General features: G+C 69.6%; 111 protein-coding genes and 2 tRNA genes (2 of these 113 only partly in view). 62 read left to right on the forward strand and 51 right to left on the reverse strand.

What is annotated here, in order from left to right; genetic code table 11:
* Window positions 1–116, reverse strand: partial view of a PucR family transcriptional regulator gene (locus tag ACSF8R_RS00580; protein ID WP_434809898.1) — the start only. 1,405 nt of this gene lie to the left of the window's left edge; the window shows 116 of its 1,521 coding nt (coding positions 1–116); its start codon is at window positions 114–116; the stop codon falls past the left edge of the window.
* An 89-nt stretch (window positions 117–205) separates the two neighbouring features.
* Here ACSF8R_RS00580 and gabT point away from each other — a divergent pair, with 89 nt between their 5' ends.
* From gabT to rplA, 12 genes are all read left to right on the forward strand, one after another.
* A complete protein-coding gene (gene gabT / locus ACSF8R_RS00585; protein ID WP_434809900.1) occupies window positions 206–1,561 on the forward strand; it encodes a 4-aminobutyrate--2-oxoglutarate transaminase in 1,356 nt (451 codons plus the stop codon).
* 54 nt (window positions 1,562–1,615) lie between these two features.
* Complete coding sequence (locus ACSF8R_RS00590; protein WP_434809901.1) at window positions 1,616–2,977, forward strand: flavin monoamine oxidase family protein; 1,362 nt, start codon at window positions 1,616–1,618, stop codon at window positions 2,975–2,977.
* Window positions 2,974–3,858: a universal stress protein gene (locus ACSF8R_RS00595; protein ID WP_434809903.1), complete on the forward strand. Its 885-nt coding sequence runs from the start codon at window positions 2,974–2,976 to the stop codon at window positions 3,856–3,858. Before ACSF8R_RS00590 ends, ACSF8R_RS00595 begins: the two co-directional genes overlap by 4 nt.
* Complete coding sequence (locus tag ACSF8R_RS00600; protein ID WP_434809905.1) at window positions 3,855–5,396, forward strand: APC family permease; 1,542 nt, start codon at window positions 3,855–3,857, stop codon at window positions 5,394–5,396. The genes ACSF8R_RS00595 and ACSF8R_RS00600 overlap by 4 nt, the downstream gene beginning before the upstream one ends.
* Window positions 5,393–6,874, forward strand: a complete 1,482-nt coding sequence (locus tag ACSF8R_RS00605) for an NAD-dependent succinate-semialdehyde dehydrogenase (RefSeq protein ID WP_434809906.1) — start codon at window positions 5,393–5,395, stop codon at window positions 6,872–6,874. The genes ACSF8R_RS00600 and ACSF8R_RS00605 overlap by 4 nt, the downstream gene beginning before the upstream one ends.
* 38 nt (window positions 6,875–6,912) lie before the next feature.
* Window positions 6,913–8,280, forward strand: coding sequence for an NAD-dependent succinate-semialdehyde dehydrogenase (locus ACSF8R_RS00610; protein WP_434809907.1), 1,368 nt, complete (start codon window positions 6,913–6,915; stop codon window positions 8,278–8,280).
* Window positions 8,281–8,357: 77 nt separating this feature from the next.
* Window positions 8,358–8,795, forward strand: coding sequence for a pyridoxamine 5'-phosphate oxidase family protein (locus ACSF8R_RS00615; RefSeq protein WP_434809908.1), 438 nt, complete (start codon window positions 8,358–8,360; stop codon window positions 8,793–8,795).
* A gap of 147 nt (window positions 8,796–8,942) precedes the next feature.
* Window positions 8,943–9,015, forward strand: a tRNA-Trp gene (locus ACSF8R_RS00620).
* A 46-nt stretch (window positions 9,016–9,061) separates the two neighbouring features.
* The gene (gene secE / locus ACSF8R_RS00625; protein WP_434809909.1) at window positions 9,062–9,325 is read left to right on the forward strand and encodes a preprotein translocase subunit SecE; all 264 of its coding nucleotides are present in this window, start codon (window positions 9,062–9,064) and stop codon (window positions 9,323–9,325) included.
* A gap of 65 nt (window positions 9,326–9,390) precedes the next feature.
* Window positions 9,391–10,395, forward strand: a complete 1,005-nt coding sequence (gene nusG, locus ACSF8R_RS00630) for a transcription termination/antitermination protein NusG (RefSeq protein ID WP_434809910.1) — start codon at window positions 9,391–9,393, stop codon at window positions 10,393–10,395.
* 97 nt (window positions 10,396–10,492) lie between these two features.
* A complete protein-coding gene (gene rplK / locus ACSF8R_RS00635) occupies window positions 10,493–10,924 on the forward strand; it encodes a 50S ribosomal protein L11 (RefSeq protein WP_434809911.1) in 432 nt (143 codons plus the stop codon).
* A 14-nt stretch (window positions 10,925–10,938) separates the two neighbouring features.
* Window positions 10,939–11,628, forward strand: a complete 690-nt coding sequence (gene rplA / locus ACSF8R_RS00640) for a 50S ribosomal protein L1 (RefSeq protein ID WP_434809912.1) — start codon at window positions 10,939–10,941, stop codon at window positions 11,626–11,628.
* 84 nt (window positions 11,629–11,712) lie between these two features.
* On the opposite strand, the gene ACSF8R_RS00645 is transcribed toward rplA, so the two are convergent.
* Together ACSF8R_RS00645 and ACSF8R_RS00650 are read right to left on the reverse strand one after the other, a co-directional pair.
* Window positions 11,713–11,988 carry an acylphosphatase gene (locus ACSF8R_RS00645; protein WP_434809913.1) on the reverse strand — a complete coding sequence of 92 codons (276 nt, stop codon included), beginning with the start codon at window positions 11,986–11,988 and terminating at the stop codon, window positions 11,713–11,715.
* A gap of 40 nt (window positions 11,989–12,028) precedes the next feature.
* Window positions 12,029–12,676 (reverse strand): LysE/ArgO family amino acid transporter, encoded by a 648-nt coding sequence (locus tag ACSF8R_RS00650; protein WP_434809914.1) that lies wholly within the window; start codon window positions 12,674–12,676, stop codon window positions 12,029–12,031.
* A gap of 71 nt (window positions 12,677–12,747) precedes the next feature.
* Between ACSF8R_RS00650 and ACSF8R_RS00655 the strand changes: the two genes are divergently transcribed.
* Window positions 12,748–13,632: a LysR family transcriptional regulator ArgP gene (locus ACSF8R_RS00655; RefSeq protein WP_434809915.1), complete on the forward strand. Its 885-nt coding sequence runs from the start codon at window positions 12,748–12,750 to the stop codon at window positions 13,630–13,632.
* Here the strand turns inward: ACSF8R_RS00655 and ACSF8R_RS00660 are convergent.
* The 4 genes from ACSF8R_RS00660 to ACSF8R_RS00675 form a co-directional block, all read right to left on the reverse strand.
* Window positions 13,613–14,641: an NADP-dependent oxidoreductase gene (locus ACSF8R_RS00660; RefSeq protein WP_434809916.1), complete on the reverse strand. Its 1,029-nt coding sequence runs from the start codon at window positions 14,639–14,641 to the stop codon at window positions 13,613–13,615. The genes ACSF8R_RS00655 and ACSF8R_RS00660 overlap by 20 nt on opposite strands.
* Window positions 14,642–14,755: 114 nt before the next feature.
* Entirely contained in the window at window positions 14,756–15,241 is a 486-nt protein-coding gene (locus ACSF8R_RS00665; RefSeq protein WP_434809917.1) for a MarR family winged helix-turn-helix transcriptional regulator, read from the reverse strand.
* The gene (locus ACSF8R_RS00670; RefSeq protein ID WP_434809918.1) at window positions 15,234–16,910 is read right to left on the reverse strand and encodes an MDR family MFS transporter; all 1,677 of its coding nucleotides are present in this window, start codon (window positions 16,908–16,910) and stop codon (window positions 15,234–15,236) included. The genes ACSF8R_RS00665 and ACSF8R_RS00670 overlap by 8 nt, the downstream gene beginning before the upstream one ends.
* Before the next feature lie 151 nt (window positions 16,911–17,061).
* Entirely contained in the window at window positions 17,062–17,712 is a 651-nt protein-coding gene (locus ACSF8R_RS00675) for a YqaJ viral recombinase family protein (RefSeq protein ID WP_434809919.1), read from the reverse strand.
* Between the two features lie 399 nt (window positions 17,713–18,111).
* On the opposite strand from ACSF8R_RS00675, the gene rplJ reads away from it, so the two are divergent.
* Window positions 18,112–18,627, forward strand: coding sequence for a 50S ribosomal protein L10 (gene rplJ, locus ACSF8R_RS00680; protein ID WP_434809920.1), 516 nt, complete (start codon window positions 18,112–18,114; stop codon window positions 18,625–18,627).
* Window positions 18,628–18,672: 45 nt separating this feature from the next.
* Complete coding sequence (rplL, locus tag ACSF8R_RS00685) at window positions 18,673–19,062, forward strand: 50S ribosomal protein L7/L12 (protein ID WP_434809921.1); 390 nt, start codon at window positions 18,673–18,675, stop codon at window positions 19,060–19,062.
* A gap of 60 nt (window positions 19,063–19,122) precedes the next feature.
* Here the strand turns inward: rplL and ACSF8R_RS00690 are convergent, their stop codons facing one another.
* Window positions 19,123–20,166: a LacI family DNA-binding transcriptional regulator gene (locus tag ACSF8R_RS00690; RefSeq protein WP_434809922.1), complete on the reverse strand. Its 1,044-nt coding sequence runs from the start codon at window positions 20,164–20,166 to the stop codon at window positions 19,123–19,125.
* Between the two features lie 230 nt (window positions 20,167–20,396).
* Here ACSF8R_RS00690 and ACSF8R_RS00695 point away from each other — a divergent pair, with 230 nt between their 5' ends.
* From ACSF8R_RS00695 to ACSF8R_RS00710, 4 genes are all read left to right on the forward strand, one after another.
* Complete coding sequence (locus ACSF8R_RS00695) at window positions 20,397–21,734, forward strand: ABC transporter substrate-binding protein (RefSeq protein ID WP_434809923.1); 1,338 nt, start codon at window positions 20,397–20,399, stop codon at window positions 21,732–21,734.
* Window positions 21,735–21,842: 108 nt separating this feature from the next.
* The gene (locus ACSF8R_RS00700; RefSeq protein WP_434809924.1) at window positions 21,843–22,982 is read left to right on the forward strand and encodes a carbohydrate ABC transporter permease; all 1,140 of its coding nucleotides are present in this window, start codon (window positions 21,843–21,845) and stop codon (window positions 22,980–22,982) included.
* Window positions 22,982–23,932, forward strand: a complete 951-nt coding sequence (locus ACSF8R_RS00705; protein WP_434809925.1) for a carbohydrate ABC transporter permease — start codon at window positions 22,982–22,984, stop codon at window positions 23,930–23,932. The genes ACSF8R_RS00700 and ACSF8R_RS00705 overlap by 1 nt, the downstream gene beginning before the upstream one ends.
* A 144-nt stretch (window positions 23,933–24,076) precedes the next feature.
* Window positions 24,077–24,313: a dodecin family protein gene (locus tag ACSF8R_RS00710; RefSeq protein WP_434809926.1), complete on the forward strand. Its 237-nt coding sequence runs from the start codon at window positions 24,077–24,079 to the stop codon at window positions 24,311–24,313.
* Window positions 24,314–24,332: 19 nt separating this feature from the next.
* On the opposite strand, the gene ACSF8R_RS00715 is transcribed toward ACSF8R_RS00710, so the two are convergent.
* Entirely contained in the window at window positions 24,333–25,016 is a 684-nt protein-coding gene (locus ACSF8R_RS00715; protein ID WP_434809927.1) for a DUF305 domain-containing protein, read from the reverse strand.
* Window positions 25,013–25,720, reverse strand: a complete 708-nt coding sequence (locus ACSF8R_RS00720; RefSeq protein ID WP_434809928.1) for a DUF3105 domain-containing protein — start codon at window positions 25,718–25,720, stop codon at window positions 25,013–25,015. The genes ACSF8R_RS00715 and ACSF8R_RS00720 overlap by 4 nt, the downstream gene beginning before the upstream one ends.
* Window positions 25,721–25,893: 173 nt before the next feature.
* On the opposite strand from ACSF8R_RS00720, the gene ACSF8R_RS00725 reads away from it, so the two are divergent.
* From ACSF8R_RS00725 to ACSF8R_RS00760, 8 genes are all read left to right on the forward strand, one after another.
* A complete protein-coding gene (locus ACSF8R_RS00725; protein ID WP_434809929.1) occupies window positions 25,894–27,228 on the forward strand; it encodes a multidrug effflux MFS transporter in 1,335 nt (444 codons plus the stop codon).
* Between the two features lie 26 nt (window positions 27,229–27,254).
* Window positions 27,255–27,926 (forward strand): phosphatase PAP2 family protein, encoded by a 672-nt coding sequence (locus ACSF8R_RS00730; protein WP_434809930.1) that lies wholly within the window; start codon window positions 27,255–27,257, stop codon window positions 27,924–27,926.
* Window positions 27,874–28,131 (forward strand): DUF4166 domain-containing protein, encoded by a 258-nt coding sequence (locus ACSF8R_RS00735; protein ID WP_434809931.1) that lies wholly within the window; start codon window positions 27,874–27,876, stop codon window positions 28,129–28,131. The genes ACSF8R_RS00730 and ACSF8R_RS00735 overlap by 53 nt, the downstream gene beginning before the upstream one ends.
* Before the next feature lie 107 nt (window positions 28,132–28,238).
* A complete protein-coding gene (locus tag ACSF8R_RS00740; RefSeq protein WP_434809932.1) occupies window positions 28,239–30,215 on the forward strand; it encodes a helicase HerA-like domain-containing protein in 1,977 nt (658 codons plus the stop codon).
* Window positions 30,216–30,246: 31 nt separating this feature from the next.
* A complete protein-coding gene (locus ACSF8R_RS00745) occupies window positions 30,247–32,616 on the forward strand; it encodes an FdhF/YdeP family oxidoreductase (protein WP_434809933.1) in 2,370 nt (789 codons plus the stop codon).
* Between the two features lie 5 nt (window positions 32,617–32,621).
* The gene (locus ACSF8R_RS00750; protein ID WP_434809934.1) at window positions 32,622–34,175 is read left to right on the forward strand and encodes an SDR family oxidoreductase; all 1,554 of its coding nucleotides are present in this window, start codon (window positions 32,622–32,624) and stop codon (window positions 34,173–34,175) included.
* Between the two features lie 38 nt (window positions 34,176–34,213).
* Window positions 34,214–34,687: a MogA/MoaB family molybdenum cofactor biosynthesis protein gene (locus ACSF8R_RS00755; RefSeq protein ID WP_434809935.1), complete on the forward strand. Its 474-nt coding sequence runs from the start codon at window positions 34,214–34,216 to the stop codon at window positions 34,685–34,687.
* Window positions 34,684–35,112, forward strand: a complete 429-nt coding sequence (locus ACSF8R_RS00760; protein ID WP_434810366.1) for a molybdenum cofactor biosynthesis protein MoaE — start codon at window positions 34,684–34,686, stop codon at window positions 35,110–35,112. The genes ACSF8R_RS00755 and ACSF8R_RS00760 overlap by 4 nt, the downstream gene beginning before the upstream one ends.
* A 1-nt stretch (window position 35,113) precedes the next feature.
* On the opposite strand, the gene ACSF8R_RS00765 is transcribed toward ACSF8R_RS00760, so the two are convergent.
* From ACSF8R_RS00765 to ACSF8R_RS00790, 6 genes are read right to left on the reverse strand one after another with little or no spacing between them, the layout of a single operon-like run.
* A complete protein-coding gene (locus tag ACSF8R_RS00765) occupies window positions 35,114–35,347 on the reverse strand; it encodes a MoaD/ThiS family protein (RefSeq protein ID WP_434809936.1) in 234 nt (77 codons plus the stop codon).
* Window positions 35,347–35,610 carry a DUF6457 domain-containing protein gene (locus ACSF8R_RS00770; RefSeq protein WP_434809937.1) on the reverse strand — a complete coding sequence of 88 codons (264 nt, stop codon included), beginning with the start codon at window positions 35,608–35,610 and terminating at the stop codon, window positions 35,347–35,349. The genes ACSF8R_RS00765 and ACSF8R_RS00770 overlap by 1 nt, the downstream gene beginning before the upstream one ends.
* The gene (mobA, locus tag ACSF8R_RS00775; RefSeq protein ID WP_434809938.1) at window positions 35,607–36,203 is read right to left on the reverse strand and encodes a molybdenum cofactor guanylyltransferase; all 597 of its coding nucleotides are present in this window, start codon (window positions 36,201–36,203) and stop codon (window positions 35,607–35,609) included. Before mobA ends, ACSF8R_RS00770 begins: the two co-directional genes overlap by 4 nt.
* Window positions 36,200–36,670 carry a cyclic pyranopterin monophosphate synthase MoaC gene (moaC, locus tag ACSF8R_RS00780; protein ID WP_434809939.1) on the reverse strand — a complete coding sequence of 157 codons (471 nt, stop codon included), beginning with the start codon at window positions 36,668–36,670 and terminating at the stop codon, window positions 36,200–36,202. The genes mobA and moaC overlap by 4 nt, the downstream gene beginning before the upstream one ends.
* A 5-nt stretch (window positions 36,671–36,675) precedes the next feature.
* On the reverse strand, window positions 36,676–37,920 hold the full coding sequence (locus ACSF8R_RS00785) for a molybdopterin molybdotransferase MoeA (protein ID WP_434810367.1): 1,245 nt from the start codon (window positions 37,918–37,920) through the stop codon (window positions 36,676–36,678).
* Complete coding sequence (locus tag ACSF8R_RS00790; protein ID WP_434809940.1) at window positions 37,917–39,065, reverse strand: ThiF family adenylyltransferase; 1,149 nt, start codon at window positions 39,063–39,065, stop codon at window positions 37,917–37,919. The genes ACSF8R_RS00785 and ACSF8R_RS00790 overlap by 4 nt, the downstream gene beginning before the upstream one ends.
* A gap of 68 nt (window positions 39,066–39,133) precedes the next feature.
* Between ACSF8R_RS00790 and ACSF8R_RS00795 the strand changes: the two genes are divergently transcribed.
* From ACSF8R_RS00795 to ACSF8R_RS00815, 5 genes are read left to right on the forward strand one after another with little or no spacing between them, the layout of a single operon-like run.
* On the forward strand, window positions 39,134–39,526 hold the full coding sequence (locus ACSF8R_RS00795) for a TOBE domain-containing protein (RefSeq protein ID WP_434809941.1): 393 nt from the start codon (window positions 39,134–39,136) through the stop codon (window positions 39,524–39,526).
* 1 nt (window position 39,527) lies between these two features.
* A complete protein-coding gene (modA, locus tag ACSF8R_RS00800) occupies window positions 39,528–40,337 on the forward strand; it encodes a molybdate ABC transporter substrate-binding protein (protein ID WP_434809942.1) in 810 nt (269 codons plus the stop codon).
* A gap of 16 nt (window positions 40,338–40,353) precedes the next feature.
* On the forward strand, window positions 40,354–41,172 hold the full coding sequence (locus ACSF8R_RS00805) for an ABC transporter permease (RefSeq protein ID WP_434809943.1): 819 nt from the start codon (window positions 40,354–40,356) through the stop codon (window positions 41,170–41,172).
* Window positions 41,169–42,254, forward strand: a complete 1,086-nt coding sequence (locus ACSF8R_RS00810; RefSeq protein WP_434809944.1) for an ABC transporter ATP-binding protein — start codon at window positions 41,169–41,171, stop codon at window positions 42,252–42,254. Before ACSF8R_RS00805 ends, ACSF8R_RS00810 begins: the two co-directional genes overlap by 4 nt.
* A 4-nt stretch (window positions 42,255–42,258) precedes the next feature.
* A complete protein-coding gene (locus ACSF8R_RS00815; RefSeq protein WP_434809945.1) occupies window positions 42,259–42,381 on the forward strand; it encodes a hypothetical protein in 123 nt (40 codons plus the stop codon).
* Window positions 42,382–42,479: 98 nt separating this feature from the next.
* Here ACSF8R_RS00815 and cydC read toward each other — a convergent pair whose 3' ends face one another.
* The 4 genes from cydC to ACSF8R_RS00835 are packed head-to-tail and all read right to left on the reverse strand — an operon-like array spanning window position 42,480 to window position 48,358.
* The gene (gene cydC, locus ACSF8R_RS00820) at window positions 42,480–44,153 is read right to left on the reverse strand and encodes a thiol reductant ABC exporter subunit CydC (RefSeq protein WP_434809946.1); all 1,674 of its coding nucleotides are present in this window, start codon (window positions 44,151–44,153) and stop codon (window positions 42,480–42,482) included.
* Window positions 44,150–45,844 carry a thiol reductant ABC exporter subunit CydD gene (gene cydD, locus ACSF8R_RS00825; RefSeq protein ID WP_434809947.1) on the reverse strand — a complete coding sequence of 565 codons (1,695 nt, stop codon included), beginning with the start codon at window positions 45,842–45,844 and terminating at the stop codon, window positions 44,150–44,152. Before cydD ends, cydC begins: the two co-directional genes overlap by 4 nt.
* Before the next feature lie 54 nt (window positions 45,845–45,898).
* On the reverse strand, window positions 45,899–46,930 hold the full coding sequence (gene cydB / locus ACSF8R_RS00830; protein ID WP_434809948.1) for a cytochrome d ubiquinol oxidase subunit II: 1,032 nt from the start codon (window positions 46,928–46,930) through the stop codon (window positions 45,899–45,901).
* A gap of 9 nt (window positions 46,931–46,939) precedes the next feature.
* A complete protein-coding gene (locus tag ACSF8R_RS00835) occupies window positions 46,940–48,358 on the reverse strand; it encodes a cytochrome ubiquinol oxidase subunit I (protein WP_434809949.1) in 1,419 nt (472 codons plus the stop codon).
* A 186-nt stretch (window positions 48,359–48,544) separates the two neighbouring features.
* On the opposite strand from ACSF8R_RS00835, the gene fdhD reads away from it, so the two are divergent.
* A complete protein-coding gene (fdhD, locus tag ACSF8R_RS00840) occupies window positions 48,545–49,432 on the forward strand; it encodes a formate dehydrogenase accessory sulfurtransferase FdhD (RefSeq protein ID WP_434809950.1) in 888 nt (295 codons plus the stop codon).
* Here the strand turns inward: fdhD and ACSF8R_RS00845 are convergent.
* Window positions 49,380–50,027, reverse strand: a complete 648-nt coding sequence (locus ACSF8R_RS00845; RefSeq protein WP_434809951.1) for a winged helix-turn-helix transcriptional regulator — start codon at window positions 50,025–50,027, stop codon at window positions 49,380–49,382. The two genes, fdhD and ACSF8R_RS00845, sit on opposite strands and share 53 nt — an antisense overlap.
* 98 nt (window positions 50,028–50,125) lie before the next feature.
* Between ACSF8R_RS00845 and ACSF8R_RS00850 the strand changes: the two genes are divergently transcribed.
* The 5 genes from ACSF8R_RS00850 to ACSF8R_RS00870 all read left to right on the forward strand — a co-directional run bounded on the left by ACSF8R_RS00850 (window position 50,126) and on the right by ACSF8R_RS00870 (window position 57,984).
* Window positions 50,126–52,783, forward strand: coding sequence for an FtsX-like permease family protein (locus tag ACSF8R_RS00850; RefSeq protein WP_434809952.1), 2,658 nt, complete (start codon window positions 50,126–50,128; stop codon window positions 52,781–52,783).
* Window positions 52,780–55,524 carry an FtsX-like permease family protein gene (locus ACSF8R_RS00855; protein WP_434809953.1) on the forward strand — a complete coding sequence of 915 codons (2,745 nt, stop codon included), beginning with the start codon at window positions 52,780–52,782 and terminating at the stop codon, window positions 55,522–55,524. Before ACSF8R_RS00850 ends, ACSF8R_RS00855 begins: the two co-directional genes overlap by 4 nt.
* Window positions 55,524–56,498 (forward strand): ABC transporter ATP-binding protein, encoded by a 975-nt coding sequence (locus ACSF8R_RS00860; RefSeq protein ID WP_434809954.1) that lies wholly within the window; start codon window positions 55,524–55,526, stop codon window positions 56,496–56,498. Before ACSF8R_RS00855 ends, ACSF8R_RS00860 begins: the two co-directional genes overlap by 1 nt.
* On the forward strand, window positions 56,491–57,189 hold the full coding sequence (locus ACSF8R_RS00865) for an ABC transporter ATP-binding protein (RefSeq protein ID WP_434809955.1): 699 nt from the start codon (window positions 56,491–56,493) through the stop codon (window positions 57,187–57,189). The genes ACSF8R_RS00860 and ACSF8R_RS00865 overlap by 8 nt, the downstream gene beginning before the upstream one ends.
* Window positions 57,190–57,276: 87 nt before the next feature.
* The gene (locus ACSF8R_RS00870; protein ID WP_434809956.1) at window positions 57,277–57,984 is read left to right on the forward strand and encodes a lysophospholipid acyltransferase family protein; all 708 of its coding nucleotides are present in this window, start codon (window positions 57,277–57,279) and stop codon (window positions 57,982–57,984) included.
* 9 nt (window positions 57,985–57,993) lie between these two features.
* Here ACSF8R_RS00870 and ACSF8R_RS00875 read toward each other — a convergent pair whose 3' ends face one another.
* The 3 genes from ACSF8R_RS00875 to ACSF8R_RS00885 all read right to left on the reverse strand — a co-directional run bounded on the left by ACSF8R_RS00875 (window position 57,994) and on the right by ACSF8R_RS00885 (window position 60,216).
* Entirely contained in the window at window positions 57,994–58,434 is a 441-nt protein-coding gene (locus tag ACSF8R_RS00875) for a GNAT family N-acetyltransferase (protein ID WP_434809957.1), read from the reverse strand.
* Window positions 58,435–58,469: 35 nt separating this feature from the next.
* Window positions 58,470–59,027: a dihydrofolate reductase family protein gene (locus tag ACSF8R_RS00880; protein ID WP_434809958.1), complete on the reverse strand. Its 558-nt coding sequence runs from the start codon at window positions 59,025–59,027 to the stop codon at window positions 58,470–58,472.
* 154 nt (window positions 59,028–59,181) lie between these two features.
* Window positions 59,182–60,216, reverse strand: coding sequence for an LLM class flavin-dependent oxidoreductase (locus ACSF8R_RS00885; RefSeq protein WP_434809959.1), 1,035 nt, complete (start codon window positions 60,214–60,216; stop codon window positions 59,182–59,184).
* Between the two features lie 203 nt (window positions 60,217–60,419).
* Between ACSF8R_RS00885 and ACSF8R_RS00890 the strand changes: the two genes are divergently transcribed.
* Together ACSF8R_RS00890 and ACSF8R_RS00895 are read left to right on the forward strand one after the other, a co-directional pair.
* Window positions 60,420–61,367 (forward strand): aldo/keto reductase, encoded by a 948-nt coding sequence (locus ACSF8R_RS00890; RefSeq protein ID WP_434809960.1) that lies wholly within the window; start codon window positions 60,420–60,422, stop codon window positions 61,365–61,367.
* A gap of 50 nt (window positions 61,368–61,417) precedes the next feature.
* On the forward strand, window positions 61,418–62,170 hold the full coding sequence (locus ACSF8R_RS00895; RefSeq protein WP_434809961.1) for a sulfurtransferase: 753 nt from the start codon (window positions 61,418–61,420) through the stop codon (window positions 62,168–62,170).
* Between the two features lie 30 nt (window positions 62,171–62,200).
* On the opposite strand, the gene ACSF8R_RS00900 is transcribed toward ACSF8R_RS00895, so the two are convergent.
* A complete protein-coding gene (locus ACSF8R_RS00900; RefSeq protein WP_434809962.1) occupies window positions 62,201–62,776 on the reverse strand; it encodes an RrF2 family transcriptional regulator in 576 nt (191 codons plus the stop codon).
* Window positions 62,777–62,795: 19 nt separating this feature from the next.
* Here ACSF8R_RS00900 and ACSF8R_RS00905 point away from each other — a divergent pair, with 19 nt between their 5' ends.
* Window positions 62,796–63,719: a sulfite exporter TauE/SafE family protein gene (locus ACSF8R_RS00905; RefSeq protein WP_434809963.1), complete on the forward strand. Its 924-nt coding sequence runs from the start codon at window positions 62,796–62,798 to the stop codon at window positions 63,717–63,719.
* Between the two features lie 49 nt (window positions 63,720–63,768).
* On the opposite strand, the gene ACSF8R_RS00910 is transcribed toward ACSF8R_RS00905, so the two are convergent.
* Window positions 63,769–64,347, reverse strand: coding sequence for a DUF805 domain-containing protein (locus ACSF8R_RS00910; protein ID WP_434809964.1), 579 nt, complete (start codon window positions 64,345–64,347; stop codon window positions 63,769–63,771).
* 243 nt (window positions 64,348–64,590) lie between these two features.
* Here ACSF8R_RS00910 and ACSF8R_RS00915 point away from each other — a divergent pair, with 243 nt between their 5' ends.
* Together ACSF8R_RS00915 and ACSF8R_RS00920 are read left to right on the forward strand one after the other, a co-directional pair.
* The gene (locus tag ACSF8R_RS00915) at window positions 64,591–65,916 is read left to right on the forward strand and encodes an O-acetylhomoserine aminocarboxypropyltransferase/cysteine synthase family protein (RefSeq protein ID WP_434809965.1); all 1,326 of its coding nucleotides are present in this window, start codon (window positions 64,591–64,593) and stop codon (window positions 65,914–65,916) included.
* Entirely contained in the window at window positions 65,913–67,229 is a 1,317-nt protein-coding gene (locus ACSF8R_RS00920) for an LLM class flavin-dependent oxidoreductase (protein WP_434809966.1), read from the forward strand. Before ACSF8R_RS00915 ends, ACSF8R_RS00920 begins: the two co-directional genes overlap by 4 nt.
* Before the next feature lie 89 nt (window positions 67,230–67,318).
* Here the strand turns inward: ACSF8R_RS00920 and ACSF8R_RS00925 are convergent, their stop codons facing one another.
* Genes ACSF8R_RS00925 through ACSF8R_RS00940 form a run of 4 tightly spaced genes read right to left on the reverse strand, consistent with a single transcriptional unit; the run spans window position 67,319 to window position 70,512 of the window.
* Window positions 67,319–68,242, reverse strand: coding sequence for an ABC transporter substrate-binding protein (locus tag ACSF8R_RS00925; protein ID WP_434809967.1), 924 nt, complete (start codon window positions 68,240–68,242; stop codon window positions 67,319–67,321).
* 37 nt (window positions 68,243–68,279) lie between these two features.
* Complete coding sequence (locus ACSF8R_RS00930; protein ID WP_434809968.1) at window positions 68,280–68,999, reverse strand: ABC transporter permease; 720 nt, start codon at window positions 68,997–68,999, stop codon at window positions 68,280–68,282.
* Window positions 68,996–69,685: an ABC transporter permease gene (locus ACSF8R_RS00935; RefSeq protein ID WP_434809969.1), complete on the reverse strand. Its 690-nt coding sequence runs from the start codon at window positions 69,683–69,685 to the stop codon at window positions 68,996–68,998. Before ACSF8R_RS00935 ends, ACSF8R_RS00930 begins: the two co-directional genes overlap by 4 nt.
* A complete protein-coding gene (locus ACSF8R_RS00940) occupies window positions 69,682–70,512 on the reverse strand; it encodes an ABC transporter ATP-binding protein (protein ID WP_434809970.1) in 831 nt (276 codons plus the stop codon). The genes ACSF8R_RS00935 and ACSF8R_RS00940 overlap by 4 nt, the downstream gene beginning before the upstream one ends.
* Window positions 70,513–70,607: 95 nt before the next feature.
* Here ACSF8R_RS00940 and ACSF8R_RS00945 point away from each other — a divergent pair, with 95 nt between their 5' ends.
* Window positions 70,608–72,035 (forward strand): dihydrolipoyl dehydrogenase family protein, encoded by a 1,428-nt coding sequence (locus tag ACSF8R_RS00945; RefSeq protein WP_434809971.1) that lies wholly within the window; start codon window positions 70,608–70,610, stop codon window positions 72,033–72,035.
* 31 nt (window positions 72,036–72,066) lie between these two features.
* Here ACSF8R_RS00945 and ACSF8R_RS00950 read toward each other — a convergent pair whose 3' ends face one another.
* A complete protein-coding gene (locus tag ACSF8R_RS00950; RefSeq protein WP_434809972.1) occupies window positions 72,067–72,534 on the reverse strand; it encodes a hypothetical protein in 468 nt (155 codons plus the stop codon).
* A 54-nt stretch (window positions 72,535–72,588) separates the two neighbouring features.
* On the opposite strand from ACSF8R_RS00950, the gene ACSF8R_RS00955 reads away from it, so the two are divergent.
* From ACSF8R_RS00955 to ACSF8R_RS00965, 3 genes are read left to right on the forward strand one after another with little or no spacing between them, the layout of a single operon-like run.
* Entirely contained in the window at window positions 72,589–73,320 is a 732-nt protein-coding gene (locus ACSF8R_RS00955; protein WP_434809973.1) for an NYN domain-containing protein, read from the forward strand.
* Window positions 73,317–73,718, forward strand: coding sequence for a DUF3054 domain-containing protein (locus ACSF8R_RS00960; protein ID WP_434809974.1), 402 nt, complete (start codon window positions 73,317–73,319; stop codon window positions 73,716–73,718). The genes ACSF8R_RS00955 and ACSF8R_RS00960 overlap by 4 nt, the downstream gene beginning before the upstream one ends.
* A gap of 9 nt (window positions 73,719–73,727) precedes the next feature.
* Window positions 73,728–74,372, forward strand: coding sequence for an NAD(P)H-binding protein (locus tag ACSF8R_RS00965; protein ID WP_434809975.1), 645 nt, complete (start codon window positions 73,728–73,730; stop codon window positions 74,370–74,372).
* A gap of 16 nt (window positions 74,373–74,388) precedes the next feature.
* On the opposite strand, the gene ACSF8R_RS00970 is transcribed toward ACSF8R_RS00965, so the two are convergent.
* Both ACSF8R_RS00970 and ACSF8R_RS00975 read right to left on the reverse strand, forming a co-directional pair.
* Window positions 74,389–75,108, reverse strand: a complete 720-nt coding sequence (locus tag ACSF8R_RS00970) for a cache domain-containing protein (protein ID WP_434809976.1) — start codon at window positions 75,106–75,108, stop codon at window positions 74,389–74,391.
* 53 nt (window positions 75,109–75,161) lie between these two features.
* On the reverse strand, window positions 75,162–75,923 hold the full coding sequence (locus ACSF8R_RS00975; protein ID WP_434809977.1) for a FadR/GntR family transcriptional regulator: 762 nt from the start codon (window positions 75,921–75,923) through the stop codon (window positions 75,162–75,164).
* Between the two features lie 127 nt (window positions 75,924–76,050).
* Here ACSF8R_RS00975 and ACSF8R_RS00980 point away from each other — a divergent pair, with 127 nt between their 5' ends.
* From ACSF8R_RS00980 to ACSF8R_RS01000, 5 genes are all read left to right on the forward strand, one after another.
* On the forward strand, window positions 76,051–77,133 hold the full coding sequence (locus ACSF8R_RS00980) for an ABC transporter ATP-binding protein (RefSeq protein WP_434809978.1): 1,083 nt from the start codon (window positions 76,051–76,053) through the stop codon (window positions 77,131–77,133).
* A gap of 50 nt (window positions 77,134–77,183) precedes the next feature.
* Window positions 77,184–78,374 (forward strand): extracellular solute-binding protein, encoded by a 1,191-nt coding sequence (locus ACSF8R_RS00985; protein WP_434809979.1) that lies wholly within the window; start codon window positions 77,184–77,186, stop codon window positions 78,372–78,374.
* A gap of 77 nt (window positions 78,375–78,451) precedes the next feature.
* Window positions 78,452–79,279: an ABC transporter permease gene (locus ACSF8R_RS00990; protein WP_434809980.1), complete on the forward strand. Its 828-nt coding sequence runs from the start codon at window positions 78,452–78,454 to the stop codon at window positions 79,277–79,279.
* A gap of 9 nt (window positions 79,280–79,288) precedes the next feature.
* Window positions 79,289–80,098 carry an ABC transporter permease gene (locus ACSF8R_RS00995; RefSeq protein WP_434809981.1) on the forward strand — a complete coding sequence of 270 codons (810 nt, stop codon included), beginning with the start codon at window positions 79,289–79,291 and terminating at the stop codon, window positions 80,096–80,098.
* A gap of 154 nt (window positions 80,099–80,252) precedes the next feature.
* Window positions 80,253–81,335: a DNA glycosylase AlkZ-like family protein gene (locus ACSF8R_RS01000; protein WP_434809982.1), complete on the forward strand. Its 1,083-nt coding sequence runs from the start codon at window positions 80,253–80,255 to the stop codon at window positions 81,333–81,335.
* Here ACSF8R_RS01000 and ACSF8R_RS01005 read toward each other — a convergent pair.
* On the reverse strand, window positions 81,313–81,864 hold the full coding sequence (locus tag ACSF8R_RS01005; RefSeq protein ID WP_434809983.1) for a CueP family metal-binding protein: 552 nt from the start codon (window positions 81,862–81,864) through the stop codon (window positions 81,313–81,315). The genes ACSF8R_RS01000 and ACSF8R_RS01005 overlap by 23 nt on opposite strands.
* Here ACSF8R_RS01005 and ACSF8R_RS01010 point away from each other — a divergent pair.
* Window positions 81,863–83,188, forward strand: coding sequence for a M18 family aminopeptidase (locus ACSF8R_RS01010; protein ID WP_434809984.1), 1,326 nt, complete (start codon window positions 81,863–81,865; stop codon window positions 83,186–83,188). The two genes, ACSF8R_RS01005 and ACSF8R_RS01010, sit on opposite strands and share 2 nt — an antisense overlap.
* 168 nt (window positions 83,189–83,356) lie before the next feature.
* Here ACSF8R_RS01010 and ACSF8R_RS01015 read toward each other — a convergent pair whose 3' ends face one another.
* Genes ACSF8R_RS01015 through ACSF8R_RS01035 form a run of 5 tightly spaced genes read right to left on the reverse strand, consistent with a single transcriptional unit; the run spans window position 83,357 to window position 90,879 of the window.
* Window positions 83,357–86,371 carry an alpha-mannosidase gene (locus tag ACSF8R_RS01015; protein WP_434809985.1) on the reverse strand — a complete coding sequence of 1,005 codons (3,015 nt, stop codon included), beginning with the start codon at window positions 86,369–86,371 and terminating at the stop codon, window positions 83,357–83,359.
* Window positions 86,372–86,414: 43 nt separating this feature from the next.
* Entirely contained in the window at window positions 86,415–87,260 is an 846-nt protein-coding gene (locus ACSF8R_RS01020) for a carbohydrate ABC transporter permease (protein WP_434809986.1), read from the reverse strand.
* Window positions 87,257–88,210 (reverse strand): carbohydrate ABC transporter permease, encoded by a 954-nt coding sequence (locus tag ACSF8R_RS01025; RefSeq protein ID WP_434809987.1) that lies wholly within the window; start codon window positions 88,208–88,210, stop codon window positions 87,257–87,259. The genes ACSF8R_RS01020 and ACSF8R_RS01025 overlap by 4 nt, the downstream gene beginning before the upstream one ends.
* A 4-nt stretch (window positions 88,211–88,214) precedes the next feature.
* Complete coding sequence (locus tag ACSF8R_RS01030; protein ID WP_434809988.1) at window positions 88,215–89,579, reverse strand: extracellular solute-binding protein; 1,365 nt, start codon at window positions 89,577–89,579, stop codon at window positions 88,215–88,217.
* Between the two features lie 55 nt (window positions 89,580–89,634).
* A complete protein-coding gene (locus ACSF8R_RS01035; protein ID WP_434809989.1) occupies window positions 89,635–90,879 on the reverse strand; it encodes an ROK family transcriptional regulator in 1,245 nt (414 codons plus the stop codon).
* 161 nt (window positions 90,880–91,040) lie between these two features.
* On the opposite strand from ACSF8R_RS01035, the gene ACSF8R_RS01040 reads away from it, so the two are divergent.
* Entirely contained in the window at window positions 91,041–91,565 is a 525-nt protein-coding gene (locus ACSF8R_RS01040) for a bifunctional nuclease family protein (protein WP_434809990.1), read from the forward strand.
* A 1-nt stretch (window position 91,566) separates the two neighbouring features.
* Here the strand turns inward: ACSF8R_RS01040 and ACSF8R_RS01045 are convergent, their stop codons facing one another.
* Genes ACSF8R_RS01045 through ACSF8R_RS01060 form a run of 4 tightly spaced genes read right to left on the reverse strand, consistent with a single transcriptional unit; the run spans window position 91,567 to window position 96,730 of the window.
* Window positions 91,567–92,391 carry an energy-coupling factor transporter transmembrane component T family protein gene (locus tag ACSF8R_RS01045; RefSeq protein WP_434809991.1) on the reverse strand — a complete coding sequence of 275 codons (825 nt, stop codon included), beginning with the start codon at window positions 92,389–92,391 and terminating at the stop codon, window positions 91,567–91,569.
* Window positions 92,391–94,115 (reverse strand): ABC transporter ATP-binding protein, encoded by a 1,725-nt coding sequence (locus tag ACSF8R_RS01050; RefSeq protein ID WP_434809992.1) that lies wholly within the window; start codon window positions 94,113–94,115, stop codon window positions 92,391–92,393. The genes ACSF8R_RS01045 and ACSF8R_RS01050 overlap by 1 nt, the downstream gene beginning before the upstream one ends.
* Entirely contained in the window at window positions 94,112–95,029 is a 918-nt protein-coding gene (locus ACSF8R_RS01055) for a cell division protein FtsQ (RefSeq protein WP_434809993.1), read from the reverse strand. The genes ACSF8R_RS01050 and ACSF8R_RS01055 overlap by 4 nt, the downstream gene beginning before the upstream one ends.
* A gap of 60 nt (window positions 95,030–95,089) precedes the next feature.
* Window positions 95,090–96,730 (reverse strand): HAD-IA family hydrolase, encoded by a 1,641-nt coding sequence (locus tag ACSF8R_RS01060; RefSeq protein WP_434809994.1) that lies wholly within the window; start codon window positions 96,728–96,730, stop codon window positions 95,090–95,092.
* A 149-nt stretch (window positions 96,731–96,879) separates the two neighbouring features.
* On the opposite strand from ACSF8R_RS01060, the gene ACSF8R_RS01065 reads away from it, so the two are divergent.
* Window positions 96,880–97,863 carry a LacI family DNA-binding transcriptional regulator gene (locus ACSF8R_RS01065; protein ID WP_434809995.1) on the forward strand — a complete coding sequence of 328 codons (984 nt, stop codon included), beginning with the start codon at window positions 96,880–96,882 and terminating at the stop codon, window positions 97,861–97,863.
* A gap of 104 nt (window positions 97,864–97,967) precedes the next feature.
* A complete protein-coding gene (chrA, locus tag ACSF8R_RS01070; RefSeq protein ID WP_434810368.1) occupies window positions 97,968–99,182 on the forward strand; it encodes a chromate efflux transporter in 1,215 nt (404 codons plus the stop codon).
* Between the two features lie 34 nt (window positions 99,183–99,216).
* Here chrA and ACSF8R_RS01075 read toward each other — a convergent pair whose 3' ends face one another.
* Window positions 99,217–100,752: an MATE family efflux transporter gene (locus tag ACSF8R_RS01075; protein ID WP_434809996.1), complete on the reverse strand. Its 1,536-nt coding sequence runs from the start codon at window positions 100,750–100,752 to the stop codon at window positions 99,217–99,219.
* Window positions 100,753–100,954: 202 nt separating this feature from the next.
* Between ACSF8R_RS01075 and ACSF8R_RS01080 the strand changes: the two genes are divergently transcribed.
* The 3 genes from ACSF8R_RS01080 (at window position 100,955) to ACSF8R_RS01090 (ending at window position 104,824) form a co-directional block, all read left to right on the forward strand.
* Entirely contained in the window at window positions 100,955–101,530 is a 576-nt protein-coding gene (locus ACSF8R_RS01080; protein WP_434809997.1) for a PadR family transcriptional regulator, read from the forward strand.
* Window positions 101,531–101,535: 5 nt separating this feature from the next.
* On the forward strand, window positions 101,536–103,242 hold the full coding sequence (locus ACSF8R_RS01085; protein ID WP_434809998.1) for an ABC1 kinase family protein: 1,707 nt from the start codon (window positions 101,536–101,538) through the stop codon (window positions 103,240–103,242).
* 79 nt (window positions 103,243–103,321) lie between these two features.
* Window positions 103,322–104,824: a SulP family inorganic anion transporter gene (locus tag ACSF8R_RS01090; RefSeq protein ID WP_434809999.1), complete on the forward strand. Its 1,503-nt coding sequence runs from the start codon at window positions 103,322–103,324 to the stop codon at window positions 104,822–104,824.
* Window positions 104,825–104,849: 25 nt separating this feature from the next.
* Here ACSF8R_RS01090 and ACSF8R_RS01095 read toward each other — a convergent pair whose 3' ends face one another.
* Entirely contained in the window at window positions 104,850–105,479 is a 630-nt protein-coding gene (locus tag ACSF8R_RS01095) for a response regulator transcription factor (RefSeq protein WP_434810000.1), read from the reverse strand.
* Complete coding sequence (locus tag ACSF8R_RS01100; protein ID WP_434810001.1) at window positions 105,476–106,699, reverse strand: sensor histidine kinase; 1,224 nt, start codon at window positions 106,697–106,699, stop codon at window positions 105,476–105,478. Before ACSF8R_RS01100 ends, ACSF8R_RS01095 begins: the two co-directional genes overlap by 4 nt.
* A gap of 165 nt (window positions 106,700–106,864) precedes the next feature.
* Here ACSF8R_RS01100 and ACSF8R_RS01105 point away from each other — a divergent pair, with 165 nt between their 5' ends.
* A complete protein-coding gene (locus ACSF8R_RS01105; protein WP_434810002.1) occupies window positions 106,865–107,383 on the forward strand; it encodes a hypothetical protein in 519 nt (172 codons plus the stop codon).
* On the opposite strand, the gene ACSF8R_RS01110 is transcribed toward ACSF8R_RS01105, so the two are convergent.
* Genes ACSF8R_RS01110 through ACSF8R_RS01125 form a run of 4 tightly spaced genes read right to left on the reverse strand, consistent with a single transcriptional unit; the run spans window position 107,368 to window position 109,122 of the window.
* A complete protein-coding gene (locus tag ACSF8R_RS01110) occupies window positions 107,368–107,907 on the reverse strand; it encodes a hypothetical protein (protein ID WP_434810003.1) in 540 nt (179 codons plus the stop codon). The two genes, ACSF8R_RS01105 and ACSF8R_RS01110, sit on opposite strands and share 16 nt — an antisense overlap.
* Window positions 107,908–107,930: 23 nt before the next feature.
* Window positions 107,931–108,308: a hypothetical protein gene (locus ACSF8R_RS01115; protein ID WP_434810004.1), complete on the reverse strand. Its 378-nt coding sequence runs from the start codon at window positions 108,306–108,308 to the stop codon at window positions 107,931–107,933.
* On the reverse strand, window positions 108,299–108,589 hold the full coding sequence (locus ACSF8R_RS01120) for a hypothetical protein (RefSeq protein ID WP_434810005.1): 291 nt from the start codon (window positions 108,587–108,589) through the stop codon (window positions 108,299–108,301). Before ACSF8R_RS01120 ends, ACSF8R_RS01115 begins: the two co-directional genes overlap by 10 nt.
* Complete coding sequence (locus tag ACSF8R_RS01125; RefSeq protein ID WP_434810006.1) at window positions 108,586–109,122, reverse strand: PadR family transcriptional regulator; 537 nt, start codon at window positions 109,120–109,122, stop codon at window positions 108,586–108,588. Before ACSF8R_RS01125 ends, ACSF8R_RS01120 begins: the two co-directional genes overlap by 4 nt.
* A gap of 112 nt (window positions 109,123–109,234) precedes the next feature.
* Here ACSF8R_RS01125 and ACSF8R_RS01130 point away from each other — a divergent pair.
* A tRNA-Ser gene (locus ACSF8R_RS01130) sits at window positions 109,235–109,326 on the forward strand.
* Window positions 109,327–109,527: 201 nt separating this feature from the next.
* Window positions 109,528–110,943, forward strand: coding sequence for a dicarboxylate/amino acid:cation symporter (locus tag ACSF8R_RS01135; RefSeq protein WP_434810007.1), 1,416 nt, complete (start codon window positions 109,528–109,530; stop codon window positions 110,941–110,943).
* Between the two features lie 62 nt (window positions 110,944–111,005).
* On the opposite strand, the gene ACSF8R_RS01140 is transcribed toward ACSF8R_RS01135, so the two are convergent.
* On the reverse strand, window positions 111,006–111,644 hold the final stretch of the coding sequence (locus ACSF8R_RS01140; protein ID WP_434810008.1) for a transglutaminaseTgpA domain-containing protein. Its footprint extends 1,632 nt past the window's final position; 639 of the gene's 2,271 nt are visible here — the last part of the coding sequence; the start codon falls outside the window, past its right edge; its stop codon occupies window positions 111,006–111,008.

The following is a 111,644-nucleotide window of genomic DNA, read 5'->3' on the forward strand; positions in this document are numbered from 1 at the left end:
CGCAGGGGAGCGTCGAGGGCGCCTTCGGCCAGACGGGACTCGTCGCCCGCCAGCGTGAGCTGCAGGTCGGGTCGAGCCAGCAATGCGCGCAGGGTGGGTGCGGGGGGAGTCGGCATCCGCTCACCTTCCAGTGTGTACAACGCTGTGTCTGAAATGTACACGACGGCCAGCGACTGCCGGGTCCGTCGTCCCTACGCTGGTCGCCATGACCGCAGACACCCTCGCCACCGCTCCCGTCGGCGGCCCCTCGCTGCCGCAGGAGCGTCGCCTCGTCACCGCCATCCCCGGCCCGCGCTCGCAGGAGCTGCTCGCGCGCAAGGCCGTGGCCGTCGCCGCCGGCGTCGGGCACACCGTTCCCGTCGCGACGGTCGCCGCGGGCGGCGGCGTCATCGTCGACGCCGACGGCAACTCGCTCATCGACCTCGGCTCCGGCATCGCCGTCACCACGGTCGGTGCCGCACACCCCAAGGTCGTCGAGGCGATCGCCGCGCAGGCCGCGCAGTTCACCCACACGTGCTTCATGATCTCGCCGTACGACTCCTACGTCGCCGTCGCCGAGGCCCTCAACCGGCTCACCCCGGGCGACCACGAGAAGAAGAGCGCGCTGTTCAACTCGGGCGCCGAGGCCGTCGAGAACGCGGTCAAGATCGCCCGCAAGCACACCGGCCGTCAGGCCGTCGTCGCGTTCGACCACGCGTACCACGGCCGCACGAACCTCACCATGGCGCTGACGGCCAAAGCCATGCCCTACAAGAGCGGCTTCGGCCCCTTCGCGTCGGAGATCTACCGGGTCCCCGCGTCGTACCCGCTGCGCGACGGCCTCACCGGGCCCGACGCAGCGGCTCGGGCCATCACCCTCATCGAGAAGCAGATCGGCGCCGACAACCTCGCCGCCGTCATCATCGAGCCCATCCAGGGTGAGGGCGGATTCATCGTGCCCGCCGACGGGTTCCTGCCCGCCGTCGCCGAGTGGTGCACCGCCAACGGCGTCGTCTTCATCGCCGACGAGGTGCAGTCCGGCTTCGCCCGCACCGGCGCGATGTTCGCGAGCGAGCTGTTCGGCGTCGTGCCCGACCTCGTCACCACCGCGAAGGGCATCGCGGGCGGCATGCCGCTCGCCGCTGTGACAGGACGCGCCGAGATCATGGATGCCTCCCACACCGGCGGCCTCGGCGGCACCTACGGCGGCAACCCGGTCGCGTGCGCGGCGGCGCTCGCCGCCATCGACGCGTACGAGACCGAGGGGCTCGTCGAGCGCGCGCAGCAGATCGGCGACCGCATCCGCGCCCGCTTCACCGACCTGCAGGCCACCGATGCCCGCATCGCCGAGGTGCGCGGCGCCGGCGCGATGATGGCGGTCGAGTTCGCCGATCCGGCCACCGGCGCCCCCGACGCGGCGCTCACCGGCGCCGTCGCGAAGGCGTGCATCGCCGAGGGCGTCGTCGTGCTCACCTGCGGCACGTTCGGCAACGTCATCCGCTTCCTGCCGCCGCTCACGATCGGCGACGCGCTGCTGGACGAAGGCCTCGACGTCGTCGCCGCCGCGCTCGCCGCGAACTGAGCGTTTCGTCTCGCTTCGCTTGCTCAACGACCGAGGGCCATCAAGGAGAATCCCATGAACACCATCGCGCGCGATGTCGTCGTCATCGGCGCCGGTGCTGCCGGCCTGACCGCAGCCAACGAACTGAAGAAGGCGGGGCTGTCGGTCGTCGTGCTCGAAGCGCGCGACCGTGTCGGTGGGCGCCTGTGGACCGACGTCGTCGACGGCGCCATGCTCGAGGTCGGCGGCCAGTGGGTCTCTCCCGACCAGGATGCGCTCAAGGAGACGCTCGCCGAACTGGGACTGGAGACCTACAGCCGCTACCGCGAGGGCGAGTCGGTCTACATCGGCCGCGACGGCGAACTGACCCGGTTCACCGGTGAGATCTTCCCGGTCGCTCCCGAGACCGAGCGCGAGATCGTGCGGCTCATCGAGGTGCTCGACGCGCTCGTGGCGCAGGTCGACCCCGACCAGCCGTGGGAGCACCCCGACGCCGAGGCCCTCGACCGCATCTCGTTCGAGGCGTGGCTGGAGGAGCAGACCGACGATCAGGAGGCGCGCGACAACATCGCGCTGTTCATCGCCGGCGCGATGCTCACCAAGCCCGCCTACGCATTCTCGACGCTGCAGGCGCTGCTCATGGCGGCCAGCGCCGGCAGCTTCAGCAACCTCGTCGACGCCGACTTCATCCTCGACGAGCGCGTCGTCGGTGGCCTGCAGCAGGTCCCGCTGCTGCTTGCCGAGCGCCTCGGTGAGGACGTGCGGCTCGGCCACCCCGTCCACACGATCGAGTGGGGCGAGCACGGCGTCATGGTGCTCACCGACGGCGGGCTGGTCGTGCGGGCGCGGCACGCGATCCTCGCCCACGCGCCGATCCTCTACCCGTGGATCGAGTTCACCCCGCCGCTGCCGCGCCTGAAGCAGCAGATGCACCAGCACATCTCGATGGGCTTCGTCATCAAGGTGCACGCGGTCTACGACCGTCCGTTCTGGCGCGAGCAGGGCCTGTCGGGCACCGCGTTCAGCCCGTATGAGATCTCGCACGAGGCGTACGACAACACGAACCACGGTGACGAACGCGGCACCCTCGTCGGCTTCGTCTCCGACCGCAACGCCGACGATCTGTTCCGCGTCTCGGCCGAGGAGCGCAAGGAACGCATCCTCGAATCGCTCTCGCACTATTACGGGCCCGAGGCGAAGACCCCGCTCGTCTACTTCGAGAGCGACTGGGGCGCCGAGGAGTGGACGCGCGGCGCGTACGCCGCGAGCTTCGACCTCGGCGGGCTGCACCGCTACGGCGCCGACCTGCGCACGCCGGTCGGACCGATCCACTTCGCGTGCAGCGACATGGCCGGCGCCGGGTACCAGCACGTCGATGGTGCCATCCGCATGGGGCGCCTGGTCGCGAGCCGCATCGTCGAGGAGCGTCAGGCATGACCGGACGCGTCGTCGTCGGCTACACGGCGACCAAGACCGGTCGCGACGCGGTCGCCGTCGGCGCCCGCCTGGCCGCGGCGACCGGCGCGATCCTCGATGTCGCGATCATCCTCCCCTCGCCGCGCAGCGTCATCACGCCGCCCGACGCGTCCTACGGGCGGATGCTGCAGACGCAGGCGAAGGAGTGGATCGCCGGCGCGATCGACCGCATCCCCGCCGAGGTGACCGCGCATGCGCACGTCCGTGCGAGCGAGTCCTTCGCCGAGGGCCTCAACGAGCTCGCCGACGAGCTCCACGCGACCCACATCGTCGTCGGTGCCGCCGACGGCGCGTCCCGCGGACGCCACCGGCTCGGTGCGACCACGAGCGAGCTCGTCCACTCTTCGGATGTGCCGGTCGTGCTGGTGCCGCGCGGCGCTCGCAAGGTCGCCGCCGAGGTCGGCATCCCGCGACTCACGGTCGCCGTGGGCACCCGCCCCGGCGCCGACGCCCTCATGAGCGACGCGTCGGCGCTGGCTGCCGCGACGGGCGCGTCGGTGCGCCTGCTGTCCCTACTCGCGGTCGACCTGCCGCCCAGCGCCGACACCGGTGCGATCCGCATCGCAGGCTCGACGGCCGCTCGCGATGTGCTCACTGCGGCCAAGACGACGCTGCCCGACGGGCTCGAGGTCGACGTCACCGTCGCCGAGGGCGACAGCATCGAAGATGCCGTCTCGCACCTCGACTGGCATCCGGGTGAGTTCCTGCTCGTCGGCTCGAGCCGCCTTGCACAGCCCAAGCGGCTGTTCCTCGGGTCGACCGCGGCCAAGATGCTGCACGAGGTGCCGGTCCCGGTCATCGTCGTGCCTCGCACTCGCACCGGCGAAGGAGCCCCCGCATGAGCGCGCCAACGCCGGCACCAGGCACCGAAACGACCTCCAACAAGGGACTCTCGCCCGGCACGGTCGGCATGATCGGCGCCGTCGTGATCGGCATCTCGACGATCGCGCCGGCCTACACCCTCACCGCATCCTTGGGGCCCACCGTCTCCGAGGTCGGGTTCCAGGTGCCGGCGATCATCCTCGTCGGCTTCATCCCGATGCTCCTGGTCGCGTTCGGCTACCGCGAGCTCAACCGCGCCATCCCGGATGCCGGTACGTCCTTCACGTGGGCGACCCGAGCGTTCGGGCCGTGGATCGGCTGGATGGCCGGCTGGGGGCTGGTCGCGGCGACCGTCCTGGTGCTCTCGAACCTTGCGGGCATCGCGGTCGAATTCCTCTTCCTGCTCATCGACCAGCTCGCGGGCAGCCCCGGGTGGATCGCCGACCTCGCGTTCAACCCGTTCATCAACGTCGGCGTGTGTCTGCTGTTCATGCTGGGCGCGACGATCGTCTCGTACCGCGACCTGCAGACGACGCAGCGTCTGCAGTACTTCCTGGTCGGGTTCCAGGTGCTCGTACTCGTCATCTTCTCGGTCGTCGCCCTCGTGCACGTCGCGAACGGCACCGCGTTCGACGCGAGCCCGATCGAGCTGAGCTGGTTCGACCCGTTCGCGGTCGGTTCGCTCACCGCGGTCGTCGCGGGCCTGTCGCTGTCGATCTTCATCTTCTGGGGCTGGGACGTCGTCCTCACGATGAACGAAGAGACGAAGGACCCCGAGCGCACGCCCGGGCGAGCCGCGACCGTCACGGTCCTCATCGTCGTCGCGCTCTACCTGCTGATCTCCCTCTCGCTGCTCTCGTTCGCCGGGGTCGGCACAGGGGAGTTGGGCCTCGGCAACGAAGACATCCAGGCGAACGTGTTCTTCTACCTGTCGGGGCCGGTGCTGGGGCCGCTCGCGTTCCTCGTGTCGCTCGCGGTGCTCACCTCGTCGGCGTCGTCGCTGCAGTCCACCGCGGTCGGCCCTGCCCGCACGCTGCTCGCGATGGGGTACTACGGCGCCCTGCCGCCGGTGTTCGCCAAGGTCAGCCCGCGCTTCTTCACTCCCGGGTTCGCGACCGTCGTCTCGGCCGTCGTCGCGTCGGTGTTCTACGCCGTCATGCGTCTCATCAGTGAGAACGTGCTGTGGGACACGATCACCGCCTTGGGCATGATGATCTGCTTCTACTACGGCCTGACCGCATTCGCGTGCGTCTGGTACTTCCGCAAGCAGTGGTTCGACTCGGCGCGCAGCTTCTTCTTCACGTTCCTGTTCCCGCTGGTCGGCGGCGCGATCCTCGCCGTCCTGTTCGTCATCACCCTCGTCGACAGCGCCGACCCCGCCTACGGCAGCGGCTCGAACGTGGGCGGACTGGGGCTCGTGTTCATCCTCGGCGTCGCCGTCATCCTCGTCGGCATCGTCATCATGATCTGGCAGTCCGTCGTGCGCCCGGGGTTCTTCCGCGGCGAGACCCTGTCGATCGAAGCCCCCGAAAGCCTCAGAAAGGGACGTCACGCATGAGCGTCGCCATCGACACCGCCCCCACGACGGAGCAGGCGCTGCTGGAGCGCATCCCCACCGGCCTCTACATCGACGGACGATGGCAGGATGCCGAGGCCGGCCGCACCTTCGCGGTCATCGACCCGGCCACAGGCGCGCCGATCGCGCAGGTCGCCGACGCGACGCCGGAAGACGGCATCCGCGCCCTCGATGCCGCCGTTGCCGCACAGGCGGCGTGGGCCGCCACCGCTCCGCGGACGCGTGGCGAGATCCTGCGTCGGGCGTTCGATCTCGTGCAGGAGCGGGCCGATGAGATCGCGATGCTGATCACGCTCGAGATGGGAAAGCCGCTGGCCGAAGCGCGTGGCGAGGCCGCCTACGGTGGCGAGTTCCTGCGCTGGTTCGGTGAAGAGGCGGTGCGCATCAGCGGGCGCTTCGGACTCAATCCCGAGGGCACCGGGCACATGGTCGTCTCGCAGCGGCCCGTCGGTCCCTGCTTCTTCATCACCCCGTGGAACTTTCCGCTCGCGATGGCGACCCGCAAGATCGCTCCGGCGCTCGCCGCCGGCTGCACGGTTGTCGTGAAGCCGGCCGAACTGACCCCGCTGACCACGCTCCTGTTCGTCTCGATCCTCGAAGAGGCGGGTGTGCCGGCCGGCGTCGTCAACGTCGTCACGACGACCCGTTCGGCCGATGTGTCGGCGCCGATCATCGCCGACCCGCGCCTGCGCAAGCTGTCGTTCACCGGGTCGACTCCGGTCGGCCGCAAGCTCATCGCGCAGGCCGCTGAGGGCGTGCTGCGGGTGTCGATGGAGCTCGGCGGCAACGCACCCTTCGTCGTCTTCGACGACGCCGACCTCGACAAGGCGGTCGACGGGGCGTTGCTGGCGAAGTTCCGCAACATCGGGCAGGCATGCACCGCGGCGAACCGCTTCATCGTGCACGAAGACGTCGCCGAGGAGTTCGCGGCCCGTCTCGCTGACCGCGTCCGCGCCATGCGCATCGGGCGGGGCACCGACGACGGTGTGCAGATCGGGCCGCTCATCGATGACCGGGCGGTCGAGAAGGCGGCATCCCTCGTCGCTGACGCCGTTGCGCGCGGCGCGACCCTGCACGTCGGGGGAGCGGCCGTGGACGGCCCCGGCACATTCTTCGAACCGACCGTGTTGTCGGGCATCGCCGCCGGGAGCGAGATCCTCAGTGAGGAGATCTTCGGCCCGGTGCTCGCGATCGCGACGTTCACCGACGAGGATGAGGCCGTGCGCATGGCGAACGACACCGAGTACGGGCTCGTCTCGTACGTGTTCACGTCGGATCTGGCGCGCGGTCACCGCATGATCGATCGCATCGACACCGGCATGATGGGGCTCAATACGGGCGTCGTCTCCAACGCGGCCGCCCCGTTCGGCGGCGTGAAGCAATCGGGTGTGGGTCGCGAGGGCGGCCTCGAAGGCATCCACGAATTCCTGTCCACGAAGTACACCCTGATCCCCGCGTGAGCGGGCCGGTCGCACACCACCACGAGAGGGAAGCAACCATGACCGACTACTCGATCGTCAACCCCGCAACGGGCGAGACCCTCGCCACGTACCCGACCGCCACAGACGCTGACGTCGAGCAGGCGATCGCCGCGGCCGATGCCGCGTACCGCGGTTGGGCGCGCACGTCCACCGGTGCGGAGCGCGCCGAGGGGCTGCGCAAGGTCGCACAGCTGCACCGTGAGCGCCGCGACGAGCTGGCGGCGATCATCGTGCGCGAGATGGGCAAGCCGCTCGCAGCGGCGGAGGGTGAGGTCGACTTCGCCGCCGACATCACCGAGTACTACGCCGACCACGTCGACGCGATCCTCGCCGACACGCCGTTGACGATCGAGGGCGACGGCACCGCTGTCGTGCGCAAGGCGCCGCTGGGCGTGCTGTTGGGCGTCATGCCGTGGAACTTCCCGTACTACCAGGTCGCCCGCTTTGCGGCGCCGAACGTGCTGCTCGGCAACACCATCCTGCTCAAGCACGCACCGCAGTGCCCCGAGTCGGCGGCGGCGATCGAGACGATGTACCGGGATGCCGGCTTCCCCGAGGGTGTGTACGTCAACGTCTATCTCACCAATGAACAGGCCGCCGACGTCATCGCCGACCCGCGCGTGCAGGGTGTCTCGGTCACCGGTTCCGAGCGGGCCGGTGCGGCCGTCGCCGAGGTCGCGGGTCGCAACCTCAAGAAGGTCGCGCTCGAGCTCGGCGGCTCCGACCCGTTCATCCTCCTGTCGACCGACGACCTCGACGCCGTCGTCGAGCAGGCGGTGGCGGCGCGGTTGGACAACGTCGGGCAGTCCTGCAACGCCGCGAAACGCTTCATCGTCGTCGACGAGTACTACGACGCGTTCGTCGAGAAGTTCGCCGCGGGGATGAGCGCCGCTGTCGTCGGCGACCCGTTCGCCGAAGACACCGTGCTCGGGCCGCTGTCGTCGCTCGCGGCCGCCGAGCGGCTCGATGAGCAGGTGCAGCACGCCGTCGCGCAGGGCGCTGAAGTCGTCGTCGGCGGAACGCGCGACGGCGCGTTCTACCCGGGAACCGTGCTCACCGGTGTCACCGAAGAGATGGACCTGTACCGACAGGAACTGTTCGGTCCGGTGGGCGTCGTCTACCGCGCGAGCGATGAAGACGATGCCGTGCGCATCGCCAACGGCACGCCGTTCGGCCTCGGCTCGTACGTCTTCACGACCGATGCCGCGCAGGCCGAGCGCGTCGCCGACCGTATCGAGGCGGGCATGGTCTACATCAACCTGGTTCTCGCCGATGAGGCGGGACTGCCGTTCGGCGGCGTCAAGCGCAGCGGCACCGGCCGCGAGCTGGGCCTGCTGGGTGCAGACGAGTTCGTGAACAAGAAGCTCATCCGTACGGGAGCGTGAGCCGCACGCCAACGGGGCGGCGACCGATCTCGGTCCCGCCCCTTTCGCCGCGCGGCGGACATCGAGAAGATGGGGGTATGGAAGAACGCGGCGATCCGGTCACCCACCTCTCCGAGCAGGCGTGCTGGGACCATCTTGCGCAGCAGGAACTCGGGCGACTCGTGACGCGGGTAGGCGACGTGCTCGACATCTTCCCGGTGAACTTCGTGGTGGATGCCGAGACGATCGTGTTCCGCACCGCTGAGGGCAGCAAACTCACCGAGCTGACCATCAACGACGAGGTGCTGTTCGAGGCGGACGACCACACCGAGCGCGATGCGTGGAGCGTCGTCGTCCGGGGCACCGCGCACCGGCTGGAGACCGGCGCGGAGATCGAGGCGGCCGACGCGCTGCCCCTGAAGCCATGGATCCCGACCTTGAAGTTCAACTACGTGCGCATCAAGGCACATGCGTTGTCGGGTCGCGCGTTCTCGCGCGATGAGGAGCCCGATCGCGGTGGCGTCCAGCCGTATTGACTCGCCCGCCGCGATTCGCGCGGGCCTGCGACCATGACGTACACTGGACGACGCAGTTGTCTGCATGCTTTCGCCATGCCTGGGAGTCGGATTCGGTCCGGTCACGGCTACGGTGGGAAGGCAGGCACCCCGGGTCGAAAGACCTCTAGGGCGGTAGCTCAATTGGCAGAGCAGCGGTCTCCAAAACCGCAGGTTGCAGGTTCGATTCCTGTCCGCCCTGCGCGTCAGCACACAGCTGGCACACGAAAAGTCATACAGGTGGGTTGATGGTCCAGGACGAACCGAAGGGCGAAGTCGTCGCCGCGAGCGATGCACCCCGCGAGAAGAAGCTCAACTTCTTCCAGCGGATCGCCCTGTTCATCCGCCAGGTCTTCGCCGAGCTCCGCAAGGTCGTCACTCCGACCCGTCAGGAGCTGCTGAAGTTCACGGGCGTGGTGCTCGGTTTCGTCGTCGTGATGATGGCGATCGTCTACGGGCTCGACCTCCTGTTCACCTGGGTGGTCAACGTCGTCTTCGGCGTGCCGAGCTGATCGGGATCACCGACAGCCCGGATGCGGGACGACCGACATCCAGCCTCCGATGGAAGAGAACGCAAGTGTCTGAAAGATATGTCGACGACGCCGATTGGGCGACGGCCGCTGAGCAGTCCAGCGAGGACGATGAGGCGCAGGAGGGCAACGTCCTCGAGAGCCAGGAGCGCTCCGCCGACGCCGCCGAGCACACGGCGATCCACATCGTCGACGAGGACGGCGACGACGAAGACGGCGTCGACCACGACCTCGACGACATCGACACCGACGACCCGGAGGCAGACGCGATCGTGAACGACGCACTCGAGATCGACCAGACCGCTGAGGCCGAGGCCGCCGCCGAGGTGCTCGAGGACTCGCTCGCTGAGGAGCAGGCCGAGCAGGCCGCCGCGCACGCCGACGACATCACGCCCTACGACGGCCCCGAGCTCGGCGACGACGAAGAGCCCGAAGACCCGTACGAGGCGTTCCGGGCAGACCTGCGCATGATGCCCGGCAAGTGGTATGTCATCCACTCCTACGCCGGCTTCGAGCGCAAGGTGAAGGCCAACATCGAGCAGCGCAAGTCGACGCTCGAGGTCGAGGACGACATCTACCAGATCGAGGTCCCCATGGAGGACGTCGTCGAGATCAAGAACGGTCAGCGCAAGATGGTCACGCGCGTCCGGATCCCCGGCTACGTGCTCGTGCGCATGGAGCTCAACGAAGACACCTGGTCGGTCGTGCGCCACACGCCCGGCGTCACCGGCTTCGTCGGCAACGCCCACAACCCGACCCCGCTGCGCTTCGAAGAGGCCTTCAACATGCTGAAGTCGCTCGTCGAGGTCAAGGAGGTCGCTCCGGCGAAGGCGGGTGCCGCCAAGGGTGCCGCCACGCAGGCCCGCTCGGTCGTCACCGAGGTCGACTTCGAGGTCGGCGAGACCATCACGATCAAGGAAGGCTCGTTCGCGGGCCTGCCCGGTTCGATCAGCGAGATCGACGCGCAGCGCGGCAAGCTCACCGTCCTTGTCTCGCTCTTCGAGCGCGAGACCCCCGTCGAGCTCTCGTTCGACCAGGTCACCAAGCAGTAAAGGATTCCGGAGCCGCGCGCTCCGGTGCAGACACCGCCGCCACACGGGCGCGCGGGAGAACGGATGCCTGGCATCCGATTCGTTGAAAGGAAAAAGAATGGCACCGAAGAAGAAGGTGACCGGCCTGATCAAGCTTCAGATCAACGCCGGTGCAGCCAACCCGGCGCCGCCGATCGGCCCCGCGCTCGGTCAGCATGGCGTCAACATCATGGAGTTCTGCAAGGCGTACAACGCCGCGACCGAGTCGCAGCGTGGCAACGTCATCCCCGTTGAGATCACCGTCTACGAGGACCGCAGCTTCACGTTCCTCCTGAAGACCCCGCCGGCCGCGGAGCTCATCAAGAAGGCCGCAGGCGTCCCCAAGGGGGCGGCGAACCCGCTGACGACCAAGGTGGGCAAGCTCACCAAGGAGCAGGTCCGTCAGATCGCCGAGACGAAGATGCCCGACCTGAACGCGAACGACATCGAGGCCGCCTCGCTGATCATCGCCGGCACCGCCCGTTCCATGGGCATCACGGTCGAAGGCTGAGGGGAAGAACGATAATGGCAAAGTCCAAGGTTTACGAGGCCGCCGCGGCGAAGATCGACCGCGACAAGGTCTACACGTCGGATGAGGCCGTCGCCCTCGCCAAGGAGACGGGTTCGAAGAAGTTCGACTCCACCGTCGAGGTCGCCCTCAAGCTCTCCGTCGACCCGCGCAAGGCGGACCAGATGGTTCGTGGCACGGTCATCCTGCCCCACGGCACCGGCAAGACCGCTCGCGTCATCGTGTTCGCGACCGGCCCTGCCGCCGAAGCCGCCATCGCAGCCGGCGCCGACGAGGTCGGTGGCCCCGAGCTCATCGAGAAGGTGGCCGGTGGCTGGACCGCGTTCGACGCGGCCGTCTCGACCCCCGAGCTCATGGGCCAGGTCGGTCGTCTGGGTAAGGTGCTCGGTCCCCGTGGCCTCATGCCCAACCCCAAGACCGGCACCGTGACCCCCAACCCGGCCAAGGCCGTGGAGGAGATCAAGGGCGGCAAGATCGAGTTCCGTGTCGACAAGCACGCCAACGTGCACTTCGTCGTCGGCAAGGCGTCGTTCACGGCCGAGCAGCTGGGCGAGAACTTCAACGCCGCGATCGAAGAGATCGTGCGTCTGAAGCCGTCGAGCTCGAAGGGCCGCTACATCCAGAAGGCTGCGATGTCGACCACGTTCGGCCCCGGCATCCCGCTGGACGTCAACGCGCTCGCCTGACAACGGTGATCGAGTGCCGCGCGCAGCGCGGTGTATCGAGATCGAGAAGCCCCATCCGCTCCCGCGGGTGGGGCTTCTCGCATGTCACCGATCCCGACGCACCTCGAACCCTGAGGTGCCGAGCGGATCCATCTCGGTCACGGACGCGCCCTCCACGTGCGAACCGGGCGGCCCCTCGGCCATCCACGCCAGCACCTCGTCGACCTGCATTGTCGTGCCCTCGACTTCGCACTCGACGGTGCCGTCGCGCAGGTTGCGGGTCCACCCCGACGCCCCGGCCTCGGCCGCGACCATGCGCAGCGTGTAGCGGTAGCCGACGCCCTGCACCGTGCCTCGGACGATCACGTGGACGCGTCTCATGCCTCCATCGTGCCTTGTCGGACCACTCCGCGGGGCGGAATCAGTGGGGGAGGACGAGGCTGATCGCGATCGCGATCATGACGACGGCGATGCTGCCGTCGAGCACGCGCCAGGCGCGCGGTGTGCCGAGCCATCTGCCGAGGCGCCGGGCACCGAGCGCGAGCGCGAAGAACCACACAACGCTCGCCGCGGCAGCCCCCGCGGCGAACCACCAGCGCTGGTCGCCGTGCGTGCTGGCGATCGAGCCGAGCAGGAACACGGTGTCGAGGTAGACGTGCGGATTGAGCCACGTCAGCGCCAGGCAGGTGAGCACGATCGGCAGGGCCCGCGTGCGCGTGGCGAGGCCCGTGGTGCCCCCGGATCCAGCAGGTTCCGGTGACGTGCCCACGCGCAGGCTCTGCCCGGTGGGACGCCATGCCCTGCGCGCCGCGAGCAGTCCGTAGCAGAGCAAGAAGGCGAATCCCGCCCAGCGAACGGCGTCGATGAGCCACGGCACCGCCTGCAGCACCGCGCCGAGTCCTGACACGCCGAGCACGATGAGCGCGGCGTCGGAGAGCGCGCAGATCGTCGCGACGAGCAGGGCGTGCTCGCGGCGCATCCCCTGGCGCAGCACGAACATGTTCTGCGCGCCGATGGCGACGATGAGGGAGAGGCCGAGGCCGAAGCCGGCGATGACGGAGGTGAGCACGTCTCGAAACTACGGCCACACTGAGGTACAGTCCAGTTCATGATTCTGATGGTGCATAAGCAGAGCTTCAGGTGAGGATCCCCGCCGAGCTGGCCGAGACGCTCGCCGTCGTCATCGACGAGGGGAGCATGGATGCCGCGGCCCGTCGCCTGCACATCTCTCCCTCGGCGGTGAGCCAGCGCATCAAGGCCCTCGAAGAGCAGATCGGACGGGTGCTGCTGGTGCGGGCCAAACCGGTGCGCGCCACCGATGCGGCGCATGCTGTCATCCGCTTCGCCCGCCAGCTGGCGCTGCTCGAGCACGATGCCGTCGCCGAGCTCGGTGACGTCGACCGCATCAGCATCCCGCTCGCGGTCAATGCGGACTCCCTCTCGACCTGGATGCTCGAACCCCTCGCGCGCGTCAGCGCCCGGCATCCCGTCGTCTTCGACCTGCACCGTGACGACCAGGACTTCACCGCGGGACTGCTCGAATCGGGAACCGTCATGGCTGCCGTGACCTCACGCCGTACCCCCGTCGCCGGCTGTCGTGTGAGCGTACTCGGTGCACTGCGCTACGAGGCTGTCGCAACCCGTGGGTTCCGCGACCGATGGTTCGCGGACGGCGTGGACTCGACCTCACTCGACGACGCGCCCGTCATCGACTTCGATCGTCGCGATGACCTGCAGACCAGATGGCTCCGCGCACACGGTGCCGGGGCCATCCCGCCACGGCACTTCGTGCCCGCCTCGCACGACTTCGCCGCCGCGGTGCAGCTCGGTCTCGGGTGGGCGATGCTGCCGACGCTGCAGGCAGACCGCGGACTCGAATCGGGCGAGCTCGTCCGGCTCGGCGGCGACCCGATCGACGTGCCGCTGTACTGGCAGCAGTGGAACCTGCGTTCCGCGCTGCTCGAGGCTGTGGCTGACGAGGTGATCGACGCCGGTCGGCGTTCGCTCAGGCCTCTGCGACCTTGAGCACCACTTTCCCTCTGGAGTGCCCGCGCTCGAGCTCGGTGTGCGCGGCGGCCGCCTCGTCGAGGTCGAAGACCTTGTCGATGAAGACCTGGATCGCGCCGGATTCGAGCAGGCGGCCGAGGGTTGCGAGCACGCCCCCGTCGGGGATCACCTTGTATGAGGTGGCGCGCACGCCGGCACGCGCGGCGTGTTCGGCGTAGTCGGGCCACGCCCCCGTCGGCACCATGACGTACAGTCCGCCCGGACGGACGACCGAGAGCGACCGGGTGCCGGTGTCGTCGTGCACGTTGCCCACGAGATCGATGACGACGTCGACGTCGGTCACGACATCTTCGAAGCGCGTGGTCGCATAGTCGATCGCGACGCTCGCGCCGAGTTCGCGCAGCCACGCCAGATTGTGCGCCGAGCCGGTCGCCGTCACGTGCGCACCGAAATAGGCCGCCAGCTGCACGGCGAAATGACCGACACCGCCCGATCCGGCGTGAATGAGCACACGCTGGCCCTCGTGCGCGTGCGCCGTCTCGACGACGAGCCCCCACGCGGTCAGCGCCGCGAGCGGCACACCGGCCGCCTCGACGTGCGAGAGTGTCGACGGCTTCCGTGCGACCGAGAGCGAGGGTGCGACGACGTACTCGGCATAACTGCCGGTCGTGCGCGGGAACGCCGCCATGCCGTACACCTCGGTGCCCGGCTGCAGCGGATGGGCCTCGTACGGCGCCTTGACGACGACGCCGCTGAAGTCGAAGCCAGCAACGACGGGACCGGCTGCGGCGGCGTTCATGGCGCCACCGGCCCTGGTCTTCGCGTCGATCGGGTTCGTGCCGGCGGCGACGACGCGCACGAGCAGTTCGCTGAGCATCGGCGCCGGTACCGGCACTTCGGCGACATGCAGCACGTCAGGGCCGCCGGGAGCGTCGTACACGACGGCACGCATGTGCGAGGGCGGGGTGTCGACATCGGCGAGTGGCGCATCCGCGATGGATGCCGTTCGCAGCGGCCGGAATCGCATCGGTCGCTCCTTCCACGCAGTGCCTGCGTCGGCACCGCGGTCGTCTGGTTCGGGCACCAGTCAACCGTGTTCGTGTCTCGCCCGTGTTACGCGGGTGCTACCGCGGCGAGAATCTCACTGCGACGACGGCTCACCCGATCCAGGCTGGATGCCGGCCGTCAGCGCATGCAGCAGCCGGGTGAGGCTGCGGATGTCTTCGACGCTCCACTCGGCGAGCTTGTCCGTCAGCAGCCCCTCCTGGGGTGCGCGGGCAGCCGCGAGGCGTGCGTGTCCTTCCGGCGTCGCTGACAGCAGGCTGGAACGTCCGTCGGCGGGGTCGGGGGAGCGGGTGATGAGACCGAGCTCCTCCAACTCGCGCAGCGTTCGGCTGAGCTGTCCACGGTCCATGAGCATGTGATCAGCGAGTGCTGAGGGCGTGACCTGGTCTCGTCGGGCGATCGTGGTGAACACCTTGTACGCCGCGGGGAGCATTCCGGGGCTGACCCGCTGCGCGTTCTCGTGCATCAGTCGCCGGAAGCGGTTGCCGAGTTCGCCGAATTCCGCCTCCAAGAGGTGCACGGCGTCAGCCCGCTCATCAGAGGTGCCGAGTGTGTCAGTCATCCCGACCATCATCTCGTGCCGCGGTCGTGCGCACCGAACCAGTCGTGGTGAGCGCGTCCATCCCCTCAGGAACCGAGACCGTCGCCAGGTCGGCTTCGCTCGCCCGCATCCGCTCGGTCGTCGTCATGCGCGTGAGCGGCACGTTCGGCAGGAACAGGATCGCGATCAGGCTCACCACGGCGAACGGAACGGCGATGAGGAACGAGTGTGCGATGCCCTGGGCGTAGACGTCCTCGATGATGACCTGCAGCGCCTCGGGCATCTCCGACACCTGAGGGAGGGTGCCCGACCCGAGCTGATCCGCCCAGGTCGCGCCTTCGGCGCCGAGGCCGGCGATCGCGGTGGCGAGGGCTTCGCGAGCGTCCGCCATGAGTTCGGTGACGCGGGCTGCCAGCGCCGCGCCCATCACCGATACGCCGATGGTGCCGCCCAGACTGCGGAAGAAGGTGACGCCCGAGCTCGCCGCGCCGATCTGTTCTGCGGCGGTGGTGTTCTGGACGATCAGCACGAGGTTCTGCATCGTCATGCCGACGCCGGCGCCGAGCAGGAACATGTAGACCGACACCAGGAAGAAGTCGGTGTCGTAGTGGATCGTCGAGAGCAGGAAGGCCCCGGCGGTCAGCGAGACCGCGCCCACCACGAGGTAGGGCTTCCAGTGTCCGTACTTGGTGATGAGGCCGCCGACCCCGACCGAGGCGAGGAGGAGCCCGGCGATCATCGGAATCGTCATGAGTCCTGCCTCGGTGGGCGTGGCGCCGCGGGCGAGCTGCATGTACTGACTGAGGAACACCGAGGCGCCGAACATCGCGATCCCGGTCGCGATCGATGCGACGACCGACAGCGTGAACGTGCGGTTGCGGAACAGCGACAGCGGCACGAGCGGCTCGGAGACGCGCAGTTCGACGATGACGAACAGGATCGCGCCGAGCAGTGCGCCGCCGACCATCAGTACGGTCTCGATGCTCCACCAGTCGAAGCTGGTGCCGGCGCTCGTGACCCAGATGAGCAGGAGCGATACGGCGGCTGACAGCAGCACGATGCCGAGGTAGTCGATGCGGGCGCGCTTGGTGGGGCGGGCAGGCACCCGCAGCGTGAGCTGCACCATGATGAGCGCGACCACTGCGAAGGGGAGCGCCACGAAGAAGTTCCAGCGCCAGCCGAATGCGTCGGTGATGAGGCCGCCGAGCAGCGGGCCGCCGACGGTCGCAACCGCCATGACCGCGCCGAACAGGCCCATGTAGCGACCGCGCTCGCGCGGGCTGATGATGTCGGCCATCAGCACCTGGCTGAGCGCGGCGAGTCCGCCCGCACCGAGGCCCTGGACGGCGCGGAACGCGATGAGCGTTCCCGCATCCTGAGCGAAGCCGGCGGCGGCGGTCGCGAGCACGAAGATCAGGATGGCGACCTGGTACAGCACCTTGCGATTGGTCAGGTCGGCGAGTTTGCCCCAGATCGGGGTCGAGATCGCCGTGGTCAGCAGGGTCGCGGTGACGACCCAGGTGAACGCGTTCTGATCACCCTCGAGGTCGTGGACGATGACCGGGAGAGAGGTCGAGACGACGGTGGATGCCAGCATCGACACGAACATGCCGAGCAGCAGACCGGAGAGGGCTTCGAGCACCTGGCGCGGCTTCATGGCCGGTCCGTGCTCGGGAGTTGTGGAGGACATGCGACCGCCTCCCCGCGCGACGCGCGAGATCGTTGAGATAAGTCAATAGTTGATGTGCGTCAACGATAAAGGAAACGTTGACGCACGTCAACTTGTTTCGCCCGGGCGTGCCGGGTCGGCGGCCCGGCGGGCGCGATTCGGCGGCGGTGCGTCAGTCTGCGAGCGCGAGCGCCCGGAACGGCTCGCGCGGTCGCTGCGCGGGCGCCGCAGGGCGCTTGGCCAACTGTGTGCGGCGATAGAGTTCGTCGATCAGGTCGGTCGCGAGCCCCACGAGCTTCGAGATCTCGCGCTCATCGCGATCGATCCAGGCGCACTTCGGCTCGTCGTGCACCGGCACGAAATCGTCGTGCTGCTCCCAGACGACCAGCGTCCGCTCGGCGCCCAGCACATGCTGCTGCCACCACACCTGGCGCAGGTATCCGCGGGGGACCGAACGCCACGACTTGTTCGTCGTCTTGATCTCGGCGAGCGTGACCCGGCCGCCGCCGTCGACCGCGATGCCATCGGGTGTCGCGAGATGACGCTTCTCGACGACGGCGTGGAACAGCGCTGAAGAGGGCTGGATGCCGTGGGTCGCCGCCACCCAGGCGGCGATCTCGGGCTCGCGACGCCTGCCGTGGTCGGTGTAGGCGTTGCCCGAGAAGCCGGAACCCATGAGTTTGGCATCCGCTGCCCGGCCGATCGCCTTGCCGCTCGTGAGCTGTGCCACGTCGGTCGCGGTGATCCCGCGCGAGCGCGCCCGGATCCAGGCGACCCGATCCCGTGAGTCCGCGACGATGCGCGCGGACAGTTCGGGAGTCATGTCATCGAGCCTAGACGCGCCCGCCGACCTCGATCCCGTGCGACACCCGTGACCGCAGTTGTCACCGCACCAGGAGAAATCCCGGAGACAGGACCATGTGCTCGGAATCGTCCTGTTCCGGTGAGATCTCCTGTTTCGAAGGCGGGGTCTGCGATTTGGGGAACGCCTCGACGGCGGGTACAGTGGTGCGTAAGCCAAAGACCGTCGGTCATCGGCGTGCGTGCAAACGCATGACGATCGAAGCTCTGCAATGCAGGGGCCCGCGCAGGTGACACTGAACTTTCCGGGAGACCGGATCCCAAAGCTCCGTGCGCTTGCGCCGGAGCTTTTTTCATTGCGACGACGACTTCGGCCGGCGCCCCGCCACCGCGGAGCGTCTCGTACACATAAGGAGTGGCCATGGCGCAGAAGGAAGCAACGGTCGCCGAGCTCACGAAGAACTTCGAGGACTCGACCGCCGTTCTGCTGACCGAGTACCGCGGTCTGACGGTTGCCCAGCTCAAGGAGCTGCGCAACAGCATCCGTCAGGACGCGGAATACGCCGTGGTGAAGAACACGCTGACCAAGATCGCGGCGAACAACGCCGGGGTCAAGGGGCTGGATGACGAGCTCAAGGGCCCGTCCGCCATCGCCTTCGTGCACGGTGACCCTGTCGCCGTCGCCAAGGGCCTGCGTGCCTTCGCCAAGGCTAACCCTCTGCTGGTGATCAAGGGCGGCTACTTCGACGGTGCCGCGCTCTCGCCCGCCGAGGTGAGCAAGCTCGCCGATCTCGAGAGCCGTGAAGTCCTGCTGGCGAAGCTCGCCGGTGCGATGAAGGCCTCGATGACCAAGGCGGCATTCGTCTTCAACGCGCTGCCGTCGAAGGCCGTTCGGACGGTCGACGCGCTGCGTGAGAAGCAGGAGTCCGCGGCCTGACATCGGGTCCCGGCATAGCAAAACCCCAATTCAAGGAGAATCATCATGGCAAAGCTCAGCACTGACGAGCTGCTCGACGCGTTCAAGGAGCTCACGCTCATCGAGCTGTCCGAGTTCGTGAAGGCGTTCGAGGAGACCTTCGACGTCACCGCCGCCGCTCCCGTCGCGGTCGCCGCTGCCGGCGCCCCCGCCGGTGGTGCCCCCGCCGAAGAGGCCGAGGAGAAGGACGCGTTCGACGTCATCCTCGAGGCCGCTGGCGACAAGAAGATCCAGGTCATCAAGGTCGTCCGCGAGCTCACCTCGCTCGGCCTCGGCGAGGCCAAGGCCGTCGTCGACGGTGCTCCCAAGGCTGTCCTGGAGGGCGCCAACAAGGAGACCGCCGAGAAGGCGAAGGCTGCCCTCGAGGAGGCCGGCGCTTCGGTGACCCTGAAGTAATTCAGGTTCCTCTGCACGAAGGCCCCCGGGTTGATTCCGGGGGCCTTCGTCGCGTCTGCATCAGATCGGGCCGCGACCGCTGTCCATGACCGCTGCAGAGGCGGCGCCGGCGACCGCGCCCGTCGACCCGCGAACGACGAGCCGTGGCTTGAGTCGCATCACGAGCGGATCTGCATCCGGATCGTCGAGGTGGCGCATGAGCAGCGATACCGCCGACTTGCCCTGCTCGCGCGGGAGCTGCCGCAGGGTCGTCAGCGCGAACATCTCGGCGTCGACATGGTCGTCGATGCCGATCACACTGAGCTGCGAGGGGACGAGGATGCCGAGACGACGAGCCGCGATGATCGCGCCGATCGCGACCTCGTCGCACGCCGCCACGATGCCCGTCGGTCGATGCTCGACATCGCTGAGCAGGTCGACTGCGGCCGCGAACCCTGCCGGCATCGACGGTTCGGACGGCGTACGCACCGCGTGATCTGAGAGGCCGGCGCGTTCCATCTGGTCGAGGTAGCCGCCGTAGCGCGCGGCCTCCACATGCGGCCAATGGGGGGAGCCGCCGCCGAGGAAGTGCACCTGGCGATGCCCGAGCGCGATCAGGTGCGCGGTGGCGAGGGATGCCGCGTGCGCGTCGTCGAGGGTGACGACGCTCGTGCGCTCCTGTGCGCCGATGACGCTCACGACCGGCTTGCCGAGGGCCAGCAGTGCGTCGAGTTCGGCTTCGGCCGGTTCCAGGCCCACGGCGATCAGCCCATCGAACCGCCGGCGGGGGAGGAACTCCTCGAAGATCCGTCGACGCGCGGCGCTGCCGGGCGTCGCGTCATAGAGGGTGAGGTCCATGCCTCGTTCGAGGAGTGCGTGCTGGATGCCCTCGAGCACCTCGGCGAAGAACCACCGGTTCAGCCGCGGCATGACCACGCCGACATTCCGGGTGCGTCCTGTCGCCAGGCTGACGGCGCTCGTCGACGGCACGTATCCCAACTCCTGCGCCGCCTGCTGCACGCGCTCCCGCGTCGCGGCGGAGACGTACCCGCTGCCGGAGAGGGCCCGGCTCGCCGTCGCTTTCGACACGCCCGCGAGTGCGGCGACGTCGGCGATGCCGGCCATGGACTCCTCCTCGAGTTCGCATCGCACGTTACAGGATGCGGTGCAGAATCTGGAACCGGTTGCATCCTCCGGCACCCATCGATGCGCCGCAGGAAAACAGTGTTACTCGGTTGTGATGTGTCGTGCGGTTGTGCGGATGGTTCCGCTCTCATAGTGTGGCCTGGAATCGGTTCCCTATGGGACCGGTGTGCACCGCGGAACTTTCCGAGCACTCAACGAGGAGGAATCACATGGGGCTGTCAAAGCGTCGAATGCTTGCACCCATCGCAATCATCGGAGCCGCAGGCTTCGCGCTCGCGGGCTGCAGTGGCGGCCCGGGATCGACTGGCAACAACGACGGTGACTCGGGGGACACCGGCGACAGCGTCGTGACCGTCTACGGCACGATCGCCGACACCGAGGCCGAACTGCTCGAACAGTCCTGGGCGGACTGGGAGGAAGAGAACGGCATCGACATCCAGTACGAAGCGTCGAAGGAGTTTGAGGCGCAGATCGCGGTTCGTGCACAGGGTGGCAACGCCCCCGACCTCGCGATCTTCCCGCAGCCCGGCCTCATGGCCGACATGGCAGCGCGCGGGTACCTCGTCGAGGCCCCCGACGCCGTCAAGGCGAACGTCGAAGAGGGCTGGTCCGAGGACTGGGGCGCCTACGCGACGGTCGACGACACCCTCTACGGCGCACCGCTCATGGCGAGCGTCAAGGGCTGGATCTGGTACTCGCCGTCGTACTTCACCGAGAAGGGCTATGAAGTCCCCACCGACTGGCAGGGACTGCTCGACCTGACCGCGCAGATCCAGGCCGATGAGGCCAAGGCGCCCTGGTGCATCGGCTTCGGTTCGGATGCCGCGACCGGATGGCCGGGAACCGACTGGATCGAGGACCTCGTCCTGCGCCAGGCCGGCCCCGACGTCTACGACCAGTGGGTCGCCAACGAGGTGCCCTTCACCGACCCGCAGATCTCGTCGGCGTTCGAGGAGTTCGGCAAGATCGCGCTGAACCCCGACTACGTCAACGCCGGCTTCGGTGACGTGAAGTCGATCGTCACGACGCCCTTCGGCGACCCGGCGACCGCTCTCGTCAACGGCGACTGCGCGCTGCACCACCAGGCGTCGTTCTACGACGGCTTCATCACCGACGCCGGTGGCGAGGTTGCCGAAGACGGTGACATCTGGGCGTTCATCATGCCCCCGTTCGAGGGTGGCGGCTCCAGCGATGGTGCTGTCGTCACCGGCGGTGGCGAGATCGTCGCAGCGTTCGACGACTCCGAGGCCACGCAGAAGGTGCAGGAGTTCCTCTCGAGCTCCGACTGGGCCAACGCGCGTGTCGCGCTCGGCGGTGTCATCAGCGCCAACAAGGGTCTCGACCCCGAGCAGGCATCGAGCAACATCCTGAAGGAAGCCATCAGCATCCTGCAGGCCGACACCACCACGTTCCGCTTCGACGCGTCCGACCTCATGCCGTCGGCTGTCGGTGCGGGCACGTTCTGGAAGGGCATGGTCGACTGGGTCAACGGCTCGTCGACGGACACCGTCCTCGGACAGATCGAGGCCGGCTGGCCGTCGGAGTGATCCGTCATTGACCCGCGGGGCCGTCCTTTCGAGGGCGGCCCCGCTTCCCACCCCGAGGCGTCCCCACGGGCGCCGCCCGAGTCCGACGTCGCAGTCGAAAGGTTGCTCATGTCCGTCCAAGACTTCTTCCGGTGGCTCTCCACCCTGAACCCATGGCTGGAGATCGTCGTCATCGTCGGCGTCTTCGTCGCCGCAGTGGCGCTCATCCTCTTCTTCATCGAGATCGCGCCGCGCAAGGGCACGAAGTACACCGTCATCCGGCTCATCGCCTGCATCGTCGGGCCTGCGCTCGTCCTCTTCCTGTTCCAGTCGTGGTACGAGGCCATGGCTGCTGCTGCAGTGCTGGGTCTGCTGTTCTTCTTCCTCGACCGCCGGGCGCGCGACGGCGCGGGCTCGATGTTCCAACTCGTCGGCTTTCTCGCGCCGGCGATCATCCTGCTGCTGATCGGCCTGGTCGTCCCCACGATCCAGACGATCGCGCAGGCGTTCATGAACTCGCGCGGCACGACCTTCGTCGGGCTCGCGAACTTCGAGTGGATCTTCACGCAGTCCGCCAACGTCCGCGTCATCATCAACACGATCCTGTGGGTGCTGATCGCGCCCGTCGTCTCCACGATCGCCGGTCTCGCGTACGCCTACTTCATCGACAAGACCCGGGGTGAGAAGTACTACAAGATCCTGGTGTTCCTGCCCATGGCGATCTCGTTCGTCGGTGCGTCGATCATCTGGCGCTTCATGTACACGTCGCGGCCTTCCGACCAGGAGCAGATCGGCTTCCTGAACCAGGTGATCGTCTGGTTCGGCGGACAGCCGTACAACTTCCTCGCCGACGACCCGTGGAACACCCTGTGGCTCATCGTGGTGTTCATCTGGATCCAGACCGGTTTCGCGATGGTCGTGCTGTCGGCAGCCATCAAGGGAGTGCCGACCGAGCAGCTCGAAGCCGCAGAACTGGACGGCACGAACGGCTGGCAGAAATTCCGAAACGTCGTCGTGCCGGGCATCAGACCATCGCTGATCGTCGTGCTGACCACGATCTCGATCGCCTCGCTGAAGGTGTTCGACATCGTCCGCACGATGACCGCCGGTGCCAACAACTCGTCGGTGCTCGCCAATGAGATGTACACGCAGTTCCGCAGCTTCGAAGCGGGGCGTTCGGCGGCTTTCGCGCTGATCCTGTTCCTGCTGGTGCTGCCGATCGTCGTGTACAACGCCGTGCAGATCAAGAAGCAGAGGGAGATCCGCTGATGGCCACCGCAACCGCGACCCTCACGGTCGACGAGAAGCGCCGCAACCGCGGCAACAAGGGCGGTGACCTCGCCGGCACGAAGAAGCGGCTCACCTCCCCCTGGGCCACGATCGCCGCGCTCGTCATCGCCGCGATCTGGACGGTGCCGACCTTCGGACTGTTCCTCACGTCGTTCCGCCCCGCAGACCTGATCAACGACACCGGCTGGTGGACGATCTTCTCCAACTGGGGCTTCACGCTCGACAACTACGCGACAGCGCTGCAGACCGGCAACAGTCAGCTCGACATGGCCGGCGCCTTCGTGAACTCGTTCGCGATCACGATCCCCGCCGTCGTCCTGCCGATCTGTATCGCGCTGCTCGCGGCGTACGCGTTCGCGTGGATCGACTTCCGCGGCAAGAACATCCTGTTCATCGGCGTGTTCGCGCTGCAGATCGTGCCGATCCAGATGGCCCTCATCCCGCTGCTGCAGCTGTTCGCGCAGGGTACGGTCTTCGGGTTCCCGATCATCGAAGCGTTCGGCTCCGCCGGCTACGCGCAGGTGTGGATCGCCCACACGATCTTCGGTCTCCCGCTCGTGATCTACCTGCTGCACAACTTCGTGTCGGAGATCCCCGGCGAGGTCATCGAGGCCGCGCGTGTGGACGGCGCCGGTCACGGCCAGATCTTCTTCCGGATCATCCTGCCGCTGACGGCCCCCGCCATCGCCTCGGTTGCGATCTTCCAGTTCCTGTGGGTGTGGAACGACCTGCTGGTGGCCTTGATCTTCGCCGACGGCAACGTGGCGCCGATCACGAAGCTGCTGGCCGAGATGACCGGCAGCCGGGGCCAGGACTGGTATCTGCTCACGGCCGGTGCGTTCATCGCGCTGATCGTGCCGCTGATCGTGTTCCTCTCGCTGCAGCGCTTCTTCGTACGCGGCCTGCTGGCAGGCGCCACGAAGGGCTGAACCGGCCCGAACACCGCGAACGGGCGGCATCCTCATCGGGATGCCGCCCGTTCGCCGTGTTGTCAAGGGGGCTGTCGTGCACCGCCGGAGTGCGCTTCGGTGGGAACGCGGGGATGGTCCCGTACCCGAGCCGAGGAGGACATCATGGGTTCTGTCGCGAGAGTCACCACCATCACGTCGAGGTCTGAGACGAGCTTCGAAGACGCGATCCGTCAGGGGATCGAGCGCGCAGGCGACACGCTGCGCGGCGTCGAGGGTGCGTGGGTGAAAGACCACGTCGTCAACATCCGCGCGGGGCAGATCACGTCGTGGCAGGTGACGCTCGAGGTCACGTTCGTGCTCGATGACGCGGGCACGCCGGTGGACAGCTCCACCGACTGACCGCCCGTGCGCGTCGGGCTCAGCCCTCGCAGGCGAGCCCGGCGCGCAACGACTGCATGAGATCGATCTCTGCGGACTGCGTGGCGATGATGCCGTCGGCGACCTGCAGGGCCCGCGGCTCGCTGCCGAGGTCGAGCAGCGCCTCTGCCATCGGCAGCGCGCCCTCGTGGTGGCGGATCATGAGTCCGAGGTAGAGGCAGTCGGCTTCGGTGCCGGTCGCAGCGTCGAGTTGGGCGAGCTCGTCGGTGCTCGCCATGCCCATTGATGCCATGAGCTCTTCATCGCTCGCGGGGTCCTCGGCGGTGCCGCCGTGGTCGTGACCGGTGTCTGCGGCATCCATCCATGCCATCAGGCGCCCGCCGCCCTGCGGAAGCCCCCACTTGACGAGCCAGTCGTAGAACTCGCCGCGCTGGGCGGATTGCGCCGTCGCGATGTCATGCGAGAGCATGCGCACGTTCTCGTCCTGTGTCTTGCGGTAGATCGTCATCGACATCTCGATGGCCTGCGCGTGGTGGATCTGCATGTCGCGTGCGAAGCCCGCCTCGGCCGAGTCAGTGCCGGGCACGGATGCCGCGGACCCGAAAGTCGAGAACCGGCCGATCGCGAACGCGAGGCCGGCGATCGCGAGGGCGACCAGCAGCACCGCCCACCACGGCGGCAGCGAGCGCTGCGTCGACGGCTCGCCTTGCGAGGTGTCGGTCACGACTGCTTGCCGGGCCCGTCGATGCCCGCCGAGCACAGGGCTCCCGGCTCGGGCGCGTTCTGGTTGCGCCAGTACTCCTCGAAGAACTGCGCGATGCGCTCGTCGTCGGCGTCTTCGATCTGCAGCTGCGCATTCCAGGCGCTCAGCACGATCGGGGTGGGCAGACCCTCGTAAGGGGAGAGGATGACGTAGCTGCTCGGCAGGAAGCTCTTGAGAGTCGCGAGGTCGTCGTCGCTGAGGGCGGCTGCGTCGTAGGTGACCCAGACGGCGCCGTGCTCGAGCGAATGGACGGCATTCTCGTTGGTCTGCGGCTCAGAGTAGATGCCGCAGTTGAGCCATGCGTTGGCGTGCGGACCGCCGGCCGGGGGCGTCTGCGCGTAGTCGACCGTGCCCTCGACGTGCAACGTCTCGTTCGTGAAGGTCTCGACACCGGTGATCTCGGTGCCGTCGCCGCCCTCGGTGTACTGGGCGGGGGGCTTCGGCGCGAAGACGATGGATGCCACGATGAGCCCGATGATCACGATCGCGGCGGTGATGCCGACGATCCACCAGACGAGCTTGCTGCGCTTGCGCTTGGCGAGCTGGCGCTGGTACTCGGCGAGCTTCGCCTGCTTCTGCGCCTCGCGCTGCTGCTTGACGGTGAGGTTGATCTGCGCCTGCGTGGCAGGGTTGCCGCTGTTGCGCTTGTCGGAAGTCGGGGTCATTGCAGGTGATCTCGCTTCGGGAGGGCCGGTCTGAAGCCGGCGACGTGGGATTGCCTCCATCCTATGCGGGCGCCCAGGCAGGAGGCTGGGAGGCGGGCTAGACTCGAAGTGTCGGCTCGAATCGATTCGAGATTCGCCGGCGGCACCACTCGAAGCAACACCGTCTGGATCCCGTGCGCGACACCGCCTCCATCCCCACTCAGCAGCCCGCCCGACGAGCATCGACCGCGACCGGCGCCATCCGCACCCTCGGAGCGGACCCGGCCACCGCACCGATCGTGCTCCACCCCGGCGACGCGATCCCCACGTCGCGTCGCGTCGTCTACATCATCCTGCTCGGCGCGCTGACCGCGTTGGGCCCGTTCACCGTCGACCTGTACCTGCCCGCCTTCCCCGTGCTGCAGGAGGACTTCCACACCACCGCGGCCGCGATCCAGCTGACCCTCACCGGCACCATGATCGGCTTCGCGCTCGGGCAGTTGATCGTCGGTCCCCTCAGTGACAAGGTCGGTCGCCGCGTGCCACTGCTGACGGTCACCGCCGTCCACGTGCTCGCCAGTCTCGCCGCCGCGCTCGCGCCGAGCCTCGAACTGCTCACGGCGGCACGCGTGCTCATGGGCATGGGCGCCGCGGCCGGCGGGGTCGTCGCGATGGCGGTCGTGCGCGACCTGTTCGGTGGTCGTCGTCTCGTGGTCATGCTCAGCCGACTCGCGCTCGTCTCCGGGGTCGCGCCGGTCGTCGCGCCCCTCATCGGATCGGCGCTGCTGACCGTCATGCCCTGGCGCGGCATCTTCGTCGTGCTCGCCGTGTACGGCGTCGTGATGCTGCTGGCCGCGATCTTCCTCGTGCCCGAAACCCTGCCGGCGGCCCGCCGTCAGGAGAAAGGTTCGACGACGGTGCTGCAGCGCTACCGCAGCGTCTTCCGCGACCGCGTGTTCGTCGGCGTGCTCATCATCGGCGGCATGACCTTCTCTGGCCTGTTCTCGTACCTGTCGGCTTCGTCGTTCCTGTTCCAGGAGACCTACGGCTTCGATCCGCAGCAGTACGGCCTGCTGTTCGCCGCGAACTCGGTCGGGCTCGTGATCGGCGTGCAGACGGCATCCCGCCTCGCGGCGCGTTTCGGTCCGCAATGGGTGCTGGCGTGCTCGACCGCCGCGCTCGTGGTCTTCGCGACCGCGATCATCGTGACCGACCAGCTCGACCTCGGCCTGTGGGGCACGATCGTGCCGCTGTTCCTGTTCATGACCGCCTGCGGGTTCACCTTCCCGAACGTGCAGGTCCTGGCGCTGGATCGTCACGGAAAGGCGGCGGGCACCGCGGCATCCGTCATCGGCGCCGTCAACTTCGGCGTCGCGGGCCTCGTGACCCCGCTCGTCGGTGCGCTCGCGGAAGGTTCGGAGATCACCGCGACCACGATGGCGACGGTCATGGTCGGCTGTGCGGTGATCGCCGTGCTGTCGCTGTGGCTCGTCGTGCGACCGCGCACCGTGGAGCGCCTCGCGCCCTGATCGCGCCGGTGGGGCACAATGGGGCGATGACTGCCCGGGTGACTGATGAAGAGATCTCGATCGGGCTGCGGTGCGCCGTCGTCGGTGCGGGCCTCGTGTTCGCGGCGGTCGTGCTGGGGGTGCTCATCGCCCTCGAAGCCGACCCGATCGACGTCGACGTGTGGTGGAACGGGTTCGTCAACCTGTTCGCGCCGGTGCTCAGCGACATCTCGCTGTTCATGAACTTCGTCGGCGGCGGGTGGTTCGCCACGTACGTCGTGCCGCTGGCGGGTGCCGCGCTGCTCGTGCTGATCCGCCGCCCCTGGTCGGGCCTCATGTTCGTGGTCGCGTCGGCGCTCAGCGCCGCGGCCGTGCAGGTGCTCAAGACGATCTTCGGTCGCGCGCGCCCCGAAGACATGCTCGTCATCAGCGACCACGGGTCATTCCCGTCAGGGCATACGGCCAATGCGGCGACGATCGCAGCCCTCGCGGTGCTGCTCTTTCCGCGGGTGTGGGTCGCGATCGTCGGTGCCGCGTGGACGCTCCTGATGGCTTTCAGCCGCACGCAGGTGCACGCGCACTGGTTCAGCGACACGGTCGGCGGCACGCTCGTCGGCGTCGGCATGGCGCTCGTGGTCGCCGGCGCGTTCACGGTGCCCCTCATCCGTGAACGCGAACGCGCGCTGCTGCAGGCGCGCGCGGACGAGGCCACGGAGTGACGCGGCCGCACCGGCGCGGCATCTACGTCGAGACCTTCACCTCGCGGTCGATCTCGACCTCGACGTCGACGAGTCCGGTGCGCTGCTGCTGACGTCGCAGGCACAGCGGTTCTATGAGGGCCCCATCGGGTTCCGATTCCCGATGCTGCTGAGCGGTCGGGCACGCCTGCGCCTGCTGCCGGTCCGCCACGAGCGCCGCACGTGAGCGGGTTCGCTGTGGATTCGTTCGCGCCGAAGTGCCGGTGCACGTCGCGCGGATCAACCCGTCGGCACGGATGAACGGGACGGGCGGCGCTGAGTAGGCTGAGCGGCATGACCGCGTCAGAGTCGCCCGACCCCGCCGTCGCCGCAGCCGAAGCAGAACTCGCGCGGCTGCGCGCAGAAGCCGCAGCCGCCGAGGCCCAGCTCAAAGCCGCGCAGGCCAAGGCCGCGCTGGCCGCCGCAGAGGCAGCGGCTGCGAAGGCGAAGGCTGCCGGCGGCGCCGCGCCGGCGGAGGAGACCTCACCGGCCGCAGACGTCGCAGCACCGGCGGATGCGGCATCCGCAACGCAGGAGAAATCACCGGAACAGGACGATGCCGCCGCAGAAGCTCCTGTCACCGAGAGTTCTCCTGTTCCCGAGACGCCGGCAGAGCCCGCACAGCCCGCCGAGCCCGGCCCCGACGCCCCGCTGGATGCCGAGGAGGTCGCCAAGGTCGCGGCCGGCTACGCGTTCGACGCCGCCACCCTCGACCTCGGCGCACTCGTCAACGGCGCACCCGACCCGGCCGTGCAGATCCGCATCCCGCTCGCGATGACCAACCGCCACGGCCTCGTCGCCGGCGCCACCGGCACCGGCAAGACCCGCACGCTGCAGGGGCTCGCCGAGCAGCTCGCCGCGAAGGGCGTGCCCGTGTTCGCCGCCGACATTAAGGGCGACCTGTCGGGTGTCGCGACGCCGGGGGAGCCGAGCGAGAAGCTGCTGGCCCGCACGAGGGGCATCGGCCAGGACTGGAAGCCCGAGGCATCCGCGACGGAGTACTTCGCCCTCGGCGGCATCGGCAAGGGCGTGCCCGTCCGCGCCACCGTATCGGGCTTCGGTCCGCTGCTGCTGAGCAAGGTGCTCGGCCTCAACGACACGCAGGAGTCGAGCCTCGGGCTCGTCTTCCACTACGCCGACGAGAACGGACTCGCCCTCGTCGACCTCTCCGACCTGCGCGCCGTGCTCACCTACCTCACGAGCGACGACGGCAAGGAGGAGCTCAAAAGCCTCGGCGGCCTGTCGTCGGCGACGGCGGGCGTCATCCTCCGCGAGCTCATCACCTTCGCCGACGACGGCGCCGACGTCTTCTTCGGCGAACCCGAGTTCGACGTGAAGGACTTCCTGCGCTCGGCACCCGATGGGCGCGGCATCATCTCGCTGCTCGAGGTGCCCGGCGTCGCCGACAAGCCCGCGCTGTTCTCGACGTTCCTCATGTATCTGCTCGCCGAGCTGTTCGAGATGCTGCCCGAGGTCGGTGACCTCGACAAACCGAAGCTCGTGTTCTTCTTCGACGAGGCGCACCTGCTGTTCAAGGACGCGTCGAAGGACTTCCTCTCCGCGATCGTGCAGACCGTCCGGCTCATCCGCTCGAAGGGCGTCGGCGTCTTCTTCGTCACGCAGACCCCGAAGGACGTCCCATCGGATGTGCTCGCCCAGCTCGGTTCGCGCGTGCAGCACCAGTTGCGCGCGTTCACGCCCGATGACGCGAAGGCGCTGAAGGCGACCGTCGGCACGTACCCGAAGAGCGGCTACGACCTCGAGCGCGTCCTGCAGGAGCTCGGCACGGGTGAGGCGATCGTCACCGTCATGAGTGAGAAGGGCGCGCCGACGCCGGTTGCCTGGACGCGCCTGCGCGCACCGCTCGGGCTGATGTCGCCGACGCCGGATGCCGCGATCGATGCGGCCGTGGCATCCTCGCCGTTGCAGCCGAAGTACGGCACCGCAATCGACCGCGAGTCGGCGCGCGAGGTGCTGACGGCGAAGATGAACGCCGCCGCCGAAGCGGCCGCCGCAGAAGAGGCAGCGCTGGAGAAGGCGAAGGTCGACGCCGAGTACGCCAAGCAGCAGGCGGCGATCGACAAGGCGAAGGCCGCCGCAGAGAAGAAGGCGCAGGCCGAGTACGACCGGCTGCTGAAGAAGACCGCCGGCACCAGCCGCACCAGCCGCCGCCAGGAGAAGAGTGTGCTCGAGCAGGTGCTCGGGTCGAAGACGACCACCACGATCATCAACAGCGTCATCCGGGGAGTCTTCGGTACCGGCCGTCGCTGACCCGGGCGGTCTGGGGGCGTAGCCTGGGGGTATGGCGACGAGGCCTCCGAACGTCGATATCGACGAATCCAAGCTGCGCGTGACCGCACCGAAGGAGGTCGCCGTCGGCGTGCCGGCGGTGCTGCACGCGCTGCAGATCTCGTGGGAGCAGATGGGGCTCAAACGCAGCGCCGAGACGCTGCTGCGGGTCAACCAGAAGAACGGGTTCGACTGCCCGGGCTGCGCCTGGCCAGAAGAGGACAAGCGGCACATCGCGGAGTTCTGCGAGAACGGCGCGAAGGCCGTCGCCGAGGAGGCGACGCTCCGCCGAGTCACGCCGGCGTTCTTCGCGCAGCACGCTGTCGAAGATCTCGCCGACCACGACGATTGGTGGCTGGGGCAGCAGGGGCGGCTGACCGAGCCCATGCTCCTGGAGGAGGGTGCGACCCACTACCGTCCGATCGGCTGGGACGAGGCGCTCGACCTCGTCGCCGACGCGCTGCGTGAACTCGACGACCCCGACGAGGCCGTCTTCTACACGTCGGGCCGCACCTCGAACGAGGCCGCATTCCTGTACCAGCTGCTCGTGCGCGGCGTCGGCACCAACAATCTGCCCGACTGCTCCAACATGTGCCACGAATCGAGCGGATCCGCGCTCGGGCAGACGCTCGGCATCGGCAAAGGCACCGTCACGCTCGACGACATCCACGAAGCCGACCTGCTCATCATCGCGGGGCAGAACCCCGGCACGAACCACCCTCGGATGCTGTCGGCGCTGGAGAAGGCGAAGCAGCGCGGTGCGACGATCATCGCCGTCAACCCGCTGCCCGAAGCAGGACTCCTCCGCTTCGAGAACCCGCAGACCCCGCGCGGCGTGCTGCTGGGCGGCACCGCGCTCGCCGACGAGTTCGTGCAGATCCGTCTCGGCGGCGACCAGGCGCTGTTCCAGGCCATCGGCGCGCACCTGCTCGAGGGTGAGGCGCGCGACGGCGGAGTCGTCGACCACGCCTTCGTCGAGGCGCACACGTCCGGGTTCGAGGCGTACCGGCAGGCGATGGCGAACGCCGACTGGCGCGAGTTCGAGACGGCGACGGGGCTGCCCGAAGCCGAACTGCGCCGTGTCGCCGAGATCGTGCGGGGATCGGCATCCACCATCGTGTGCTGGGCGATGGGGCTCACGCAGCACAAGCACTCGGTGGCAACCCTGCGCGACGTCGTGAACGTGCTGCTGCTGCAGGGCAACATCGGGCGTGCAGGTGCCGGTGTGTGCCCGGTGCGTGGGCACTCCAACGTGCAGGGCGACCGCACGATGGGCATCTACGAGAAGCCTGCGCCCGCGTTCCTCGACGCACTCGAGCGGGAGTTCTCGTTCGCCGCGCCCCGCGCCAACGGGCACGACACGGTCGACTCGATCCGCGCGATGCGTGACGGCCGGGTGCGATTCTTCATGGCCATGGGCGGCAACTTCATCTCGGCGACCCCCGACACCGCCGTCGTCGAGGCGGCGATGCGGCGTGTCGATCTCACGGTGCAGGTATCGACGAAGCTCAACCGTTCGCACGTCGTCACCGGGCGCCGCGCGCTCATCTTGCCGACGCTCGGCCGCACCGACCGTGACGGCAGGCGTGGCGATGCGCGCAAGGTCACGGTCGAAGATTCCATGGGTGCCGTGCACGCGTCGCACGGCCGCCTCGACCCGCCTGGCGAGGGGATGCCGAGCGAGGTCGCGATCGTGGCACGCCTGAGCGCACGGCTGTTCGCCGAACGCGGGCCCCGTGCCGATTGGGCCGCGCTGGAGGCCGACTACACCGGCATCCGCACCCACATCCAGAACGTCGTGCCCGGCTTCGAGGACTTCGAACAGCGCATCGCGAAGGGACGCACGCTCATGCTCGAGAACGGCCCGCGCGATGCCCGCCGTTTCGCGACGCCGGACGGGCGGGCGCAGTTCACCGTCAACCCGCTCGAATACCCGCGCGTGCCCGAGGGGCGGCTGCTGCTGCAGACGCTGCGCTCGCACGACCAGTACAACACCACGATCTACGGCAAGGACGACCGCTACCGCGGCATCCACGACGGCCGTCGCGTCGTGCTCACCCACCCCGACGACATCGCCGCGCTCGGCTTCGCGCCGGGCGACCTCGTCGACCTCGTGTCGGAGTGGGAGGGACCCGACGGGCTGCAGGAGCGGCGGGCAGATGCCTTCCGGCTCGTGCCCTATTCGACGCCACGTGGCAACGCCGCCGCCTACTACCCCGAGACGAACGTGCTCGTGCCGCTGGACTCGGTCGCCGACGTCTCGGGCACACCGACCTCGAAAGCCGTCGTCGTGCGGTTCGAACAGCACGCGGACTGGCCGCATGACAGAGCCGACCCGCTTCGTCAAGCGGGTCGTGCGCGGCGTGCGCCTGACCTACCGTGACGCACATGGACACTGCCGACCCCCAACTGACGACACCCACCGGGCGCGAGCCGGCGCTGCTGGCGGTGTCGCGATCCGACGGCTCCCCGCCGCGGGCGCTCGTGCTGGGGGCGACCGGCTACATCGGCGGGCGGCTCGTCCCACGGCTGCTCGCCGCCGGCTACCGGGTGCGCGTGCTCGTGCGCTCGCCGGCGCGGCTGCCCGCATTCGCGTGGGGTGACGACGTCGAGGTCGTCGTCGGGTCGGCCGATGACCGCGATGCCGTGGACGCGGCGGTGGACGACGTCGATGTGCTGTTCTATCTCGTGCACAGCATGGGCAGCGGCGCCGACTTCGAACGACGTGACCTCGACGCCGCTGAGACGGTCGCGTCGGCGGCGGATGCGGCGGGCGTCGGCCGCATCGTGTACCTCGGCGGACTGCATCCCGACGGCGTCGAACTCAGCCCTCACCTGCGGTCGCGGGTGGCGGTGGGTGACTGCTTCCTCGCTGCCGTGACGCCCGCCCTCGTGCTGCAGGCGGGAGTCGTGATCGGGTCGGGGTCGGCATCGTTCGAGATGATCAGGCACCTGACCGACGTCCTGCCCTACATGCCGGCGCCGAAATGGGTGCGCAACCGCATCCAGCCCATCGCCGTGCGCGACGTGCTGCACTACCTGCTCGCCGCCGCGCGGGTGCGCGGAGACGTGAATCGGGCCGTCGACATCGGCGGGCCCGACGTCCTGCGGTACGGGCAGATGATGAACGGGTACGCCGTGGAGGCGGGACTGCGACAGCGTGCGATCGCTGCCCTGCCGGTGCTGACACCGGCGCTCGCATCGCATTGGGTGAACCTCGTGACACCGGTGCCGCGCAGCATCGCACGCCCGCTCATCGCGTCGCTGCAGCACGACTGCGTCATGAAGGATCACACCGTCGACGACCTCATTCCGCGGCCCGAGAACGGACTGACACCGTACCGGGAGGCTGTCTCGCTCGCGCTCGGTCGGATCGACGCCGACGCGGTCGAGACGAGTTGGCAGGACGCCGACGTCAGTGGCGTGCCGAGCGACCCGCTGCCGAGCGACCCCGAGTGGGCGGGGCGCACCGTGTTCACCGATGAACGAGAGGTGCGCACGACCGCCTCGACCGATCGGGTGTGGGCAGTGGTCGCGGGGATCGGTGGCGACAACGGGTGGTATTCGTCGCCGTGGCTGTGGGCGGTGCGCGGGTGGATGGATCGGCTCGTCGGCGGGATCGGGCTGGCGCGCGGCCGACGCAGCCGCGACCGTGTCGCGGTTGGGGATGCCATCGACTTCTGGCGTGTCGAGGCGGTCGAACCCGGCCGCCTGTTGCGCCTGCGCGCCGAAATGCGGGTGCCCGGGCTCGCGTGGCTCGAAATGCGCGTGCATCCGGATGGTGACGGCGCGCGGTACGACCAGCGGGCCGTCTTCTTTCCGAAAGGGCTCGCGGGCCGGCTGTACTGGCTGGCGGTGCTGCCCTTCCACGGCGCGATCTTCAGCGGCATGGCTGCGCGCATCACGGGCGCCGCCGAGTCGGCGGCCGAGCACGCCGGGTGAGGATCCGTCGCGCGGGGCGGTGGCCGTAGGCTGAAGGCATGATCCCGGCCGCTGTCATCACCGTGTCCGACAGGTCGGCCGCGGGTGCGCGAGAGGACACGTCGGGGCCCGTCGCCGTCGCGGCGCTCGTCGAGGCCGGGTTCACGTGCGCGGAGGCGACCGTGGTCCCGGATGGGGCGGAACCGGTCGCTGCGGCACTGCGTGACGCGATCACGCAGGGCGCCAGAGTCATCGTCACGAACGGGGGGACCGGTATCGGGCCCCGAGACCGCACGCCCGAGGGGACCGCAGTGGTGCTCGAACGCGAGGTTCCCGGGATCGCCGAAGAACTTCGACGTCAGGGCGCCGCCATCAAGCCCGCGGCCATGCTTTCGCGGGGGCTCGCCGGCGTCGCGGGCGGTGCGCTGATCGTGAATCTTCCCGGGTCGCCGAAGGCGGTCGCCGAGGGGATGCCGGTGATCGTTTCGGTCGCCGGCCACGTGATCGCGCAGTTGGACGGGGGTGACCACTGATGGCCGTGCGCATCGCGCGGATCAGCGACACGGCGCTGGATCTCGCCGCGCACTTCGCTGCCGTCGACGATTCCACCGCGGGCGCGGTGGTGAGTTTCGTCGGCACGGTGCGCGATCACGACCCAGACGCGTCGGGCGCCGTCATCGCGCTGGAGTATTCCGCCCACCCCGACGCCGAACAGACGCTCCATGCGCTCGCCGAGCGGGCGCTGGGCGAGGCCGACGGCTTCGTCGCGGTCAGTCACCGGGTCGGGCGACTGTCGGTGGGGGATGCCGCCGTCGTCATCGTCGTCGCGACCGCGCACCGCGCGGAGGCGTTCGACGTGTGCCGGGCGCTCATCGAGTCGATCAAGACCGATCTGCCGGTCTGGAAGCGGCAGGTCGAGGCAGACGGCACGACGGCGTGGAAGGGCCTGGGCGGCTGAGTCAGCCGCCGGCGAACGGCGGGAGCACGTCGACAAGCGTGTCATCGTGCAAGGCGGCTTCGTCGCCCGTGCGGGACCCGGCCACGAGCACGGCGCAACGCGGCAGGATCGCGGCAAGGCCCGGATGCTCCGCCGCCAGTGCGGCACGCAACGCGCCGAGGGTCGGTTCGGTGCGCGATTCCTCGGCGGTGCCCGCGAGTTCTTCGGCCGCGGCGAAGTAGCGGATGCGGGCCATCAGCCCTCCCACTCGGCTGCGAGTTCGGTGACGGCGGCCACCGCATCCCGCACCTGCTCCGGCGTGCCGCCTGCGCGACCCGCGACCAGGCCCGCAGCGAACGCACTGAAGGGCGCGGCGGGGCGGGCCACGCCGTTCGCGACGTCGCGGGCGAGGTCAAGGATGAGTGAGACGGGCAGGTCATCGGGTCCGAGATCGAACCGTGCGCGCAGGGCATCGGCCCACGCGTCGAGGGCCTCGGGCGGCAGGGTGCGCTCGTTCATGACGACTCCGATCCAGGCGCGGCGCGAAGCCGCGCCTGCTTCAGATCTTCCCACGTGTCCACGTCTGCGGTCTCGGCTGCCGGCGCTGCGAGCACCGTGATCGCGAGGTCGGCGAGCAGATCGCGCATGGACGCGCCCGCACCGCCGTCTGCCATCGCGGATGCCGCGCGCCGCAGCGCGGCGGTGCGGTAGATCGCGGTCAGCCACTGCGGACGCGAGGATTCGTCGGCCAGGCACACGCCGTCGGCATCCGCGGGAAGGAGCGCGAGGTCTCGCAGCAGCCGCGCGACGGCTTCGGGGGCACCCGGCAGGTCGCAGGCCAGGACGACGGTCCACTCGGCATCCGTCGCACCGAGCGCATCGACTCCGGCGACGACGGCCGCAGCGGGGCCACCGAAGGCAGGCTCCTCGCGCGCCCATCGCACCGGCAGGTCGAAGTCGAGCACCGGCCCGACCACGACGATCGGATCGCAGCCGGTGACGGCATCCACGGCCGTTGCCAGCAGCGAGCGGCCCGCCACTTCGAGCAGCGGCTTCACCTCACCGTCGAGGCGGCGCGCACGGCCGCCGGCGAGGAGGATCGCCGCGGTCATTCCGGGCGGACCCAGTCGCCCGAGCGGCCGCCGGATTTCGCCGTGATGCGGACGTCTTCGATGACGGTGGTCTTGTCGATGCCCTTGACCATGTCGACGATCGCCAGCGCCGCGACCGAGACGGCCGTGAGTGCTTCCATCTCGACGCCGGTGCGGTCGGCGGTGCGCACCGTCGCGCTGATCTCGACCCCGTCGCTCGTGACGGCGAGGTCGACCGCGGCGCCGTGCACGCCGATGACGTGGGCCAGCGGCAACAGGTCGGGTGTGCGCTTGGCAGCCTGGATGCCGGCGATCCGCGCCACCGCGAACACATCGCCCTTGGGCACGGTGCCGTGGGTAAGGGCTTCGAGCGTTGCGGGCGCGCAGCGCACGAACCCGCGGGCGGTGGCTTCGCGGACGGTCGGCTGCTTCGCGGTCACATCGACCATGTGGGCGTTGCCGGCGGCATCCAGGTGGGTGAAGTCCATGGTGCTCATCCTTCCAGCAGCAGCACGTCGATGAGATCGCCCGCGGTCACTGCCTCGGTTTCGGCAGGCACGACGGCATACGCCTCAGCGCGGCCGAGTCCGCCGGCCAGGTGCGATCCCGATCCGCCCCGCGTTGCTGGCCCCACGGTCCAGTGTGCAGGATCGGTGCGGTTGATCGCCGCGGGCAGGTATTGGCGGCGGCCGGGCGGTGTGCGCCACGACGTGGATGCCGGCAGCCGCAGCACGGGCCGTGCGAGATCGCCGCGGCCCTGCATCGCCAGCAGCGCGGGCCGCACGAAAACTTCGAACGACACGGCCGCGCTCACCGGATTGCCCGGCAGTCCGAACAGCAGCGTGCCCTCAGACGTGACGCCGAACCCCTGCGGTTTGCCGGGCTGCATGGCGACCTTCGAGAACGTCATCGCGTCGGCCAGTTCGTTCTTGACGACCTCGTACGCGCCTGCGCTGACGCCACCCGTGAACACGACGGCGTCGAGCCGCTCACCCGTGTATTCGCGCAGGAGGCCGCGCAGCCCGCTGCCCTCGTCGTCGACCGAGGCCACGTGCACGACGTGTCCGCCGGCCTCGGCGACGAGCCCCGCGATGAGCGTGCTGTTCGACTCGGGGATCTGCCCGCGGTGCAGCGCAGTGCCGGGGGCAACCAGTTCGCTGCCCGTCGAGACGACCAGCACCTGTGGTGGCGCCGAGACCGTCACGGTGCCGACCCCGGCCGCAGCGATCGCACCCAGTTGCCACGCGCCGAGGCGGATGCCTGCCGGCAGCACCTCGTCGCCGGTGTGGAGGTCTTCGCCGCGCCGACGAACGTGCGCGCCTTCGGCGGCGGGAGCGCGCAGCACCACGACGGTTTCGAGCGAATCCTCGAGCCCGCCGGCCGTGTGTTCGAACGGCACGATCGCGTCGGCGTCGGTGGGGACGGGGGAGCCGGTCATGATCCGCGCCGCCTGACCCGGGCCGAGTGGCGGATCGTGTTGCGTGCCCGCGGGTAGATCGGCGACGACCCGCAGGGTCACGGGGCTGTCGGGCGTCGCCGAGGCCACGTCGGCGAAGCGCACCGCGAAGCCGTCCATGGCGGAGTTGTCGAAGACGGGCACATCGACCGCTGCCGTCACGGCCGTGGCGAGGGTGCGGCCGAAGGCCTGGGGGAGCGTCGTCGTGCTGCGATCGGTGGGACGCACGGCATCCAGCACGGCCCCGAGGTGCGCCTCGACGGTGCGCAGGTCGCCCATCATGCCGTCCACGCGGCGAGCCCGCCCGCGAGCACCGAGGCCTCGACGCCGCGAGAGCGCAACACCTCGGCCGCGTGGCGGGCACGGATGCCGTGGGCGCAGATCACGACGACCGGGTCGGTGCCGACCGCGCCCGGGTCGGCGAGGAACTGCTGCAGCGGAATGACCTCTGAGCCGGCGACGATGCCGGTCTGCGTCTCCCACGGTTCGCGGACATCGAGGAGGGTCGCGCCGGCATCCTGCGCGGCGAGCATCTCGTCGGCGGTCAGTTCGGGGATCAGCGCAGGCGCGGGCGCTTCGGCCTCGCGCAGCGTCGGAGATTCGCCGTTCTTCGGAGCGTTTCCGCCTCCGGCATCCGAAGTTGTGCCGATCTCCGAAGTTGCGACGGCGGGATGCAGTGGCACCTCGCGCACGGTACCGCGCAGCGCGTCGACCACCGCGATGCGCCCGAGCAGCGGGTCGCCGATGCCGGTGATGAGCTTGATCGCCTCGGTCGCCAGCATGCCGCCGACTTGTAGGCACAGTGAGCCGAGCACGCCCACCGCGGCGCACGACGGCAGATCGCCGACAGTCTCGGGTGGGTACAGGTCGGAGAGCACGACCGCGTCGCCGGTGGGTGGTGCCGACCAGAAGACGGTCACCTGGGCGTGGAACTCCTGCACGACGCCCCACACCAACGGGATGCCGAGGCGTTCACACGCCGCGGCCACGTCGACGCGGGTCGCGAAACTGTCGGACCCGTCGACGACGAGGTCGGCGCCGGTCAGGAACTCGGCCGCGTTCGCGGCGGTGAGTCGCGCCCGGACGGGGTGCACCGTCGTGTCGGGAGACAGATCGCCGGCGACCCGCACCGCGGAGTCGACCTTCGGGGCGCCGACATCGGTCGTGCGGTGCAGCACCTGACGCTGCAGGTTCGAGAGGTCGACATCGTCGTGGTCGATCACGGTCAGCGTGCCGACGCCTGCCGCCGCGAGCGCGAGGATGACGGGCGATCCCAGCCCACCGGCTCCGATGACGGCGACGTGCGCAGCAGCGAGACGACGCTGCGCCAGGTCGCCGAAGCCGGCGAGGGCGGCGTGCCGTGACGTGCGCTCCCGCTCGTGTGCCGACAGCGCCGCGACAGGCTCTACAAGGGGCGGGAACGACATGCGACCAGCGTACGCGCGTGGGCGCAACGGAGGATTTGCGACCGCAGATGCGGTGATAGTTTGAGAAAATGTCCGCATATCGGGTTTCTGAGGCTGCTCGTCTGCTCGGGGTGAGCGATGACACGGTCCGCCGCTGGGTGGATGCCGGCACCCTGCCGACGACGGGTGCGACTCCGACCGAGATCCCCGGGGCTGCGCTCGCCGCGCACGCCGCCGATCTCGCCCGCACCGCCCACGATCCCGCCGACCGGCTCTCCAGCGCGCGAAACCGGCTCACCGGACTCGTCACACGCGTACAGGTCGACGGCGTCATGGCGCAGGTCGACATCCAGGCCGGACCGCACCGCATCGTCTCGCTCATGTCGGCCGAGGCAGTTCGCGACCTCGCCCTCGAACCGGGTTCGCTCGCCGTCGCGGTCGTGAAGGCCACCACCGTCATCGTCGAAGCCCCGAAAGGCTGACATGCGCAGCGTCATCACCACGATCGCCGTACTCGCCGCCGTCGCCCTCTTGGCATCCGGCTGCGCCACGAACCCGGGTTCGACGAGTGACATCGACCCGAACGCCCCCGAGGTCACCGGCACGCCGGGCCCCGACCTCGACGGTGATCTCACGATCTTCGCGGCGGCGTCGCTGAAAGCCGCCTTCGACGAACTCGCGATCAGGTTCGAGCGGCAGCACCCCAGCGTCGACGTGCAGCCCGTCAGCTATGACGGCTCGTCGACCCTCGCGACGCAGCTTCTCGAAGGCGCGGCGGCCGATGTGTTCGCCTCGGCGGACGAGAACAACATGGCCAAGATCACCGATGCCGGCCTCGCAGCGGATGCGGAGCTGTTCGCGACCAATACGCTCGTGCTCGTGACGCCCGCGGACAATCCCGGGGCTGTGACCGGGCTCACCGATCTCGCCGACCCCGCCCTGAACGTCGTCCTGTGCGCAGCCGAGGTGCCGTGCGGCGCCGCTGCCGACACCCTGCTCGAGAACCAGGGCGTGACGGCATCGGTCGACAGCTTCGAGCAGAACGTCACCGCCGTGCTCACGAAGGTCGCGACCGGCGAGGCCGACGCGGGCCTCGTGTACGTCACCGACGCCGCAACCACCGACGACGTCGAATCCGTCGCAACCGATTGGGCGGATGCCGTCGTCAACCGTTACCCGATCGTCGCGCTCGACGGGGCGGCTGACGCCGAGATCGCGGATGCGTTCATCGCCTTCGTCCTGTCGGACGCCGGACAAGCGGTGCTGAGCGAGCTGGGATTCGGCGCGCCGTGACACAGGTGCGCGGGGCATGAGATCGGCAGCGCGCGGGTACGTGCCGCAGGTGCTGGCGGTGCCGGCCGTGCTCGGCCTCGCCGTGCTCGTCGTGCCCCTGGCAGCGCTCGTCGGACGCGTCGAATGGGCGACACTGTGGCGCGACGTCACGGCACCCGAAGCGCTGGCGGCCCTCGCGCTGTCGCTGCAGACCGGGGTCGTCGCGACGGCCCTCTGCCTCGTGCTCGGCGTGCCGCTCGCCCTGCTCATCGCACGCGCCGGGGCGCGGACGGCGGCGGTGCTGCGGGCAGCGGTGACCGTGCCGCTCGTGCTGCCGCCGATGGTCGGCGGCGTCGCACTGCTGTTCCTGTTCGGGCGGCGGGGATGGCTCGGACCGGTGCTGGCAGACCTCGGCATCCAGATCCCCTTCACGACGGTCGCGGTCGTGCTGGCGCAGACCTTCGTGGCGCTGCCGTTCCTCGTGCTCGCGCTCGAGGGCGCGCTGCGCTCGACCGGGGTCGGATACGAGCAGGCGGCAGCCGCGCTCGGCGCCGGCAGGTGGCGGATCCTGTGGCGCGTCACGCTGCCGCTCGCACTGCCCGGCCTCGTCGCCGGCACCGTGCTGTGCTTCGCCCGGGCGGTCGGCGAGTTCGGTGCGACGGCGCTGTTCGCCGGCAACGCCCCCGGCGTCACGCAGACGATGCCGCTCGCGATCTACACCGCGTTCAACGGTGCCGGTGTCTCGCAGGGCACTGCGGTCGCGCTGTCGCTGCTGCTGCTCGTGACGGCGCTGGCCGTGCTGCTGCTCGTGCGGGCATGGCGTCCGGGCGGGCCCAGTGCGGAGGTGCCGCGGTGAGCGCTCTCCACGCCGAGGTCGCCGTCGCCGCCCGCCGGCTCGACGCGACACTGCACGCGGATGCCGGCGAGACCGTTGCGGTCATGGGGCCGTCGGGGGCGGGCAAGTCGACGCTTGTCGAGGCGATCGCCGGGCTCGTGCCGCTGAGCGGCGGTGTCGTGCGGATCGGGGCGCGCACCGTGGCGGATCCGCGGCCGCGCGTGCCCGTGCACCGTCGCGGCACGGTGCTGCTCGGGCAGGATCCTCGCCTGTTCCCGCATCTCAGTGCCCGCGACAACGTCGCCTTCGGCCCGCGGTCCCGCGGCGTGGAGAAGGCCGCGGCGTCGCATCACGCCGACGAGCTGTTGTGGCGGGTGGGGCTCGGCGGCGCCGGGCACCACCGGCCGTCCGAGCTGTCGGGCGGGCAACGGCAGCGCGTCGCGCTCGCCCGGGCGCTCGCCGTCGCACCCGACGTGCTGCTGCTCGACGAGCCGCTCACCTCGCTCGACCCCGAAACCGCCGACGGCATCCGCGCGGTGCTCGCGGACGTGCTGCGCGGGGTGACGACCGTGCTGGTCACGCACGACGCCGTCGATGCGGCGTCTCTCGCCAGTCGCCTCGTCGTGCTCGAAGCCGGTCGCGTCACCCAGCACGGCGCCGTGCGCGACGTGCTGAACCGTCCCGCGACGCCGTTCGCCGCCGCGCTTTCGGGCGTCAACCGGGTCACCGGCAGGCTGCTGGACGGGCGATGGGTCGCCGCGCACGACGGCGGCGCGCCGGTCGTGCTGGAGGGGACGGCACCGGCATCCGGGCGCGACGGTGACCCGCTCGTCGCCGTGTTCCGCCCCGGCGCCGTGCGCATCGCCGGGGCCGCGGCCGACACCTGGACCGGCGTGCTGCGGCTCGACGCCGCGCAGCCCGGCCGCTGGCACGCCCGCGTCACCCGTCTCGAGCAGACCCCGTCGGGCGTGCGCGTGCACACCGACGCACCCGCCGTCGTCGCCGAGCTGCCCGTCGAGGTCGTCGCCGACCTGGGCCTTCGCCCCGGCATCCCCGTCGCCCTCGCCGTCGACCCCGCCGACGTCCGCCTGCTCCCCGGCTGACCCGGTGTCACCGGCCCACGTCGTCGCCTCGGCCGGCAACACCGGCGCGCTCGCGTTCTCCCCACGCGTCGGATTCACACCCATCCCGTCGCACGAGGGCGTGCAGGCGTTCGGCCGCGACCTCTGACGCGCGTCTCCTTCCGCGAACCCTCATACCTTCGCCGAACCCTCACGATTCACGCGCGCAAACTGGGTGGGTTCGCGCAAAGTGTGAGGGCTCGCGCGTCAGGCCGCGAGGCGGCCGTCGACCAGGCGCACCGTGCGGTCGACCATGCCGGTCGGCGGGGTCACGTGCGAGATGAGGACGACGGCCTGATCGGGCGCGACCGCGCCCAGCAGGTCGGTGAGCAGGGCATCGGATGCCGCGGCATCCACGCCTGCCGTCGGCTCGTCGAGCACCAGCACGTCGAAGCCGTGCAGCAGCGCACGCGCGAGCGCGATGCGCTGCGCCTGACCGCCGGAGACGAGCCCGCCGCGCTCGCCGACCCGGGCATCGAGCCCGCCGCGCTCGCGCAGCCACGGACCGAGCCCGACCCGTTCGAGCACCGCTTCGAGGTCGGCGTCGGTCGCGGTGTCGCGCGCGAACAGGAGGTTCTGGCGGATGTCCTCGTCGAACAGCATCGGGCGCTGTTCGCACAGGCCCACCGTGAGCCGCACGTCGTCGGGCGCGAGGGTGTGCACGTCGACGCCGCCGATCGTGTACCCGCCGTCGACCTCGAGGAAGCGGACGAGTGCGTGGGCAAGCGTCGACTTGCCGGCGCCGCTGGAACCGACCACGAGCAGGCGTTCACCGGGCCGCACGTCGAGGTTGACGCCGTGCAGTGCGGGCTCCGTTGCGCCCGGCCAACGCACCGTCGCCCCGCGCAGTGCGATTCCGTCGCCGAGCGGTAGGGCGACCCCGGTGGGTTCGCGGTCGGCGACGATGCCGCTCGGGAGTGTCGACGGCGTGGCCTCGGCGACGCGGGAGGCGGCCGTGCGCACCTGCCGCCACGCCGCAGCAGCCAACGGGACGGCCGCGAACACCTCGAACACGGCCATCGGCACGAGCACCGCGACCGCCAGTGACGGGCCGGGGGGCGCACCGGCGGGCGTCGCGACCAGCAGGGCCGCGAGCGATGCGGCACCGGCCGCAAGCGAGACGACCGCCGCCGTTCCCGCCTGCGCCCCGGCGCGCCGCACGACCGCACGGCGCAACGCGGCGTCGGCGGCGGCGATCCGGTCACGGCCGGCACGCTCGGCACCATAGGCGATCAGCACGTCGAGGCTGCCGAGCTGGTCCATGACGGCATCCGCGAGGCGTGCTCGCAACGGTGCGATCCGACGCTCGGCGCGGGAGCCGGCGGCCCATCCCCACGCCGTCGCGGCGACCGCGGCGATCAGGAGGCAGGCCAGCAGGGTCAGGGCCGCAGGCCACCACACGAACGAGACGAGCACGATGGCACCGACCGCGACCGTGACAGACGACACGAGCGGCAGCACGACGCGCAGCGGCAGGTTCTGCAGCTCATCGACGTCGTCCACGAGCGTGCCGAGCACCGAGCCTCGCCGGGTACGGGCGAGGCCGTCGGGTGCGAGCGGCACGAGGCGGCGCAGCAGGTCGGTGCGGGTGACGGCGAGCTGTCGCAACGTGGCATCGTGGCTGGAGAGGCGTTCGGTGTAGCGGAATGCTGCACGCGACAGCGCGAAGGCCCGCACACCGACGACGGCCGCTGTGATGTACATGACGTGGGGCTGCTCGGAGGCACGCACGATGAGCCACGCGCTGACGGCGAGGAGGGCGACGGCCGAGGCTTCGGAGAGGAATGCGGATGCCGCGGCAGGCCAGAACCTGCGCAACCCCGGCATGGCGGTGCGCAGTACGGTCCGCGTGGTCGCGGGCGCTTCGAGGTGATCGGTCATGCCGTCACCGCCGTCTCATCGCGCACACCGGTGAGGGTGACGACCCGATCGGCGATCCGTTCGGCGGAGCCGCGGTGAGAGATGAGCAGCACCGTCGCCCCCGCATCGGCAAGGCTCCGGATGCCACGCCACAGCGCCGCTTCGGTGCCGGCATCCAGCGCTGCGCTCGGCTCGTCGAGGGCGACGACCTGGGCCTGCCCACGCAGGTGGCGGTAGACGGCGCGCGCGACAGCCACCCGCTGCGCCTGACCGCCCGAGAGCCCCGCGCCCTGCACACCGAGGTCGAGGTCGGCGGCGATGCCGTCGGCGCACGCGACCGTGAGCGCGCGGGTGAGCAAGGCGTCATCCGGTGCGTCGTCGCCGATCGAGACATTACCCGCGACGGTGCCGGCGATCAGTCCCGGCTGCTGGCCCGCCCAGGCCAGCCAGGTCGCCGGTGCATCGACCGGTGCCGGTTCGCCGCCGAGCAGAATCGCCCCGTTGAACCTCGCCGCACCCCGAAGCGCGGCGAACACGCTCGACTTGCCGGCCCCGCTCGCCCCCTGCAGCAAGGTCACCGTCCCCGGCGCCGCCGTGAACGACACCCCCGGCAGCATCCGTTCCCCTCGCCGCACCCGCACATCCCTCAGCTCGAGCACACCGGGTCGTCGAGTGTCCAAGACACGCGGTTCGGTGGCATCCGTCATCCGCGTGTTCTGGACACTCGACACCGTGCGGGCGGCATCGAGCACCGAGAAGACGTCGTCGGTGGCGGCGACGCCCTCAGCGGCCGCGTGGAACTGGACGCCGACCTGACGCAGCGGCAGGTACGCCTCGGGCGCCAGCAGCAGCACGAACAGGCCGACGAACAGTGCGAGGGTGCCGTCGATCAGGCGGAAGCCGATCGTGACGGCGATGATCGCGACCGAGATGGATGCCAGAAACTCCAGCGCGAACCCCGACAGGAACGACACCCGCAGCACCCGCATCGTCTCGCGCCGGTACGTGTCGGTGACGGTGCCGATCGTGTCGACGGCGCGGCGGTGACGACCGAACACCTTCAGCGTCGACAGGCCGTTGACGGTGTCGGAGAAGCGGGCCGCGAGGTGTCCGAGGGTCTGCCACTGCTTCTGCTGCACGGCTCGCGTCGCGAGGCCGATGAGCACCATGAACAGGGGGATGAGCGGCAGGGTGAACAGCACCGTCAACCCCGAGACCGCGTCGTGCCACCAGATGACCGCCAACAGCAGCGGCGTCGCGACGACCGTCTGCACGAGCTGCGGCAGGTAGCGGCCGAAGTAGGCGTCGAGGGCTTCGAGGCCACGGCCCGCCGTGACCGCGAGGCGGGCGCTGTTGTGCGCGGCGAGCCATTCCGGGCCCAGCCGCCCGACGGCTGCGACGAGATTCGCGCGCAGTTGCAGTTCGACGTGGGCGGCGGCGCGGGCCGCCACGACCTCGCGCACCCAGAGCAGCAGTGCGCGGGCGGCGATCACGGCGGCCAGTGCGCCGAGGGTGGGGGCGAGCGCTGAGGGCGGCAGCCCGTCGATCGCGTCGGTGATCGCGCGGGTGAGCAACCAGGCGAACGCGACGATCACGGCGGTCTGTGCGAGCGCGATGGCGCCGATCGCGACGAAGAACCCGCGGGATGCCGTCGCATACCGCAGCAATCGGGGATCGACCGGGCCGCGTACTCGCCCGCCGTCAGCACCCATGCTTCGATCTTCGCTCATTCCGACTGGCTCATCCCGTCACCTCGACGGACGAGGTCAGTGGGCGACGGCCTCGGCCTGCTCGATGCGGGCGCGGGTGACACGTTTGCGGAACACCCAATACGTCCAGCCCTGGTACAGCAGCACGAGCGGCAAGAAGATGAGTGCGGCCCAGCTCATGATCGTGAGGGTGTAGTCGGTGCTCGACGCGTTCTCGATCGTGAGGCTCCCGGCCGGGTCACCCGACGACGGCATGACGTAGGGGAACAGCGCCAGCCACAGCGTGAGCACGGCGAACACGATCGTCACGGCGCCCGCGGCGAAGGCCTTGCCGTCCTTGTCGACCCAGTTCAGGGCGACGGATGCCAGCAGTGCCACCGCCGCGATCGCACCGCACACGATGACCGCCCACAGCAGCGGCGCCTCGCGGCCCGCGGCGATGACGATGGTCCACACCACGGTGCCGGCGGCGAAGAGCACCGCGGGGATCGCGAGCTTCTTGCCGAGCGCCTGCGCGCCGTCGTGCACCGGCCCGTCGGTCTTCAGCCCGATGAAGTACACGCCGTGCAGCCAGAACAGCAGCAGCGTGGTCGCGCCGACCCACAGGCCGTAGGGGTTCAAGAGGGTGAGCACGGTGCCGGTGAACTCGTGGTCGGCATCCAGCGGCACGCCCTGCACGATGTTGCCGACGGCGACGCCCCACAGCAGCGCCGGCAGCACCGAACCCCAGAAGATCATCCGGTCGAAGCCCCGCTTCCAGCGCAGCGAGTCGCGCTGATGGCGGTACTCGAACGAGACGCCGCGGGCGATGAGGGCGAGCAGAATCACCAGCAGCGGCAGGTAGAACCCGCTGAACAGGGTCGCGTACCACTCCGGGAACGCGGCGAACAGGCACGCGCCGGCGACGATGACCCACGTTTCGTTGAGGTCCCACACGGGGCCGATCGTGTTGATGACCTGGCGGCGCGACACCTCATCTTTGCCGAGGAAGGGGAGCGACATGCCGACGCCGAAATCGAACCCGTCGAGCACGAAGTAGCCGACGAAGAGCACTCCGACGATGAAGAACCAGAGGTAGGCGAGATCCATGGTGTGCTCCTAGTAGACCGTCGTCGGCAGTTCGTCGGGTGCGTCGGCTTTCGAGCCGGGCTCGGTGACCTCTTCTGGCCCCTTCTGGGCGGCTTTGAGGATGAGGCCGAACTCCACGACCGCGAGCGCGGCGTAGGTGAGGGTGAAGGCGATGAGCGAAGTGAGCACCTGCCAGCCCGGCACCGACGGCGAGACACCGTCCTCGGTGAGCATGAGGCTGAACACGATCCACGGCTGGCGGCCCATCTCGGTGAACACCCAGCCGACGAGGTTGCCCAGCAGCGGCAGCGGCGCCGCCCAGATCGCGACCTTCCACATCCACTTCGCCACGGGGCGCTTCGCGTTCTTGCGCGTGACCCAGAGACCCGCGACGGCGACGAGGGTCGCGGCCCCACCCAGGCCGATCATCCAGCGGAACGACCAGTACGTGACCCAGATGACCGGCATGTAGTCGACGCCGCCGCCGAACATCTCGGTGTACTCGGCCTGCAGATCGTTGAGGCCTTCCACACACCCGTCGAACGTCTGCGTCGACAGGAACGACAGCAGATACGGCACCCGCAGCGACCAGATCTCCTCGGTGCCGTCGGGGGTGCCGATCGAGAAGATCGAGAAGGACGCATCCGCTCCGCAGGCCGTGTTCCACAGCGCTTCGGCGGCGGCCATCTTCATCGGCTGTGTCTCCACCATCACCAGGCTCAGCTGGTCGCCGCTGAGGGCGACGCCGGCGAACGAGACGATCATGAACCACATGCCGAACCGCAGCGACTTGCGCATCGGCTCGAAGTGCTGTCCGCGGCTGAGGTGCCACGCCGACACGGCGATCACGACGGCCGCGGCGAACATCCACGCCGCGAAGATCGTGTGCGGGAACGCGGCGAGCACCACCGGATTGGTGAGCACCGCCACAAAGTCGGTGAGCTCGGCCCGCCCGGTCTCGGCGTTGAGGGTGTAGCCGACCGGGTTCTGCATGAACGCGTTGGCGGCGAGGATGAAGTAGGCCGACAGGGTCGAGCCGACCACGACCATCCAGATCGACAGCAGGTGCAGGATGCGGGGGAGTCGGTCCCACCCGAAGATCCACAGCCCGATGAACGTGGCCTCGAAGAAGAAGGCGAGCAGGCCCTCGAAGGCCAGCGGTGCGCCGAAGATGTCGCCGGTGAACCGGGAGTACGCCGACCAGTTCATGCCGAACTGGAACTCCTGCACGATGCCGGTGACGACGCCCATCGCGAAGTTGATCAGGAAGATCTTGCCGAACAGTCGTGTCAGCTGCAGCCAGCGGATGTCGCCGGTGCGGTGCCACACGGTCTGGAAGATCGCGGCGACCAGCGCCATGCCGAGCGTCAGCGGCACGAACAGGTAGTGATAGAGCGTCGTGAGACCGAACTGCCAGCGGGCCAGCAGCAGCGGATCGAGAAAGTCCATCGCGGGTCCTTTCGAGCGCGCCGGGGAGGACCGGCGCAGGTCCTTTCGAGCGTCTGAAGGTCACGCTACCGAGTCGCGCGAGCCCGCGCGACGGCCCGGGCCGTGACAAATGCGGACTACGCTCGAACGACGGTTTACCCCCGCAATGGGCGGGCGGCCTGCAATGGGGGAGGGACGTGATCTGAGATGGGCCGCATCACGGCGCGAACTCCTGTCGTCCGCGTTCGCATCGGCGACGGGGCCACCAGGCGCGCTGACGTCCTCGCGGTCGAAGAGCCGCTCGAGATCCGGCTCGGCGGGCAGCCCTACGTCGTCACGATGCGCACGCCGGGGCACGACGTCGAACTGGCCGCGGGCTTCCTTGCCGCCGAGGGCGTGATCACCGCGGCGGGCGATCTCGCCGCCGCCATCCACTGCGGCGGCCCCGGCACCGGCGGTGCCGACAACACCTACAACGTGCTCGATGTCACGCTCGGGCCTGGCGTCGAGCCCCCGCGTCGCGACCGGTCGTTCACCGTCTCCAGCGCGTGCGGTGTCTGCGGCAAGGACTCGATCGATGCCGTGCGCACCTCGAGCCGGTACGTCCTCGCCGGTGACGACCTCGAGGTCGACGCGGCGCTGCTCGCGACACTTCCCGACCGGTTGCGAGCGGAGCAGACCGTGTTCGACAAGACCGGTGGCCTGCACGCCGCCGCCCTGTTCGACGAGCGCGGCGACCTCCTCGTCGCTCGTGAAGACGTCGGCCGCCACAACGCCGTCGACAAGGTGATCGGCTGGGCGTTGTCGGCGGGGATGCTGCCGCTGCGACGAACGGTGCTGCAGGTGTCGGGTCGCGCGAGCTTCGAACTCGTGCAGAAGGCCGCAATGGCCGGCATCCCCCTGCTGTCGGCCGTGTCGGCGCCGTCTTCGCTCGCCGTCGACCTGGCGCGGGCGACCGGCATGACCCTCGCCGGGTTCGTGCGCGGTGAGACGCTGAACCTCTACAGTGGCGCGGAGCGCGTGCGGGTGGAGCTCGAGTCGGTCAGGCCGCAGGCTGATCCGACGCGACCTTCGTCGCCCGCTCCGCGAGCATGAGCTGCACGACGCACTGCTCCGGATCGCACGACGAGCGCATGCCGTCGACCGACAGTGGCCCGCCGGCGGCATCGAGCACCCCCTGCATGAGGCCCAGATGCACGCGGCAGAGCAGCTCGCGGTGCTCGGCCTGCGCCGCGGCGTGGGCGCAGGGCGTGAGGTCGATCGTCAGTTCGTCTTCGTCGACGATCGGGTCGAATCCGGCATCCATGAGGTCTTCGACGATCGCATCGATCTGGTGCAGCGCGTCGGTGTCCAGATGCGTCGGCGACGTCGCCGGCAGTACCCGCCGCATGAGATCGCCGCGCTCGGCCGCAGCCGCCACGCGCCGAGCCTGCACGTCGCTCGGCGTGTCGGTGGCGGCGCTGTAGAGCACGCGGGGGCGACCCCGGGTCGTGCGCCGCTCGGGTTCGGCGACCATGTAGCCGTCGTCGATGAGCCGTTGCACGTGCTCGCGAACCGTGTTGGCGTGCAACCCCGTCGCATCGGTCAACTCGGCCAAGGTCCGCCGCGCGCGCTGCTGCACGAGGTGCAGGATCTCTACCCTCGATGCGCTCGAGATGGCGCTGCATGCGGTGGGGCGGACAGTGGTCACACACCCATTATCGCGCAGAAATCGTCTGTGGTCAGACCACAACCTGTGAGTCTCCTGCACGCCCTCGGATAGGGTGCCCATATGCGCGGGGAGGCACAGTGATCGGGTGGCCTCGATTCGCGTGGGCGCGCGCCCGCGATGCGGCAGCACCCCTGCTCGCGCTCGCCGTCGTGGTCGCCGTCTCGGTCGCAGTCCTGCTCGGATCGGTCATCACGGTGCGGGCCATCGAAGCCGTCGAAGTGCGCGCCGCGCTGCAGGCGGCCGGCGGATCGATCAGCGCCGTCCTCACGCCGAACGAAGCGGTCGACCAGGAGATGCTCGCCGCTGCGGCCGCTGACTCGATCGCGGCGCGGGGCGCCGGTGACGCACTGGTCGTCACCGTCGAAGACGGCGCGATCGCCGTCACGACGGCGCCCGGCATCACCGGAGAAGGCGTCGGCGCCGCGCGCGCCGCGCTCGCCGAGATCGGCTCCGACGTCGGCGACGCGGTCGATGCCCGCGTGCAGGTGTCGGGCCCGTTGCGCGATCTGCTCGCCACGATCGAGGCCGACATCGAACAGGGGCGGGGACCTGCCGCCATCTCGCTGGCGCTGCTCATCGTCATCGTCGGGGTCGTCGTCGCCGCTGTCGCGGTCGAACCGGCCCGCGCCAGACGCCTCGAACTGCAGCTGCTGCGCGCCCGCGGGGCACGCGCACGCTCACTCGGCGGCAGTGCGGCCCTCGAAGCGGCAGCCGTCGCGTTCGTTGCCGGCGCGATCGGTGTGCTCGTCGCGCTCGGGATCGGTGCGCTCCTCGGGGTGCGCGCAGGATGGCTGCTGCCGGTGGCCGCAATCGCCGGATCGACAGTGGTGGCATCCATCGTCGCTGCCATCTCCACGCGGCGCGTCGCCGACAGCCGCACGACGAGGGCGCGTGTTGCCGCGCTGATCTCGGCAGTCGTGCTCGGGGCGGTGGTCACGGGCGTCGCGGCATGGCAGTTCGCGCAGACCGGTGACCCGTATGTCGTCCGAAGCGACGGCTCCCTCGTGCTCGACCCGATCGTCGCCGTCGCGCCCGCACTCGTCCTGCTGCTCGTGGCGGCGATGGCCCTGCTGCTGACGACACCCGTGGAGCGCCTCGTCGCCGCCGCCACGGCGGGCGTCCGCGGCATCCACCCCGTCACACCGCTCCGGTTGGCCTCACGTCGGCCCGCGCGGCACGGTCTCTCGCTGATCCTGGTGGCCTTCACGGTCGGTGCGCTCACCGTCGGGATCACCTACCAGGGCTCCGTCGGTGCGCTCGGCCGCACGCCCGAAGACGTGCGTGTCGGTACGGACGTGCGGGTGTCGACGATCCCCGCCGATGTGTCGCTGGCAGAGCTCATCGCGACGGCCGATGCGGATGCCGCGATGACCGCGCGCAGCGTGCTCTCGCGCACGCGCGACCAGCGCGTCACGGTGCTGGCTGCACAATCGGCGACCCTGGGCGAGGTCATGTCTGACATCGGCGGCCTGATCGACCCCGAACGCATCGGTGAGCTCGTCGCAGTCGAACAGTTCGGCGTGCCGCTGACCGGTGCCGATCTCGAACTGGCGCTCACCGTGCCGTCGCTGGGCGTGTGGGACTTCGGGGAGGGGAATGATCCGATCGAGGTCTACGCACCTGTCTTCGTGACGCCGACCCTCATCGACGAGCACGGGTCGATCTGGACCGGGTACGCGGCCAACGCGGAGCAGGCAGGGAGAGGAGGCGGCATCGTCGAATACCCCACCAGTGAGCGGCTCGAGGCTTCGCTGACGCCACCGGAGGGCACGTGGCGGCTCGCGGCGATACAGGTCGGATTCCTCGACTTCGCGGCGGATGACGATGTTCGTGTCGCCGCATCGTCGGGCGGTTCGACCCTCGACCTGGCCGGGTTCGCCCCGTCGGCGACGACGACCGCGGATGTCGCCGTCGACGGGGCGACGTTGGTGCTCCGCGAGACCGCGATCGTCTTCGACGCGGCACCCATGCATGTCGTCGCGCCGGGCGCGGTGAGCGTGCTGCCCGCGGTCGTCACCGAGCGTCTCGCCGCCGATCTCGGGCTCGAGGTCGGCGATACCTTCACGTTGCCGCTGACGCAGCCGACCCTCGACGCCGACTTCGAACTCGCCGGCATCACGGCGCTCCTGCCGGGCACCCCCACGGGGCAGGGTGTCGTGGTCGATCTGCCGGCGCTCATGGTCGCCGGCGCCGACCAGGCTCCACCCAACGAGGTGTGGCTCGCGACCCAGCAGCCGGCAGCGACTGCCGTCGCGGTCGAATCGGCCTTTCCGGGGGTGCGCCCGATCGTGGCCGATCCCCGTGCCGACGCCAAGGCGTCCGGCGCCGCGCTCTCGCTGCTGCTCGCCGCCGGGGCGGCCGCGCTGCTCGCAGTCACGGTGCTCTTGTTGCGTCGCTCGCGGCGCCGCGATGACTCGCGCGAACTCGCGATGTTGGCCTTGCTGGGTCTCGGTCGCCGGGGCGCGGCCCGCGTGCGGGCGCGTGAAGATCTCGCGACCGTGGTGCTCGGGGTCGTCAGTGGCGTGCTCGCGGGCATCGTCACCGCGGTGCTGGTGGTGCCATCCCTCGTCCGCATCGCGTACGGCAGACTGCCCGACGATGTGACGGTCTCGCTGGTCGTGCCGCCCGTGCCGATGATCGTCATGGTGGTGGTCGTCGTCGCCTTGTTCGGCGCGATCGCCCTGTCGGTGAGGGCGCCCACGGACCTCGCCCATGCGCTGCGGGAGGACGAATGACACGTTCGCCCGGACTGTTCCACCTGCTGCGACGTCGCCTCGCGACACCGCGCAGCGCCGCCCTCGTCATCGTCGTGCTGGTCACCGTGGCCGCGTTCGTGATCGCCGCTGCGCCGCGTGCGCTCGTGGCGGTGGAGCGCGCCGAGGTCGCCCATCAGATCGACGGCATCGCGCCGACCTCGCGCGACCTCACGGTCGAGGTGCTGGGCGGCATCATGGGTGGCGCGGCCGACGACCCCGCCGTTGTCGAGCGCTGGGACGACGGTGCCGCGGACGAACTCGGTGCAGTGGGGCAGGCGCTCGCCGACCATCGGGCCGACTTCGACCCGGCGCTGGCAGGGCTCGCCGGTGAAGGCGAGTTCTACGTCGTCGAAGACCCCGTCATGGTTGTGCCGTGGCAGATCCCCGCCGACGATCCGCTGTCGGTCGTGCAACTGCTCGCCGAACCGGCCGCGACCTCGCACCTCGAGCTCGTCGACGGAGCGTGGCCGTCGGCATGGACTGATCCCGGTGGCGTACCAGAGGGGCAGCCCGACTCCGGAGAACCGATCGAGATCGTGCTCGCGGTCGACGCCGCGGAGCGGATGGGGTGGCCGGTCGGGCAGGAACGCGGCATCCCGATGTCGGTTGCACGCCCCGCGTCGATGAACTGGCAGCTGTTGCCCACGATGCGGCTCGTCGGCACCGTCGAGGCCGTCGATCCCGACGCCGAACGCTGGCTGCACCTGCCACCTGCACTGACCGCCACCTACTTCGACGACGGCGATCGTCGACCCACCGCGACTGCGGTCGCCTGGGTCAACCCTGCGGGCTGGACGAACATCTGGGAGATGAGCCGGTCGCTCGTCGCCTGGTATCCCGTCGACGGCGAGGGAGCGCTCCAGGCGGATGCCGGAGACCTGCTGTCCGCGGTCCGGGGTGCGACCGCCGGCGCCGTGCCGCTGGAGACCACCGGCACGCAGCGCGGCCGGTTCGAGACCGACGTGCGCGACGTGCTGCAGACCTCGCTTGCCCGGGCAGGCAGCGCCGGCGCCATCCTCGCGGTCGCGACCGTCGGGCCGCTCGCGGTCGCCGTCTCGATCATCGTGCTGGCCGGCACCCTCATGATCCGGCGTCGACGCGTCGACCTCGCCCTCCTGTCGGCACGCGGGGCGCCGGCCTCACGGCTGCGCCGCCTGCTGTTCATCGAGGGCGCACTGCTGGGGCTGCCCGCTGCGGCCGTCGGCGCGGCGGCGGGGGTTGTCCTCACCCCCGAGGATGCCGGACCGCTGCCGACCATCGTCGCGGTCCTCGTCGGCCTCGCCCCTGCACTCGCGCTCGCCTTCTCGCTGCGCACGAACCTGCGCGAACGGCGTGACGCCGATCCGCGGGCGCACGGTCGGGCGAGGGTGCTCACCGAAGCGACGGTCGTGCTGCTCGCAGTCCTTGCGGTCGTGCTGCTGGTCGTGCGCGGCATCGGCGACGCGACCGCGGGCATCGACCCGCTCGTGGTGGCGGCGCCGCTGCTCGCGACCGTCGCGCTCGCGCTCGTCGTCGTGCGACTGCATCTCGTGCCGCTCACCGCGGCCCTCGCGATCGCACGCCGTGGCCGTGGGGTCGTCTCGCTCGTCGGCGCCGCGCGCAACCTGCGCGACCCCGCGGCAGGCACGACGGCAGTGCTCGCAATGCTCGTCGCCGTCGCGATCGCCGTCTTTTCATCGATCGTGCTCGCGACCGTCGACCGCGGCGCCGCAGTGGCCGCCCAGCGCGACGTCGGCGCCGACATCCAGCTGTCCGGGCCGTACTTCGAGGCCGACGTCATCGAGCGGCTGCGCGGTGTCGACGGTGTCGAGGACGCCGTCGGCGTGCAGCGCGGCGACTACCTCACAGTCGAAGCAGGCGACGGCCGCAAGAGCGTGCTCGTGGTCACCGCCGAGGTGGAAGGCCTTGCCGCCGTGCAGCGCGGGTATGTGTCGGCGGTGCCCGCCGGACGCATCGAGCCCGGCGCCGATCCGATCGACATCATCGTCTCGCGCGACCTGTCCGATGAGATCGGCGGCGGTGCCGCGACGATCGGCGAACGCGATGCCGACATCGTCGGCGTCATCGAACGCATCCCCGGCATGTCGATGTCGACGAACTTCGTCCTCGTCGATGCGAGCGACTACACCGACCTGACCGGCTTCGGCTTCCACCCGAGGGTCGTGATGGTCGACGTGGCCGACGGTGCAGATCCGGCCGCGGTCGCCGCAGCTCTCGACGACGCCGTCGGGCAGAACCACGCGACGCAACTGCTCGACGCCTCGAGCGCCGAGATCCGGTCCTCGCCCGCCGTCAGCGCACTGCGCGTCGTCCTGCTGTCGGCGCTCGCCGGGGCAGCCGCACTCTCGGTGCTGGCGCTGTTGCTGGTCGCCGGGGTCTCGCGCGACGCGCGCTCGCGCGTGATCGCGCTGCTGCGCACGCAAGGACTCGACCGCAGGCTTGCCCGCGGCATCGTCGCGTGGGAGTTCGCGCCACTGGGGGTGACGGCGCTCGTCGGCGGCCTGCTGCTCGGTGCCGCACTGCCGCTGTTGGCCGTGGCATCCATCGATCTGCGGCCCTTCACCGGTGGATCGGTGCAGCCGGCACCCGTGATCGACCCGGTGCTGACCGCGGTGCTGGTCGCCGTCGTCGCCCTCGCACTCGGCCTCGCCGTCGTCGCCGGCGTGCTGTCGGCGCGGACGACCTCACTTGCAACCGTTCTTCGAACCGAGGAGGACTGATGACCGAACCAGACATCGTGTGCGAAGGCCTCGTGCGCATCTTCGCCGTCGCCGACATCGAGGTGCAGGCGCTGCAGGGACTCGACCTGCTCGTCGAACGCGGCGAACTCGTCGCCCTCGTCGGCGCCTCAGGCTCCGGCAAATCGACGCTGCTGACGATCCTGTCGGCGCTCGACGCCCCCACCGCCGGCAAAGCCACCGTCGCCGGGCGTGACCTCACCGCCCTCTCGTCGCGGCAGCGCGTCGACTACCGGCGCGAGGTCGTCGGGTTCGTGTGGCAGCAGACCGCCCGCAACCTGCTGCCCTATCTGACTGCGACCGAGAACGTCCAGCTCGCGCGCGCGATCGGCGGCGACCGGTCAGACATCGGCCGTGCCGGCGACCTCCTCGAGCTCGCCGGCGTCGCCGACTGCGCCGACCGCCGCCCCGCAGAGATGTCGGGCGGGCAGCAGCAGCGCGTCGCGATCGCCGTCGCACTCGCGAACCACCCGCGCGTGCTGCTGGCCGACGAGCCCACCGGCGACCTCGACGAGCATGCGTCTGCCGAAGTGCTCGCCACCTTCGAATCCGTTAACCGCGAACTCGGCACGACCGCGCTCATCGTCACCCACGACCCCGCCGTCTCTGAGCACGTGCAGCGCACCGTGCAGATCCGCGACGGTCGCACCTCGACCGAAGTGCTGCGCTGGACCCACACCGACGATGAGGGCCAGGAGCACGCCATGGCCGAAGAGTTCGTCGTGCTCGACAAGGTCGGCCGCATGCAGCTGCCGAGCGAATACCTGCAGCGCCTCTCGCTGCGCGACCGGGTGCGCCTCGAACTCAACCCCGACCACGTCGGGGTCTGGCCGGGGCAGGCCGGCGCGGCGGAGTCCCCGGTCGTTGAGCGAGCGAAGCGAGACGAAACGCCCTCTCCCGAGAGCGCGCCCACGCGCCGGAGCCTCCGCGAACGGAAGGATCATGACGATGTCTGAGACCGCGCTGCTGCACGCCACCGGGCTCTCCGTCGTGCACAAGACGCCCGCCGGCGACGTGCACGCCCTCGCCGAGGCGACGCTCACCCTCGAACCGGGAGAGTTCGTCGTGCTCGTCGGCCCCTCCGGCGCGGGCAAGACGACCCTGCTGCATGTGCTGGGCGGCATCCAGCCCGCCACGACCGGCACCGTGCGCGTGGGAGACGTCGTTGTCACCGAGGCGCCCGAGCGGGACGTCGACCGGGTGCGCCGCGACGACATCGGCTACGTGTTCCAATCGTTCGGACTCATTTCGGCGCTGTCGGCCGAGGAGAACGTCGAACTGCCGTTGCGGATCGCGGGCGCCGACCCGTCCGAGCGCGCCGCGCGGGTCACACACCTGCTGGAGCGGGTCGGACTCGCCCAACACGCCAAGCAGCGCCCAGCAGAACTCTCGGGCGGGCAGCAGCAGCGCGTCGGCATCGCCCGTGCACTCGCCGGATCGCCCCGCATCCTGCTCGCCGATGAGCCGACCGGCCAGCTCGACTCGCACACGGCCGAGCAGATGATCGAGCTCATCCGCTCCATCGCGCACGACGACGGCGTCGCCGTGCTGCTGTCGACCCACGACCCCTCGATCGTCGCGCTCGCCGACCGCGTGCTGGAGCTGCACGACGGCGTGCTGCGTGCCGGGGCGGTCGTCAGCGAGTGAGCGGGGCGGATGCCGTGGCCTGTGCCATTGGACGCCGTTGCTTGTGCCATTGGAGGCCGTGGCCTGTGGCATGGATAGGGTGACGGAGTGACCGAAGCCGTCGTGCCACCCGCGCCCGCCCCGCGACCCGGTGCCGTCTACTTCGCGGGCCGTGCGATCCTGCGCCCGCTGTTCTGGCTGATCTACCGGACACGGGTGACCGGGCGCGAACATGTGCCGCACACCGGTCCCGTGCTGCTGGCCAGCAACCACCTCGCGGCCCTCGACACCGTCATCATCCCGACGTCGGCGCCTCGGCCGGTGCAGTTCCTCATCAAGTCGGCGTACTTCACGGGGCCCGGTGTGCTCGGTAGGTTCCGCCGCTGGTTCTTCACATCGATCGGCGGTGTCGCGGTGCATCGCTCGACGGGCCGTGACGCCCGTGCGGCGCTTTCGGCGGGCAGCGGCATCCTTCGTGCCGGGAGCGTGTTCGCGGTCTTCCCCGAGGGCACTCGCTCGCGCGACGGCAAGCTGCACGAAGGACACGGCGGTGCGGCGTGGATGGCGCGCGACACAGGGGCCCAGGTGGTGCCGGTGGGACTGGTCGCGACGGGCACCGTCAAGCCTTTCGGGCACCTGTTGCCCGGCCGCCCTCGCCTCGAGGTGCGATTCGGTGCCCCGCTCGACCTCTCCGATCTCGACGGAGTCGCCGACGGCAAGGCCCGCCGCGAGATCACGGCGCGAATGATGGACGCGATCGCCGCGCTGTCAGGCCAGGAGCGTTCCGGCGCCGTCAACGCCACATCGCGCGACTGATTGGCCCGGTCACAGCGCGATCTGGTAGTGCACGAACCCCGTGCGCGCTGCGACGCGGTCATAGAGCCGGCGGGCCGTCGCGTTGGTTTCGGCCGTCAGCCAGTAGACCTTCGACGCACCGTCGTGCTCGGCCCATGCTCGCACGTGCTCGATGAGGGCTGCGCCCGCACCGGCGCCGCGGGCGTCGGCCGAGACGAAGAGGTCTTCGAGGTAGCAGTAGGCGCTCGTCGACCAGGTCGCCGGATGGGTGAGCCAGTGCACCAGCCCGACGGCCGTGCCCGACGCATCGCGCGCGATCGCTCCGTGCAGGCCGGATCCGGGGGTCGTCAGACGGCTGAACGTCGTCTCGGTGATCGCGGGATCGAGGTCGGTCTCGTAGAACGTCAGATACGCGTCCCACAGCGGTTGCCAGTCGGCACGGTCGGATGCGGTGAGCGGTGCGATCAGCATGCCTCAACCGTAGGGGAGCGGTCCGACCGGTGCGGTCACCGGGCGCGGTAGTGCAGCAGGGTGATGCCGTTCTCGAACGTGCGGAGTTCGACGAGGTCGAGGTCCAGATCGACGTCGTCGGGCAGCGCGCGCGTGCCACCGCCGACGACCTTCGGCACGATGAAGAAGCGGAAGTCGGTGACCATGCCCGCCCGGATCGCCGGTGCGGCGGTCGTCGGCCCGAAGATCTCGATCTCGCCGTCTGCGTCGGCGACGAGCTGCGCGAGCGCGTCGAGGTCGAGCGCGGCGACGAGACGACCAGTCGGCGAGGTGATGTCACCGGGAGCGAGCGTGGACGAGGCGACGACGTGCTCGATGCGCCGCCAACGGTCGGCGAACTCCTGCTCGTCGGCACCCCAGTCGTCCTGATCGGTGTCCCAGTACTGCATGAGCTGGTAGGTCTTGCGCCCGAGCACTTCGGCGGAGATCGGCGCCATCCGCTCGATGTGGAACCGGAAGACATCCTCACCCGGTCCCGACCACTGGAAATCGCCGTCGGCGTCGTTGACATACCCGTCGACTGAGACGGTTGCGGTGTAGCAGAGGGTTCCCATCGACCCAGGGTGCGCCTTCCGTCGCTCGGTCGCAACGGGGCCGTGTGCGCAACTCCTGAGTCTCCGAGATGCCGGTTGCCGCGCGCCGCGAGAGTTCGCGGTCGGCGCGGGCGGGCGGCGTGAAAACTCAGGAGTTGCGCACGGGCGACGGGCGTCAGGCCGAGGCGAGCGTGGACTGCCAGCCGAGCGCGGGGGCGACGTGCGTCGCGAAGGACTCGACGATGCGCAGGTTGAATTCGACACCCAACTGCGACGGAATCGTCAGCATGAGGGTGTCGGCCGACATGACGGCGGCATCCTGCTGCAACTGCTCAACGAGCACGTCGGGTGCGCCTGCGTACGTCTTGCCGAACGTGGAGCGCATGCCGTCGATGACCCCGATGCCGTCGCCGTCCTGGCTGTGGCCGAAGTACAGCTCGTCCTCGGCGGTCGTGATCGGAAAGACCGAGCGGCTCACCGACACTCGCGGCGTGCCGGCGTGCCCGGCATCCTTCCACGACGCCCGGAACGCATCGATCTGCTCTGCCTGCAGGATGTCGAACGGGCGACCGTCGGCCTGCGTGAGCAGGGTCGACGACATGAGGTTCACACCCATCCTGCCCGCCCATTCCGCCGAGTCGCGGTTGCCGGCGCCCCACCACACGCGCGAGCGCAGGCCGGGGGAGTGCGGTTCGATGCGCTGCATACCGGTGCCGCCGCCGAACGGGCTCTGGTTGTCGCGTTCGGCCAGGCCCTCGCCCTCGATGGCGCGCAAGAACAGGTCGAAGTGCTCGCGGGCGATGTCGGCCCCGCGCGGGTCGGTCGACCCCGTGTAGCCGAACGCCTCGTAGCCGCGGACGACGGTCTCGGGTGAGCCGCGGCTGACGCCGAGTGCGAGTCGTCCGTCGGAGATCAGGTCGACGGCGGCGGCCTCTTCGGCCAGATACAGCGGGTTCTCGTAGCGCATGTCGATGACGCCCGTGCCCATCTCGATGCGCCTCGTGCGCGCCGCGATCGCTGACAGCAGCGGCATGGGTGATGCCTGCTGGCGTGCGAAGTGGTGCACCCGAAAGTACACGCCGTTCACGCCGAGGTCGTCCATGCCCTGTGCGAGGTCGATCGCCTGATGCAGCGAGTCGCCGGCGCTGAGCTGCCTGCCGCCGCCGAGGGGGCCGTAATGACCGAACGAGAGGGTTCCGAAGCGTTGCATGACGCGTGCAACGGTACGCCCACAGGTTCTATTCCGGTGAATAGATGCCGGGAGCCGTGAAGCGATCGCGATGGCACCAACTCCGCAGAATGTCGGCGTCTCCGCACCCATATCGCCGAATCCTGCGGGCGTCGTGCCAATCTGCGGAGTTGGTGCGCGCGTCGGGATGGAATAGCCCGCCCGCGCGCGGACTTGTCACCACCATGACCCGTATCGGAGAGTTCGACGTCCTTCCCCTCTCGCTCGGCGGCAACGTGTTCGGCTGGACCGCCGACCGTGACGCCTCCTTCGCTGTGCTCGACGCGTTCCGTGAGGGCGGCGGCGACTTCATCGACACCGCCGACTCGTACTCGGCGTGGGTGCCGGGGCACGCCGGCGGCGAGAGTGAGACGATCATCGGGGAGTGGCTGGCCTCCCGCCGCCCCGAGAACGTGGTCGTGGCGACGAAGGTCAGTCAGCATCCCGATTTCAAGGGACTGTCGGCGTCGAACGTGCGCGCCGCCGCGGAAGCATCCCTCCGCCGCCTCGGTACCGACCGCATCGATCTCTACTACGCCCACTTCGACGACGCCGCGACCCCGCTCGAAGAGACCGTTGCCGCGTTCGGCGCGCTTGTGAGCGACGGCCTGGTGCGTAACGTCGCAGTGTCGAACTACAGCGCCGACCGCATTCGCGAGTGGATCCGGCTGGCCGACGAACTGGGAGTGGCAGCGCCGGTCGCCGTGCAGCCGCACTACAACCTCGTGCACCGGGTCGAGTTCGAGCGCGACATCGCACCGGTCGCCGCCGAGTTCGACCTCGCCGTCGTGCCGTACTTCTCGCTCGCGAAGGGGTTCCTCACCGGCAAGTACCGCTCCGTCGAGACCGACGGGCACGCCTCGCCCCGCGCGGGCGCGGCCGCCGCGTATGCGACTCCGGAAGGGCTCCAGCTCATCGACACGATGGGGCGGATCGCCGGCGGCCACGGCGCGTCGGTCGCAGCCGTCGCCCTCGCGTGGCTGCGCGTGCAGCCGACGGTGGTCGCGCCGCTCGCATCGGCGTCGCGCGTCGAGCAGGTCGCCGACCTCCTCGCGGGTGCCCGGCTCGAACTCGCGCCCGACGAGATCGCCGCGCTCAGCGCGATCTCGGAGCGGATGCCGGCGGGCGTTTAGGTCGCGCTCGGTCAACGACCGGGGCCGAGCGGCGCGTAGGCTGTGGTGCCGTGGCATCCGTCCTGAACATCTCCGCCTACCGCTTCACGCCCATCGCTGATCCGGCCGGGCTGCGCGAGGTGCTGCGCGAGCGCGCGGACGCCGGCGGCCTGAAGGGCACGATCCTGCTCGCCGAGGAAGGCATCAACCTGTTCCTCGCCGGTCCAGCGGACGCCGTTCGCGGCTTCGTCGACGCACTGCGCGCGGACGAACGCTTCGCCGCACTCACGACGAAGGAGAGCTGGTCCGACGACCAGCCGTTCCGCAAGATGCTCGTGAAGGTCAAGCGCGAGATCATCCGCATGGACCGTCCCACGGTCGTGCCCGCCGACGGTCGCGCCCCCGCCGTCACCCCCGTGACGCTGCAGCGCTGGCTCGAGCAGGGGCACGACGACGACGGGCGCGAGGTCGTCATGCTCGACACCCGCAACGCGTTCGAGGTCGACTACGGCACCTTTGCGGATGCCGTGGACTGGCGCATCGACCGCTTCACGCAGTTCCCGGATGCGGTCGCCTCGCACCGAGACGAGCTCGCAGGCAAAACCGTCGTGAGCTTCTGCACCGGCGGCATCCGCTGCGAGAAGGCCGCGATCGTACTGCGCGAAGCGGGCGTCGAGGCCTACCAGCTCGAAGACGGCATTCTCGGCTGGTTCGAGCAGATGGGCGGCGCCCACTGGGAAGGCGACTGCTTCGTGTTCGACCAGCGCGAGGCGCTCACGCCCGCGCTGCAGATCATGGACCCGGTCGCTACCAGGCGTCTGTGACGGGTCTCCGGCCGCCGACGGCGGAGAACCTCAGCGGCGACGATCCGCGCCGGGGCTGTCGAGCGCGGCAGTGACGTGCGGGGGGAGTCGGTCGGTCGCGACGTCGGCGATAGTCGTGCGCTCCAAGACGTCGCGCAAGGCGACGCGTGTCGCGAGCCAGACCTCGCGCAGGGCGCTCGTCGGCGCGGGGTAGTCCAGATTCTCCGGTGGCTCTCCACGAACGTCGGCGAGCGGACCTTCGACGGCCCGGATCACATCGGCGATGGTGACGGTCGTTGCCGGAGCGGCGAGTGTGTAGCCCCCCGTCGCACCGCGTCGGCTCTTGACGAGCCGCGCCGTTCGCAGGTCGGCGAGGATCTTGAGCAGGAAGGCGACGGGGATCGCTTGCTGGTCGGCGATCGCATCTGCCGACATCGGCGCATCGGGTTCCTGGGCGGCGAGCACCACCAGTGCACGGACGGCGTAGTCCGCTTTTGCTGTGATGCGCATGGTCTGATCTTGCCTGATGTCGGTGGCCGACGACACATTGCGAAATCTCTGCTGGTGCACGGGCCGAAACAGGACTATTTTGATCCAGTAAGTCCGATCATGTGGGGTGGTCGGCACCGAACGTTGGAGACTCACCGTGGAACGACTGATCATCTTCGCCCTTGTCGGGCTCGCCGCGCAGACGGTGGACGGCTCGCTGGGCATGGCGTACGGCGTCACTTCGAGCACGCTGCTGCTCGCCGCCGGTGTGGCGCCCGCCGTCGCTTCGGCGTCCGTGCACCTCGCAGAGGTCGGCACGACCGCTGTGTCGGGCTTCGCGCACTGGCGATTCGGCAACGTCGACTGGCGGGTCGTCGGGTGGATCGCGATTCCCGGTGCGATCGGCGCGTTCGTCGGCGCCCACGTGCTCACCGGCTTCGCCACTGACGCCGCCAAGCCCTGGATGGCGCTGATCCTGCTCGCCCTCGGCGTCTACGTCATCGCGCGTTTCGTGTTCCGCCGGCCGCCGCGCGTGGCCCGTGATGCTCGCCCGCGCCGTGTGCTGCTCGCTCCGCTCGGTCTGTTCGCCGGCTTCATCGACGCCACCGGTGGTGGCGGCTGGGGACCGGTTGCGACGCCGACGCTCATCTCGAGCGGAAAGATGGACCCGCGACGGGTCATCGGTTCGGTCTCGGCAGCGGAGTTCGCAGTCACGGTCGCCGCGAGCGTCGGCTTCCTGCTGGCACTCGGCACCGCCGGCATCGACTTCGGCATCGTGCTCGCGCTGCTGGCCGGCGGCGTCATCGCGGCGCCGTTCGCCGCCTACCTGGTACGCAAGGTCTCGCTCCCGCTGTTGGGCGCCCTCGTCGGCAGCGTGATCCTGATCACCAACTCGCGGACGATCCTGCGCGAGTTCAACCTCGAACAGCCGTGGATCTACCTCGTGCTCGTCGCCGTCAGTGTCGCGCTCGTCGTCCTCGCGATCCGCAAGAACCGCGCCCTGAAGGCAGCCGATGCCGCGCTGCGTTCCGAGAGTGGTGAGGTCTCCGACGACGACAAGTCGCAGCTCGCGGCCCGTTGATCGCAGACAGACGCCCCCCACCTCAGTCGAGGTGGGGGGCGTCTGCCGTTCACGGATACTTGCTGGGCTGACAGCACACCACGATCAAGAAGATCGAGCCGCCGGGAACGAGCGAGAGGAAGATCCAGGGCCATGTCCACCCGGCATCCCGCATCCGTCGGACGGTGACGGCGAGGGTCGGCACGTACACGGCGAGGGCGCCGGCGATCAGCGCGAACGCGACCAGGAAGCCGATGAACGGCACGAGCACCGCGATGGCTCCGCCCAGGAAGCAAATGACCGTGAACAGCGTGAAGTACCAGTACTCACTGCGACTCGCGCGTCCGTCGAACTGGGCGTACTTGGCGAAGACGACCTTGATCGCCTCGCCCATCCCGTTCACGATCGGCCGGTTGTCGATCGGAGTGCGCCACGCGCCGACCGGGATCTCGTACCCGGGTGCCGTCGTCTGCGGCGCCGCATATCGCACGGCCGCCTGCGAGCCGGGCGCAGCCGACACCACCGCGCCGGGTGTGGTGCGTGCGGGGGTCGTCTGCACGCCCCAGCGCGAGCCGTCCCACCAACGCAGCAATCGCGAGTCTTGCGGGTCGGCATACCAACCGGGTGCGGCCTGATGCGGTGTGGACACGTCGTCTCCTCGGGTCGGGGCTTGGTCAAGGGTAGGGGGCTCAGCACGAGAGCCACGACACAATGTCGCCGATGATGCTGACGCAGGTCCAGGTGAGCGGCGTGGTGTCGAGGCGCGTCGGCGTGCGGATCCCCATGCGTCTCACGCTATCGGCGCCCCGCCGTAACACGACGACACCCTGATAGGTCGGGTGCGCGGGAGGCGGCACGATGGGGTGTCGAGTCACGAATGGGAAGGTCGACGATGGGCGCAGCGGACTGTACCGGGTTCACGACGCGGCAGGTGCACGCGGGTGAAGGGAGCGGCGGCGCGACGCCGCGCGCAACCCCGATCTACCTGACGGCCGGCTTCAGCTTCGGCGAGTACGGCGATGCGGCCGCGCACTTCGGCAACGGCGAGGGGTACGCGTACACGCGGATCGGCAACCCCACGGTCGAGACCGTAGAACGCACGATCGCCGACCTCGAGGGCGGCTCGCAGGCGCTGCTGCTCGCAAGCGGTCAGGCCGCGACCGCCGTGGCACTCATGAGCATCGTGTCGGCCGGGCAGCACATCGTCTCGTCGAACCACATCTACGAGGGCACCCGCGGTCTGCTCGTCGACAGCCTGTCGCGCTTCGACATCTCCACCGACTTCGTCGACGATCTGAACGATCCGGCAGCGTGGGAGCGCCTCATCCGTCCCGAGACCCGCGCCCTGTTCGCGGAGTCGATCTCGAACGGACCCAACCGCATCCTCGACATCGAAGCGATCGCCGAGGTGGCGCACCGTCACGGCATCCCGCTCGTCATCGACAACACGCTCGCGACGCCCTACCTGCTGCGTCCGCTCGAGCACGGCGCGGATGTCGTGGTGCATTCGGCCAGCAAGTTCCTCGCCGGTCACGGTGCCGTGCTCGGCGGCGTCATCATCGACAACGGACGGTTCGATGCGGCCTCGACGGGCGTGCTGTTCCCGCAGCTCACGGAGGTTCCCCGCGGCTGCACGCAGAGCTTCGCGGGCCGCGCCGCCGGCGACGCCCGCATCGCCTATGCCCGTGAGAGCGTCGCGCCCCGCTTCGGCCCCACGCCGTCGCCGCTGAACGCGTTCCTGATCGGCCAGGGCATCGAGACCCTCAGCCTGCGCGTCGAACGGCAGACCGCCAATGCCCGCGCCCTCGCCGAAGCGCTCGCCGCGCACCCGCAGGTGGCGCAGGTCGACCACCCCGATCTGCCCGGTCACCCCGAGCATGCGCTCGTCGAGCGTTACTTGCCTGCAGGCCCGGGCGCCGTGTTCACGATCACGCTGCGCGGCGGCGACGAGGCCGCGGAGCGGTTCGTCGAGGCGCTCGAGGTCTTCACGCACATGACACACATCGGCGACGTCCGCTCCCTCGTGCTGCACCCGGGCTCGACGAGCCACACGCTGCTCGACGCCGAGCAGAAGGCGGCCGTCGGGGTGTACCCCGGCACGCTGCGCCTGTCGATCGGCATTGAGGATGCCGCCGACCTGATCGCCGATGTGACGGCCGCGCTCGAGGTGCTCGAGGCCGTCGCGCCCGCGGACGTGCCGGCGGCAGTGTCGGCGTGACCAGCCTGCAGCATTTCGGCTGGTTCCTGGCCCGGGGCTTCGGCCCGCAGGGGTGGGGCGCGGCTGGCTGGGACTGGGGCCACGACTGGACAACGCCTGCGTTGTACGCACAGTCTGCACAGCTGTTGGAGCAGGCCGGGTTCGACTTTCTGCTCATCGAGGACGCTCCGTCGATGGGGTCGCCCGAGACGATCGATTTGCGGGTGCGGCACGCGTTCGGTGGGCCCAAGCACGACCCGCTCATGCTCGCGCCGTACCTGTTCCAGGCGACGCGTCACCTCGGTGTGATCCCGACCGTCAATCCGGCGGCGATGCTGCCCTACACGGCGGCGCGTCAGTTCGCGACGCTGCAGCATCTGTCGGGGCACCGGCTGGGGCTCAACGTCGTGACCGACACCGGCAGTGCGCGCCACTTCGGTGATGCGCCGCCGCTCGCGCACGACGCCGCGTATGACCGCGCCGAAGAGTGGCTCGCGGGTCTGCGGTCACTTTGGCGCAGCTGGAACGACGGCGCCCTCGTCGCCGACACCACCACCGACGTGTACGCGGACGGCTCGAAGATGGATGCCGTGCGTCACCGCGGCGAGTACTTCGCGTTCGACGGCCCACTCAACGCCATCCCGTTCGAGCATGGCGAGCCGGCTATCGCTTCACCGGGCGGATCCGGCAGAGGGCTCGCATTCGCGGGCGCGAACTCCGACATCCAGCTCGCGCTCGCCCCCCTGCACGAGCAGAGCGTCCGTGATTACAGGGCGCGCATCCATGCGGCGGCAGTCGAACGCGGCCGCTCGGCCGACGACATCCGCATCATGTTCGCGATCCAACCGGTGATCGTCTCGAGCATCGAAGAGGCCGACCGCATCGTCGGTGCGTCTGCCGCCCCCGACGATGCGGCCCTGCTGGCGATCGCGCGCAAGCAATCGAGCGACCTCGAGACCGACCTCACGGCGCTCGATCTCGACCGCCCGCTCGACCTCGGTGTCTTTGGCGAACACGTCTCGCACGGCAGCATCCGCCGGCTCACCGGTGACCGCGACGTCTCGTCGACGCCGCTCCGGGCGCATCTTTCCGCCCTCGCCAAAGCGGGACGCATCTCCGATCGCACCGGGTTCGTCGGGACGGCCGAGGAGTTCGCCGACATGATCGAAGAGCTCGGCGAGTGGGGCAACGACGGCGTGCTGCTGTGGGGCGACCTGCACCCGGTCACCCTGCACCGCACCCTCGACGAACTCGTTCCGGTGCTGCGTCGCCGCGGCATCCTGCGCCGCGACTTCGAGGCCGGTGGCCTGCACGCCAACCTTCGCGCCTTCTGACGCCTTCGCGAGCCCTCATACATTTCGCGAGCCCTCACGATCTGCGGGGCAGACCATGAGGGCTCGCGTGGATCGTGTGGGTTCGAAGGTCAGCCGAGGCCGTTCTCCGCGAGCCAGTCGGTCGCGATGTCGGCAGATGAACGCTGGTCGACGGTCGACTGCACGTTCAGCGCGACAAGGCCTTCGGGGCTGAGGGCGGCGCTCACGTCGTTGATGACGGCCGCAGCGTCGTCGGCGAAGTCGCCGTTCACCAGCGGCACGACGTTCGATGCCAGGAACAGGCCGTCCGGATCGGTGAGCGTGACGAGGTCCTGCGTCTCGATGCGCGGGTCGGCGCTGTAGACGTTGGCGATCTGGATGTTGCCGGCGACCAGTTCGTCGACCGTGGTGTCACCGGTGGCCTGGAACTGCACGTCGACGCCGTACTTGTCCTTGAGGCCGCTGGGGCCGTACGGGCGCTCCTCGAGTTCGGGCGCGCCGCCGAGGACGAGGGTGCCGTCGACGTTCGCGAGGTCGCCGATCGCGTTGAGGTCGTGCTCGGCAGCGAATTCGGCCGTCACGTTGTACGAGTCCTGGTCAGTCGCGGGAGACTGCTCGAGTACGGCGAGCCCATCCGGCAGTGCGTCGGCGAGCGCCGCATAGACCTCTTCAGAACTGGTCACGGTGGCCGCCTGATCGTAGTGCTGCAGCAGGTTGCCGGTGTATTCGGGGAACAGGTCGATCGACCCGTCTTCGAGCGACGGCAGGTAGGCGTCGCGCTGCCCGATGTTGAACTGTCGTTCGACCTCGAAGCCTGCGCCTTCGAGGGCCTGCGCATAGATCTCGGCGATGATCTCGTTCGAGTAGTAGGCCTGCGAGCCGATGACGATCGTGTCGCTCGTCTCGCCGGTGTCGCCGTCCGGCTCGTCGCCGGAGAGCGGGTCGCTCGTGGCGCAACCGGTGAGGGCGACCGCGGCGATCACCGCCGTGCCGAGCGCGAGCGCGAGGCGGGTGCGTGTGCGTGTGCGGGACATGGTGGGTACCTCCGTGTGGTGGTTGTGATGCAGGGTCTCAAGAAGTGGCGACCGACGGGCGCCGGAGCGGGGTGAGTCGACGCGCCGGTCGCGCGGTCACGCCGTGTGGAACGACAACGCGCTGCAGCAGGGCGAACATTCCGTCGAGGATGAGGGCGAGCGCGATCACGACGATGGATGCGCCGAGCACTTGGTCGAAGCGGCGCAGGGGAATGCCCTGCAGGATGTAGAAGCCGAGCCCGCCGAGGCCGACGTACGTTGCGATCGTGACGGTGGCGACGACCTGCAGGGTCGCCGAGCGCAGTCCGCCGATCAGCAGCGGCAGTCCGAGCGGCACCTCGATCTTCCACAGCACCTGCCATGCTGTCATGCCGACAGCGCGCCCGGCATCGATCGTGGTGCGGTTGATGGCTTCGAAGCCGGCGTAGGCACCGGCGAGGATCGACGGGATCGCCAGCACGACGAACGACGCGACGGCCGCCTCGGTCTTGTGGGTGACGCCGAGGACGAGCCACAGCAGCACGACGAGTCCGAGGGCGGGGATCGCGCGCGCCGCGCCCGAGAGTGCGACGGCGAAGTCACGGCCGCGGCCCGTGTGGCCGATCAGCCAGCCGACGGGGATCGCGATGATCGCGGCGATCGCGACCGAGCCGAACGTGAACGCGAGGTGCTGCACGATCGCCTCCCAGAGGGGAAGCGAGCCGGTCGCGCGGTCGGGCGAGAAGATCCAGGCGAAGGCATCGATGAAGAGGTTCATGCGATCGCCGCCTTCGCGGAGCGTGCGGCGCGGCGCTCACGACGGGTGGCCGCGCGGGTGGGCAGCCACGGCATGAGCAGGCGCCCGGCGAGGGCGAGCACCAGGTCGACGATGATCGCGATGACGACGACGGCGACGACGCCCGCGAGCACCTCGGGGATGATCCGACGCTGCCCGCCGTTGGTGAACAGGTAGCCGAGGTTCTGGATGCCGATGAGGATGCCGACGGTCGCGAGCGAGATCGTCGAGGTGGCGGTGACCCGAAGCCCCGCGAGCATGACCGGACCGGCCAGCGGGAATTCGACGGCCCAGAATCGGCGCCACGGACCGTAGCCGACCGCGACGGCCGCCGCGCGGGCACTCGGGTCTGCGGATTCGAGTCCGTCGGTCACCGAGCGCACCATGATCGCGACGCCGTAGATGGTGAGCGCCACGATGAGGTTGATCTCGCTGTCCATGCGGAAGCCGAAGCTCGCGGCGAGCACCGCGAACAGCCCGAGCGACGGGATCGTGTAGAGCAGCCCGACCGTCGTGAGTACCGGTCCGCGGAGCTTCGTGTACCGGAACGCCGACCAGCCGATCGGCACCGCGATGATGAAGCTGAGCACGATCGGGACGATGCTCTGCCGCAGGTGATCCAGTGACAGGCTCCAGATGAGGTCGAGGTTGTCGAGGATCCAGCTCACGGTGACCCGTCGCCTTCGACGAGCACGCCCTGCGTGCGACCCGCGTCATCGACCAGCACCGTGCCGGTTGTCGTCTGCTTCGTGCGCAGGGCCCGTGACCCGCGCTCGAGTCCGACGAAGTCGCGCACGAAGTCGTTCGCGGGACGCTCGATGATCTCGCTGGGGCTGCCGACCTGTGCGATCCTGGCGCCCTTCTGCAGGATGACGACCTGATCGCCCAGGAGGAAGGCCTCGTCGATGTCGTGCGTGACGAAGACGACGGTCTTGTCGAGGTCGCGCTGCAGACGCAGCGTCTCGGCCTGCAGCTCCTTGCGCACGATCGGGTCGACGGCGCCGAACGGCTCGTCCATGAGCAGGATGTTCGGGTCGGCGGCGAGGCCGCGGGCGACGCCGACGCGCTGCTGCTGACCGCCCGACAGCTGCCGAGGGTACCGGCCCGCGAGGCTGCGGTCCAGGCCGACCACGTCGAGCAGTTCGAGGGCGCGCTCGCGCGCCTTGGCCTTCGGGGTGCCACTCAAGACCGGCACCGTCGCGACGTTGTCGAGCACCGAGAAGTGGGGGAGCAGGCCCGCGTTCTGCATGACGTAGCCGATGCTGCGGCGCAGCTGCACCGGGTCGCGTCCCGTGATGGGCTCGTCGTCGATGAGGATCTCGCCAGATGTCGTGTCGACGAGGCGGTTGATCATGCGCAGCAGGGTGGTCTTGCCGCACCCGGACGACCCCACGAAGACCGTCGTCTTGTGTGCGGGAATGCGCAGGCTGAAGTCATCGACCGCGACCGTGCCATCAGGAAACTGCTTGGTCACGGAGCGGAACTCGATCGCCATGGCATCCTCCGGGTCGGGGCTTCCCACCCAACCACAGCCGTGCGACATCGCGCACGGGGCTGGCATTCGGCGTCACACTCGGGTAGTGAGAGGACATGGCTGAGGATGCATACGACCTGATCGTCATCGGCGCGGGCCCGGTGGGAGAGAACGTCGCCGATCGGGCGGTGCGGGGCGGATTGAGAGCAGTGATCGTCGAACGCGAACTCGTCGGCGGCGAATGCTCCTACTGGGCGTGCATGCCGTCGAAGGTGCTGCTGCGCGCCGGAGCCGCGCGCGAGGCGGCTGTGCATGCGCCGGGTGCGGGCGTTTCCGCAGCCGGCGGAGTCGACGTCGCCGCCGTGCTGCGGCGCCGCGACGAGATCGTGCACGAATGGGACGACTCCGGGCAGGTGCGGTGGCTCCACGACGCGGGAATCGACCTCGTCCGCGGCCACGGACGCCTCACGGGCGAGCGTGAGGTGACCGTCACCGACAGTGCAGGTGGGAGCACCGTCCTGCGCGCGAACCATGCCGTCGCGGTGTGCACAGGGTCTGCCGCGCTTCTGCCCGATGTTCCCGGGCTGGCCGATGCGAGCCCCTGGACCAGCCGTGAGGCCACGGCTGTGCGCGAGGTTCCCGGGTCGCTCGTGATCGTGGGCGGCGGCGTCGTCGCGTGCGAACTGGCGACGGCGTACGCCTCGTTCGGCACGAGCGTGACGATGCTGGTGCGATCGGGGGTCCTCGGCGGACTCGAGCCGATCGCGGGCGAGGCTGTGCGGGCGGCGCTGCGCGCCGACGGCGTCGATGTGCGGTTGGGCGTCGAGCCGGTCGGAGTGGAGCGTGACCCCGACGGACGGGTGCTCGTCGCGCTGCCGGACGGCGAGGTGCGCGCAGACGAGATCCTGGTCGCGACCGGGCGGACGCCGCGCACCGGCGACCTCGGGCTTGACAGCATCGGGCTCGAACCGGGCACCTGGCTCGACGTCGACGACACGATGCGCGTGCGGGGGTCGTCCTGGCTCTACGCAGTGGGCGACGTCAACCACCGGGCTCTGCTCACCCACCAGGGCAAGTACCAGGCGCGAGCTGCGGGCGATGCCATCGCCGCCCGCGCACGCGGGGCTGCCGTCGACGACGGCCGGTGGGGGGCGCACGCGGCGACCGCCGATCACGGCGCCGTGCCGCAGGTCGTGTTCACGAACCCTGAGATCGCGGCGGTCGGTCGCACGGCCGCAGCCGCCGAAGCGGACGGTGTCGCGGTCGAGGTGCTCGACTACGACCTGTCATGGGTCGCCGGTGCGTCCACGCATGCCGACGGCTACCGCGGTCAGGCGCGCGCGGTCGTCGACACGGAGCGCGGCGTGCTGATCGGTGCCACCTTCGTCGGCGCCGACGTGGCCGAGTTGCTGCACGCGGCGACCATCGCGATCGTCGGCGAGGTGCCGATCGACCGCCTCTGGCACGCCGTGCCCGCCTACCCGACACTCAGCGAAGTCTGGCTGCGGTGGCTCGAGGCGTACGGGCGGCCCACCGGCGTCTGACGATGCCGGCGGGTCCGGGCGGCCCCAGGAGTCAGTGCGCCGACGCGAGGATGCCGCGCGCGGCGGCGAGCTGTGCGGCATCCCGAGCCCGCGCCCGGCGCTGCACACGCGAGATCTCGTACGCGACGATCACGACGATCCCGGCCAAGGCGAAGGCCGCCGACTGCGTGTACCCGGTGCCCGGTGGCGTGTCCCAATGGCCGCCGGCGATCCCCAACCAGATGCCGTATTCCGTCATCGGGTTGGCGAGCACCACGATGCCGAGCGCGATGATCGCGCCCATCGTGGCCGTGCCGCGGCTGAAGAACGTGGCGACCGCGGCCACGAGCATCGCCGCGATCCACAAGGCCAACAGGATGCCGCCGTTGGCGGGCCGGTCCATCGCGGTGTAACAGGCCGGGCTGCTGTGATCGGTCTGACACGGCACCCAGGCATGCCACGTCGCAACGGCTCCAGCGATCCCCATCGCGAAGAGCCCGATCCCCCAGAATCGGTTCATGGCGTCAGCGTAGCGCCCACTGCCGACACGGCGGAAGACTGACATGCTGGACGTATGGCACAGCCCAACGACCTGCTCGCCGTCCTGGTCGACGCCGACAACGTCTCGCCCGCCCGCATCGGCGCAGTCCTCTCCGAGATCTCGCAGTACGGCACCGCCTCGGTCAAGCGCGTCTACGGCGACTGGACCAAGCCGAACCTGCGCAGTTGGAAGGACGCGGCAGCCGACCACGTCATCCAGCCGATCCAGCAGTTCGACAACACGACGGGCAAGAACGCGACCGACAGTGCCCTCATCATCGACGCGATGGACCTGCTGTACACGCGCCGCTTCCAGGGGTTCTGCATCGTCTCGAGCGACAGCGACTTCACGCGACTGGCATCCCGTATTCGCGAGGAGGGCGTCACCGTCTACGGTTTCGGGGAGCGCAAGACCCCCGAGGCGTTCCGCAACGCGTGCGACCAATTCACCTACCTCGAGGTGCTCGAAGAGCCCGACACACTCGACCCCGAGGCGCCGCGCGAGCGGGTGCCGGGTGCGAAGCTGCGACAGGACGCGAAGCTGGTCACCACCCTGCGCACCGCCGCCTCGCACGCTGCCGGAGAAGACGGTTGGGCGAACCTCGGCACCGTCGGTCAGCTCGTGCGCAAGCAGCAGCCCGACTTCGACTCGCGCAACTGGGGCTACGCGAAGCTGTCGGACCTCGTCAAGGCGGTCGGCCTGTTCACCGTCGAGACCAAGCCCGGCGGCATGCGCCTGAAGGACAAGAAGAAGGTCGCCGCGTGAGCGCACGGCTCGTGCTGCTCGCGGCGCTCGCCGACGTCGTCTTCGTGACGGGCTTCGCCCTCACCGGTCGGCTCAGCCACGAAGAGCATCCGCTGCTCGGTTTGTGGACGACCGCGTGGCCCTTCCTCGCCGGCCTGGCGGTCGGCTGGCTGCTCACGCTCGCATGGCGTGCACCGACTGCGCCGCTGCGGACGGGTGTCGGCGTGTGGGCGGTCACGCTGGCGGGCGGGATGCTGCTGCGCGCCGCATCCGGTCAGGGCACGGCACCGGCGTTCATCATCGTCGCGGCGATCGTGCTCGCGGTGACCCTCGTGGGGTGGCGGGCGGTCGCCGCCCTCGTTCGCCACCGCCGTCTCGTCGGAGCTGCGGCCGGAGCCGAAGCGAGCAGGGGAGCGTAGGCTCGAAGGATGTCGCGCATCCTGTTGATCGGCGGCCATGGCAAGGTCGCCCTGCTGCTCGAACCCCTGCTCGTCGACGCCGGACACGACGTCACCGCCGTCGTTCGGAACTCGGAACACGAACACGACGTCGCCGCGACCGGGGCCACCCCGCTCGTCGCAGACGTCGAGCACCTCGACGTCGCAGCGCTGACTGATCTCGCGCGCGGCCATGACATCGTGATCTGGTCGGCCGGGGCCGGGGGCGGCAACCCCGACCGCACGTACGCACTCGATCGCGACACCGCGATCAGGTCGATGGATGCCGCCGCTGCGGCAGGCGTCCGCAGGTACCTCATGGTCTCGTACTTCGGTGCCCGAGCAGACCACGGGATCGACCCGGACAACCCGTTCTTCGCATACGCCGAGGCGAAAGCCGCCGCTGATGAGCACCTGCGCGCGAGCGACCTCGACTGGACGATCCTGGCCCCCAGCACCCTCACACTCGACGAACCGACGGGGCGCATCGACGCAGAGGCCACGGCATCCGGATCCGTCTCACGCGCCGATGTCGCAGCGGTCACCGCCGCGGCCGTCGACGAGCCCGCAACGATCGGCCGCACCGTGCGCTTCAACGCCGGCGACACCCCGATCGCCGAAGCCCTGCGCGGCTGACAGACGCGGAAACGGATCAGGCCAGGCGCAGCACCTCGAGGTCGACGTGGCGGCACGCGCGACGCTCTGCGATGTCGACGCGGTCTGCGCGCAGCACGTCGCCGGCCGAGAACCGGTCGTCGGTGGAGACCAGCACCCGGGAGACGCCGTTGACGAGCACCAGCGGCGTCGTGAGGGCGTGCAACGGGGGAGTGAGTCGGCGTTCGATCGTCTCGATGAGCACGTCGAGGCCGGCGACACCAGCGAAGCGGCCGTCGACGGTGACCGGCGCGGCCGCCGTCATCGTGTACTCGTCGCTGCAGAGGTAGTCGACGTACGGCCCCGCCACGTGGGGGCGCCCCGTCGCCTGCGGCACCCGGAACCACTCCAGGTCGCGGTAGTCGATCGCCTGCTTGACCGACTGCGCAGGGAAGACGAGCTTTCGGCGGTCAGCGCCCTGCCACCAGGCGAGATGGCTTGCGGCGTCGGAGAGCAGGCCGACTTCCGCGATGAATCCCGCACCGTAGACCGGTTCGGTGGGGTGGTCGAGCATGCCGATCGCGTGCGGCTGCACGAGATCGTCGAGCCGGGACACCGTCAACTGCTCGTCGCCCTGGTCGCCGAGTTCGGCGGCGATCCGATCTGCGTGGGACTGCAACGGCTCGAGCAGCGCGGCGAAGTACGCCGAGACCGTCTCGACGGCACGGTCGAGCGCCGCATCGGCGATGGCGACGTCGACGGAACGGGTCGCTGACATGGGGGTCTCCTCGGGTGGCTGTGTGACGGCATCGTACACACGCCGTGTCACGGTCATGTCTCGTCGTTCTGCGCTCGCAGGGTGAGCAGAGCACGTGTCGCCTCGGTGACGGCGAGTTCGGTGAGCCGGGCGGCCTCGACGTCGTCGCCGTCCGCAACCGCGTCGAGGGTGGCATCGAGCAGGGTGCGCTGCCGGGCGCGCGTGTCGCCGTCGAGCAGGCGCAGCAGCGGCGAGAGCTCCGCCTGCAGGCGCATCTGGTCCCGGGTGAGCCGTGCGGATTGGCTGAGCGCGACCAGTTCCAGCTGCAGATCGTCCATCGTCTGACGCCACAGGCCGGCATCCTCGGTGTCGAGGCGGCCCATCTTGGCGCGGATCGTGTCGATCTCGCTCGGCGCCGACCGGCGTGCCGCGAGCCGCACCGCCGCGACCGTGATCGCGGCGTAGTGCAGCGCGAGATCGCGCAGCGCGAGCCCGCTCGAAGCGCGCAGCGCCTCGCGGGCGAACGCGAACGGGTCGGCAGACTCCGACACGAAGCTGCCGCCGTGGCGGCCGCGCCTGGTGACCACGAGTCCGCGCGCGCGGAGGCCGAGCAGGGCTTCGCGCACCGTGACGGGGGCGACCCCCATGGTGCGGGCCAGGTCGGCCTCGGAGGGGAGGCGTTCCCCGGCGCGGAGATGGCCGCCGGTGATGGCGTCGGCCAGCCGCTTCTCGACGAGTTCGGCGCGTCCCTGTTCGCCGATCGACGTGAACATCGCCCCTTGCAGGCGGTGCGGGCGTCGTTCGGATGCCGTGGGCTGGCTGGTCACGCTCTCCATCCTCTCACCGGGGTCCGTCGCGGCAGCGAGCGACCGACACGATCTGGACACACGCTTGAAATATAACCTCTGTTTCTATATGTTTACTCGTGCTTGGAGCACAGAGTCGTCCCGAGGAGTTCTGCAAATGCCGCCCACTGCCGCACCCGGAACCGCCGCCGACAGCGCGGCCCACACCGCCGGTCGAGGTGACGTCGTCCTGTCACAGGTCACCAAGACCTTCGGATCGATGACGGCCGTCCACGACCTCGACCTCGAGGTGCAGGCGGGGGAGTTCCTCTCCATGCTCGGGCCGTCCGGCTCCGGCAAGACCACCGTGCTGCGCATGATCGCCGGGTTCGAAGACGTCACGAGCGGCAGCATCCGCATCGGCGGCGACGAGATCACCCGCATCCCGCCGCACCAGCGTCCCGTCAACACCGTGTTCCAGGACTACGCCCTGTTCCCGCACCTGACCATCGCCGAGAACGTCGCCTACGGGCTGAAGGTGCGCGGCCAGTCCCGCGCCGCACGCCAGGCCGCCGTCGCCGAGGCGATCGACCAGGTGCGGCTCGGTCACGTCGCAGACCGACTGCCGCACCAGCTGTCGGGCGGACAGCGGCAGCGCATCGCGCTGGCCCGCGCCCTCATCCTCCGCCCGCGCGTGCTGCTGCTCGATGAGCCGCTCGGGGCGCTCGACAAGCAGTTGCGCGAAGAGATGCAGATCGAGCTCAAGCGCATCCAGCGCGACGTCGGCATCACGTTCATCTTCGTGACGCACGACCAGGAGGAGGCGCTCACCCTGAGTGACCGTGTGGCCGTGTTCAACGACGGCCGCATCGAACAGGTCGGCACCGCCCGTGAGGTCTACGAGTACCCGCAGACCGAATTCGTCGCACGGTTCCTCGGGCTGTCGAACATCCTCCCGGCGCCGGTCGCCGAGAAGCTCACCGGCACCGCGGCGGCCATCAGCATCCGCCCAGAGCGGGTGCGTCTGCTCGAGCGGGATGCCGACGCCCCGACGACCGCCGGCGACGTCGTCGTGGAGGGCACCGTCGCCGAGATCGTCTACACCGGGCCCACCACCCGCGTGCTCGTCGACGCGGCCGACGGGCTGCGCCTGATCGCAGAGACGCAGAACACCCACCACCCCGCAGCCGACGTGCACGTCACCCGCGGTGACCGCGTCCGCGTCGCCTGGGCGGCCGACCACGCCGCCGTCCTGCCCTGACTCCCCACCCGCACCACCTCGGAAACCACCAGAGAAACAAGGAGCGATCCATGAACAGCAGACTGATCGCCGGCGCGGCGGCCATCGCGGCCGTCACCCTGGCCCTGTCCGCCTGCAGCGGCACCACCACCGACGGCGGTGGCGGCGACGCCCCCGGCGGCCTGCAGATCGACGTGCCCGACGTGCCCATGCACGAAGAGATGGGCGACTACGAAGGCTCGGTCGACATCGTCGCCTGGAGCGGCTTCGTCGAGCCGGCCTGGTCGGACCAGTTCACCGCAGACACCGGCTGCACCGTCAACCGCCGTGTCGCCGGCACGAGCGACGAGATGGTCCAGCTCATGCGCACCGGCGACTACGACCTTGTCTCGGCATCCGGCGACGCGAGCCTGCGCCTGATCGCCGGCGGCGACGTCGCCCCGCTGAACCTCGACCTCATCGAGAACTTCGGCGACGACATCGTCCCCGGCATGAAGGGCCAGCTGTACGACACCATCAACGGCAAGTCGTACGGTGTGCCCATCGGTCGCGGCGCGAACATCCTGCAGTACAACAGCGAGGTCGTCACCGAAGAGCCGACGAGCTGGTCGGTCGCGTGGGAGGCAGACAGCCCCTACGCCGGCAAGGTCATCGCCTACGACGCGCCGATCTACATCGCCGACGCCGCCGTGTACCTCATGGCCACTCAGCCCGACCTCGGCATCACGAACCCGTACGCGCTGGACCAGACCCAGCTGGACGCTGCGATCGAGCTGCTCAAGCAGCAGAACGGCATCGTCTCGGAGTACTGGGCCGACCCCGCCGCGCAGATCACGTCGTTCGTCGGCGGCAACACCGTGCTCGGCACCTCGTGGGAGGTGCTGCGCAAGCTCACCGAAGACGAGAAGTACAAGTCGGTGCTGCCCGAAGAAGGCTCGACCGGCTGGTCGGACGCGTGGATGCTGTCGGCAGAGTCCGACGCGCCCAACTGCGCGTACGCGTGGATGGACTACACGAGCTCGCCCGAGGTCAACGGCGCGATCGCGATGAACTTCGGCATGGCTCCGGCCAACGCCGCGTTCTGCGACCTGAACGACGAGGCTGCCGCGCACTGCGAGTACTACAACGCACTCGACGAGGAGTACTTCGAGAAGGTGTGGTTCTGGACCACCCCGATCGAGCAGTGCATCGACGGCCGCACCGACGTCACCTGCACGAACTTCCAGCAGTGGACCGACGCCTGGCTCACCGTCAAGGGCTGACGCCCTGACCGGATGCGGGTGGTCGGCGCCGGTCGCCCACCCGCATCCACCCCCACATTCACGAAGGGAACGCGCACATGAAGCGTCGCGCACAGCTGGCGGGCCTGCTCGCCCTGCCGATGCTGTGGCTGGTCGGCATCTACATCTTCTCGCTGGTGATGCTGCTGGTCACCGCGTTCTGGACCACCGACCCGTTCACATCGAAGGTGACCCCCGGGTTCACCACCCGCAACTTCGAGCAGCTCGTCGCGAACCCCGCGTACCTGTCGACGGCGGTGCGGACGCTCGTGATCGCCCTCGCGGTGACCGCACTCAGCATCCTCATCTCGGTGCCACTGGGCATTTTCATGGCCAAGATCGCACGGCCATGGCTACGCGCGGTGCTCGCCGTGGCGATCACGCTGCCGCTGTGGGCCGGCTACCTCGTGAAGATCCTGGCGATGCGCGTCACCTTCACCGAAGAGGGCTTCTTCAACTGGGCGTTCGCGCCCCTGGGGATCACCGGTCCCGGATTCAGTGAGACGACCGTCGTGCTCACCCTCACCTACCTCTGGCTGCCGTACATGGCGGTGCCGGTGTACACCGCGATCCGCCAGCTGCCGCCGAACCTCTTCGACGCCGCAGCCGACCTCGGCGCAGGTGCCTGGCGCACCATCCGCACCGTGGTGCTGCCGCTCATCAAGCCGGCGATCATCGCCGGCAGCATCTTCACCTTCTCGCTGAGCCTCGGCGACTACATCGCCGCGAAGTTCGTCGGCGGTTCGACTCAGATGATCGGCAGCATCATCGCGTCGAACATCAACCTGAACCCGCCGATCGCTGCCGCCTTCTCGGTCGTGCCCATCGTGTTCGTCATCGTCTACCTGCTCAGCGTGCAGCGCAGCGGCGCGCTGGAGCGGATGTAAGGGGTCGTCATGCTCAGGCTTTCGCGTTCGGCCAAGATCGGCCTCGGGGTCATCGTCGCCGTCGTGCTCGTGTTCATGTACGTGCCACTGGCCCTCGTCATGCTCAACTCGTTCAACGAGGCGCGCATCGCGAGCTGGCCCATCCGCGGGCTGTCGCTGGAATGGTGGGGCAAGGCGCTCGTCAGCGAACCCATCCGCCTCGCGATCTGGAACTCGATCCTGGTGGGGCTCGGCGCCACCGCGATCGCCCTCGTGCTCGGAACCCTCGTCGCCTTCGCGCTGCAGCGGTACGCGTTCTTCGGCAAGCAGACCGTCAACCTCCTCGTCGTGCTGCCGATCGCCCTGCCCGGTGTGGTCACCGGTGTCGCGCTGAACAACACGTACAACCAGCTGCTGGAGCCCATCGGCATCCAGGTCGGCTACTTCGGCATGATCATCGCGCACGCGACCTTCTGCATCGTGATGGTCTTCAACAATGTGTTCGCCCGCCTCCGCCGGCTCAGCCCGAACGTCGAGGAGGCCTCGCGGGACCTCGGTGCGACGCCGTGGCAGACGTTCCGGCTCATCACCTTCCCGCAGTTCCGGTCGGCGTTCATCGCCGGTGGCATCCTCGCCTTCGCGCTCTCGTTCGACGAGGTCGTGGTGACGATCTTCACGGCGCCGCCGGGCGTGGACACCCTGCCGCTGTGGATGATGAACCAGATGGCGCGCCCGAATGAGGCCAGCATGGTGAACGTCGTCGCCACCGTCGTCATCCTGTTCTCGCTCCTGCCGGTATGGGCGTCGCAGCGCCTGGGTCGCGAGGTCACCGACCGCTGACACGGGTTCCCCGGGTTTCGATACGCGCCGCCTGCGGTGGCGCACGCAACCACCGGGAACGGCGCAGCCGCGGTGCCCAGCCGGTGATCGAGTGCCGCGGCGCGGCCGCGGTGTATCGAGATCCCATGTCCGCGACGGCCGCTACGCTTCACGCATGCACCGGCTGACCCGTGATCAGGCGCGCCGCATCGCGGTGCGGGCGCAGCTGCTCGACGCGGAGCGTCCGGGCGACGTGGTCGAGGTGGCCGAGCAGATCGGGTCGGTCAAGATCGATCCGACGGCCGTGATCGCCCCGTGCGAGCACACGGTGCTGTGGGCGCGTATCGGATTCGGGTACGAGCCGGGCCATCTGCAGAAGGCGGTCGAGGACGACCGAGCGCTGTTCGAGTTCGACGGGAGATTCCGCCCGGCGAGCCTGCTGCCTGCGCTGCTGCCGCGGCTGCGGCGGCGCGAGTTCCGCCCGCAGACGCAGGAATGGCTCGACGCCAACGCGCGCTTCCGCCGTGACCTGCTGGCGCGGTTGCGGGCAGACGGACCGTTGGCGGCATCCGATCTGGAGGACACCAGTCAGGTCGCGGGCAACGACGAAGCCGGCTGGTACGGGTCCAACCAAGTGCCGCGGATGCTCGAGCTGCTCTCTCATCGAGCCGAGGTGGCGATCGTCGGGCGGCGTGGCCGGAACCGTGTGTGGGACATCGCCGAGCGCGCCTACGCCGGTGTCGCTGAGCTCGGGTACGACGAGGCCGGGGCTGTGCTGGAGCGGCGCAGGCTGCAGGCGGCGGGGATCGCCAAGCGCAAGTCGCCCTGGACGCCGGTGGGCGAGGCGGGGGAGCCCGCTGAGGTCGAAGGCAGTGCGTGGAAGTGGCGTGTCGACCCCGACGCGCTCGCCACCCTCGACGACGACCCGGGTGGCCGCGTCGCACTGCTGAACCCGTACGACGGCATGCTGTTCGACCGGCCGCGGCTGAAGGAACTGTTCGAGTTCGACTACGTGCTCGAGCAGTTCAAGCCGAAGGCGCAGCGCCGGTACGGCTATTTCGCGCACCCGATCCTGCTCGGCGACCGGTTCGTGGGGCTCGTCGATGCGGCGCTCGACAAGAAGAAGGAGAAGCTCGTCGTCGAGGCCGTGCACGAGCTCACCCCGTTCGACGACGACGAACGCGAGATGGTGGATGCCGAGCTCCGCGACCTCGCCGAATGGCTCGGCGTCGAACTCAGCGCAGCCGAAGCGTCGTGATGCAGGTCGGGTCTTCGGGCCCGGTGCCGATCGTGGCCGATGCCGTGCCCTGCACCCCGGTGATGGTCAAGGTGGCGGTCAGGCCGCTCGGCAGCCAGAGTCCGATGAAGCCGTTGTCGGCGGCGGTGCGCGGCTCGTCGACGAGGATCTCGCCGGTATCGGTGACGACGGTGACGTCGAACTCGCCGGAGCGCAGTTCTCCGAGGCACGTCGTCGGGCTGTGGAAGAAGCAGTCGTGCGTCTGGGAGACGTACGGCGCGACAGACAGGTAGAACAGATCGTCGGGAAGCGGATACTCCTCTTCGACCACCCCATTCGTGTACAGCACCCGGTCTGCGAGCACCGACGCGGTGATACTCGCCTGGCGGTCGTCGATCGGCGTGGACTCGAGCGTGTCGATGAGTTCGACCGCCGACATGTCGCTACCGGTCTCGACGCTCAAGTATCCGGTCGGCTCCTGCGGCGCGCACCCTGCGGCGGCCGTGGTGAGGATGACGGCGAGGAACAGGGCGGCGGCGCGGCGGAGCATGCCTCCAGTCAATCACCCGCGAACTACGATCGAAGGCGTGACCGTCACGCCCGCCGCCCTCGCCCACGCTGAAGACCTCGCCGCGTTCGTCGCGGCCTCGCCGTCGAGCTTCCATGCCGCTGCCGAGGTCGCGAGGCGGCTGACGGATGCCGGTTTCACGGCGCTGGATGAAGGCGAAGCCTGGCCCGAGCAGCCCGGTGGGCGGTACCTCGTCGTGCGAGACGGCGCAGTGCTCGCGTGGGTGGTGCCGACCGCCGCGACCGCGGCGACCGGTGTGCACGTGTTCGGCGCGCACAGCGACTCGCCGGCCTTCAAGCTCAAGCCGCAGCCGACCACCGGCAGCCGCGGCTGGCTGCAGGCCGGTGTCGAGATCTACGGCGGCCCGCTGCTGAACTCCTGGCTCGACCGCGAGTTGCGCCTGGCCGGGCGGCTCGTCCTCGACGACGGCACCGAGGCGCTCGCCGCCACCGGCGCGCTGCTGCGCCTGCCGCAACTGGCGATCCACCTCGACCGCCAGGTCAACGACGGCCTCGCGCTGCACAAGCAGCAGCAGACACAGCCGGTGTGGGGTCTGGGGGAGGCCGGCACCGCCGACATCCTCGCCGAGCTCGCCGCAGCCGCGGGGGTGGATGCCGCCCGCATCCGCGGCTACGACATCGTCACCGCCGACACCGCCCGCGGCGCCGTGTTCGGCAAAGACGACGCGTTCTTCGCGGCCGGCCGCCTCGATGACCTCGCCTCGGTGCACGCCGGGCTGGTCGCCCTCGAAGCAGTCGCCGACGGATTCGACGGCGAGCACATCGCGATGCTCGCCGTGTTCGACCATGAGGAGGTCGGCTCGGCCACCCGCTCGGGTGCCGCAGGGCCGTTCCTCGCGGACGTGCTCGAACGCATCCAGCTCTCCCTCGGCGCCGACCGCGACCAGCAGCACCGAGCGCTCGCGGCATCGTGGTGCGTGTCGAGCGACGTGGGGCACTCGGTGCACCCCAACTACGCCGACCGGCACGACCCCGTCGTGCAGCCGCTCCTCGGATCGGGCCCGATCCTCAAGATCAACGCGAACCAGCGCTACGCGACCGACGGTGTCGGGGCTGCGGCCTGGAACGGCTGGTGCGACACCGCTGGTGTGACCAGCCAGGAGTTCGTCTCGAACAACGCGGTGCCGTGCGGCTCGACGATCGGCCCCATCACGGCGACGCGTCTCGGCATCCGCACGGTCGACGTCGGCATCCCGATCCTGTCGATGCACTCGGCCCGTGAACTCGCCGGCACCGCCGACCTGCACGACCTCAGCGCCGTCGCCGGCGCGTTCTTCGCGGGCTGACGCGTTTCGTCTCGCTCCGCTCGCTCAACGACCGTCGCTGCGCTCGGTCGTTGAGCGAGGAGCGTAGCGACGAGACGAAACGTGACGGTCAGGCGCGCAGCGGGGCGTGACGCGCGGGCGCGACGGGACTGGGCGACCATGCCTCCGACGGTACCCGTCGGCACCGCGTCAGCGACGGAAGCGCAGCGTGACGAGCTGGAACGCGTCGAGGCGCAGGCTCACCCCGTCGGAATCGAGCGTGTCGATCGCGTCCTGCTTGACAGACCGCTCCAGCAGGTCGACCTGGTCGACACCCGACCAGTCGAATCCGGTGAGCAGTGTCGCGGCCCGGCGCTCGCCGAGCGCTTCGTACAGCCGCACGATGACGTCGCCCGACCCGTCCTCGGCGAGCTTGACGGCTTCGACGGCGACCCCGCCGTCGCCCACGCTGACAGCCGGTTCGATGCCGTGCGCGCCCCGCGTCTCCCAATCCGGCAGATTCAGCCGCAGCCCCTGCGCGATGGCCGCGCCGATCGGTGCGTTCGGCAGCAGCGACACCGTGAACTCGTGCGCGCCCTGGTCGGCCTCGGGGTCGGGGAACAGCGGTGCACGCACCAGCGTGACCCGTGCGACCGTCTCACGTCCGCCGCCGGCACCGGCGCCGGAGCGCACGTCGTGTCCGTAGCTGGCGTCGTTGGCGATACTCACCCCGAAGTCGCCCTCGGCCAGTCGCATCCACCGGTGCGCGACCGTCTCGAACCGGGCGACGTCCCACGACGTGTTCGCGTGGACCGGCCTCGTCACGTGCCCGAACTGGATCTCGGACTCGGCGCGGTCGGCCCGCACGCGCAGCGGGAACGCGAGCTTGAGCATCTTCTGCCGCTCGTGCCAGTCCAGCCGCACCGTGATGTCGAGGGCCCCCGAGACGGGGTCGACGCGCAGCGACTGCACCGCGGTGGATGCGCCGAACCGGCGGGTGATGCGGATCGTGTCGCCGTCGATCTCGACGTGCTCGACGTCGCGCAGCTCGGTCGCCGGAGCACCCGAGTCCTCCGCGTCGATGTTCCACGCGTCCCAGTCGCGGGGCGTGTCGCGCAGCAGCTGCAGTACGCCCGCGGGGTGCGCTGGGTCGATGAGTTCGCGGCCGTCGCGGGCCATGGCGACGTCGTGCAGTCGGCATCCCGCGATGGTGCCGTCGGCCGCGATCCGCCACGTCACGGTCGGGGCGTGCAGCACCCACCCGTCTCCGTCACGTTCGGGCAGGACGGGCGGCGAAACCTGCGTTGGGATCTGCTCGAACGCGCCCAGTTCTGCGGCGCGCACCGTCAGCGTGCGGTCCCCCTCGCCGACCAGCACCCGCACCGACGACTCGATGATCTCGGTGAGCTCCTGCGTGACGGCGGCGTAGTTGCGCTCGGCCTCCTGGTGCACCCAGGCGATCGAGGTGCCGGGAAGGATGTCGTGGAATTGCTGCAGCAACACCGTCCGCCACGCCGTGCGAAGACGGTCAACGGGGTACGCGGCGCCCTTTCGCACGGTCGCGAGCGTCGCCCAGAGCTCGGCGGCACGCAGCAGGTGCTCGCTGCGACGGTTGCCGCGCTTCGTGCGGGCCTGTGCGCTGTAGGTGCCGCGGTGGTACTCGAGGTACAGCTCGCCAGACCACACCGGCGCATCCGGGTATTCAGCCTCGGCGTCGGCGAAGAACTCTGAGGGGGAGGCCATCCGTACCCGCGGTGAGCCCTCCAGGTCGGCCGTGCGCCGGGCCGCTGCGACCATCTCGCGCGTCGGGCCGCCGCCTCCGTCGCCCCACCCGAACGGCACGAGCGAGTGCGACGCATGCGCCTTCTCGGCGAACTGGCGTTCGGCCAGTGCGAGCTCTGCGGCAGACAGCTCGGCGTTGTAGGTGTCGACGGGAGGAAAGTGCGTGAAGACGCGGGTGCCATCGATGCCCTCCCACAAGAAGCTGTGGTGCGGCATGCGGTTCGTCTCGTTCCACGAGATCTTCTGCGTCAAGAACCACTTCGATCCCGCGGAACGGATGATCTGCGGCAGCGCCGCCGAATAGCCGAACGAGTCCGGCAGCCACACTTCGAGCGGTTCGACACCGAGCGCTTCCATGAAGAACCGCTTGCCCTCGATGAACTGGCGCGCCATCGCCTCGCCACCGGGCATGTTCGTGTCGGACTCGACCCACATACCGCCCACCGGAACGAACCGGCCGGCCGCGACCTGCGCTTTGATGCGCTCGAACAGCTCGGGGTAGTACTCCTGCATCCATGCGTACTGCTGGGCGGACGACGCCGCGAACACGAAACCGGGCTCGCGGTCGATCAGCTCGAGCACGTTCGAGAACGTGCGGGCCACCTTGCGCACCGTCTCGCGCACGGGCCACAGCCATGCCGAGTCGATGTGCGCGTGACCGATCGCCGTCACGACATGGCTGGATGCCGCGGCCGGTGACGCGAGCACCTCGGCGAGTTCGGCGCGTGCCGCCTTGGCAGTGCCGGGCACGTCGTCGGGGTCGAGCGCGTCGGCTGCCCGCACAAGCGCCGCGAGCACCCGCGCGCGCCGCGTCCGGTCGGGTTCGAGCACGTCGACGAGGCCGCGCAGTGTCCATACGTCTTGTGTGAGCTCCCACACTGCGACCTCGCGCAACCCGAGGAACAGTGCCTCGAGCCGGTAGATGGGTTCGTCGCCCGCCGTGGCGGGGTCGCCGAGATGTGTCGGCGCGAACGTGAAGGTACCCGCGACACTCGGGTTGCCGGCCGCCTCGATGTACAGATCGATCGAGCCGTCGGCCGCGGCGACGCCGGCCAGCGGCACCGTGTTGTTGCGGGGTTCGATCGCCTTCACGATCGTCCCGTCGGGGCGGAAGACGAGCGCCTCTGCTTGAAAGCCCGGGCCGGACTCGTCGAACCCCAGATCGATGACGAGTTCGACGTCGGCCCCGGCGGCATCCACCCACTCGTCGGGAATCGTCCCGGTCACGTGGAACCAGACAGTGCCCCACGGCTTGCCCCACGCCTGCCCGACGGTGAACGGCGTGTACGACTCCTGGATCGCCTCGGCGAACGGCACGGGCTCGCCCGGCACCTCCCACGCGGTCAACTCCAGCCCGGCGGTGTCGCGGTACGCGGCAGGGCGCAGCCGGTCGCCGAACACGCGGTCGATGCGCTGCAGCGTCAGTCGGTCGTTGCGATGCATGGAGTCCTTCTCGGGAGCGGGTGGGAGTCGGGAACGGGGGAGGTCAGCCCTTGACGGCGCCAGACAGGGCGAACGTGCCGCCCAGTCCGCGTGTGACCAGAAGGTACAGGCCGAGCACGGGCAGGGAGTACAGCAGCGAATAGGCCGCGAGTCTGCCGTAGCCGACCGTGCCGTACTGCCCGAAGAACGAGTAGATCGACACGGCGGCGGGTTGCCACTCGGGGGAGTAGAGCAGAACGAACGGCACGAAGAAGTTGCCCCACGCCTGCAGGAACACGAACACGAACACGACCGACAAGGCGGGGCGCATGAGCGGTACGACGATGCGTCGCAGCGCCGTCATAGCGCTCGCGCCGTCCACCCACGCGGCCTCTTCCAGGCTCACCGGCACCGAGTCCATGAAGTTCTTCGTCATCCACAGTGCCATCGGCAACGAGCTCGCCGCGAGGAACAGCGCGACCGCCCATGGCTTGTCGATCAGGCGCAGCTGTACGAACAGGCTGTAGACGGGGACCATGATCGCGGTGATGGGCAGGCAGCTGGCGAACAGCACGGTGTACAAGAACGTGCCGCCCCAGCGCGACCGATAGCGGGAGAGCGGATAGGCGGCGAGCACCGCCACGACGACCGTCACCACCGCCGCGCCCGTCGACAGCAACAGGCTGTTCAGCAACGGGACGAGGGTGAGCTCGGGGGTGAGGACGGCCGTGAAGTTGTCGAGCGTGACCTGTTCGGGCAGCTTCACCTGGTACGTCGCCGCCGGATCGACCGCAGCGAGCACGACCCAGGCGAGGGGGAGCGCGAACAGGATGCCGATCGCCAGCAGCACGATGTTCGCCCACACCTTTGTTGCGGCACGCGTGGGGGCGGCGATGCTCACGGCCGTCACGCGCGATCACCCGCCCGCCGCAGTGACACGACGTACAGCACCGAGAACACGGCGCCGAGCGCCAGCATGACGACGGCGATCGCGTTGCCATAGCCGATGTCGCCGAACTGGAACGCCTCGGTGTACGCGAGCACCGGCAGCGTGCTCGACGTTCCCGCCGGCCCACCTGCGGTCATCACCCAGATGAGCGTGAACACCGACAGCGTCTGCAGGGTCGTCAGCATGAGGTTCGTGAACACGGTGCCGCGGATCATCGGCAGGGTGATCAGTCGGAACCGCTGCCATGCGTTCGCGCCGTCGAGCATCGACGATTCGATCACGTCGGGGGAGACGTCGTCGAGGGCGGCGCGGTAGATCATCATCGAGAACGCCGTACCGCGCCAGGTGTTGGCCAGCACGATCGCGAGCACCGGGAAGGCATAGAGCCAGTTCGGGCCTTCGATGCCGACCGCGCCGAGGAGCTGATTGAGCGTGCCATCGGCCGAGAGGAACGCATACCCGATGAAGCCGGCGACGATCTCGGGCAGCACCCATGCGACGACGACGAGCACACCGACCGTGCCGGCGACGGGGCGACTACCCGCCCGGAACAGCACGGCCAGCAGCATCCCGAGCACGTTCTGCCCGATGACGGCCGAGCCGACCACGAAGACCACCGTCACACCGATCGACACCGGCAGCGCCGGATCGGCGAACAGGCGCGTGAAGTTATCGATCCCGATGAACTCGGGGTTCGCGGCGCGCGGGCCGCTGAGCGCCCGGTTGCTGAGCGAGCCCGCCAACGCCCATCCGATCGGACCGGCGAGGAAGATCAGCAGCAGCCCCACCGCCGGCACCAGCGGCAACGCTCTGACAGGCGTTGCCTCTCTGCTGGTGCGAGCACTGCGTGCTGATCTGTTCTGCGTCGCCGGCCCGATCGTCTCCCCCTGCGACGGGGTCGTGGCGGTCATCCTCCTATTTGACGATGACCTGGTCGTCGCCCACCAGCTGGCGCACCGCGGCGTCGTAGGCGGCAGCCGCCTCTTCCGGGGTCTGCTGGCCGGTGATGACGGCTTCCGTCGCCTGCTGTGCAGCGACCGAGATCTGCGGATAGTCGCTGTTGGCGGGACGGAAGTGTGTGACGGCGACGGCTTCGCTGACCGCGCCGACGAACGGGTTCGCCTCGAGATACTCGGCTTCCGACGCCACGTCGGTGCGCACCGCGATCTGCGCGTTGTTGACCGCGTACCAGAGCGAATTCTCCTTGTTCATGACCGTGGCCATGAACTCGAACGCGAGGTCGGGTTCTTCGGTGTAGGCGGATGCCGCGAGCGTCCAGCCGCCCGACATGCTCACGCCACCCGGCTCCTGTCCCTCCTGCGTCGGGAACAGCGCCACCCCCATGACGTCGCCGTAATCAGCCCACTCGTAGGATCCCCCCTCGATCCAGAACGACGGCGTGTACGAGCCCTCGACCGTCGCGCCGAGCGTGTTCTGCGGGAACATCTCGCCGAACACCGCCTGCCACACATTCGGATCGAGCGCCTTGTCGGGCGATACCGCATAGCCCTCGTCGTACAGCGTCTGCAAGAACGTGAGCGAATCGACGAAGCCCTGCGATTCGACGACCCACTTGCCCGACTCATCGTCGAACAGGCCCGTCCCATCACCCGTGCCGTACAACAGCTCGTAGAAGCTCTGCATCACGGTGCCCTCACCGGTGCCCGTGCCCGCGTACATGTTGAACGGCACGACATCCGGCTGGCTGGCCTTGATCTTCGCAGCAACGTCGAGGATGTCATTCCAGCTCTCGGGCTGCCAGGGAACCCCCACCCCGGCAGCTTCGAGAACCGTCTTGTTGTACCAGATGACACGAGTGTCGGTGCCGAGCGGCAGCGCGTAGACGCTGCCGTCCTCACCTTGACCCGCGGCCTTGGCACCCTCGTCGAACTGGCCCCAGTCTTCCCAGTCGGCGAGGTGGTCGTCGAGGTTGAGCAGGTAGCCAGCCTCGACGTCGCTGCGAACATTGAAGGTGTCTTCGTAGAACACGTCCGGCGCGGTGTCGGCCGAACCGAGCGACAGCTGCAGACGCGTCTTGTAATCGTCATCCGTCGCCGTGATCGGTTCGAGCTCGACCGTGACCCCTTCGTGCTCAGCCTCGAACTGCTCCTTCGCGGTGTTCAGGAGCGTGTCGAGCACCGTGAACGAGTCGGTCTTCGAGTACGCGACCGTGATGGTCGTCGACCCGTCGGTCGGCTCGTCACCGGCGGTGCACCCGCCGAGCGCGAGAACGGCCACCGTTGCGACGGCCGTCGTGGTCACTGCTGCAGGTGTTTTCATGGCGCCCCCCTGAGACCTGATAAGTCAACCGAATGGATATATCGGTGTCAAGACCTCAGGCCAACAAGAGCGATGCTGGCCTGGGCGTGAGGGCCTCGTCGAGTACGAGGCATGCGGCACCGATCGCGCCGACGTCGTCGCCGGCGTTCGTTCCCGTCACCGTCACCCGGCGCACACTGCGGGTCACCAGCAGGTCGGCGAGCGCGTCAGGCACTTGGCGCTCGAACCACGGCGACAGTCGCGCCCACAGCGGCCCGCCCACGATCACGCGGTCGACGTCGAGCAGATTGCAGACCACCGCCAGTGCGCGCGTGATGCGCTCGCCACCGCGCTCGAGCACCGTGAGCGCCCCGGCGTGCTCGGCGGCGGCGAGGTCGACCAGTGCCGAGAAGGCGTCGTCGATTGTGCGCGGATCGTTGCCGACCCGGGTGGCGGGCAGGATGCCGAGGGCTTCGGCATCTTCGACCAGCGAAGCCGGTGTGCAGCTGACGGCGATGCAGCCGCGCTGGCCGCACACGCACGTCGGTCCGGACGGGTCGACCACGATGTGCCCGATCTCGCCCGCGTTGCCCGAACCCCCGCGCACGACTTCGTCATCGACGACGAGCCCCATGCCGAGGCCGGTGCCCAGATACAGGAAGGCGAAGCTGGTTGCAGTGCCCGCGGCATCCATCCACCGCTCGGCGACCGCGGCCGCCGTCACATCCTTGTCGAGGACGACGGGAAAGCCGGTGCGTTCGGCCACAGCGTCGCGCAGCGGCACACGGTGCCAGCCGCCCAGATTCGGCGGGTCGACGATGATGCCCCGCTCGGCATCGATGGGGCCGGGGGCGGCGATGCCGATGCCCACGATCGGTTCGCGATCGACGTCGGCGGTCGCAAGCAGCAATTCGATCTCTTTCGTGATGAGACGCACGGTGCGATTCGGGTCGGACGCACTCGGGGTCGGCCTGCTGCGCCGTGCGACGACGGTGCCATCGATCGACAACAGCACGATCGTCAGCAGCGAGGGGTCGAGGTGTACGCCCACCGCGTAGCGGCTCGACGTCACCAGACGCAGCAGGGTGCGCGGCTTTCCCGGCCCGGCCTGCTGACGGTCTCCTGGCAGCGTGCGCCCGGCCTCTTCGATGATCCCGGCTTCGAGCAGACGCTGCGTGATGTTCGAGACCGTCTGCGCCGACAGGCCCGTCGACGCCGCGAGTTCGACGCGGCTGAGCCCGCCAGAGCGGCGCACGCGGTCGAGCACGAGCGCCTGGTTGTAACCCCTGACGCTCGGCTGATTCGCGCCGCGCCTGACCATGAACCTCACAGTAGTCGCGTCGCTGCTCGAGCACGGAGGTCAGATCATCGACCTTCTGCTCGAGCCGGTGCACCTCGCCGGCGGGCGGCGCCGTCAAGCCGCGCCGCGCACCGCGACAGTCCCGAACCGGTGTGACAGGCTGGGCGTACGGGGCTGTTCGAATGGCTCGCGACACGGAACGGAGACTGCTGATGGTGCAGGTGCGCGTCGCCGGGGTGGCGCTGGATCAGTCCGGCCAGCACGTGATCTTGCTGAAGCCCATCGACGAGCTTCCGGGGGAGGGGCGGATCCTGCCGATCTGGATCGGTGCGCAGGAGGCGACCTCGATCCTCATCGCCCTCGAAGGCGCCGCCACCCCGCGGCCGCTCGCCCACGACCTCATGCGGGCGATGCTCGAAACCCTGGGCGCCGACGTCGACCGCGTCGAGGTGACCCGCATCGACGACGGCACCTTCTACGCCGAGATCGGGCTGCGCGCGGGCGCCGGCGACCTGCGCGTCGACGCCCGCCCGTCGGATGCCGTGGCCCTCGCCTCTCGCACCGGCGCGCCGATCTGGGTCGCCGACGAAGTGCTCGAAGAAGCGGGCGTTCCCGACATCACCGGTGACGGCGACGAATCCGAGGAGAACGTCGAGGAGTTCAAACGGTTTCTCGACGACGTCGACCCCGACGACTTCCGCGAATAGCTCATCGGTACAGCGGCCACGTCGCGCCGATCCAGAACGAGACGGCGACTGCGAGCAGCGTCGCGACGAACACGACGACATCGATCCACCCGAACTGCAGCCGCTGCATCCGCAACGATCGGCTGTTCGCATCACCGCCGGCTCGCGTGAAGCCCCGCGTCTCGAGGGCCTCGACCGTGGTGCGCACGGAGGCTGCCGTGTTGAGGAAGATCGGGTAGAAGCACAGCACCGTCATGCGCACGTACTGCACGCCTGAACGCCACTTCAGCAGCCCCGGCTTCTCGGGCGGCGCCTGCCGGAGCCGGTACCCCTCGAAGACGGTGCTGAACTCCTCGATGAGGATCGGCAGCATGCGGTAGCCGTAGCTGACGCCGAACGCGAGCATCTGCGGCATCCGGAACGCCAGCAGCGCGTCGGAGAGCTTCTCGGGGTCGAGCGAGACGAACGCGGCCATACTGGCGAGCGCGACGATCCCGAGCTTGAGGTTGAGGGCCGCCAACGCGATGAGCGTGTCGACGTTGCCGCCGAACAGCCATGCCGCGATCGACATGTACACGACTTCCATGCCCATACCGAGCACGAACAGGCCGAGGATGAGCGGTCCCACGCGTGCGAGCACGATCGCGATGACGCCGACGCCGAAGAGTGCAGCCAGCACCGTGATGTTGTGGGTGAACCACGGGATGATCGCCATCGCGAGGTACCAGACGACGACCGCGCGCGGATCCATCGCCGCGAACACGCCGCCACGGGTCGCGTAGGCGGTGCGGATGAGTTCGAGCTTGACCCACTCGACCGACAGCACATCGTGATGGGTGCGCGCCATCAGGCCACCCCCGCAAGTCGTGCACCGGTCAGCTGCGGTACGCGCACGGCCGCGGTGAACTCGGCGACCGACAGCGGCACCGGATCGATGCCGAGCAGGTGACCCAGCTCGGCGATCTGCGGCGGGCGCAGGCGTGTCTCGGCGCGTAGCGCATCGTCGGCGAACAGACGCCTCGGCGTGAGATCGGCGCGGACACGGCCGTCCGCGAGCACGATGACCCGTGTCGCCCACTCGGCGACGAGCTGCATGTCGTGGGTCGCCACCACGGCGCACGCGATCGTGTCGGAGAGGTCGGCGAGCATCGCGGTCACATCGTCGCGGCTGCGCACGTCGAGGCTGGAGGTCGGCTCATCGAGCAGCAGCAGGCTCGGGCGCATCGCGAGACCGATCGCGAGCGCCGCTCGGCGCTGCTGGCCGCCCGACAGCAGTCGGCCGTCGCGGTCGGCCAGTGCGTCGAGTTCGACGCGTTGCAGGACCCGCTCGACGAGCGCCTCGGCATCCGGTTCGCGCCGACTGCGGGGGGCGAGCGCCACATCGTCGCGCACGCTGCCCTTCAAGAACATCGTCTGCGGATGCTGCGGCAGGTACGCGACGGTCTGCGCCATCTCGCGCGCCGACACGTCGCGCGTGCTGCGCCCTTCGACGCGCACGTCGCCTTCGCGGGCGACGACGATGCCCGCCAGCAGCTTCATGAGCGTCGACTTTCCCGCCCCGTTGCCGCCGACCAGCGCGACCCGGTCGCCGTCTCGCAGGTCGAGGTCGAGGCCGTCGAGCACAGGGGTGATCGCACCGCCCACCGATCGGTAGCCGTGACGGATGCCGGTGGCGGTCGCCACGACGCGGGCAGGTGTCGCGGCGGTGTCGACGGGTGCGAGTGCGCGCTCACGAACCTCGACGCCCCGCTCCCGCAGCAGGTCGGCGGCCTCCTGCGGATCGCGGGGCGCGGCCGCGACACCGAGCGCGTGGACCGCGGCGATCGCCTGCGGCGCGGGGATGCCATGGGCTTCGAGCTCGCCGATGCGCTGCAGCGCATCGCCGGTGGGCAGATGCCACACGGGTGCGCCGTGCGCCATGAGCACGACCGACTCCGCGTACCGTGCGATGAACTCGGCGTGATGCTCGATCACGACGACGGTCACGCCGTGGTCGCGATTGAGGGCCCGGAGCCGGCGGTAGATCTCCTCCGCACGCGCCGGGTCGAGTTCGGCGACGGGTTCGTCGACGACGATGATCTCGGGGCGCAGGGCCAGCACACCGGCCAGGGCGGTCAGGTGCGCCTGGCCGCCCGACAGCTGCCACACGTATCGGTTCGACAGTGCGTCGATCCCCATCGCCTCCATCGCCTCGACCGTGCGCTCGGCATGGTCGGTGTGCCCGAAGTTCACAGGGCCGAACGACACCTCATCGGCCACGGTCGGCCGCACGAGCTGGTTCTGGAAGTCCTGGTAGACGTAACCGACGGTCGTCGACAGCTCCGCCACCGACGACTCATAGGTGTCGATGCCGTCCACCGTGACCGAGCCTGCGAACTCGCCCGACCAGTAGTGCGGGATGAGTCCGTTGAGCGTCTTGCACAGCGTGGTCTTGGCTGCGCCGTTGCTGCCGACGATCGCGACGAAGTCGCCGCGGTCGATCGTGAGGTTGACGTTGCGGAGCGTGTCGTGGTCGGCGCCCGGGTATCGGAACGAGAGGTTCTCGATGCGGACGATGGGGTCGCCGCTCATGCGCGCGGGCTCGCCTTTCCGCGGGCACGGCGGCGGTGGGCGGCGAACAGGGCCGTCGCGATCGCGAGCAGGACGACGATGGCGGCGACGCTTACCCACAGGAACCCGTCGCCGAACTGGTCGCGGAACTCGCCGTCGACGACGCCGATGTTCACATCCCAGGCCTCGAGGAACGCGAAGAAGAACGACGCGACGGCCAGCAGCACGGCCACGGCGACGAACCAGCCGGCGCGCGGCGCGGCGCCGGGCACGGGCTCGCCGGGCACGCGGGGGCGCACGCCCAGCAGCGGCTCGATCTTGCCGTGCAGGGCGGGAATGAGCCACATGGCGGGGATCGCGCCGAAGAGGATGCCGCTGATGAGGATGTCGACGCCGAACCCGATGCCTTCGATTGCGAGGATCGACTCGGGGAGGCCCTCGACGAATTCGGCGTCTTCGAGGCCGATCCACACCTTCGACAGGTCGACGATCGCCGACAGCGCCTTGTCGATCAGCACGACGAGGACGGCGCCGAACCAGATCTGACCGCGGCTGCGCGGATTGCGGATGACGGTTCCGGCGATGTAGAGCGCGAGGAACATCTGGATGAAGCCCTCGACTTCTGCCAGGCCCGAGAAGTCGCCCATCAGCAGGTCGGTGAAGATGATCTCGCCGAGGGGTGCGCCCAGGGCCGCCCAGAAGGGTGAGAACAGGGCGACCATGGTCAGTGGCACGAACACGAAATAGCTCACCGAGACGTCGATCGGGCCGACCGAGACGTCGGGGATGACTTCGAGGATGATGTTCGACAGGCCGAACAGGGCCATCGACAGCACGAAGATCATGAGTTTCTGCGGTGTCGTGAGGTCGCCGCCGGGGGCGCCGATGCCGCGCAGGGCGCCGGCGCGCTCGTAGGTGGGGGTGGTCGTGGTCATGATGATCCTTCGGGTGGCTCGGGTGGCTCGGGTGGCTCGGGTGGCTCGGGTGGTGGAGGGTCAGGCGGCGGTCGGGACGGCGGCGACGAGCGAGATGAGCTCGTCGGCCGCTGAGATGACGAGGGTGGCGCGTCCGTTGGCGAGCGCCGCGTCGACCGCGTCGTCGTCGGTGGACCCGCCCCGCACGATGACGCGGTTCGCGATGCCGAGCGCCTGGGCGGCTTCGGCGTCGTTGTGGGGCTTGTCGCCGACGAACCAGGTGGCGGCGGGGTCGGACCCGGCGATCAGCAGCGCTTCGCGCACGATGTGCGGGTCGGGTTTGCGGTGGCCGTTCTCGTCCGAGCACACGTAGGCGCCGATGAGGTGGTCGATGCCGTGGCCGGCGCATTCGGCGCGCACGGCTCGGCCGCTGACCGTGTTCGAGACGACCACGACCGCGATGCCTTCGCTGCGCATGTGTTCGAGCAGCGCCCGGATGCCGGGGCGCAGGGTGCGGCGACTCTTGGCGCGGCCGTAGCGGAACATCAGGTCGTGCGCTTCGGCTTCGAGCACTGCTCTCGCGCGGGTCGACAGTCCTTCGCCGGCGAGGTCGCGCCAGAACACGGTGGCGTCGACTTCGAGGTTCTCGCCGCCGGCGTCGAGCGCGGCCCGCTGCTCGCGCTTGCGGTCGCTGTGGCGTTGCTTGGCCAGCGTGACGAGTTCGCGTGCACGACCGGGTGTGACCCGTTCGTCGTCACCGTCGAGCAGCCCCGCGAGGTGTTCGGCGAATGCCTCCATGAGCGCGTCGTCGGGGACGGAGGTGGAGATCACGCCGCCGTGGTCGATGAGCAGGGCCGGGCGGCCGGGCGTCGGCGCGTCGACGCGGACGGTCGGAGCAGAGCCCGCGGGGGCTGAAGCGCGAAGCGCCGCTGCCAAGCCTTCGGGGGTGGGGAAGACAGCATCGGCCACGTCGTTCACCGTGAACGGCGGGCGATCGGTGTGGTGGCTCGCGGTCACGATGACGGCGCCCACGCCGGCGCGTCGCCCGGCGACGACGTCGCGGTCCTGCGTGTCGCCGACGTACCACGTCGAGGCGGGCGCCACCCCGAGTGCTGCGGCTGCGAGTTCGATCATGCGTGCATGCGGCTTTCGCATGCCGACCTCGTCGCTGTACACCTGCACGCCGAACACGCCGGCGAGGCCGTGCGCGGCGAGCAGGGCACGGTGGCTGCGGCCGGAGTGGGCGTTGCTCACGATGCCGAGCGGGATGCCGCGGCGCGTGGCCTCGTCGATCAATTCGCGGATGCCGGGGCGCACCTGGTGCGTCGAGAGGGTCGTGTTGACCTCGGCGAGCACGTCGCCCGCCTCGGCGACCAGCACGGCGCGCGCAGCCGGCGGCAGATCGGCGGCGAGGAAGTCGCCGACCACCTCGCGGTGGGTCATCTCGCGCGGTTCGAGTCGCCGGCTCGACGCGTGCTTCCAGTGGCCGAGTGCGGTGAGCCCGGCATCCAGCCCAGCCCGCATCGTCGTCCGATCGACGGTGTGGCCGGCGCGCGCGAGGCGCGCGACGAGCGAGTCTGCGAGCTCGTCGCGTCCGGTCGGTCGCTTCGCGGTCTCGAAGACGACCCCGCCGAAATCGAGCAGCAGGGCGCGCGGTGCGTGGGCGAGCGCCGGGATGGCATCGGCGGTCTCGGCGACGGGGGAGGTGGTCGGTACGGGCACGGGTTCTCTTTCGATCGGCTTCCGTTCTGGGGCGGTCGACGGCGACGCTATTGCGGCCGCGTGTACGCGACGGCCCCGTTCGGTGAACAGTGGTGGAACGCTCCAGCTGGAACGTGCTGGAACGCTCCAGCGCCCGGTAGGACGGAAGGGTGATCCGCAAGCCGACGCTGCTCGACGTGGCCGCCGCTGCCGGGGTGTCGAAGTCGCTCGTCTCGCTCGCCGTTCGCGGTGAAGGGCGCGTGGGCGACGACACCCGGCGGCGCATCCTGGAGGCCGCCGACCGACTGGGCTACCGCTCGAATCCGTGGGCGCGATCCCTGGCCCGCGGGCGCAGTCAGACGATCGGGGTGCTGGTCGGCGATCTGCGCGGGTATCACGTCGATGTCGTACGCGGCTTCGAGGATGCGGCGGCGACCGCGGGATCGACCGTGTTCTTCGCGGACGGACGGCGCGATCCTGTTGTCCTCGCCACCCGGTTGGAATCGATGCTGTCGCTCGGTATCGACGGTGTCGTCGTGGTGTCGGGGCTCGCCGACGCCGACGTGCTGCGCGCGGCGGTCGGCAGGCTGCCCCTGGTGGTTGTGGGGCGGCCACGCGCGGTGCCTGAGCAGGTGTCGCAGGTGTGCAACGACGACCGCGTCGGAGCACGCATGGCGGTGCACCATCTCGCGGCGCTCGGGCATCGGCGTATCGCGCACATCGCCGGGTCGACGCGAGAAGCGGCCCTCGCCCGACGATCGTCGTACGAAGAGACGATGGCGGCACTGGGCGTGGGGAGCGCGGTGCGCGTCTACGACGATCCGGCCGCGCTCGTCGTCGATGTCGCGGGCGGATCGCGCGATGCCCCGACGGCGGTGTTCTGCGCGACCGACAACGCGGCGATCGCCACCGTCGGTGCTGCCGTCGATGCCGGTGTCGATGTGCCCGGGCGGCTCAGCGTCGTCGGCTACGACAACATCGAGGCCGCCTCGAGCCTCCGCCCCGCGCTCACCACGGTCGACCAGCCGCGGCGCCGGATGGGGGAGCTCGCGATGGTCGAACTCACCAACCTGATGGCGGGCGGAGCAGCCCGGCGCAGCGTCGTCGCTCCGTCCCTCGTGGTCCGGCGCTCGACATCGGCGCCGCTCGCGTAGTGTCTGGCAGTGAGAACGTCGACCAGAGTCGGCAGGGGGAGCACACATGAGAGGGCGTCGGATCGGTGTGGTTGTCGCCGTCTGCGCAGTGGTGGTGGGACTGGGTGAACGCTGACCGGACTGGAGCGCCCGGGCACGGCACGGTGGGCGAGGTGTTCGCGGCGTTCCTGCGGCTCGGACTGACCTCGTTCGGCGGGCCCATCGCCCATCTCGGGTACTTCCGCACCGAACTCGTCGAGCGTCGGCGCTGGGTCGATGACCGCGAATACGCGGACCTGGTTGCACTGTGTCAGTTCCTGCCGGGGCCCGCGTCGAGCCAAGTCGGCTTCGCGCTGGGGCTTCGACGGGCGGGCCTGTGGGGCGCGCTCGCCGCCTTCGTCGCGTTCACGCTGCCGTCCGCGGTGGTCATGATCGCTTTCGCGTTCGGCGCCTCGCTGCTCGAGGGTCCCATCGCCGCCGGTGTGATCGACGGTCTGAAGATCGTCGCCGTCGCCGTCGTGGCGCACGCCGTGTGGGGCATGGCGCGCACCCTCACCCCCGACACGCGACGTGCGCTCATCGGCGGGGCGGCGCTCGTGATCGCGCTGGTCTGGGCCGGCGGTGGCGGGCAGCTCGTCGCGATCGCCGTCGGGGCGGTCGCCGGGATCGTCCTGTGCCGATCCGAGGGGATGCAGCCCGAGGCTCCGGCCTCGTCGCGCGTCATCGGCCGCACCGGCGCGTTCGTCGCGCTGGCGGGCTTCGTGGTCCTCGTCGTGGGCGCGCCGATCGTCGCAGCCCTCACCCAGAACGGCGCGGCGGCCCTCGTCGCCGCGTTCTCGCGGGCAGGAGCGCTCGTCTTCGGGGGTGGGCACGTCGTGCTGCCGCTGCTGGATGCCGAGGTCGTCGCGCCCGGGTGGGTCAGCGCTGACGCGTTCCTGGCCGGGTACGGCGTCGCGCAGGCCGTGCCCGGGCCGCTGTTCACGTTCGCCGGTTACCTCGGGGCCATCTCCGACGTGGGCCCGGGCGGCGTTGTCGGCGGGGTCATCGCGCTGCTCGCGCTGTTCGCGCCGGGGTTCCTGCTGCTGCTCGGCGTGCTTCCGTTCTGGCATTCGTTGCGTGCGCGGCCGCTCGCCCGCGCTGCGCTGGCCGGCGCGAACGCCGCCGTCGTCGGCATCCTGGCGGCCGCCCTCTACACGCCCGTGTTCACGACGGCCGTGACCGATGTCTTCTCGTTCGCGCTCGCGGCCGTGTGCTTCGTGCTGCTGACCGCCGTGCGGATGCCGCCGTGGGCCGCCGTACTGATCGGCGCCTGCGGTGGCGTGCTGCTCGCGCTGGTCTGAACCGACCGCCGGATACAGGACGCGTGTGATCGCCTCAGCGCGCGCGACGTGACCACACGCGTCCTGTAAACGGACGCTCCCGCTCAGCGACGACGATGCGGGTGAGTCCGCGCGGGGCGCGGCGCCCGGCCGGGATGATCGGCACGGGTCGGGTGACGACGGCATCCACCGACATCGATCCGTTGGTGGGGCCGACGACCGGGATCGGGGTCGTCTCGGGGGAGATGTGATCGGCGATCGGCATCCGCGCGAGCGCGCGCTGCGCGTGCAGGTACGCGGGAATCAGCACCACGACCGCACCCACCCAGGCGAGCGGGTTCGACCACGCGACGCCGGCGAAGCCCATGATGCCGCCCAGCACGATCGCCGCCGCGACGCGGGCGACGAGTTCGATGATGCCGGTGACGGTGGGGATGAGCGTGTGTCCGAGCCCCTGCAGTGCGCCGCGCAGCACGAACAGCACACCGAGCGAGGTGTAGGTGACGCCGTTGATGACGAGCATGAGGGCGGCGAGCGACACGACATCTTCTGCCGCCTCGCCGACGAACAGTCGCACGAGCGCGGCGCCGGCGACCACGAGCAGGGCGCCGAGGACGACCGAGCCGATGAGGGCCATCCAGGTCGCCTGCGTGACGCCGACGCGGATGCGGTCGGGGCGCCCGCCGCCGTAGTTCTGCGCGACGAACATCGAGACCGCGAGCCCGAGCGATTGCAGCAGCGCGATCGCCATGCCGTCGACGCGGGATGCCGCGGTGTAGGCGGCCACGGCATCCGATCCGAGCTCGTTGAGCGCGACCTGCACCACGAGGGTGCCGATCGCGATGATCGATGCCTGGAATCCCATCGGCAGACCGAGGCGCAGGTGCAGGGTCAGCTCGCCGCGGGCCGCACGCCAGTCCTCGCGCCGCACGTGCAACACCGGAATGCGGCGACGCACGAACTCGAGGCACAGCACCACCGAGACGAGCTGCGAGACGACGGTTGCCAGGGCCGCGCCGCCGACGCCCCAGTTGAGGGGGCCGACCATGATGATGACGAGCGCGACGTTGAGCAGGCACGCGAGCGTGAGGAACACGAGCGGGGTGCGCGAATCGCCGATGGCGCGGATGATGGCCGACAGATAGTTGAAGAACATCATGGCGCCCGCGCCGAGGAAGCTGATCTGCGCGAAGACGGTCGCATCGTCGAGCAGTTCGGTGGGCGTCTGCAGCAGTTCGAGCAGGGGGCGCGACAGCAGGGGAGCGCCGACGGTGAGCGCGACGCTCGTGATGCCGGTGAGGATCGTTCCCGCCGCGACCGAGCGTCGCACGGCGGCGTGGTCGCGGGCGCCGAACGCCTGGGCGGTGGGGATCGCGAACCCCGAGGTGAGGCCCCAGGCGAACCCCAACAGCAGAAACAGCATGCTGCCGGTCGCGCCCACGGCCGCGAGTGCGTTCACGCCGAGGTGCCTGCCCACGACGATCGCGTCGACGAAGTGGTACAGCTGCTGCACCACGTTGCCGACGAGCAACGGCACGGAGAAGAGCAGGATGACGCGCCAGGGCGCGCCGGTGACGAGTGAACGGGACATGCGGGTGCCTCGGAAGAAGGAGAGCGGGGTGGGGATGCGGGTGGCGCGACGGCCGATGTGATCCAGTGTATCGAATCGATTCGGGAAAGGTTGGGAAAGTTTTGAGAGCCGATCGCGCTCGATGCGCGATAGGGGCTTTCGCCGCGCGTCTGGACGATATATCGTTGAGTATCGCTGACAGTCGTTCGGACGAGGAGGCATGATGAACGATTCGTTCTCGGGGGCGGGGTTCCCCGGTGCAGGAAACAGTCGCGGGTTCGGGCTCGGCGACCTCGGGGCGGGGCTGTGGGACGCGATGGATCAGCTTCGATCCACGTTCGAGCAGCGTCCGACGACCCGCATGAGCCGCGGTGACGTGCGCGCCGCGGTGCTCGCGCTGCTCGCCGAGCAGCCGATGCACGGCTACCAGATCATTCAGCGCATCGAAGAGCGCAGCGGCGGCTCATGGAAACCGAGCGCGGGCTCGGTGTACCCGACGCTGCAGTTGCTCGCCGATGAGGGCCTGATCAGCGCTGAGGAGTCGGAGGGTCGCAAGACCTACTCGCTCACCGAGGCGGGACGAGCCGCCGCCGAGGAGGCGGGCGAGAAGCCGGCGCCGTGGGAGGGCTCGAGCGCGCGCGACGGGTCGCGGCACACGGCGCTGCCGAAGGCCGGCGTCGAACTGGCGCAGGCCGCCGCGCAGGTCGCCCGCAGCGGCAGCCCCGAGCAGGTGCGAGAGGCCGTCGACATCCTCGACGACGCCCGCCGCAGGCTCTACGGACTGCTCGCGCAGGGCTGAGCCGGGTGACCTTCCACGCGGCCGGCGACACTACGACCGACGAGGCCGCAGCCGGTCGGACGCGTGCGCGGTACCGCCGCATCCTGCGGTTCGCCGCGTGGCACCTGATCGTCACGTGGTGGTTCGAGCTGTTCCTACCGCGGATCGGATTCGGTGGTCTCGCCGCTCGCGGCCGGCCTCGGCGCTTGCAGCGCATCGCGCGACGGTTCCATGCGCTCGCTGTCGATCTCGGTGGGCTCATGATCAAGGTCGGGCAGTACATGTCGTCGCGCCTCGACGTGCTACCGCCCGAGTTCACGGCAGAGCTCGCAGGTCTCCAGGACGAGGTGCCCGCCGTGCCGTTCGGGCAGATCGAGCAGCTTGCGGCGGGTGAATTGGGGATGCCGCTCGCGCGCGCGTTCACGTGGATCGACGAGGTGCCGGTGGCAGCCGCATCCCTCGGGCAAGCCCATCGGGCCCGGCTCAGCCCGACGATCGCGAGTGACGTCGGGTTCGAGGATGTCGTCGTGAAGGTGCAGCGCCCCGGCATCCAGCAGATCGTCGACGTCGACCTGGCCGCGCTCCGCCGCGTCGCCCGCTGGCTGAGCCACGTGCACGTCGTCGCATCGCGGGTCGACATGCCCGCGCTCATGGAGGAGTTCGCCAAGACGAGCCTCGAAGAGGTCGACTACATCCACGAGGCGGAGGGGGCAGAAAAGTTCGCCGCCGACGTCGCCGACGACGCGCGCGTCGAGGCGCCCGCTGTCGTTTGGGAGTACACGACGAGGCGCGTGCTCACCCTCGCCGACGTGACGGCGATCAAGATCACCGACGTCGACGCGCTGCGTGCGGCCGGCATCGACCCCGCCGAGGTCGCCGCGGTGTTCGCCCCCGTCATGTTCGACCAGGTCTTCACGCGCGGACGCTTTCACGCCGACCCGCATCCGGGCAACATCTTCGTGACGCCCGAGCCCGGCGGCGGGTGGCACCTCACGTTCGTCGACTTCGGCATGATGGGCGAGGTCTCGCCGCGCTTGCGCGCCGGCTTGCGGCGCCTGATGATCGCCGCAGCCGCGCGCGACGGCAAGGCGCTCGTCGACGCCGTGCGCGAGGTCGGCGTGCTGCTGCCCGGGACCGATACGACCGAACTGCAACGGGCGCTCACGCAGCTGTTCGCGCGGTTCGGCGGCATGGGTTTCGCAGAGCTCCGCGAGGTCGACCCGCGCGAGTTCCGCGCGTTCGCCGACGAGTTCGGCGACATGGTGCGCACCCTCCCGGTGCAGCTGCCCGACAACTTCCTGCTGATCATGCGGGCCATGTCGCTCACCTCGGGCGTGTGCAGCTCGCTCGATGCCCGGTTCAACCTGTGGGATGCCGTCGAACCCTACGCCGCGAGGCTGCTGCGGGAGGAGAGCGCCGGAATCATCCGCGACACCCTCGCGCAGGCGATGTCGACGGCGGCGACGCTCATGCGCATGCCCGGTCGGCTCGACGATCTGCTTACCCGCATCGATGAAGGGCGGATGCCGCTGAGCGACCCCCGCGCCGACAAGCGCGCGTCGCGGTCGGAGCGGCTCGGTCGTCGCGTCCTTGGCGCTGTGCTGTTCGCGGGGCTGCTCGTGGCCGGCGCCGTGACGCGCGAGGCGGATGCGGTGCTGGGTGCTGTGCTCATGTGGAGTTCGGCCGTGCCCGGCCTGTACGCCGTCTTCGGGGGAGCGCTCGGCCGGCGCTGAGCGCTGGCGCAGTCGGGGCGACGAGCGTGCGGGATAGACTCGCCCGCGCACCCGCCCCCGATTTCTCCGGAGCTTCGTCATGCCCGCACCCGCTGCGCACCCACGCATCGAGCCGACCGTGTTGCAGGCGCTGCGCAGTCCGCGCATGCTGACACGCGAAGTGCTCGCCGGCGTCGTGGTCGCCCTCGCACTCATCCCCGAGGCGATCGCGTTCTCGATCATCGCCGGCGTCGACCCGCGCGTCGGCCTGTTCGCCGCGTTCGTGATGGCGGTCTCGATCGCGTTCCTCGGTGGGCGACCGGCGATGATCTCTGCGGCGACCGGCGCCGTGGCGCTGGTGATCGCGCCGGTCATGCGCGACCACGGGCTGGACTACCTCTTGGCGACCGTGATCCTCGCCGGCATCCTCCAACTCGCGTTCGGGCTGCTCGGCGTCGCAAAGCTCATGCGCTTCCTGCCGCGTTCGGTCATGGTCGGATTCGTCAACGCGCTCGCGATCCTCGTCTTCACCGCCCAGCTGCCGCAGCTGATCGATGTGCCGTGGGCCGTGTATCCGCTGACGGCCGCGGGCCTGGCCATCATCTGGCTGTTTCCCAAGCTCACGCGCGCGGTGCCGGCGCCGCTCGTCGCGATCGTGGTCCTCACCGTCGTGGTCGTCGTCTTCGGCATCCACGTGCCGACCGTCGGCGACCAGGGCGCACTGCCGGATGCGTTGCCGATTCCGTTTCTGCCCGACGTGCCGTTCACGCTCGAGACACTGCAGATCATTGCCCCATACGCACTGGCGATGGCGCTCGTGGGGCTCATTGAATCGCTGTTGACGGCGAAGCTCGTCGACGACATCACCGATACCCACTCCTCGAAGACTCGCGAGGCGTTGGGGCAGGGTGGTGCGAACATTCTCGCCGGACTGTTCGGCGGCATGGGCGGGTGCGCCATGATCGGCCAGACGATGATCAACGTGAAGGTGTCGGGAGCCCGCACCCGCATCTCGACGTTCGTCGCCGGTGCGTTCCTGCTCGTCTTGGTGCTGGCGCTCGGCGACGTCGTCGCGGTCATTCCGATGGCGGCGCTCGTGGCGGTGATGATCGTCGTGTCGATCGTGTCGTTCGACTGGCACTCGGTGCGTCCGGGCACACTTCGACGGATGCCGCTCGGTGAGACGATCGTCATGCTCAGCACCGTCGCCATGACAGTCTGGACCCACAATCTGGCGATCGGTGTCGGCGCGGGGGTCGTGGTCGCCATGGTTCTGTTCGCCCGCCGCGTGGCGCACTTCACGACCGTCACGCGCGAGGTCGTCGAAACGGATGCCGGGCAGCTCGCTCGATACCGGGTCGACGGCGAATTGTTCTTCGCATCGAGCAATGACCTCACGACCCAGTTCGCGTACTCGCAGGATCCGCAGCGCGTGCAGATCGACCTCACCCGCTCACACGTCTGGGACGCGTCGAGCGTCGCTGCGCTCGACGCCATCACGACGAAGTATCGGCGCTACGACATCGAGGTGGAGCTCGTCGGCATGAACGCCTCGGCGAGGGCGTTCCATGAACGGCTGACGGGCGGGCTCGGCGCTGACTGATCAATGCGTGAGCGGGAGCTCGGTGTCAGATCCAGCCTTGTTGCCACGCGCGTTCGGCGGCCTCGTGCCGCGACGCGGCGTCGAGCTTGGTCATCGCGGACGACAGGTAGTTGCGCACCGTGCCGGGCGCCAGGTGCAGGCGATCGGCGATCTGCTGCACGCTCAGCGTTGACCGGCTGTGGCGCATCACGTCGAGTTCGCGGTCGGTGAGCGGGCAGCGCTCCGCCGACAATGCGGTCGCCGCGATCTCAGGATCGACGTAGCGCTTGCCGGCCGCGACAGCCCGGATGACATCGGCGAGCTCCTCGGCGGGGGTCGACTTGGGGACGAACCCCGACACTTTCGACGCGAGGGCTCGCCGCAGCACGCCCGGGCGCGCGTGCCGGGTCACGATCACCACCCTGGTCGAGACGCGGGCGAGGATCCGCGTCGCCGCCTCCAACCCGTCGGCCTCGGGCATCTCGAGGTCGAGCAGGCACACGTCGGGGCGGTGCTCGAGGGCTTGCTCGACGGCGATCGAGCCGTTCTCGGCGGTCGCGACGACCTCGATGTCGGGCTCGAGGGAGAGCAGCGCGACGAGCGCGCCGCGGATGAGGTGCTCGTCGTCGGCGACCAGCAGGCGGATGCCGGGGTTTGGCGTCGCGGTGCCGCTCACGCCGCACCGCCCGGTGCCGTCGGCCCGACCGTGAGCGGTGGCGCGTCCGGGAGCGCCGCTCGAAGGCGGAACCGGCCCTGCGCGACGCCGCTGACCAGCGTGCCACCCGCCGCCGCGACCCGCTCACGCATGCCCGCGAGACCGGAGCCGCCCGAATCGCCGGGCTCGTCGCTGACGCCGTCGTTGACGATCTCGATCACCCAGCCGTCGGCTCCGCCATCCACCACGATCGTCACCTCACTCGCCTCGCTGTGGCGCAGGATGTTGGTGGTCGCCTCGCGCACGACGGACGCGAGTGCGCCGCGCACGGCGGCATCCGTCGGCAGGTCGCCCAGCCGCAGCAGGCATCGCGCGCCACTGGCTGTCAGCACTTCGCGCGCGTTCTCGAGCTCGTCGTCGAGCGACACCTGCCGGTACCCCGCGACGAGGGATCGGGTCTCTTCGAGCGCCTGCTTGGCGATCGTGCGCACCTCGTGGATGTTCTCCCGCGCGGCCTCGACGTCGGCGGCCAGCAGCCGCTCGGCGAGTTCGGCTTTCAGCGAGATCACCTGCAGGTGGTGTCCCTGGATGTCGTGCAGGTCGGCGGCGAACCGCAGTCGCTCCTGCGCGACGGCGAGCTGTCCGGCCGAGCGACGGTGGCGGTCGAGCTCGACCACGATCTGCCACCACCACAGGCCCGAAATGAGCATGAACGGCATCGCGATGCCGTACACGATCATCGGCGTGACATTGGGGGCGGCGGCGACCTGACCTGTGGACGAGGCGAGCACCATGTGGCCTGCGAACACCAACGCGCCCAGCAGCACCGTCGTCCAGCGCCACGGGTGGGGGAACAGGCTCGCGATGAGACACATCGCCGTCCACAGTGCCGCACCCGAAAGGAGCGCGGTCTCAGGTGTGAACAACCCGATCGTCCAGACGGCGATCGCGCTCGCCAGCAGCGCCGTCACCCATGCAGGATGCGGCAGGCCGCCCCCGCGCCCGACCTGCAGAAACCAGCAGAACCGCACCTGCACGGCGCCGGCGACGAGCTGCAGCACGATCACCGTGGTCACCAGTGGCGTGTTCGGTTCGTCGGCGCCGGCGAGGTTGTCGAACATGAGCAGCGCGATGAACGCTGCATAGAAGCCGACGAAGAACACGAAGGACGCGAGCGTGTACAGCCAGGTGGAGCGCACGCTGCGCGAACTGTCACGCGCGGGGCGCCGGTCGGGGCTCATGGCACCGAGCGTAGAGCAGTGACAAATGTCATCGTCCGACGTGCGAAATCGACGGGCAGCAGGTGACATCGCGCCACTGCCGCCGACGGCGACGGTCTCGAAGGATGGACACATCGCCCGCTCCGGAGCCCTCCGGCGCGGCCCACGACTCCGAGAGGACACGTCATGATCGAGGCGCTGCAGGACTTCGCCGGATCCTTCCCCACCTACATCCAATGGCTCGCCGTCATGCTCGTCGCTGCGATCCCGTTCGTCGAGTCCTACTTCGGCGCGATCATCGGTGTCGTCATCGGTCTGCCGCCGGTGGTTGCGGTCGCGGCAGCCGTCGTCGGCAACGTCATCTCGATGCTCGCGTTCGTGATGTCGGCATCGCGTGTGCGTGAGAAGGTCGTCGCGGGCCGCCGCACGACGGCCGGAGCAGGCGGTGTGGCCATCGCTGAGCATGAGCCCGTTGCGCAGGAGTCTGCCCGTCGGCAGAAGTTGCGTCGCGCCTTCGACCGCTTCGGCGTGCCGGGGGTGAGCCTGCTCGGCCAGACCATCCTTCCGAGCCAGATCACCTCGGCGGCGATGGTGTCGTTCGGCGCGAACCGCAACACGGTCATCGTGTGGCAGATCGTCTCGATCATCCTCTGGGGTACCGTGTTCGGCGTCCTGGCCTCGCTCGGCGTCTACATCACGCGCTGAGCAGGCACCGTCTTGGCCTGACAGAAGACGAATCGATCCGTCGCCGCCCACCGGTGCTCGTCGTCGCAGCGGTATCCGCGCAGCCAGGAGACCCCCTCGAGGACCCGAAGGTAGAAGCCCTTCGGGTCTTCGTCGTCGGCGCTCGGCGGCGGTGAGGCGACCGTCACGGACCCATCGGGTGCGCGCCCCGCCGACAGTTCGGCGTCCGAGGATGGGCGCTGATCGCTCCACGCCAACCGCAGATACGGAGCGGTCGCGGCCGGACACGGCCCCAATCCGCGCACCTCGGCCGCGGCGAACACAGCGCTCAACGACCCACCCTCCGAGAGTCCGAGGTCTGCGACGGAGACTTCGGTGAGCGTCAAGGACTGGCCCGCGCCATCCTGCACGTCGATCTGATCGAGCAGGGTGCGGGCATGTGCATTGAGCTGCACGCCCGCATGCCGCAACGCACTCGTCAGCTCCTCCTGGTTCAGCGATCCGAGCGTGAGTCGAAAGGTGCGTTGGGTCGCCGTGTGATCCATGACACCATTGTGCGTTGCTCCGCTCACGACGCCGCGACGATCCAGGTCAGCAGCGCCAGGGCGAGGCAGGCCGGCGCCATCGTCCAGCGCTCGGCGGGGCTGCGGGATGCCAGATTCATCACGACGCCGACCGAGAAGTACCCGAACAGGACCCACGCCGCGACCCCGGCGAAGGCGCCCGATCCGCCCGCGAGCACCCCGGCCCGGGCCAGCAGCAGCCATGCGAAACCGGCGTAGAGCGCGACCGAGAGTGCGCTGCCGATGCGCAGGTGGCGGGGGAGGACCTTGTGCCCACCACCCCACACGAACCGTCCCCACGGGGCGCCCGCAGCGACGCACGCCTGGAGCCCGGCCAGCGCTGTCAGGAGTGCGACCGCGATCCAGGCGGCGATCACGGCCACAGGAACACCGCAAACAAGAAGACGGCGTAGACGATCGCCGCGGTGACGGCCACGGCGCCGGCCGGCCGTACCCACCCGCCGCGCACCGCCGCGATCGTGAATGCGACGGTCAGCAGCGCCCACACCAGGGTGTGCCCGTGGTCGACGATCGCCGCACGCACCCCCGTGGCCGCTTCGACCGCGACGCCGTCGCCGACGGTCGCGAAGATCGCGGTGACGAGGGCCGCGCCGACGGCCGCGATCACGAACAGGGGGCGTCGTGAGCGACGGGCGGTGGTCACGGCGTCACGCGTCCGAGCTCGTCGGCCCAGGCTCGCATGAGTGCGTGGGCGCGCAGGCCGTAGTCGAGGGTCGCACGCTGGAACGCGTACACCTCGAGATGTTCTGCGGGAACGGATACTGCGGCGGCATCGACCTCGACGGCCAGCGCATCGAGCTTCGCCTGCGCCTGCGCTGCGTGCGTTCGGATGAGGTCGATGACCGTGTCTCGGTCTGCCGTGTCGAGCCGGCCGAGCAGGAAGACCTTTGCGAGCATCACGGTCTCGGCATCCGCGGTGTCGGCGATCGGCTCCCGCATCCACTCGCGCCATCGGGTCTGCCCTGCAGGCGTGACGGCGTAGAGCTTGCGGGCTCGGGCCGAGCTCGTGTCGTCCGAGACGGTCACGTCGCCCTGGTCGACGAGTTGCCGTAGGGCGCGCTGCAGGGCGCCGAAACTCGCGCTGTAGAACAGCGAGATGCCCGCGCCGAACCGCTTGCGCAGGTCGTACAGCGACTGCGGACCGTCGAGGAGCAGGCCCAGAATGACGAACGGCATCGACACCACCTCCGATATCCCTCTGAGAGATATAGATATCCCTTGGAGTGATGTCAGTCAAGGGGGAGCGCGGGCGACGGGTGCCGATGCGGCCAGTGATAGGATCTCCGACGGAAGTGTGTCCGAGCGGCCTAAGGAGCATGGCTGGAATCCATGTAGGCGGGGTAACTCGCCTCGCAGGTTCAAATCCTGTCACTTCCGCCACGAGATGAGCGTCTCGCCCCCGACGGGGTGAGGCGCTCTTTCGTTGCGCGTGCAGATCCGCTTCCCGCGATTGGGAACAAAGTGCGCAAGCGAGGGCGTTGTCATCAGGCGTCATGCACGTGCATTCGACGCGCGACGGCGCATAGCGTCGTATCGCACCACCGGCACGCAGCACCTGCGCCACCCCCAGGAGAAACACTCGTGAGTTCCACCATCGCGGAGACCCCCGCGCGCACGCCCAAGCCCAAGAAGCCCTTCTACCGCTCGTTCGGCTTCCAGATCACCCTCGGCCTCGTCGCCGGCATCCTGCTCGGCCTGCTCGCGCTGCAGCTGGGCACCGACGCCGACGGCAACGCGAACGCGCTCGCCGCGACGCTCTCGACGATCGGCAGCTCGTACGTCACGCTGCTGAAGGTCGCGGTCGTCCCGCTCATCTTCCTGGCGATCGTCGCGAGCATCACGCAGCTGCGCAACGTCACCAACGCCGGCCGGCTCGCGGGTCAGACCCTGCTGTGGTTCGGTATCACGGCGCTCATCGCCGTCAGTATCGGCATCGTGCTGGGCGTCACCATCCAGCCAGGCGCGCGCGTCGACCAGACGCAGCTCGAAACCGGGGCGCCGTCCTCGGTGGGCACGTGGTGGAACTTCCTCCTCGGTCTCATCCCGCAGAACTTCCTCGGACTGACCGTCTCGACACGTGCCGACGAAGCCGGCGCGCTGACCTCGACCGTCGGCTTCAACGTGCTGCAGGTCATCGTGATCGCCGTCGCGGTCGGCATCGCCGCACTCAAGCTCGGCAAGCGGGCAGACACGTTCGTTGCGTTCACCGAATCGTTCCTCAAGGTCGTGCAGCGTGTGCTCTGGTGGATCATCCGCATCGCACCGCTCGGCACCCTCGGTCTCATCGGCTCCGCGGTCGTCACCTACGGCTGGAGCAAGCTGACGACGCTCCTGTGGTTCGCGGTCGCGATCTACATCGGCCTGGCTCTCGTGCTGTTCGTGGTCTACCCGATCCTGCTCAAGGTCAACGGCCTGTCGATCCGGCAGTACTTCTCCGGCGCATGGCCGGCGATCCAGCTCGCGTTCGTGTCGCGCTCCTCGATCGGCACGCTGCCGCTGACCCAGCGCGTGACCGAGCGCAACCTCGGTGTGCCGCGCGAGTACGCGTCGTTCGCCGTGCCGCTGGGGTCGACCACCAAGATGGACGGCTGCGCGGCGATCTACCCCGCGATCGCGGCGATCTTCGTCGCACAGTTCTTCGGCATCGAGCTGACCTTCGTGCAGTACCTGCTGATCGCGATCGTCTCGGTCGTGGGCTCGGCGGCCACGGCCGGCACCACCGGTGCGACCGTCATGCTCACCCTGACGCTGTCGACCCTGGGGCTGCCGCTCGAGGGCGTGGGCCTGCTGCTCGCGATCGACCCGATCCTCGACATGGGCCGCACGGCCGTCAACGTTGCGGGCCAGGCGCTCGTGCCGACGATCGTCGCCAAGCGAGAGGGCATCCTCGACCAGCAGTTGTATGACGCGCCGCGCGACGGCGAGCCGTTCGCCGACGACTCGGGCGATGACGTGCCCGAGCGTGAGGCCGACGAGGCCCCTGCCACTCGCAGCTGAGGCTCCGCACGCGAAGGGGATGCCGGAACTCCGGCGTCCCCTTCGTCGTCCCCGCCGCGTTGCTATTCGGCGGTGAGGAAGGACGGCGTCCGACGCACTTGCGCAGCGGCGGCGAAGGCGGAGCCGGGCCGCACGACGAGCGAGCGCGGGAGCAGCAGTGCGCGGGTGCGCAGCGCGGGCTCGGCGAAGTCGAGCATCGCTCGGCGCGCGGCGATCGCGTCGTCGACGAGCGCATCGCCGGACGGGCGGTCGCCGGGCGCGTAACTGGCGTGTTCGATGGCTTCGACGAGTCGGTCGACTTCGGCGCGCTTGGCGCCGAGCTTCACGAGTCGGCGCCCGAACACCCTGGGTGACTCGGCGGCGGGCGCGGGGGCCCCGAGATCGATGGCGGTGTTCTGCACGATGCGCCACGCCGAGGCGACGCTGCCGGCGGCTGCTCGCCGTCGAAGTCTGCGCTCGATGACCAGGCGCGCGAGGCCGGGCGCGGCAGCGACGGCCAGCAGCCCGCCAAGCGTGAACAGGTACGGACGCAGGTCGACGAGCCGGCCACCGCCGAGCGCGTCGGCACTGCCGGCCGGGTCCTGCGGGTCCAGCGGAGCGGCCGATGCGGAGGGTGTCGCTGCCGCCGTCGGCGTCGGTCCCGCGATGTCTTCGCCACCGGTGTCGGGAGCGGTCACCGACTCGGGCAGGAACGTCGTCTC

The sequence above is a fragment of the Microbacterium sp. bgisy189 genome (assembly GCF_965345345.1).
In the GTDB taxonomy this organism is placed as follows: Bacteria; Actinomycetota; Actinomycetes; order Actinomycetales; family Microbacteriaceae; genus Microbacterium.

Bases quoted from the DNA above. Each gene is read 5' to 3' on its own strand.
- ACSF8R_RS01100 (WP_434810001.1), bottom strand. From the start codon at position 106,699: ATGAGCCCCGACCGGCGCCCCGCGCGTGACAGTTCGCGCAGCGTGCGC.
- ACSF8R_RS00835 (WP_434809949.1), bottom strand. From the start codon at position 48,358: ATGGACTTTCTCGATCCGCTGCTGCTGGCCCGCTGGCAGTTCGGTCTC.
- ACSF8R_RS00765 (WP_434809936.1), bottom strand. From the start codon at position 35,347: ATGGCCCGCATCCGCTACTTCGCCGCGGCCGAAGAACTCGCGGGCACC.
- cydB (WP_434809948.1), bottom strand. From the start codon at position 46,930: ATGGATCTCGCCTACCTCTGGTTCTTCATCGTCGGAGTGCTCTTCGTC.
- moaC (WP_434809939.1), bottom strand. From the start codon at position 36,670: ATGGACTTCACCCACCTGGATGCCGCCGGCAACGCCCACATGGTCGAT.
- ACSF8R_RS00740 (WP_434809932.1), top strand. From the start codon at position 28,239: ATGACCGCGTCAGAGTCGCCCGACCCCGCCGTCGCCGCAGCCGAAGCA.
- ACSF8R_RS00875 (WP_434809957.1), bottom strand. From the start codon at position 58,434: ATGCTGATCGCACCGCTCACCGCATCCGACCGTGCCGACTGGCAACCG.
- ACSF8R_RS00755 (WP_434809935.1), top strand. From the start codon at position 34,214: ATGATCCCGGCCGCTGTCATCACCGTGTCCGACAGGTCGGCCGCGGGT.
- ACSF8R_RS01055 (WP_434809993.1), bottom strand. From the start codon at position 95,029: ATGACCACGACCACCCCCACCTACGAGCGCGCCGGCGCCCTGCGCGGC.
- ACSF8R_RS00930 (WP_434809968.1), bottom strand. From the start codon at position 68,999: ATGAACCTCTTCATCGATGCCTTCGCCTGGATCTTCTCGCCCGACCGC.
- ACSF8R_RS00865 (WP_434809955.1), top strand. From the start codon at position 56,491: ATGTCTGAGACCGCGCTGCTGCACGCCACCGGGCTCTCCGTCGTGCAC.
- ACSF8R_RS00950 (WP_434809972.1), bottom strand. From the start codon at position 72,534: ATGAACCGATTCTGGGGGATCGGGCTCTTCGCGATGGGGATCGCTGGA.
- ACSF8R_RS00745 (WP_434809933.1), top strand. From the start codon at position 30,247: ATGGCGACGAGGCCTCCGAACGTCGATATCGACGAATCCAAGCTGCGC.
- mobA (WP_434809938.1), bottom strand. From the start codon at position 36,203: ATGACCGCGGCGATCCTCCTCGCCGGCGGCCGTGCGCGCCGCCTCGAC.
- ACSF8R_RS00915 (WP_434809965.1), top strand. From the start codon at position 64,591: ATGGGCGCAGCGGACTGTACCGGGTTCACGACGCGGCAGGTGCACGCG.
- ACSF8R_RS00730 (WP_434809930.1), top strand. From the start codon at position 27,255: ATGACTGCCCGGGTGACTGATGAAGAGATCTCGATCGGGCTGCGGTGC.
- ACSF8R_RS00710 (WP_434809926.1), top strand. From the start codon at position 24,077: ATGGGTTCTGTCGCGAGAGTCACCACCATCACGTCGAGGTCTGAGACG.
- ACSF8R_RS01000 (WP_434809982.1), top strand. From the start codon at position 80,253: ATGCACCGGCTGACCCGTGATCAGGCGCGCCGCATCGCGGTGCGGGCG.
- ACSF8R_RS00925 (WP_434809967.1), bottom strand. From the start codon at position 68,242: ATGTCCCGCACACGCACACGCACCCGCCTCGCGCTCGCGCTCGGCACG.
- gabT (WP_434809900.1), top strand. From the start codon at position 206: ATGACCGCAGACACCCTCGCCACCGCTCCCGTCGGCGGCCCCTCGCTG.
- ACSF8R_RS01105 (WP_434810002.1), top strand. From the start codon at position 106,865: ATGATCGAGGCGCTGCAGGACTTCGCCGGATCCTTCCCCACCTACATC.
- ACSF8R_RS00595 (WP_434809903.1), top strand. From the start codon at position 2,974: ATGACCGGACGCGTCGTCGTCGGCTACACGGCGACCAAGACCGGTCGC.
- ACSF8R_RS00790 (WP_434809940.1), bottom strand. From the start codon at position 39,065: ATGTCGTTCCCGCCCCTTGTAGAGCCTGTCGCGGCGCTGTCGGCACAC.
- ACSF8R_RS00985 (WP_434809979.1), top strand. From the start codon at position 77,184: ATGAACAGCAGACTGATCGCCGGCGCGGCGGCCATCGCGGCCGTCACC.
- ACSF8R_RS00690 (WP_434809922.1), bottom strand. From the start codon at position 20,166: ATGGCCGGCATCGCCGACGTCGCCGCACTCGCGGGCGTGTCGAAAGCG.
- ACSF8R_RS00665 (WP_434809917.1), bottom strand. From the start codon at position 15,241: ATGACTGACACACTCGGCACCTCTGATGAGCGGGCTGACGCCGTGCAC.
- ACSF8R_RS00805 (WP_434809943.1), top strand. From the start codon at position 40,354: ATGAGATCGGCAGCGCGCGGGTACGTGCCGCAGGTGCTGGCGGTGCCG.
- ACSF8R_RS01050 (WP_434809992.1), bottom strand. From the start codon at position 94,115: ATGAGCGGCGACCCCATCGTCCGCATCGAGAACCTCTCGTTCCGATAC.
- ACSF8R_RS00990 (WP_434809980.1), top strand. From the start codon at position 78,452: ATGAAGCGTCGCGCACAGCTGGCGGGCCTGCTCGCCCTGCCGATGCTG.
- ACSF8R_RS00675 (WP_434809919.1), bottom strand. From the start codon at position 17,712: ATGACTCCCGAACTGTCCGCGCGCATCGTCGCGGACTCACGGGATCGG.
- ACSF8R_RS00670 (WP_434809918.1), bottom strand. From the start codon at position 16,910: ATGTCCTCCACAACTCCCGAGCACGGACCGGCCATGAAGCCGCGCCAG.
- cydD (WP_434809947.1), bottom strand. From the start codon at position 45,844: ATGGGTGCTGACGGCGGGCGAGTACGCGGCCCGGTCGATCCCCGATTG.
- ACSF8R_RS01005 (WP_434809983.1), bottom strand. From the start codon at position 81,864: ATGCTCCGCCGCGCCGCCGCCCTGTTCCTCGCCGTCATCCTCACCACG.
- ACSF8R_RS00590 (WP_434809901.1), top strand. From the start codon at position 1,616: ATGAACACCATCGCGCGCGATGTCGTCGTCATCGGCGCCGGTGCTGCC.
- ACSF8R_RS00660 (WP_434809916.1), bottom strand. From the start codon at position 14,641: ATGCGATTCCGGCCGCTGCGAACGGCATCCATCGCGGATGCGCCACTC.
- secE (WP_434809909.1), top strand. From the start codon at position 9,062: ATGGTCCAGGACGAACCGAAGGGCGAAGTCGTCGCCGCGAGCGATGCA.
- ACSF8R_RS00600 (WP_434809905.1), top strand. From the start codon at position 3,855: ATGAGCGCGCCAACGCCGGCACCAGGCACCGAAACGACCTCCAACAAG.
- ACSF8R_RS00945 (WP_434809971.1), top strand. From the start codon at position 70,608: ATGGCTGAGGATGCATACGACCTGATCGTCATCGGCGCGGGCCCGGTG.
- ACSF8R_RS00720 (WP_434809928.1), bottom strand. From the start codon at position 25,720: ATGACCCCGACTTCCGACAAGCGCAACAGCGGCAACCCTGCCACGCAG.
- ACSF8R_RS00995 (WP_434809981.1), top strand. From the start codon at position 79,289: ATGCTCAGGCTTTCGCGTTCGGCCAAGATCGGCCTCGGGGTCATCGTC.
- ACSF8R_RS00695 (WP_434809923.1), top strand. From the start codon at position 20,397: ATGGGGCTGTCAAAGCGTCGAATGCTTGCACCCATCGCAATCATCGGA.
- ACSF8R_RS01110 (WP_434810003.1), bottom strand. From the start codon at position 107,907: ATGGATCACACGGCGACCCAACGCACCTTTCGACTCACGCTCGGATCG.
- ACSF8R_RS00785 (WP_434810367.1), bottom strand. From the start codon at position 37,920: ATGATGGGCGACCTGCGCACCGTCGAGGCGCACCTCGGGGCCGTGCTG.
- ACSF8R_RS00975 (WP_434809977.1), bottom strand. From the start codon at position 75,923: ATGGAGAGCGTGACCAGCCAGCCCACGGCATCCGAACGACGCCCGCAC.
- rplK (WP_434809911.1), top strand. From the start codon at position 10,493: ATGGCACCGAAGAAGAAGGTGACCGGCCTGATCAAGCTTCAGATCAAC.
- ACSF8R_RS00605 (WP_434809906.1), top strand. From the start codon at position 5,393: ATGAGCGTCGCCATCGACACCGCCCCCACGACGGAGCAGGCGCTGCTG.
- ACSF8R_RS00610 (WP_434809907.1), top strand. From the start codon at position 6,913: ATGACCGACTACTCGATCGTCAACCCCGCAACGGGCGAGACCCTCGCC.
- ACSF8R_RS00980 (WP_434809978.1), top strand. From the start codon at position 76,051: ATGCCGCCCACTGCCGCACCCGGAACCGCCGCCGACAGCGCGGCCCAC.
- ACSF8R_RS01045 (WP_434809991.1), bottom strand. From the start codon at position 92,391: ATGGCGCGCACCCATCACGATGTGCTGTCGGTCGAGTGGGTCAAGCTC.
- ACSF8R_RS00795 (WP_434809941.1), top strand. From the start codon at position 39,134: ATGTCCGCATATCGGGTTTCTGAGGCTGCTCGTCTGCTCGGGGTGAGC.
- ACSF8R_RS01010 (WP_434809984.1), top strand. From the start codon at position 81,863: ATGCCTCCAGTCAATCACCCGCGAACTACGATCGAAGGCGTGACCGTC.
- ACSF8R_RS00860 (WP_434809954.1), top strand. From the start codon at position 55,524: ATGACCGAACCAGACATCGTGTGCGAAGGCCTCGTGCGCATCTTCGCC.
- ACSF8R_RS00645 (WP_434809913.1), bottom strand. From the start codon at position 11,988: ATGAGACGCGTCCACGTGATCGTCCGAGGCACGGTGCAGGGCGTCGGC.
- ACSF8R_RS00705 (WP_434809925.1), top strand. From the start codon at position 22,982: ATGGCCACCGCAACCGCGACCCTCACGGTCGACGAGAAGCGCCGCAAC.
- ACSF8R_RS00965 (WP_434809975.1), top strand. From the start codon at position 73,728: ATGTCGCGCATCCTGTTGATCGGCGGCCATGGCAAGGTCGCCCTGCTG.
- ACSF8R_RS00700 (WP_434809924.1), top strand. From the start codon at position 21,843: ATGTCCGTCCAAGACTTCTTCCGGTGGCTCTCCACCCTGAACCCATGG.
- ACSF8R_RS00970 (WP_434809976.1), bottom strand. From the start codon at position 75,108: ATGTCAGCGACCCGTTCCGTCGACGTCGCCATCGCCGATGCGGCGCTC.
- ACSF8R_RS00615 (WP_434809908.1), top strand. From the start codon at position 8,358: ATGGAAGAACGCGGCGATCCGGTCACCCACCTCTCCGAGCAGGCGTGC.
- rplA (WP_434809912.1), top strand. From the start codon at position 10,939: ATGGCAAAGTCCAAGGTTTACGAGGCCGCCGCGGCGAAGATCGACCGC.
- ACSF8R_RS01030 (WP_434809988.1), bottom strand. From the start codon at position 89,579: ATGAAAACACCTGCAGCAGTGACCACGACGGCCGTCGCAACGGTGGCC.
- cydC (WP_434809946.1), bottom strand. From the start codon at position 44,153: ATGACCGATCACCTCGAAGCGCCCGCGACCACGCGGACCGTACTGCGC.
- ACSF8R_RS01035 (WP_434809989.1), bottom strand. From the start codon at position 90,879: ATGGTCAGGCGCGGCGCGAATCAGCCGAGCGTCAGGGGTTACAACCAG.
- ACSF8R_RS01015 (WP_434809985.1), bottom strand. From the start codon at position 86,371: ATGCATCGCAACGACCGACTGACGCTGCAGCGCATCGACCGCGTGTTC.
- ACSF8R_RS00750 (WP_434809934.1), top strand. From the start codon at position 32,622: ATGGACACTGCCGACCCCCAACTGACGACACCCACCGGGCGCGAGCCG.
- modA (WP_434809942.1), top strand. From the start codon at position 39,528: ATGCGCAGCGTCATCACCACGATCGCCGTACTCGCCGCCGTCGCCCTC.
- ACSF8R_RS00855 (WP_434809953.1), top strand. From the start codon at position 52,780: ATGACACGTTCGCCCGGACTGTTCCACCTGCTGCGACGTCGCCTCGCG.
- ACSF8R_RS00885 (WP_434809959.1), bottom strand. From the start codon at position 60,216: ATGCAACGCTTCGGAACCCTCTCGTTCGGTCATTACGGCCCCCTCGGC.
- fdhD (WP_434809950.1), top strand. From the start codon at position 48,545: ATGGGCCGCATCACGGCGCGAACTCCTGTCGTCCGCGTTCGCATCGGC.
- ACSF8R_RS01040 (WP_434809990.1), top strand. From the start codon at position 91,041: ATGGCTCGCGACACGGAACGGAGACTGCTGATGGTGCAGGTGCGCGTC.
- ACSF8R_RS01075 (WP_434809996.1), bottom strand. From the start codon at position 100,752: ATGTCCCGTTCACTCGTCACCGGCGCGCCCTGGCGCGTCATCCTGCTC.
- ACSF8R_RS01090 (WP_434809999.1), top strand. From the start codon at position 103,322: ATGCCCGCACCCGCTGCGCACCCACGCATCGAGCCGACCGTGTTGCAG.
- rplL (WP_434809921.1), top strand. From the start codon at position 18,673: ATGGCAAAGCTCAGCACTGACGAGCTGCTCGACGCGTTCAAGGAGCTC.
- ACSF8R_RS00940 (WP_434809970.1), bottom strand. From the start codon at position 70,512: ATGGCGATCGAGTTCCGCTCCGTGACCAAGCAGTTTCCTGATGGCACG.
- rplJ (WP_434809920.1), top strand. From the start codon at position 18,112: ATGGCGCAGAAGGAAGCAACGGTCGCCGAGCTCACGAAGAACTTCGAG.
- ACSF8R_RS01080 (WP_434809997.1), top strand. From the start codon at position 100,955: ATGAACGATTCGTTCTCGGGGGCGGGGTTCCCCGGTGCAGGAAACAGT.
- ACSF8R_RS01125 (WP_434810006.1), bottom strand. From the start codon at position 109,122: ATGCCGTTCGTCATTCTGGGCCTGCTCCTCGACGGTCCGCAGTCGCTG.
- ACSF8R_RS00880 (WP_434809958.1), bottom strand. From the start codon at position 59,027: ATGGGAACCCTCTGCTACACCGCAACCGTCTCAGTCGACGGGTATGTC.
- ACSF8R_RS01025 (WP_434809987.1), bottom strand. From the start codon at position 88,210: ATGACCGCCACGACCCCGTCGCAGGGGGAGACGATCGGGCCGGCGACG.
- ACSF8R_RS00955 (WP_434809973.1), top strand. From the start codon at position 72,589: ATGGCACAGCCCAACGACCTGCTCGCCGTCCTGGTCGACGCCGACAAC.
- ACSF8R_RS00890 (WP_434809960.1), top strand. From the start codon at position 60,420: ATGACCCGTATCGGAGAGTTCGACGTCCTTCCCCTCTCGCTCGGCGGC.
- ACSF8R_RS00770 (WP_434809937.1), bottom strand. From the start codon at position 35,610: ATGAACGAGCGCACCCTGCCGCCCGAGGCCCTCGACGCGTGGGCCGAT.